Origin of the sequence: Kitasatospora sp. NPDC088351, from assembly GCF_040685575.1 — a bacterium.
In the GTDB taxonomy this organism is placed as follows: domain Bacteria; phylum Actinomycetota; class Actinomycetes; order Streptomycetales; family Streptomycetaceae; genus Kitasatospora.
Genome location: NZ_JBFBIL010000036.1, coordinates 1 through 84,250, shown reverse-complemented (window position 1 = coordinate 84,250; position 84,250 = coordinate 1). Strand labels below are relative to the sequence as shown.

77 protein-coding genes and 1 riboswitch are annotated in these 84,250 nt (G+C 72.9%); of the genes, 58 read left to right on the top strand and 19 right to left on the bottom strand.

Translation table 11 applies throughout. The annotated features are described in order from the left end of the window. Positions 1-148: 148 nt before the first annotated feature. Both AB0P06_RS23940 and AB0P06_RS23935 read right to left on the bottom strand, forming a co-directional pair. A complete protein-coding gene (locus AB0P06_RS23940) occupies positions 149-1,378 on the bottom strand; it encodes a DUF349 domain-containing protein (RefSeq protein ID WP_363610531.1) in 1,230 nt (409 codons plus the stop codon). A 262-nt stretch (positions 1,379-1,640) separates the two neighbouring features. Beyond that, complete coding sequence (locus tag AB0P06_RS23935; protein ID WP_363610526.1) at positions 1,641-2,477, bottom strand: peptidylprolyl isomerase; 837 nt, start codon at positions 2,475-2,477, stop codon at positions 1,641-1,643. A 257-nt stretch (positions 2,478-2,734) separates the two neighbouring features. Here AB0P06_RS23935 and AB0P06_RS23930 point away from each other — a divergent pair, with 257 nt between their 5' ends. The 4 genes from AB0P06_RS23930 (at position 2,735) to AB0P06_RS23915 (ending at position 7,102) form a co-directional block, all read left to right on the top strand. Next, complete coding sequence (locus AB0P06_RS23930; RefSeq protein WP_363610524.1) at positions 2,735-3,442, top strand: MBL fold metallo-hydrolase; 708 nt, start codon at positions 2,735-2,737, stop codon at positions 3,440-3,442. Positions 3,443-3,453: 11 nt separating this feature from the next. Continuing rightward, the gene (hisS, locus tag AB0P06_RS23925) at positions 3,454-4,716 is read left to right on the top strand and encodes a histidine--tRNA ligase (RefSeq protein ID WP_363610522.1); all 1,263 of its coding nucleotides are present in this window, start codon (positions 3,454-3,456) and stop codon (positions 4,714-4,716) included. Next, positions 4,713-6,503, top strand: coding sequence for an aspartate--tRNA ligase (gene aspS, locus AB0P06_RS23920; protein WP_363610520.1), 1,791 nt, complete (start codon positions 4,713-4,715; stop codon positions 6,501-6,503). Before hisS ends, aspS begins: the two co-directional genes overlap by 4 nt. Before the next feature lie 92 nt (positions 6,504-6,595). Continuing rightward, on the top strand, positions 6,596-7,102 hold the full coding sequence (locus AB0P06_RS23915; RefSeq protein WP_363610518.1) for an N-acetyltransferase: 507 nt from the start codon (positions 6,596-6,598) through the stop codon (positions 7,100-7,102). 13 nt (positions 7,103-7,115) lie between these two features. On the opposite strand, the gene AB0P06_RS23910 is transcribed toward AB0P06_RS23915, so the two are convergent. Then, complete coding sequence (locus AB0P06_RS23910) at positions 7,116-8,024, bottom strand: LysR family transcriptional regulator (RefSeq protein ID WP_363610516.1); 909 nt, start codon at positions 8,022-8,024, stop codon at positions 7,116-7,118. Positions 8,025-8,257: 233 nt separating this feature from the next. Here AB0P06_RS23910 and ppk2 point away from each other — a divergent pair, with 233 nt between their 5' ends. From ppk2 to rpsD, 3 genes are all read left to right on the top strand, one after another. Further along, a complete protein-coding gene (ppk2, locus tag AB0P06_RS23905) occupies positions 8,258-9,082 on the top strand; it encodes a polyphosphate kinase 2 (RefSeq protein WP_363610514.1) in 825 nt (274 codons plus the stop codon). A gap of 34 nt (positions 9,083-9,116) precedes the next feature. Further along, positions 9,117-10,466 carry a replication-associated recombination protein A gene (locus AB0P06_RS23900; RefSeq protein ID WP_363610512.1) on the top strand — a complete coding sequence of 450 codons (1,350 nt, stop codon included), beginning with the start codon at positions 9,117-9,119 and terminating at the stop codon, positions 10,464-10,466. Positions 10,467-10,783: 317 nt separating this feature from the next. Beyond that, positions 10,784-11,398 carry a 30S ribosomal protein S4 gene (rpsD, locus tag AB0P06_RS23895; RefSeq protein ID WP_063346792.1) on the top strand — a complete coding sequence of 205 codons (615 nt, stop codon included), beginning with the start codon at positions 10,784-10,786 and terminating at the stop codon, positions 11,396-11,398. An 88-nt stretch (positions 11,399-11,486) separates the two neighbouring features. On the opposite strand, the gene AB0P06_RS23890 is transcribed toward rpsD, so the two are convergent. Together AB0P06_RS23890 and AB0P06_RS23885 are read right to left on the bottom strand one after the other, a co-directional pair. Continuing rightward, complete coding sequence (locus AB0P06_RS23890; RefSeq protein WP_363610535.1) at positions 11,487-11,780, bottom strand: tetratricopeptide repeat protein; 294 nt, start codon at positions 11,778-11,780, stop codon at positions 11,487-11,489. Positions 11,781-11,920: 140 nt separating this feature from the next. After that, a complete protein-coding gene (locus tag AB0P06_RS23885; RefSeq protein ID WP_363610510.1) occupies positions 11,921-13,276 on the bottom strand; it encodes a hypothetical protein in 1,356 nt (451 codons plus the stop codon). Positions 13,277-13,604: 328 nt separating this feature from the next. On the opposite strand from AB0P06_RS23885, the gene AB0P06_RS23880 reads away from it, so the two are divergent. The 5 genes from AB0P06_RS23880 to mltG (AB0P06_RS23860) all read left to right on the top strand — a co-directional run bounded on the left by AB0P06_RS23880 (position 13,605) and on the right by mltG (AB0P06_RS23860) (position 19,048). Next, complete coding sequence (locus tag AB0P06_RS23880) at positions 13,605-14,081, top strand: DUF948 domain-containing protein (protein WP_363610508.1); 477 nt, start codon at positions 13,605-13,607, stop codon at positions 14,079-14,081. 4 nt (positions 14,082-14,085) lie between these two features. Continuing rightward, positions 14,086-14,526 carry a DUF6167 family protein gene (locus tag AB0P06_RS23875; RefSeq protein ID WP_363610506.1) on the top strand — a complete coding sequence of 147 codons (441 nt, stop codon included), beginning with the start codon at positions 14,086-14,088 and terminating at the stop codon, positions 14,524-14,526. Continuing rightward, complete coding sequence (gene alaS, locus AB0P06_RS23870) at positions 14,526-17,195, top strand: alanine--tRNA ligase (protein ID WP_363610504.1); 2,670 nt, start codon at positions 14,526-14,528, stop codon at positions 17,193-17,195. Before AB0P06_RS23875 ends, alaS begins: the two co-directional genes overlap by 1 nt. Beyond that, positions 17,195-17,680, top strand: a complete 486-nt coding sequence (gene ruvX, locus AB0P06_RS23865) for a Holliday junction resolvase RuvX (protein WP_363610502.1) — start codon at positions 17,195-17,197, stop codon at positions 17,678-17,680. The genes alaS and ruvX overlap by 1 nt, the downstream gene beginning before the upstream one ends. Before the next feature lie 87 nt (positions 17,681-17,767). Next, positions 17,768-19,048 (top strand): endolytic transglycosylase MltG, encoded by a 1,281-nt coding sequence (gene mltG, locus AB0P06_RS23860; RefSeq protein WP_363610500.1) that lies wholly within the window; start codon positions 17,768-17,770, stop codon positions 19,046-19,048. 147 nt (positions 19,049-19,195) lie between these two features. Here the strand turns inward: mltG (AB0P06_RS23860) and AB0P06_RS23855 are convergent, their stop codons facing one another. Next, positions 19,196-19,990, bottom strand: coding sequence for a hypothetical protein (locus tag AB0P06_RS23855; protein WP_363610498.1), 795 nt, complete (start codon positions 19,988-19,990; stop codon positions 19,196-19,198). On the opposite strand from AB0P06_RS23855, the gene mltG (AB0P06_RS23850) reads away from it, so the two are divergent. The 9 genes from mltG (AB0P06_RS23850) to AB0P06_RS23810 all read left to right on the top strand — a co-directional run bounded on the left by mltG (AB0P06_RS23850) (position 19,874) and on the right by AB0P06_RS23810 (position 29,661). Beyond that, positions 19,874-21,175: an endolytic transglycosylase MltG gene (gene mltG / locus AB0P06_RS23850; protein WP_363610496.1), complete on the top strand. Its 1,302-nt coding sequence runs from the start codon at positions 19,874-19,876 to the stop codon at positions 21,173-21,175. The two genes, AB0P06_RS23855 and mltG (AB0P06_RS23850), sit on opposite strands and share 117 nt — an antisense overlap. Positions 21,176-21,212: 37 nt before the next feature. Further along, positions 21,213-22,043 carry a shikimate dehydrogenase gene (locus AB0P06_RS23845; RefSeq protein ID WP_363610494.1) on the top strand — a complete coding sequence of 277 codons (831 nt, stop codon included), beginning with the start codon at positions 21,213-21,215 and terminating at the stop codon, positions 22,041-22,043. Positions 22,044-22,366: 323 nt separating this feature from the next. After that, positions 22,367-23,551 carry a chorismate synthase gene (gene aroC, locus AB0P06_RS23840; protein ID WP_363610492.1) on the top strand — a complete coding sequence of 395 codons (1,185 nt, stop codon included), beginning with the start codon at positions 22,367-22,369 and terminating at the stop codon, positions 23,549-23,551. After that, on the top strand, positions 23,548-24,087 hold the full coding sequence (locus AB0P06_RS23835) for a shikimate kinase (RefSeq protein WP_363610490.1): 540 nt from the start codon (positions 23,548-23,550) through the stop codon (positions 24,085-24,087). The genes aroC and AB0P06_RS23835 overlap by 4 nt, the downstream gene beginning before the upstream one ends. After that, positions 24,080-25,168 carry a 3-dehydroquinate synthase gene (gene aroB / locus AB0P06_RS23830; protein ID WP_363610488.1) on the top strand — a complete coding sequence of 363 codons (1,089 nt, stop codon included), beginning with the start codon at positions 24,080-24,082 and terminating at the stop codon, positions 25,166-25,168. Before AB0P06_RS23835 ends, aroB begins: the two co-directional genes overlap by 8 nt. Further along, complete coding sequence (gene aroQ, locus AB0P06_RS23825; RefSeq protein WP_363610486.1) at positions 25,165-25,605, top strand: type II 3-dehydroquinate dehydratase; 441 nt, start codon at positions 25,165-25,167, stop codon at positions 25,603-25,605. The genes aroB and aroQ overlap by 4 nt, the downstream gene beginning before the upstream one ends. 79 nt (positions 25,606-25,684) lie before the next feature. After that, positions 25,685-26,620 carry an AAA family ATPase gene (locus AB0P06_RS23820; protein ID WP_363610484.1) on the top strand — a complete coding sequence of 312 codons (936 nt, stop codon included), beginning with the start codon at positions 25,685-25,687 and terminating at the stop codon, positions 26,618-26,620. A 106-nt stretch (positions 26,621-26,726) separates the two neighbouring features. Next, entirely contained in the window at positions 26,727-27,536 is an 810-nt protein-coding gene (locus tag AB0P06_RS23815; RefSeq protein WP_363610482.1) for a DNA-formamidopyrimidine glycosylase family protein, read from the top strand. A gap of 97 nt (positions 27,537-27,633) precedes the next feature. Further along, entirely contained in the window at positions 27,634-29,661 is a 2,028-nt protein-coding gene (locus AB0P06_RS23810; RefSeq protein ID WP_363610480.1) for a regulator, read from the top strand. Positions 29,662-29,668: 7 nt separating this feature from the next. On the opposite strand, the gene AB0P06_RS23805 is transcribed toward AB0P06_RS23810, so the two are convergent. Beyond that, the gene (locus tag AB0P06_RS23805) at positions 29,669-30,649 is read right to left on the bottom strand and encodes a LysR substrate-binding domain-containing protein (protein ID WP_363610478.1); all 981 of its coding nucleotides are present in this window, start codon (positions 30,647-30,649) and stop codon (positions 29,669-29,671) included. Between the two features lie 214 nt (positions 30,650-30,863). On the opposite strand from AB0P06_RS23805, the gene AB0P06_RS23800 reads away from it, so the two are divergent. Both AB0P06_RS23800 and AB0P06_RS23795 read left to right on the top strand, forming a co-directional pair. Continuing rightward, positions 30,864-32,462, top strand: a complete 1,599-nt coding sequence (locus tag AB0P06_RS23800; protein WP_363610476.1) for an AMP-binding protein — start codon at positions 30,864-30,866, stop codon at positions 32,460-32,462. Between the two features lie 38 nt (positions 32,463-32,500). Beyond that, the gene (locus AB0P06_RS23795; protein WP_363610474.1) at positions 32,501-33,061 is read left to right on the top strand and encodes a YcxB family protein; all 561 of its coding nucleotides are present in this window, start codon (positions 32,501-32,503) and stop codon (positions 33,059-33,061) included. On the opposite strand, the gene AB0P06_RS23790 is transcribed toward AB0P06_RS23795, so the two are convergent. Further along, positions 33,058-34,755, bottom strand: a complete 1,698-nt coding sequence (locus AB0P06_RS23790; RefSeq protein WP_363610472.1) for a hypothetical protein — start codon at positions 34,753-34,755, stop codon at positions 33,058-33,060. The two genes, AB0P06_RS23795 and AB0P06_RS23790, sit on opposite strands and share 4 nt — an antisense overlap. A gap of 62 nt (positions 34,756-34,817) precedes the next feature. Continuing rightward, the gene (locus tag AB0P06_RS23785) at positions 34,818-35,201 is read right to left on the bottom strand and encodes a metalloregulator ArsR/SmtB family transcription factor (protein ID WP_363610470.1); all 384 of its coding nucleotides are present in this window, start codon (positions 35,199-35,201) and stop codon (positions 34,818-34,820) included. A gap of 81 nt (positions 35,202-35,282) precedes the next feature. Then, positions 35,283-35,476, top strand: a riboswitch (cobalamin riboswitch). A 31-nt stretch (positions 35,477-35,507) separates the two neighbouring features. Between AB0P06_RS23785 and AB0P06_RS23780 the strand changes: the two genes are divergently transcribed. From AB0P06_RS23780 to AB0P06_RS23755, 6 genes are all read left to right on the top strand, one after another. Further along, positions 35,508-36,683: a HoxN/HupN/NixA family nickel/cobalt transporter gene (locus AB0P06_RS23780; RefSeq protein ID WP_363610468.1), complete on the top strand. Its 1,176-nt coding sequence runs from the start codon at positions 35,508-35,510 to the stop codon at positions 36,681-36,683. An 83-nt stretch (positions 36,684-36,766) separates the two neighbouring features. Beyond that, complete coding sequence (locus tag AB0P06_RS23775) at positions 36,767-37,873, top strand: aminopeptidase P family protein (RefSeq protein WP_363610466.1); 1,107 nt, start codon at positions 36,767-36,769, stop codon at positions 37,871-37,873. Positions 37,874-37,956: 83 nt separating this feature from the next. Next, positions 37,957-38,520 (top strand): elongation factor P, encoded by a 564-nt coding sequence (gene efp, locus AB0P06_RS23770; protein ID WP_363610464.1) that lies wholly within the window; start codon positions 37,957-37,959, stop codon positions 38,518-38,520. A 4-nt stretch (positions 38,521-38,524) separates the two neighbouring features. Beyond that, a complete protein-coding gene (gene nusB / locus AB0P06_RS23765; protein ID WP_063346766.1) occupies positions 38,525-38,962 on the top strand; it encodes a transcription antitermination factor NusB in 438 nt (145 codons plus the stop codon). 144 nt (positions 38,963-39,106) lie between these two features. Further along, positions 39,107-39,934: a thioesterase family protein gene (locus AB0P06_RS23760; protein WP_363610462.1), complete on the top strand. Its 828-nt coding sequence runs from the start codon at positions 39,107-39,109 to the stop codon at positions 39,932-39,934. Positions 39,935-40,086: 152 nt separating this feature from the next. Next, positions 40,087-40,989 carry a hypothetical protein gene (locus AB0P06_RS23755; RefSeq protein ID WP_363610460.1) on the top strand — a complete coding sequence of 301 codons (903 nt, stop codon included), beginning with the start codon at positions 40,087-40,089 and terminating at the stop codon, positions 40,987-40,989. Positions 40,990-41,097: 108 nt separating this feature from the next. Here the strand turns inward: AB0P06_RS23755 and AB0P06_RS23750 are convergent, their stop codons facing one another. Next, positions 41,098-41,601, bottom strand: a complete 504-nt coding sequence (locus tag AB0P06_RS23750; protein WP_045692870.1) for a transcriptional regulator — start codon at positions 41,599-41,601, stop codon at positions 41,098-41,100. Between the two features lie 329 nt (positions 41,602-41,930). Between AB0P06_RS23750 and pyrR the strand changes: the two genes are divergently transcribed. From pyrR to AB0P06_RS23680, 14 genes are all read left to right on the top strand, one after another. Then, positions 41,931-42,554, top strand: a complete 624-nt coding sequence (gene pyrR, locus AB0P06_RS23745; protein ID WP_363610458.1) for a bifunctional pyr operon transcriptional regulator/uracil phosphoribosyltransferase PyrR — start codon at positions 41,931-41,933, stop codon at positions 42,552-42,554. Between the two features lie 4 nt (positions 42,555-42,558). Continuing rightward, positions 42,559-43,536 (top strand): aspartate carbamoyltransferase catalytic subunit, encoded by a 978-nt coding sequence (locus tag AB0P06_RS23740; protein WP_363610456.1) that lies wholly within the window; start codon positions 42,559-42,561, stop codon positions 43,534-43,536. A gap of 26 nt (positions 43,537-43,562) precedes the next feature. Continuing rightward, on the top strand, positions 43,563-44,867 hold the full coding sequence (locus AB0P06_RS23735; RefSeq protein WP_363610533.1) for a dihydroorotase: 1,305 nt from the start codon (positions 43,563-43,565) through the stop codon (positions 44,865-44,867). Next, a complete protein-coding gene (locus AB0P06_RS23730; RefSeq protein ID WP_363610454.1) occupies positions 44,864-45,430 on the top strand; it encodes a hypothetical protein in 567 nt (188 codons plus the stop codon). The genes AB0P06_RS23735 and AB0P06_RS23730 overlap by 4 nt, the downstream gene beginning before the upstream one ends. Next, positions 45,427-46,614 carry a glutamine-hydrolyzing carbamoyl-phosphate synthase small subunit gene (gene carA, locus AB0P06_RS23725; protein WP_363610452.1) on the top strand — a complete coding sequence of 396 codons (1,188 nt, stop codon included), beginning with the start codon at positions 45,427-45,429 and terminating at the stop codon, positions 46,612-46,614. The genes AB0P06_RS23730 and carA overlap by 4 nt, the downstream gene beginning before the upstream one ends. Continuing rightward, complete coding sequence (carB, locus tag AB0P06_RS23720) at positions 46,607-49,918, top strand: carbamoyl-phosphate synthase large subunit (protein WP_363610450.1); 3,312 nt, start codon at positions 46,607-46,609, stop codon at positions 49,916-49,918. Before carA ends, carB begins: the two co-directional genes overlap by 8 nt. A 124-nt stretch (positions 49,919-50,042) precedes the next feature. Next, positions 50,043-51,143: a quinone-dependent dihydroorotate dehydrogenase gene (locus AB0P06_RS23715; protein ID WP_363610448.1), complete on the top strand. Its 1,101-nt coding sequence runs from the start codon at positions 50,043-50,045 to the stop codon at positions 51,141-51,143. 40 nt (positions 51,144-51,183) lie between these two features. Next, positions 51,184-52,017 carry an orotidine-5'-phosphate decarboxylase gene (gene pyrF / locus AB0P06_RS23710; RefSeq protein WP_363610446.1) on the top strand — a complete coding sequence of 278 codons (834 nt, stop codon included), beginning with the start codon at positions 51,184-51,186 and terminating at the stop codon, positions 52,015-52,017. A gap of 404 nt (positions 52,018-52,421) precedes the next feature. Further along, entirely contained in the window at positions 52,422-52,748 is a 327-nt protein-coding gene (gene mihF, locus AB0P06_RS23705) for an integration host factor, actinobacterial type (RefSeq protein ID WP_030056187.1), read from the top strand. Between the two features lie 48 nt (positions 52,749-52,796). Further along, on the top strand, positions 52,797-53,354 hold the full coding sequence (gene gmk, locus AB0P06_RS23700) for a guanylate kinase (protein WP_363610444.1): 558 nt from the start codon (positions 52,797-52,799) through the stop codon (positions 53,352-53,354). Positions 53,355-53,390: 36 nt separating this feature from the next. Then, positions 53,391-53,663 carry a DNA-directed RNA polymerase subunit omega gene (gene rpoZ, locus AB0P06_RS23695; RefSeq protein WP_363610442.1) on the top strand — a complete coding sequence of 91 codons (273 nt, stop codon included), beginning with the start codon at positions 53,391-53,393 and terminating at the stop codon, positions 53,661-53,663. Between the two features lie 191 nt (positions 53,664-53,854). Next, on the top strand, positions 53,855-55,108 hold the full coding sequence (gene coaBC / locus AB0P06_RS23690) for a bifunctional phosphopantothenoylcysteine decarboxylase/phosphopantothenate--cysteine ligase CoaBC (RefSeq protein ID WP_363610440.1): 1,254 nt from the start codon (positions 53,855-53,857) through the stop codon (positions 55,106-55,108). A 150-nt stretch (positions 55,109-55,258) separates the two neighbouring features. Further along, complete coding sequence (gene metK, locus AB0P06_RS23685; RefSeq protein WP_363610438.1) at positions 55,259-56,482, top strand: methionine adenosyltransferase; 1,224 nt, start codon at positions 55,259-55,261, stop codon at positions 56,480-56,482. A gap of 111 nt (positions 56,483-56,593) precedes the next feature. Then, on the top strand, positions 56,594-58,687 hold the full coding sequence (locus AB0P06_RS23680; protein WP_363610436.1) for a primosomal protein N': 2,094 nt from the start codon (positions 56,594-56,596) through the stop codon (positions 58,685-58,687). A gap of 111 nt (positions 58,688-58,798) precedes the next feature. Here the strand turns inward: AB0P06_RS23680 and AB0P06_RS23675 are convergent, their stop codons facing one another. Further along, positions 58,799-59,407, bottom strand: a complete 609-nt coding sequence (locus AB0P06_RS23675) for a hypothetical protein (RefSeq protein WP_363610434.1) — start codon at positions 59,405-59,407, stop codon at positions 58,799-58,801. A gap of 266 nt (positions 59,408-59,673) precedes the next feature. On the opposite strand from AB0P06_RS23675, the gene def reads away from it, so the two are divergent. From def to AB0P06_RS23660, 3 genes are all read left to right on the top strand, one after another. After that, positions 59,674-60,219 (top strand): peptide deformylase, encoded by a 546-nt coding sequence (gene def, locus AB0P06_RS23670; protein ID WP_363610432.1) that lies wholly within the window; start codon positions 59,674-59,676, stop codon positions 60,217-60,219. Positions 60,220-60,264: 45 nt separating this feature from the next. Continuing rightward, positions 60,265-61,200, top strand: a complete 936-nt coding sequence (fmt, locus tag AB0P06_RS23665; protein ID WP_363610430.1) for a methionyl-tRNA formyltransferase — start codon at positions 60,265-60,267, stop codon at positions 61,198-61,200. Between the two features lie 91 nt (positions 61,201-61,291). Further along, positions 61,292-62,725, top strand: coding sequence for a transcription antitermination factor NusB (locus tag AB0P06_RS23660; RefSeq protein WP_363610428.1), 1,434 nt, complete (start codon positions 61,292-61,294; stop codon positions 62,723-62,725). A 52-nt stretch (positions 62,726-62,777) separates the two neighbouring features. On the opposite strand, the gene gndA is transcribed toward AB0P06_RS23660, so the two are convergent. After that, positions 62,778-64,223: an NADP-dependent phosphogluconate dehydrogenase gene (gene gndA / locus AB0P06_RS23655; protein ID WP_363610426.1), complete on the bottom strand. Its 1,446-nt coding sequence runs from the start codon at positions 64,221-64,223 to the stop codon at positions 62,778-62,780. A 185-nt stretch (positions 64,224-64,408) separates the two neighbouring features. After that, positions 64,409-64,672, bottom strand: coding sequence for a co-chaperone GroES (locus AB0P06_RS23650; RefSeq protein WP_363610424.1), 264 nt, complete (start codon positions 64,670-64,672; stop codon positions 64,409-64,411). Between the two features lie 256 nt (positions 64,673-64,928). Here AB0P06_RS23650 and AB0P06_RS23645 point away from each other — a divergent pair, with 256 nt between their 5' ends. The 3 genes from AB0P06_RS23645 (at position 64,929) to gcvH (ending at position 66,432) form a co-directional block, all read left to right on the top strand. Then, a complete protein-coding gene (locus tag AB0P06_RS23645) occupies positions 64,929-65,291 on the top strand; it encodes a DUF6204 family protein (protein ID WP_363610422.1) in 363 nt (120 codons plus the stop codon). 105 nt (positions 65,292-65,396) lie between these two features. Next, on the top strand, positions 65,397-65,897 hold the full coding sequence (locus tag AB0P06_RS23640) for a MarR family transcriptional regulator (RefSeq protein ID WP_363610420.1): 501 nt from the start codon (positions 65,397-65,399) through the stop codon (positions 65,895-65,897). Between the two features lie 136 nt (positions 65,898-66,033). Then, entirely contained in the window at positions 66,034-66,432 is a 399-nt protein-coding gene (gene gcvH / locus AB0P06_RS23635) for a glycine cleavage system protein GcvH (RefSeq protein WP_363610418.1), read from the top strand. A gap of 99 nt (positions 66,433-66,531) precedes the next feature. Here gcvH and AB0P06_RS23630 read toward each other — a convergent pair whose 3' ends face one another. Continuing rightward, a complete protein-coding gene (locus AB0P06_RS23630; RefSeq protein WP_363610416.1) occupies positions 66,532-67,128 on the bottom strand; it encodes a dihydrofolate reductase family protein in 597 nt (198 codons plus the stop codon). Positions 67,129-67,501: 373 nt separating this feature from the next. Next, a complete protein-coding gene (locus AB0P06_RS23625; RefSeq protein WP_363610414.1) occupies positions 67,502-68,146 on the bottom strand; it encodes a CatB-related O-acetyltransferase in 645 nt (214 codons plus the stop codon). Positions 68,147-68,552: 406 nt separating this feature from the next. On the opposite strand from AB0P06_RS23625, the gene AB0P06_RS23620 reads away from it, so the two are divergent. The 5 genes from AB0P06_RS23620 to AB0P06_RS23600 all read left to right on the top strand — a co-directional run bounded on the left by AB0P06_RS23620 (position 68,553) and on the right by AB0P06_RS23600 (position 73,963). Further along, the gene (locus AB0P06_RS23620; protein ID WP_363610412.1) at positions 68,553-69,521 is read left to right on the top strand and encodes a hypothetical protein; all 969 of its coding nucleotides are present in this window, start codon (positions 68,553-68,555) and stop codon (positions 69,519-69,521) included. Between the two features lie 263 nt (positions 69,522-69,784). After that, the gene (locus AB0P06_RS23615; RefSeq protein WP_363610410.1) at positions 69,785-71,020 is read left to right on the top strand and encodes a GNAT family N-acetyltransferase; all 1,236 of its coding nucleotides are present in this window, start codon (positions 69,785-69,787) and stop codon (positions 71,018-71,020) included. A 167-nt stretch (positions 71,021-71,187) separates the two neighbouring features. Then, complete coding sequence (locus tag AB0P06_RS23610; RefSeq protein WP_363610408.1) at positions 71,188-71,994, top strand: type II CAAX endopeptidase family protein; 807 nt, start codon at positions 71,188-71,190, stop codon at positions 71,992-71,994. Then, positions 71,991-73,355, top strand: a complete 1,365-nt coding sequence (locus tag AB0P06_RS23605; RefSeq protein WP_363610406.1) for a sensor domain-containing protein — start codon at positions 71,991-71,993, stop codon at positions 73,353-73,355. The genes AB0P06_RS23610 and AB0P06_RS23605 overlap by 4 nt, the downstream gene beginning before the upstream one ends. Further along, positions 73,319-73,963, top strand: a complete 645-nt coding sequence (locus AB0P06_RS23600) for a response regulator transcription factor (protein ID WP_363610404.1) — start codon at positions 73,319-73,321, stop codon at positions 73,961-73,963. Before AB0P06_RS23605 ends, AB0P06_RS23600 begins: the two co-directional genes overlap by 37 nt. A 339-nt stretch (positions 73,964-74,302) precedes the next feature. Here AB0P06_RS23600 and AB0P06_RS23595 read toward each other — a convergent pair whose 3' ends face one another. Next, entirely contained in the window at positions 74,303-74,764 is a 462-nt protein-coding gene (locus AB0P06_RS23595) for a VOC family protein (protein WP_363610402.1), read from the bottom strand. Continuing rightward, positions 74,761-74,940 carry a hypothetical protein gene (locus tag AB0P06_RS23590; RefSeq protein WP_363610400.1) on the bottom strand — a complete coding sequence of 60 codons (180 nt, stop codon included), beginning with the start codon at positions 74,938-74,940 and terminating at the stop codon, positions 74,761-74,763. Before AB0P06_RS23590 ends, AB0P06_RS23595 begins: the two co-directional genes overlap by 4 nt. A gap of 62 nt (positions 74,941-75,002) precedes the next feature. Here AB0P06_RS23590 and AB0P06_RS23585 point away from each other — a divergent pair, with 62 nt between their 5' ends. After that, positions 75,003-75,977 carry a YafY family protein gene (locus tag AB0P06_RS23585; protein WP_363610398.1) on the top strand — a complete coding sequence of 325 codons (975 nt, stop codon included), beginning with the start codon at positions 75,003-75,005 and terminating at the stop codon, positions 75,975-75,977. 532 nt (positions 75,978-76,509) lie between these two features. Here the strand turns inward: AB0P06_RS23585 and AB0P06_RS23580 are convergent. Beyond that, entirely contained in the window at positions 76,510-79,254 is a 2,745-nt protein-coding gene (locus AB0P06_RS23580) for a M4 family metallopeptidase (protein WP_363610396.1), read from the bottom strand. A gap of 376 nt (positions 79,255-79,630) precedes the next feature. Here AB0P06_RS23580 and AB0P06_RS23575 point away from each other — a divergent pair, with 376 nt between their 5' ends. The 3 genes from AB0P06_RS23575 (at position 79,631) to AB0P06_RS23565 (ending at position 82,954) form a co-directional block, all read left to right on the top strand. Continuing rightward, on the top strand, positions 79,631-80,665 hold the full coding sequence (locus AB0P06_RS23575; RefSeq protein WP_363610394.1) for a thioredoxin domain-containing protein: 1,035 nt from the start codon (positions 79,631-79,633) through the stop codon (positions 80,663-80,665). A gap of 234 nt (positions 80,666-80,899) precedes the next feature. Continuing rightward, complete coding sequence (locus tag AB0P06_RS23570) at positions 80,900-81,763, top strand: thioredoxin domain-containing protein (protein ID WP_363610392.1); 864 nt, start codon at positions 80,900-80,902, stop codon at positions 81,761-81,763. A 627-nt stretch (positions 81,764-82,390) separates the two neighbouring features. After that, a complete protein-coding gene (locus AB0P06_RS23565) occupies positions 82,391-82,954 on the top strand; it encodes a DoxX family membrane protein (RefSeq protein WP_363610390.1) in 564 nt (187 codons plus the stop codon). A gap of 76 nt (positions 82,955-83,030) precedes the next feature. Here the strand turns inward: AB0P06_RS23565 and AB0P06_RS23560 are convergent, their stop codons facing one another. Further along, positions 83,031-83,873, bottom strand: coding sequence for a hypothetical protein (locus AB0P06_RS23560; RefSeq protein ID WP_363610388.1), 843 nt, complete (start codon positions 83,871-83,873; stop codon positions 83,031-83,033). Positions 83,874-84,250: the final 377 nt, after the last annotated feature.

Below are 84,250 nucleotides of genomic sequence, written 5' to 3'. Positions count from 1 at the left end.
CGCTCCCTCAAACCCGAAAGATCATCGCGTCCAACAGCCACGGCCCTCGCAACTCCCACAGATCGCGGGTGTTGCGAGGACCGTTAGAACCCAAGACTCCCGGGGGCCTTTCCGTTCAACGGGCCGACTGGGTCAGCCGGATGCCGGATCAGCCGCTGAACTCGTCCTGGCTCTTGTGCGCCTGCTCCAGCAGCGTCCGCACGCCGGCCAGCTCGGACTCCAGCTTGGCGACCTTGCTCGCGTTGCCGGCCGCGCGGGCCTTGTCCAGATCGGCCTGGATCTTGTCGGCCTTCGCCTGGAAGAGGCCGACCATGCCGGCGGCGCGGGCCTTGGCCTCCGGGTTGGAGCGCTTCCACTCGGCGTCCTCGGCCTCGCGGATCGCCCGCTCGACCGCGTTCAGCCGGCCGTCCAGCTTCGGACGGGCGTCGCGCGGCACGTGCCCGATCGCCTCCCAGCGCTCGTTGACGTCGCGCAGCGCGGCCTTCGCGGCCTTCAGGTCGGTGATCGGCAGGATCGCCTCGGCCTCGGCCGCCAGCGCCTCCTTGAGCTTCTGGTTGCCGACCTGCTCGGCGTCCCGCTCGCTGAACACCGCGGAACGGGCCTGGAAGAAGACGTCCTGGGCGCCGCGGAACCGCGCCCACAGCTCGTCCTCGATGTCCCGCTGGGCGCGCCCGGCGGCCTTCCAGCGCGCCATCAGGTCGCGGTACTGGGCCGCCGTCTCGCCCCACTCGGTCGACGAGGAGAGCGCCTCGGCCTCCGTGACCAGACGCTCCTTGACGGCCCTGGCCTGGTCGCGCTCGGCGTCCAGGGTCGCGAAGTGCGCCTTGCGGTGCTTGGAGAAGACCGAGCGGGCGTGCGAGAAGCGGTGCCACAGCTCGTCGTCACTCTTGCGGTCCAGCCGGGGCAGGCCCTTCCAGGTGTCCACCAGCGCGCGGAGCCGGTCCCCGGCCTCCCGCCACTGGGTGGACTCGGCGAGCTGCTCGGCCTCCGAGACCAGGGCCTCCTTGGCGGCGCGGGTCTCGTCCTGCGCCTTGGCGCGGGCGGCCTTGCGCTCCTCACGACGGCTCTCGATCTCACCGGCGAGCGTGTCCAGCCGCTTGGCCAGGGACTCCAGGTCACCGACCGCGTGCGCCTCGACGACCTGCGACCGCAGGTGCTCCAGCGCGGCCTGGGCGTCCTTCGCGGCCAGGTCGGTGGTGCGCACCCGCTTCTCCAGCAGGCCGATCTCCACCTCGATGCCCTGGTACTTGCGCTCGAAGTAGGCGAGAGCCTCCTCGGGCGAGCCGGCCTGCCAGGAACCCACGACACGTTCGCCGTCGGCTGTCCTGACGTAGACCGTGCCCTGCTCGTCGACACGGCCCCACGGGTCGCTGCTCATAGCGCGTCCTCCACATGACGTCGCGCCCGCGCCGGGGCGGTACGCGTCCGTCGTCCACAGTTGATGTGCGGCGGACCGATGAGTCCGCCGTCCCGTCCGCCGTGCTCTGCTGCCGAGGGTGACGGCCGGCGGGTCTGGGCACCCTACACAACGCCAACATAGGCGACCAGGCCCGGTGCTGTCCGCATCCGGGCCGGGCGATTTCGGGCCCGGGCCGCGCCGACGCCCCTCGCGGGCGGTGGCGACGCGGCCCCGGCGTGGATCAACCCTTCGCGACGGTGACCGAGTTGAAGGTGACGTCGGCCATCGGGTGGCCGTCCGTACCGCCTTCCAGGGTGCCCGCGGCGGCGATCTTCTCGACCACGTCCAGACCGCCGGTGATCTTGCCGAAGGGGGTGTAGCTCGGCGGCAGCTGGGTGTCCTTGTAGACCAGGAAGAACTGGCTGCCGTTGGTGCCGGGGCCGGAGTTGGCCATCGCCACCGTGCCCGCCGGGTAGGTCGCGCCGGTCAGGTTCTCGTCGGCGAACTTGTAGCCGGGGCCGCCCGTGCCGCCGGGGACGGTCGCGCTGGCGGTCGGGTCGCCGCACTGCAGCACGAAGATGCCGCCCGTGGTCAGCCGGTGGCACTTGGTGTGGTCGAAGTACTGCTCGCCGGTCAGGAAGGCGAAGGAGTTCACCGTGTGCGGCGCCTTGGCCGCGTCCAGCGCGATCGTCACCTTGCCGCAGTTGCTGTCCAGCGTCGCGGTGTACGAGGCGGCCGTGTCGACCGTCATGGCCGGCTCGGCCTGCCACTGCTTGCCGTTCGGCGCGCCCGGCGCCGGGTCGGCGCAGCCCTCGACCGGCTTGCGGGTCGGCGTGGTGGGCTCGTCGGTCGCGGTGGGCGCGGCCTGCGCGGTCGGAGCGGAGTCCTTCTTGTCGTCCGAGTCGAAGGCGCCGGTGCCGACCAGCGCGCCACCGCCCGCCAGCACGACCACGGCCAGCGACGCGCCGAGGATCGTGTTGCGGCGCTTGCGCGCGGCGTGGGCCTCGGCCCGTCGCTGCGCCTGGCGCTCGTACTTCTCGCGGGCGAGCTGCCGCCGCCGCTGTTCGCTGGTGACCACCGGCCGTGTCTCCTACATATGCGCTGGGGGGTCCCCCGCCCGATGGCGGGCGGGGAGGGAGTGGGTACGAATGCTGAAGCGGATCATCGCATCCATCGGCGGCCAAGTGTAGGTACCACGGCTGTAAGAACGCGGTGAACCCGTCATGGTGAAGTGAACCTGTCACCCCCTGTCTGGTTCGCAACCGGACCCGGACCGCCGGTAGGCTGCGTTACATCGTGTAGCTGCCACTGTCGACCGAATCATGAAGGACTCGCGTGTTCATCGCCGGATTCCCCGCTGGAGCCTGGGGCACCAACTGCTACCTGGTCGCACCGGCGCCCGGCGAGGAGTGCGTCATCGTCGACCCCGGCCACCAGGCCGCCGCCGGCGTCGACGAGCTGATCCGCGAGCACGGGCTGAAGCCCGTCGCGGTCGTCCTCACCCACGGACACATCGACCACGTCGCCTCCGTGGTCCCGGTCTGCGGCGCCCGCGGCGTCCCGGCCTGGATCCACCCCGAGGACCGCTACATGATGGCCGACCCGGAGAAGGCGCTCGGCCGCTCGCTCGGCACCCAGCTGATGGGCGAGCTCACCGTCGGCGAACCCGACGACGTACGCGAGCTCACCGACGGCAGCGTGCTGGAGCTCGCCGGTCTGAAGCTCACCGTCGACCACGCGCCCGGCCATACCAAGGGGTCGGTGACGTTCCGGACGCCCGGCGCCGAGGACCTGCCTCCGGTGCTCTTCTCGGGCGACCTGCTCTTCGCCGGCTCCATCGGGCGCACGGACCTCCCGGGCGGAGACAGCGAGGCGATCATGCGGTCGCTGGCCCGGGTGTGCCTGCCCCTCGACGATGCCACCGTGGTCCTGTCCGGCCACGGCTCCCAGACCACCATCGGCCGCGAGCGCGCCACCAACCCCTACCTCAGGCAGGCGGCGGGAGCGCTCGGCGCTCCGGCCTTCCCGCGACGAGGAATGTGACGGAAGAGAAGTTGAGCACCTTCACCGCCCCCAAGGGCACCTACGACCTGCTGCCCCCCAGCTCCGCGACCTTCCTGGCGATCCGCGAGAGCCTCTCCGCGCCGCTGCGCCGGGCCGGCTACGGCTACATCGAGACCCCGGTCTTCGAGGACGTCAAGCTGTTCTCCCGCGGTGTCGGCGAGTCCACGGACATCGTCACCAAGGAGATGTTCTCGCTCACCAAGCGCGGCAAGGAAGACCTCGCGCTGCGCCCCGAGGGCACCGCCTCGGTGGTCCGCGCGGCGCTCCAGGCCAACCTGCACAAGCTGGGCAACCTCCCGGTCAAGCTCTGGTACTCCGGCTCCTTCTACCGCTACGAGCGCCCGCAGGCCGGCCGCTACCGCCAGTTCGCCCAGGTCGGCGCCGAGGCGATCGGCGCCGAGGACCCGGCGCTGGACGCCGAGCTGATCATCCTGGCCGACGACGCCTTCCGCTCGCTGGGCCTGAGCGACTACTCGCTGCTGATCAACAGCCTCGGGGACAAGCAGTGCCGGCCGGTCTACCGCGCCGCCCTGGTCGAGTTCCTGGACGGCCTGGACCTCGACGAGGAGACCCGCCGCCGCGCCGGGATCAACCCGCTGCGCGTCCTCGACGACAAGCGCGAGTCCGTCCAGGCCCAGCTGACCGACGCCCCCAAGCTGCGCGACTACCTCTGCGAGGAGTGCAAGGCGTACGACGAGAAGGTGCGCGAGCTGCTCACCGCGGCCGGCGTGGCCTTCGTCGACGACCCCAAGCTGGTCCGCGGGCTGGACTACTACACCCGCACCACCTTCGAGTTCGTGCACAACGGTCTCGGCTCGCAGTCCGCGATCGGCGGCGGCGGCCGCTACGACGGCCTCTCCGAGATGCTCGGCGGCCCGGCGCTGCCCTCGGTCGGCTGGGGCCTCGGCGTGGACCGCACCTACCTGGCGATGGAGGCGGAGGGCATCGCCCTCGACCTGCCCGCCACCACCTCGGTCTACGCCGTCGCGCTCAGCGACGAGGCCAAGAACGTCCTCTTCGCCAAGGTGGTCGAGCTGCGCCGGACCGGCGTCGCCACCGACCTCGCCTTCGGCGTCAAGGGCATCAAGAACGCCATGAAGTCCGCCGACCGTTCCGGCGCCCGCTTCGCGGTGCTGGCCGGTGACCGGGACCTCGCCGAAGGCGTCGTCCAGCTCAAGGACCTGACCACCGGCGAGCAGAACCCCGTCGCCCTCGACGCACTCGTCACCACCCTGAAGGAGAAGCAGCTGTGATCCGCACGCACGACGCGGGCACGCTCCGCCCGGAGCACGCAGGCACCACCGTCACCCTGGCCGGCTGGGTCGCCCGCCGCCGAGACCACGGCGGCGTGGCCTTCATCGACCTGCGCGACGCCTCCGGCACCGTGCAGATCGTGGTCCGCGACCTGGACTCGGTGCACGGCCTGCGCGCCGAGTACTGCGTCAAGGTCGTCGGTGACGTCCGGGTGCGCCCCGAGGGCAACGAGAACCCGGACATCCCGACCGGCGCGGTCGAGGTCGTGGTCAGCGAGATCGAGGTGCTCTCCGAGGCCGCCCCGCTGCCCTTCCCGGTCGCCGAGTACGAGCCCGGCACGGTCAACGAGGAGGTCCGGCTGCGCTACCGCTACCTGGACCTGCGCCGTGAGGGCCCGGCCAAGGGCCTGCGGCTGCGCTCCAAGGTCAACAACATCATCCGCCGGGTGATGGAGGAGAACGACTACCTCGACATCGAGACGCCGTACCTCACCCGCTCCACCCCCGAGGGCGCCCGCGACTTCCTCGTCCCGGTCCGCCTGCAGCCCGGCCACTGGTACGCGCTGCCGCAGTCGCCCCAGCTGTTCAAGCAGCTGCTGATGGTGGCCGGTATGGAGCGCTACTACCAGATCGCGCGCTGCTTCCGCGACGAGGACTTCCGCGCCGACCGCCAGCCGGAGTTCACCCAGCTCGACATCGAGGCCTCCTTCGTCGACCAGGAGGACATCCTGGCCCTCGGCGAGAAGATCGTCGGCTCGATCTGGCGCGAGGTGCACGGCTACGAGATCCCGAACCCGCTGCCCCGGATGACCTACGCGGACGCCATGTCCCGCTACGGCTCCGACAAGCCGGACGTCCGCTTCGGACAGGAACTCACCGACCTCACCGAGTACTTCAAGGGCACCGCGTTCCGCGTCTTCCAGGCCCCGTACGTCGGTGCCGTGGTCATGCCCGGCGGCGCCTCGCAGCCCCGCAAGGCGCTCGACGCCTGGCAGGACTGGGCCAAGGCGCGCGGCGCCAGGGGCCTCGCCTACGTGGTCATCGACGCCGAGACCGGTGAGCTGCGCGGCCCGGTCGCCAAGAACCTCTCCGAGGAGCACCTGGCCGGCCTGGCCGCCGCCGCGGGTGCCAAGAACGGCGACGCGATCTTCTTCGCGGCCGGCAAGCAGCGCCCCTCGCAGGAGCTGCTCGGCGCCGCCCGCCTGGAGATCGGCCGCCGCTGCCGGCTGATCGACGAGTCCGCGTGGGCCTTCCTCTGGGTCGTCGACTTCCCGATGTTCGAGCCGATCGAGGACGACAAGGGCGAGTTCCAGGGCTGGCACGCGGTGCACCACCCGTTCACCGCCCCGACCGCCGAGTCGCTCGCCACCTTCGACACCGACCCGGGTACGGCCCTCTCCAACGCCTACGACCTGGTCCTCAACGGTTCGGAGCTGGGCGGCGGTTCGATCCGTATCCACCAGCGCGACGTGCAGAAGCGGGCGTTCGACGCGATCGGCCTCTCCGAGGAGGAGGCCGCCTCGCAGTTCGGCTTCCTGCTCGACGCCTTCAACTACGGCCCGCCGCCGCACGGCGGTGTGGCCTTCGGCCTCGACCGGATCGTCACGCTGCTCGGCGGGTACGACACCATCCGCGACGTCATCGCCTTCCCGAAGACGTCCACCGGTGGTGACCCGCTGACCGGCGCCCCGACCCCGATCACCCCGGCCCAGCGCCGGGAGGCCGGTGTGGACGCCCAGCCGAAGGTCCGCGAGGACGCCAAGTCCGAGGCCCAGCCCAAGGCCTGACCCTTGATCGGCTAACCTTTCACGGCCCCGGACGGTTCACCTACCGTCCGGGGCCGGTCCACAATGGCGTGCGACACAGAGAGGGTTCCCCCATGAAGGTCAGTACCAGGATCGAGTGTCCCGACGACGCACCCGCCACCAGACGGGTCCACATGGCCGCGTTCCCCGGCCCCGACGAGGCGGACCTGGTGGACGCGCTGCGCCGCGATCCCGCCTGGCTGCCCGGGCTGTCGGTGGTCGCGGTGGACGAGTCCGGCCTGGTGGTCGGCCACGCCCTGCTCACCCGGCTGCCGGTCGGTGACGGCAAGGGCCTGGCGCTCGCGCCCGTCGCGGTCGCCCCCGAGTGGCAGCGCAAGGGCGTCGGCGAACTCGTCGTCCGGGCCGCGCTGTCCGCCGCCGAGGACGCGGGCGAGAAGCTCGTCATCGTTCTCGGAGACCCGGACTACTACGGCCGGTTCGGGTTCACCCCGGCCCAACGGCACGAGGTCACCGGCCCGTTCGAGGTGCCGGACATCTACTTCCAGGCGCTCGCCCTGCCCGCCTACGACGGCGCCCCGCGCGGGCTCTGCCGCTACCCCGAGCCCTTCGAAGCCGTCTAGTCCTGCTGGAGTACTAAGGCGTGTCGGCGCCGGAGCCGACGGTGGTCCGGCAACTGCGCACGAACGCGGCCATCGCGGGCGTCGGTTCCCGGTCCTTCGGCCAGTAGAGCCCGACCTGGCTCGGGCTCAACCCCCGCACCGGCCGGTACGCGACATCCTCCCGCGCCGCCAGCCTGCTCATCGTCTCCGGGGCGAAACCGACGCCCTGGCCGCACACCACCGCGGCCAGCCACTCGTCGGTGTTGCGTGCCACCGCGCCGATCCGCACCGGCCGCCCGCCCCGCTCCCGGACCGCCAGCCAGTAGTCGCGCCAGTGGCCGGCCTCGTGCGGGATCGCCACGAAGGGCTCGTCCAGCAGATCCTCGAAGTCGATCACCGCACGCCCGGCCAGCCGGTGCCCGGCCGGCAGCGCCAGACAGCGCGGCTCCTTGCCGAGCAGTGCGACGCTGTACTGCTCGGAGAGCGACGGCGGCCCGTGCCAGAGCGTGAGGTCGATCTCGCCGGTGGCCAGGCCGGACGTCGGATCGAGCCAGTTGTTCTGCCGCAGCTCCACCTGCCAGCCGGGCATCCGCCGGGTGAAGTCCGCCACCGTGCGGCGGGTCATCAGGTTGATGATCCCGCCCTCGAAGCCCACCCGCAGGGTCGAGCCCTGCTCGGCCGCCGCCGCCCTGGTGGCGCGCAGCGCGTCCTCCCAGCCCGCCAGCACGGTCCCGGCGTACTCGGCCAGCGCCCGCCCGGCCGACGTGGGCGCCATACCGCGGCGGGAGCGCTCGAACAGCTCCACCCCGAGCAGTACCTCCAGCTGGCGGATCTGCTTGGTGAGGGTCGGCTGCGAGACGAACAGCCGGGCCGCCGCGGCCGTCAGCTGCCCCTCCTCGCAGACCGCGGTGAAGCCGCGCAGCAGTCGGGTGTCCACATCCATGCCCCAAGGTTATGGAACGGGATATTGGACCGGTCCGGCAGGTCTGGGCCAAGGTGATCACCCGGCCCTCGGGCCGGTCCACGGGGGAGCCCGGCAGCGGCGGTTCAGGGGGCCGCCGCTGCCGCGCCGACCGGACAGGACCTGCGGGAGCGGCGCATTGCGCCTACGGTGAGTGCTCATCAGCACGCTCCCCGGTCTTCGGCCGGCAGATGTCCCGCGACGGAGGTACCCAGGTGGCCAAGGTCCAGCATGAGCGGTCCGCCCAGCCGGAGCGGCTGGCGAAGAAGCCGTACGAGCGGGAGCTGCTGCGGCTGCAGAACGAGCTGGTGAAGCTCCAGGAGTGGGTGCGCGCCGAGGGCGCCCGGCTGGTGGTCGTGTTCGAGGGGCGGGACGCGGCGGGCAAGGGCGGCGCGATCAAGCGGGTGACCGAGTACCTGAACCCGCGCATCGCCCGGGTCGCCGCCCTGCCCACCCCCACCGAACGCCAGCGCACCCAGTGGTACTTCCAGCGGTACGTCGAGCAGCTGCCGGCCGCCGGGGAGATCGTCCTGTTCGACCGCAGCTGGTACAACCGGGCCGGCGTCGAGAAGGTGATGGGCTTCTGCACAGACGAGGAGTACTGGCAGTTCCTGCACCAGTGCCCGACCTTCGAGCGGATGCTGATCGAGTCGGGCGTGCTGCTGCGCAAGTACTGGTTCTCGGTCAGCGACACCGAGCAGCAGCGGCGCTTCCGGGACCGTCTGGAGGACCCGATGCGGCGCTGGAAGCTCTCGCCGATGGACGTCGAGTCGATCACCCACTGGGAGGACTACTCGCGGGCCAAGGACGAGATGTTCGTCTACACCGACACCCCCGAGTCGCCCTGGAACGTGGTGGAGAGCGACGACAAGCGGCGGGCCCGGATCAACATGATCGCCCACCTGCTCTCCAGCGTCCCGTACCACGAGGTCACCCCGCCGAAGATCGACCTGCCGCCCCGCCCGGCCCCCCGTGGGTACCAGCGGCCCCCGCGCGACCTGCAGAAGTACGTGCCGGACCATGCGGCCAGGCTGGAGTAGCGGCCCTGTCGGTGGGCTCGCATAGGCTTCCGGTGTGGACGAACCGGACCTCTTCACCGCCGCCGCCGAGGAACGCCAGGCCAAGGAGCCGGGGCGGGCCCCGCTCGCCGTGCGGATGCGACCGCGCACCCTGGACGAGGTGGCCGGGCAGCGGCAGCTGCTGAAGCCCGGCTCACCGCTGCGCCGGCTGGTGTCGGGCTCGCGCGGCCCGGCGGCGACCAGCTCGGTGATCCTCTGGGGGCCGCCCGGCACCGGGAAGACCACGCTGGCGCATGTGATCAGCCAGGCCGTCGAGGGCCGTTTCGTCGAGCTGTCCGCGATCACCGCCGGGGTCAAGGAGGTCCGGGCGGTGATCGACGGCGCCCGCCGCGCGGTCGGTATGAGCGGCCGGGAGACGGTGCTCTTCCTGGACGAGATCCACCGGTTCTCCAAGGCCCAGCAGGACTCGCTGCTGCCCGCCGTGGAGAACCGCTGGGTCACGCTGATCGCCGCGACCACCGAGAACCCGTACTTCTCGGTGATCTCCCCGCTGCTGTCGCGCTCGCTGCTGCTCACGCTGGAGTCGCTGACCGACGACGACATCCGGGCGCTGCTGCGCCGGGCGGTGGCCGACGAGCGCGGTCTGGAGGGCTCGCTGGAGCTCTCCGAGGAGGCGGAGGACCACCTGGTGCGGCTGGCCGGCGGGGACGCCCGGCGGGCGCTCACCACGCTGGAGGCGGCGGCCGGCGCGGCGCTGGAGAAGGGGGAGGCGAGCATCACGCTGGCCACCACCGAGACCGCCGTCAACCACGCCGCGGTCCGGTACGACAAGGACGGCGACCAGCACTACGACGTGGCCAGCGCGCTGATCAAGTCGATCCGGGGCAGTGACGTGGACGCCACCCTGCACTACCTGGCCCGGATGATCGAGGCGGGGGAGGATCCGCGGTTCATCGCCCGGCGGCTGATGATCTCGGCCAGCGAGGACGTCGGCCTGGCCGATCCGACGGCGCTGACCACGGCCGTGGCGGCGGCCCAGGCGGTGGCGCTGATCGGCTTCCCGGAGGCGCGGATCATCCTCTCCCAGGCGGCGATCGCGCTGGCGCTGGCACCCAAGTCGAACGCCGCGTACCTGGCGATCGACGCGGCGCTGGCGGACGTCCGGCAGGGGCTGGCGGGCGCGGTGCCACCGCACCTGCGGGACGCGCACTACGGCGGCGCGGGCAAGCTCGGGCACGGTCAGGGCTACCAGTACCCGCACGACCTGCCGGAGGGCATCGCGGCGCAGCAGTACGCGCCGGACGCGGTGCACGGCAAGGCGTACTACCGGCCGACCCGGCACGGCGGGGAGGCCCGGTACGCGGACATCGTGGAGTGGACCAGGGGGCGGCTGAAGGGCGAGTGAGCGGCGGGTATACTCGTGCGGAGTGCCATGTCCCGGGACGGCGGCAGGGGAGACCTTGCTGACCGGCCGCACCAGCGGGGCACTGGCCGTAGACCCCCTCGCGGGGTCTTGAGGAGCGTTGCGCACCGTTTCGGTGTCGCGTGCAGCCCACCAACCCCGGTTCGGTGGGCCGCTCGTGCGCAAGCACATCCGTGCCCGGCTCCGGAGAGCGGCTGACCACACCACCCGCGGGTGGAGCGGTTTTTCTCCGGGTCGCGAGGAGCGACCTCCGTCAACACCTGGTGAAGCCGTATTCATAAGCAAGGAAGGTTTGGTTCATGGCGAACCAGAAGCGTCCCAAGGTCAAGATCGCGCGTGCGCTCGGCGTGCCGCTGACCCCGAAGTCCGTCAAGTACTTCGAGGCCCGCCCGTACCCGCCCGGCCAGCACGGCCGTGGTCGCAAGCAGAACTCGGACTACAAGGTCCGTCTGCTCGAGAAGCAGCGTCTGCGCGCCCAGTACGACCTGAGCGAGAAGCAGATGGCGCGCGCGTTCGACCGCGCGAAGAAGGCCGAGGGCAAGACCGGTGAGGCGCTCGTCGCCGAGCTGGAGACCCGTCTGGACTCCCTGGTGCTGCGTTCGGGCATTGCCCGCACCATCTACCAGGCCCGCCAGATGGTCGTCCACGGCCACATCGAGGTCAACGGCGGCAAGGTCAACAAGCCGTCGTACCAGATGAAGCCGGGCTTCGTCGTGACCGTTCGCGAGCGCAGCAAGGAGAAGGTCCCGTTCCAGGTCGCCCGTGAGGGTGGCTACGCGGGCGAGGGCCAGACCCCGAAGTACCTCGAGGTCAACCTGAAGGCCCTGGCCTTCCGCCTGGACCGTGCGCCGCAGCGCAAGGAGGTCCCGGTGATCTGTGACGAGCAGCTGGTGGTCGAGTACTACTCGCGCTGACCCGCGGGCGGTGCACCCCGGTGTACCCCAGCGAGCCCCCGTCGCCTCTCGAGGCGGCGGGGGCTCGCCCCTTTTCACGGCTCTGCCGTCACAGCTCCCCGCCGGCCATCGCGGCGGCCAGCCGCAGGTGCGGGCGGGCCTCCTCGGCGCGGCCCTGGCGCTCCAGGGTGCGGCCGAGCATCAGCCGGGCGTAGTCCTCGGCGGGGTCGGCGTCCAGGACGCGGCGCAGTTCGGCCTCGGCCCGGGACAGCTGGGCGGAGTGGTAGTAGCTGCGGGCCAGCAGCAGCCGGACGGAGAGGTTGGCCGGCTCCTGGGCCAGGACCGCCTCCAGGAGGCGGGCGGCGTCGGAGTACGCCTTGGAGTCGAAGGAGAACTTCGCCATGCGGTACTCGTCGGCGGCGCTGTAGGTGGCCACGGTCGCTCCTTTCGGTGCCGGTCGATGCCCTTCGGCGTCCTCCGCGCCTGGGGCTTCACCGGTTTCTCGCGGTGGTGCTGCCCCCTCCAGCAATGGACAATCTTCAACTATTCCATCGGTCGTTCGCCGGGCCGTCCGCCCGGCCGGTCCTCCGCGTCACCGTGGCCGCCGAGCGCCCGGCGGACCGCCGCGTCCAGGCCGAGCCGGGCGCCGCGGCCGAAGAAGCCGGCGGACTCCCGCCCGGTCAGCCCAGCCCCGGCCCGCCGTTCGCAGATGCGATGGGGGTCGCCGAAGCCGCGCGAGCCGAAGAACGGCCTGCCCACCGCCCGCCAGATCCGGTGCGCGGCGCCCTGCAGCACCCGGGCCTCGCGCAGGTCGCCCGGCCGGTCCGGACCGGTGGGCTCGGTCTCCAGCAGCGCCAGCACGTCGATCGCCAGCGCGATGCCGGGCAGGTCGTGGAGCCGGTGGCTGAGCCGGACGCTCTCCCTGGCCCGGACGCGGGCCAGCCGTATGTCGCCGTCCAGCCAGTGCGCGTACGCCAGCGCGTAGAGCCCCCACGCGTACGCCCACCGCTCGCCGTGCCGCTCGCACAGCTCGCGGACCCGGCCCAGCCAGAACGCGCCGCCGGGCCGGTCGCCCTGGAACAGCCGGGCCAGGCCCAGCTCGACCATGGCCATCAGGACGGTGCTGTCCAGCTCGCCGATCGCCCGGTAGCGCCGGAGCGCCTCCTCGAACAGCCCGGTGGCCAGGGCCGGTTCGTCGCCGATCAGGGCCGCGCAGCCCTGCCGGTGGAGCGCGTGGGCGAGCGCCCGGTCGTCACCGGTGGCCAGGGCCTGACGGCGGCACTCCTCCAGCACGGGCCGGGCGGAGGCCGGATCGCCCTGGAGGGTGGCCAGGTAGCCGGTCACCCAGAGCGCCTTGGCGCGGGCCTCGGTCGGCTCGGGGGCCAGCGCCAGCGCGCGGTCCAGCCAGCGCCGGCCCTCGCCGGGGTGGCCGCAGCCGGCCCAGTAGAACCAGAGGGCGCCCGCCAGTCGCAGCGCGCTCTGCTCCTCGCCGGGCTCGGCGAGGCAGAACTCCAGCGCCGTACGGAGGTCGGGGTGGGCGGCCCCGGTCCGCTCGGCGGTCTCCGCCTGGTGCGGCCCGGACCACTCGACCTCGCCCCAGGTGGCCACGCCCAGGTACCAGTCGCGGTGGCGGCGGAGCAGCCGGTGCTTCTCGCCGGTGGCGCGCAGCCGGTGCCCGCCGTACTCGCGCAGCGGGTCGGGCAGCCGGAAGCGGGCGCCGAGGGCGCTGCCGCCGCCGGCCCGGCTGCCGGGCGGCGCCCCCACCCGCAGGACGACCGACCTGCCGGCCAGTCCGGCGAGCAGGTCGGCCATCTCGTCCGGCTCGATGCCGTCGCCCGCGCAGACGTACTCGGCGGCCTCCGGATCGAAGTCGCCGGGGAAGACGGACAGCCGGGACAAGAGCAAACGTTCCTGCTGCGTGCAGAGCTCAAGGCGCGGGCCGTGCTCCGGCCGCCGCGCCGTCGTGCCCGGGGACTGGGTTGTCGAGTCGTCGGCCAAGAACTGCTCCCGTGTCCGGGCCCGGACCCTCGCGGTCCGGACGTGCGTCGGGCCGTGCGGGCGACGGTCCGCCCGACAGAACGAGGTGACCGGTCGGTAGGTTACGCGCGGGCTTCGCACACCCGACCGGATCCGCAGGGACGCCCCGGGGCGACAACCCGGTCCGGAAACCGGGCATGGGCGCGATAGGGTTCCCTTTGGAGAACAGCAAGGCGAGGGAGCGCGCAAGGTGTCCGTGGGAGAGCTGGCCGGGTTGCTCGTCGCCGTGTTCTGGGCGGTCCTGGTCACCCTGCTCGCCGTCGTCCTGGTGCGGCTCTCGCGCGTACTGAAGGAGGCCACCGTCCTGGTCTCCGCCGTGACCGAACAGGCCGTGCCGCTGCTGAGCGACGCCGGCGCCGCCGTGCGCAGCGCCAACGAGCAGCTGGAGCGGGTGGACGAGATCACCGCCAATGTGCAGGACGCCGCCGCCAACGCCAACGCGCTCTCCTCCACCGTCGCGGCCACCCTGGGCGGGCCGCTGGTCAAGGTCGCGGCCTTCAGTTACGGCGTCCGCAAGGCCGTCGCCAAGCAGAACGGCACCCTGACGCTGCCCGCCCAGCCGGGCGAGCGCGAGGAGCTGGCCCGGCTGATCCGGGCCGAGGTGCGCGCGGCGACCGCGCCCAAGGGCGGCCTGCTGGCCAGGGTCCGGCGCGCGGTGAGGGGCTGACGGCATGGTGCGACGCATCTTCTGGATGGCGGTCGGCGCCGGCGCCACCGTCTGGGCCATGAACAAGGCCAACGAGGCCGTGCACCGGCTCACCCCGGACAGCCTCTCCGGCACCGCCGCGCGCGGTGCGCTGCACCTGGGCGACGCGGCGAAGCGGTTCGCCCTGGACGTCAAGGCCGGCATGGCCGAGCGTGAGGAGCAGCTGCGCGAGGACCTCGGACTGGACGGCACCGCCGTCGTCGAGCCCCGGCGCCGCCGGGTCCTCAGGGGCGAGCCGCAGTACCGAGCTATCTCGGCGGCGCCCGGCAGCCCGGCCGCCGCCCTGCCTCCGCCCAGCAGTGCCCGCATCGTGTCCAACGGCGCCCACGCCACCCCAGCCATCGACAACACGTCCCGCCGCGCGCTGCCGCCGCGGGACGGCATCCCGAACCGGAAGGACCACTAATGGAGTCGGCAGAGATCCGCCGCCGCTGGCTGCGCTTCTTCGAGGAGCGCGGCCACACCGTCGTTCCGTCGGCGTCCCTGGTCGCCGACGACCCCACCCTGCTGCTGGTCAACGCCGGCATGGTGCCCTTCAAGCCGTACTTCCTGGGCGAGGTCAAGCCGCAGTTCTCGCGCGCCACCAGCGTGCAGAAGTGCGTGCGCACCCTGGACATCGAGGAGGTCGGCAAGACCACCCGGCACGGCTCGTTCTTCCAGATGTGCGGCAACTTCTCCTTCGGGGACTACTTCAAGGAAGGAGCCATCACGTTCGCCTGGGAGCTGCTCACCTCTCCCGTCGCGGAGGGTGGCTACGGCCTGGAGAAGGAGAAGCTCTGGATCACCGTCTACCAGGACGACGACGAGGCCGAGCAGATCTGGCGGGACGTCATCGGCGTGCCCTCCGAGCGGATCCAGCGCCTCGGCATGAAGGACAACTTCTGGTCGATGGGCGTCCCCGGCCCCTGCGGCCCGTGCTCGGAGATCAACTACGACCGCGGCCCCGCGTACGGCGAGGAGGGCGGCCCGGCCGTCAACGGCGAGCGCTACCTGGAGATCTGGAACCTGGTCTTCATGCAGTACGAGCGCGGCCACGGTGACGGCAAGGACGGCTTCGAGATCCTCGGCGACCTGCCGAGCAAGAACATCGACACCGGCCTCGGCCTGGAGCGCCTCGCCGCCATCCTGCAGGGCGTCGACAACCTCTTCGAGATCGACACCAGCCGGCTGATCCTCGACCGCGCCGCCGAGCTGACCGGCCACACCTACGGTGCCGACCACAAGTCCGACATCTCGCTGCGCGTGGTCACCGACCACATCCGCACCGCGGTCATGCTGGTCGGCGACGGCGTCACCCCCGGCAACGAGGGCCGCGGCTACGTGCTGCGCCGCATCCTGCGCCGCGCCATCCGCAACATGCGCCTGCTGGGCGCCAACGGCGTGGTGGCCAGGGAGCTCACGGACATCACCATCAAGGCGATGGCCCCGCAGTACCCGGAGCTGGAGGCCGAGCGCAAGCGGATCGAGACGGTGGTCGCCGCCGAGGAGACCGCCTTCCTGCAGACCCTGAAGGCCGGCACCAACCTGCTGGACGCCGCGGTCACCGAGACCCGGCAGGCCGGCGGCGCGGTGCTCTCCGGCGAGCAGGCGTTCAAGCTGCACGACACCTACGGCTTCCCGATCGACCTCACCCTGGAGATGGCCGAGGAGCAGGGCCTCCAGGTGGACGAGTCCGGCTTCCGCCGGCTGATGCAGGAGCAGCGGGACCGCGCCAAGGCGGACGCCAAGGCCAAGAAGATGGGCCACGCCGACGTCGCCGCGTACCGCGAGGTCGCCGACAGGTCCGGCGCCAGCGTCTTCACCGGCTACAGCCTCACCGAGGGCGAGGCCACCGTGGTCGGCCTGCTGGTGAACGGCTCCCCGGCGCCGGCCGCGAGCGAGGGCGACGAGGTCGAGATCATCCTCGACCGCACCCCGTTCTACGCCGAGGGCGGCGGCCAGCTCGCCGACCACGGCCGGATCCGGCTGGACTCCGGCGCGGTGGTGGAGATCCGCGACGTGCAGCAGCCCGTCCCGGGCGTGAGCGTGCACTCCGGCGGTGTGCTGTTCGGCGAGGTCGTGCTCGGCGCCTCGGCGTACGCCACCATCGACATCGAGCGCCGCCGGGCGATCGCCCGCGCCCACTCGGCCACCCACCTGACCCACCAGGCGCTGCGTGACGCGCTCGGCCCGACGGCCGCCCAGGCCGGCTCCGAGAACGCCCCCGGCCGCTTCCGCTTCGACTTCGGCTCACCCGCCGCCGTGCCCGGCAGCGTCCTGGTCGACGTCGAGCAGAAGATCAACGACGTGCTCACCCGTGAGCTGGACGTCACCGCCGAGGTCATGACGATGGACCAGGCCCGTAAGGCCGGCGCCATCGCGATGTTCGGCGAGAAGTACGGTGACGAGGTCCGGGTCGTCACCATCGGGGACTTCTCCAAGGAACTCTGCGGTGGCACGCACGTCGGCAACACCGCCCAGCTGGGCCTGGTGAAGCTGCTCGGCGAGTCCTCGATCGGCTCCGGCGTGCGCCGTGTCGAGGCGCTGGTCGGCGTGGACGCGTACAAGTTCCTGGCCCGTGAGCACACGGTCGTCGCCCAGCTGACCGAGCTGGTCAAGGGCCGCCCGGAGGAGCTGCCGGAGAAGATCTCGGGCATGCTCGCCAAGCTCAAGGACGCCGAGAAGGAGATCGAGCGCTTCCGCGCGGAGAAGGTCCTCGCCGCCGCGGCCGGCCTGGCCGACTCGGCCGAGGACGTGCAGGGGATCGCCGTGGTCGCCGCCAAGGTCGCCGACGGCACCGGCGCGGACGAGCTGCGCAAGCTGGTCCTGGACGTGCGCGGCCGGCTCGGCTCGCGCCCGGCCGTGGTCGCCGCGTTCACCGTGGCGAACGACCGCCCGCTGACCGTGATCGCCACCAACGAGGACGCCCGCGGCCGCGGCATCAAGGCCGGTGAGCTGGTCCGGGTCGCGGCCAAGACCCTCGGCGGCGGCGGTGGCGGCAAGGACGACGTCGCCCAGGGCGGCGGCTCCAACCCGGGCGCGGTGGCCGAGGCCATCGCCGCGGTGCGCGGCCTGGTCGCGGAGCGCGCCGCCTGATGGTCGGAGAAGAGCAGGAACGGCCCTTCCGGCGGGGGCGGCGGATCGCCGTCGACGTCGGTGACGCCCGGATCGGGGTCGCGTCCTGCGACCCCGACGGGGTGCTCGCCACACCCGTGGAGACCGTCCCCGCCGGGGTCAAGTCGCAGGCCCGGATCGCCGCCATCGTCGAGGAGTACGAGGCGGTGGAGGTGATCGTCGGCCTTCCGCGCTCGCTCAACGGCAGGGAGGGTCCGGCGGCGGAGAAGGTCCGCGCGTACGCGGTCCGGCTGGCCAACCGGCTCCACCCGGTGCCGGTCCGGCTGGTGGACGAGCGGATGTCGACCGTCACGGCGACCCACGGCCTGCGGGCCTCCGGCGTGAAGGCCAAGAAGGGGCGCTCGGTGGTCGACCAGGCCGCCGCGGTGGTGATCCTGCAGACCGCCCTTGAGTCCGAACGGGTGAGCGGTCGCCCGCCGGGTGAGAGCGTCGAGGCGGTCCACTGACCCCCCTGTTCTAACGTCCCGGAGAGGGGCCCGTGCGGACGCGTCCGCACGGGCCCTCATCCGTTCCGGGACAGCCGAGGGGGCGCCATGACCGATCAGGACTTCACGCCCGGGCTCACTCCCGGCCACCTCGGTGCGCCGGTCCTGGAACCGGAGGGCCGTCCGCCGGGCGCGCCCCGTCCGCAACCCGATGCGCCGGATCCACACCGTTGGCGTAACGGGCTGGCCTGCGGGCTGACCGCGCTCGCCCTGGTGGCCGTCTTCGGCGGGGCCGGGCTGGTCGGGTACACCTGGTGGAAGGGCCAGCAGAATCCGCCGGCCGCCGCCGACTACGCGGGCGCCGGTTCGGGCAGCGTCCAGGTCTCGGTGCCCGAGGGCGCGGGCCTGAGCCAGATCGCCTCCGCCCTGGTGCACAACGGCGTGGTGGCCAGCTCGCTCGCCTTCACCCGGGCGGCGAAGGGCAGCGCGGCCGCCGCCGGGCGGATCCAGCCCGGCACCTACACCCTGCGGCAGCGGATGTCGGCGGCCGAGGCGCTCGCCGTCCTGATCGACCCGGCCAACGCCAACGGCCTGACCATCCCCGAGGGCTGGCGCGGCAACCAGATCTACGCGGCGATCGACAAGAGGCTCGACCTGCCCGACGGCACCACCCAGCGCGCCGCCCAGGAGCAGGCCGCCGAGCTGGGCCTGCCGGACTTCACCAAGGGCAGCGTCGAGGGGTATCTGTTCCCCGCGACCTACAGCGTCACCGAGGGCACCACCGCGGTCGACCTGCTGAAACAGATGGTGGAGCGGGCCGGCAAGGAGTTCGCCAGGGACGATGCCGGCGTCGTCGCGCAGAACCTCGGGCAGAGCCTGTACGGGCTGGTGACGATCGCCAGCATGGTCCAGGGCGAGGCCGACAACACCGAGGACATGGCCAAGGTGGCCCGGGTCATCTACAACCGGCTGGCCAAGAACATGCCGCTGCAGCTGGACTCGACGATCAACTACGCGCTCGGCCGGTCGACGCTGAACACCACCGTCACCGACACCAGACTGGACTCCCCGTACAACACCTACCAGCACCCCGGGCTGCCGCCGACGCCGATCTCCAACCCGGGCCGCCAGGCGATCATGGCGGCCGTCGATCCGGCGCAGGGGGACTGGCTGTACTTCGTCACCGTGAAGCCGGGGGACACCCGTTTCACCGACAGCTTCGAGGTGCAGCAGCGCAATGTGGCGGAGTTCAACGCCCTCCAGACGGCGAAGCCGAGCGCTTCGGCGAGCACCTCGGGGAGTGCGCCGGCGGGGACGGGAACCGGTGATCCGAGCGGGGCGTCGCCGGGCGCGCCGGAGGGTGGGGCCGGGGGTGCGGCGGGGCACTGACGGGACGTCTGTCCTGCCGGGGGCCGGTCTGCGGTACGGTAACGTCTCCCTCCAGGCGATGCGCTAGCACGCCGGTTCGAGAACAGCCGGGACGCCGTCCCGGACGGCCGGTCCGATCCTCCGGCCGTCTCCGTCGGTGTAAGGGGATCAATGACCGATCTGGGTCGGGGCTACGGCCCCCAGGGCTCCGAGCCGTGGCACCCCGGGGAGCCGGGGTACGGTGGCCAGCAGCCGGTCCCCGGCCAGCAGGACGGCCAGTGGCAGCAGCATCCCCAGCAGGTTCCGCAGGGCCAGCAGTACGGTGCCGGCCAGCAGGGCCAGCCGCAGCAGGGCTACCCGCAGCAGGCGCAGCAGCAGGGCTACCCGCAGCAGGGTTACCCGGGTGGCGGGCAGCAGCCGCCGCAGCAGCCTGTGCAGCAGTTCCAGCAGGGGCAGCCGCAGTACGGGGGCGGCCAGCAGGGGTATCCGCAGCAGCAGGACCAGGGCGGACAGGGCTTCCCCGGCCAGCAGGGGTACCAGGGCCAGCAGCAGGGGTATCCGCAGCAGGGCTATCCGCAGCAGCAGGGGCAGCAGGGTCTGCCCGGCGAGCAGCAGAACTTCCAGGCGTTCCAGCAGCAGGGCGTGCCGCAGGGGCAGTATCCGCAGCAGGGGATGCCCCAGCCCGGCGAGCAGCAGCAGGGCGTACCGCAGCAGGCGATGCCCCAGCAGGGTGTGCAGCCGCCCGTTCAGCAGCAGGTGCCGCAGCAGGGCGGGCAGCCGGGGGCGCCGGAGTCCGACGAGCCGCCGCAGGGCGGGCGGCGGGCGTCCCGGCGACGGGCCGAGCCCGTGGCCGGACCGGGTCCGGACGGTATCGACTGGGAGGCGGAGGCCGCCGCGCTGGAGTCGGGCGCGGCTCCGGCCGAGGCCGTTCCCGAGGCCGCCGAGGACGAGTGGGACGGCCACGAAGGCGGTTACCACGAGGACGGCGACGAGGACCGGGACACCTTCCTCGGCGAGGAGGACAGCTCCCGCGAGGCCCAGAAGAAGCGCAAGGAGAAGGGCAAGAAGTCCGGCCGTCGCAACGGCGGGGCCTGCCTGGTGGTCGCCCTGGTGCTGCTCGGCGGTTTCGCCGGCGCCGGCTGGTGGGGCTACGGCTTCTACCAGGACCACTTCGGGCCGCCCCCGGACTTCGCCGGTGAGGGCACCGGCACCGTCCAGGTGGAGATCAAGAAGGGCGCCGTAGGGGCCCAGATGGGTCTCGCGCTGAAGCAGGCCGGCGTGGTCAAGAGCGTCAAGGCCTTCACCAACGCGTGCGAGAAGAACCCGAAGTGCATCTCCATCCAGCCCGGGACGTACTCCCTCCCCCGTGAGATGTCGGGCGAGGCCGCCGTCGCGAACCTGGTGGAGGAGAACGGTGGCGAGAAGCTGATCATCCGGGAGGGGCTGACGGCCGCCGCCACCTACGTCAAGATCGACGACAAGCTGAAGCTGCCCAAGGGCACCACGGCCGACGTCGCCAAGGCCCAGATCGGCAGCCTCGGCCTGCCCCCGTACGCCAACGGCAACATCGAGGGCTTCCTCTGGCCGGCCCGCTACTCGATCTCGGAGGGCATGAAGCCCGAGGACCTGCTCAAGCAGATGGTCAAGAACGCCGTCGACCGCTATGCGGGCCTGGACGCGGAGGCCTCCAAGATCGGTCTCAAGTCCGGCTACGAGGTGGTCATCGAGGCCAGCATCCTCCAGGCCGAGGGCAACAACCCGGAGGACTTCGGCAAGATGGCCAAGACCATCCAGAACCGTCTGGCCAACCAGACCGAGACCCAGCACCGCCTCGGTATGGACACCACGCTGCAGTACTCGCTCGGTCGCAAGGACCTCACCAGGAAGGACATGGACGACGCGTCCAACAAGTACAACACCTACCTCAACGCGGGGCTGCCGCCGACGCCGATCTCCAACCCCGGTGACGACGCCATCAAGGCGGTGCTGAACCCGGCGGACGGCAAGTGGCTGTTCTTCATCGCGATGTCCCCGATCAAGACCCTCTTCTCGGACACCTACAAGGAGCACCTGGCCAACGTGGAGCAGTACTGCACGGCGGCCGGCCAGGGCTTCGACAAGGATCGCGGCCACTGCACCACGAAGTAGTGCCCGCCCCGCCGTACCGCCGTTTCGGAGAACCAACGTGACCAGCAAGCACCGGGCCGCCGTACTGGGCTCGCCGATCGCCCACTCGCTCTCGCCGGACCTGCACCGGGCCGCCTTCGCGGCGCTCGGGCTGGACGGCTGGCGCTACGACCGGTTCGAGGTGGACGAGGCGGGGCTGCCCGCCTTCGTCGCCGGGCTGGACGAGGCCGCGTGGGCGGGCCTGTCGCTCACCATGCCGCTGAAGCGGGCGGTCATCCCGCTGCTCGACGAGGTGAGCGCGACGGCGCGTTCGGTGGAGGCGGTGAACACGGTGGTGTTCACCGCCGACGGGCGGCGGACCGGGGACAACACCGACGTCCCCGGGCTGGTGAACGCGCTGCGCGAGCGGGGGATCACCGAGGTGCCGGGCGCGGCGGTGCTGGGAGCCGGGGCGACGGCCTCCTCGGCGCTGGCGGCGCTCGCCCAGATCTGCACGGGCGAGGTGACGGTGTACGTGCGCAGCGCGGAGCGGGCGCGGGAGGTGGCCGAGCTGGGCGAGCGGCTGGGTGTCGCCGTGCGGACGGCCGACTGGGAGCGCGGCGCCGAGGCGCTGGCGCACCCGCTCACCGTCTCCACCACCCCGGTCGGGGCCACCGACGGGTTCGCCGAGCGGCTGCCGGCCGACCCCGGGGCGCTGTTCGACGTGCTCTACCACCCCTGGCCGACGGCGCTGGCCGCCGCCTGTGCGGAGCGCGGTGCGACGGTGCTGGGCGGTCTGGACCTGCTGGTCCATCAGGCGGTGCTGCAGAACGAGCAGTTCACCGGTCGTACGCCGGGCCCGCTGGCGGCCATCCGCGCGGCGGGCGAGGCGGCTCTCGCGGTCCGCTGAGGCGCTTCGGACGGTGGCGCGTTGTGCCGGTCCGGCGTTCGGTGCCCGGTTCACGCGTCGTGTCATCCCGGCATGACGTGCCGGGTCGCGGTGCCGCGCCCGCGGAGCAGGAGGTCGGGCCCGCCGACTTCCTGCTCCCTTTCCCGCCCTCCTTCCTGTTCCCCGCTGGTCACGCCGTGTCCGCGTCCGCCCGTCGGCCGGTCGCCGTCCGTCACGCGGACTCTGCGCCCGGCTCGGCCCGGGGCATGAAAGGATTCAGGGACAAGGCACGCCCGGGCGGGTCGCGGTAGGTCCGTGACCGGTCCGCTGATGAAGGAGCTCCGTTGGGTACGTTGCGCTGGCTGACGGCGGGGGAGTCGCACGGCCCCGCACTCGTCGCGACGCTGGAGGGCCTGCCGGCCGGTGTGCCGGTCACCACGGCCGTGGTCGCCGACGCGCTGGCGCGCCGCCGGCTCGGCTACGGTCGCGGCGCCCGGATGAAGTTCGAGCAGGACGAGGTGACGTTCCTCGGTGGGGTCCGGCACGGGGAGACCATGGGCAGCCCGGTGGCGGTCATGGTCGGCAACACCGAGTGGCCGAAGTGGGAGCAGGTCATGTCGGCCGACCCGGTCGACCCCGAGGTGCTGGCGGGCCTGGCCCGCAACGAGGCGCTGACCCGCCCGCGGCCCGGCCACGCCGACCTCGCCGGGATGCAGAAGTACTCGCTCGACGAGGCCCGCCCGATCCTGGAGCGCGCCAGCGCCCGTGAGACGGCCGCCCGGGTCGCGCTGGGCGCCGTCGCCCGCGCGTACCTCAAGGAGACCTGCGGCATCGAGATCGTCAGCCACGTCGTGGAGCTGGCCGCGGCCAAGGCCCCGGCCGGGGTGCTGCCGCTGCCCTCGGACGAGGCGCGGCTGGACGCCGACCCGGTGCGCTGCCTGGACGCCGACGCGTCGAAGGCGATGGTCGCGGAGATCGACCAGGCCCACAAGGACGGCGACACCCTCGGCGGTGTGGTCGAGGTGCTGGCGTACGGGGTGCCGGTGGGCCTGGGCTCGCACGTGCACTGGGACCGCCGTCTGGACGCGCGGCTGGCCGCCGCGCTGATGGGCATCCAGGCGATCAAGGGCGTCGAGGTCGGCGACGGCTTCGAGCTGGCTCGCGTCCCCGGCTCGCAGGCGCACGACGAGATCGTGCCGACCGCCGAGGGCGTCAAGCGCACCTCCGGCCGCTCCGGCGGCACCGAGGGCGGCCTGTCCACCGGCGAGCTGCTGCGGGTGCGTGCCGCGATGAAGCCGATCGCGACCGTTCCGCGCGCCCTGCAGACCCTGGACGTGCGGACCGGTGAGCCCGCCAAGGCCCACCACCAGCGTTCCGACGTCTGTGCCGTGCCGGCCGCGGGCATCGTCGCCGAGGCGATGGTCGCCCTGGTGCTGGCCGACGCGGTGAACGAGAAGTTCGGTGGCGACCACGTCTCCGAGACCCGCCGCAACGTGCAGAGCTACCTCGACAACCTGATCGTCCGATGACCGCTGAGCGTCCGGCGGATTCCCCGGTCGTCGTGCTGGTCGGCCCGCCCGGCAGTGGCAAGTCCACGGTCGGGCGGGCGCTCGCCGAGCGCCTCGGCGTCGGCTTCCGGGACACCGACACCGACATCGAGCGGCTGGCCGGCAAGCCCATCCCGGAGATCTTCATCGACGAGGGCGAGCCGCACTTCCGCGAGCTGGAGGCACGCGCCGTGCGCGCCGCCGCCGAGGCCCACGGAGGTGTGCTGGCGCTCGGCGGCGGCGCGGTGATGGCCGAGGCCACCCGCGCGCTGCTGCGCGACCTGCCGGTGGTCTTCCTGGAGGTCCCGCTGGCCGACGCGGTCAAGCGGGTCGGCCTGGACGCCCCCCGTCCGCTGCTGGCCGTCAACCCCCGGGCCCGCTGGCGCGAGCTGATGGACGCCCGCCGCCCCCTCTACCTGGAGGTGGCCACCGCCGTCGTCGACACCGCCGGCCGCACGCCCGAGCAGGTCGTGGCCGCCGTACTGGAAGCACTGGAGCTGAAGACCCCCCATGACTGACATCGTCAGGATTCACGTCGGCGGCAGCGCCGGCCACGACCCGTACGACGTGCTGATCGGGCACCAGCTGCTCGGCGAGCTGGCGCCGCTGATCGGCACCCGGGCCAAGCGGGTCGCGATCATCCACCCGGAGGCGCTGACCAGCACCGCCGACGCCGTTCGCGAGGACCTGCTCGGCGAGGGCTACGAGGCGATCGTCCTCCAGGTGCCCAACGCCGAGGACGCGAAGAGCGCCGAGGTGGCCGCCTACTGCTGGTCGGTGCTCGGCCAGACCGGCTTCACCCGCAGTGACGTCGTGGTCGGCCTCGGTGGCGGCGCCACCACCGACCTGGCCGGCTTCGTCGCCGCCACCTGGCTGCGCGGGGTCCGCTGGATTTCGATGCCCACCACGCTGCTCGGCATGGTCGACGCGGCCGTCGGCGGCAAGACCGGCATCAACATCGCCGAGGGCAAGAACATGGTCGGGGCCTTCCACCCGCCGGTCGGCGTGCTGGCGGACCTCGACACCCTGGAGACGGTGCCGAAGCACGACTACGTCTCCGGCCTCGCCGAGGTCGTCAAGTGCGGCTTCATCGCCGACCCGGCCATCCTCGACCTGATCGAGGCCGACCCGGAGGGCGCCAGGACACCGGCCGGGCCGCACACCGTCGAGCTGATCCGGCGCGCCATCCAGGTCAAGGCCGACGTGGTCTCCGGGGACCTCAAGGAGTCCGGCCTGCGGGAGATCCTCAACTACGGCCACACCCTCGGCCACGCCATCGAGCGCAACGAGCGGTACAAGTGGCGGCACGGCGCCGCGATCTCCATCGGCATGGTCTTCGCCGCCGAACTCGGCCGCCTGGCCGGACGGCTGGACGACGAGACGGCCGACCGGCACCGGACGGTGCTGGCCTCGGTCGGCCTGCCGCTGAGCTACCGCGCGGATGCCTGGCCGAAGCTGCTGGACGCCATGAAGATCGACAAGAAGTCGCGCGGCGACCTGCTGCGCTTCATCGTCCTGGACGGTCTGGGCAAGACCTCCGTCCTGGAGGGCCCCGACCCCTCCCTGCTGGTCGCCGCCTACGCGGAGGTCTCCTCGTGACCCGGGTGCTGGTGCTCAACGGCCCCAACCTCGGCCGGCTCGGCAGCCGCGAGCCGGACGTCTACGGTGCCACCTCCTACGCCGGGCTGGTCGAGCGCTGCACCGCGCTGGGCAAGGAGTTCGGCTTCGAGGTCGAGGTGCACGAGACCAACTCCGAGCAGCAGATGGTGGAGTGGCTGCACGAGGCGGCCGACGGCCGGGTCCCCGTGGTGATCAACCCGGGCGCCTTCACCCACTACTCGTACGCGATGCGCGACGCCGCCGCCCAGCGGACCGCCCCGCTGATCGAGGTGCACATCTCCAACCCGTACGCACGGGAGACCTTCCGGCACACCTCGGTGATCGCCGCGGTCGCCTCCGGCACCATCGCCGGATTCGGCCTCGGCTCGTACGAGCTGGCCCTGCGGGCCCTCGCCGGACAGCTCACCACGGGCTGACGCCTGGTCAGCGGCCCGGCGGCGGACTGTGCCCGTCGCCGGGCCGCCGTGTAATGTCCCCGCTGAAAGAAGTCGGGAGGTGACCGTGACGCAGTACTCCGGGGGTGGACAGGTCCCCCCGCGTCCCGTCGCTCCGCCGGCCCCGCCGTACCCCGGCACCGCCGCCGCCGGGCCCCTGCCGGCTCCCCAGAACCCGCCCCGGACCGGATCCCGGCCCGGGCCGCCGGACGGGCCGCGGCCCGCCGGGGCGCCCCCGCACGGCGGCCCGCCCACCGTTCCGCAGGGCGCGCCGGTGCCGCCCCCCGCCCCGCCCGCGCCCGCCGCCGCGGCTCCCGCCCCGGCCCCCGCGCGGGCGCCTGGCCCCGCGCCGGTGCCGGCCGGTGCGACCGGGCACTTCCTGCTGCCCTCCGGATCGCCCGTGCAGCTCCCGGCCCACCCGCCGCAGCGGCACGCGCCCGCCGGCCCGATCGCGGTGCTGCTGATCGGCCCGGCCGGCGCCGGCAAGACCACCGTCGCCCGGCACTGGGCCGAGCGGCGCCCCACGCCCACCGCGCACATCAGCCTCGACGACGTCCGCGAGTGGGTGCAGTCCGGCTTCGCCAACCCGCAGTCCGGCTGGAACAACGCCTCCGAGGCGCAGTACCGGCTGGCCCGGCGGACCTGCGGCTTCGCCTGCCGCAACTACCTGGCCAACGGCATCTCCTGCATCATCGACGACGCCGTCTTCCCCGACCGCCCGGCGATCGGGCTCGGCGGCTGGAAGCGGCACATCGGCCCCGGCATGATCCCGGTCGTGCTGCTGCCCAGCCTCGACTCGGTGCTCACCCGCAACGCCCGGCGCAGCGGCAACCGGCGGCTGGGCGACGAGGAGGTGGCCCGGATCCACGGACGGATGGCCGGCTGGTACAACTCCGGGCTGCCGATCATCGACAACTCCCACCTGGACGTCGCCGGCACCGCCGCCGAGCTGGACCGGGTGATCCTGGCCCGGCTGATGGGCATCCCGGTCCGCTGAGGCGCGGGCGGGAGCGGGGGGACGTGACCTGCGGCCCGGCCGGAGTGTCGGTGCCGGCTGCGATGATGGGCCCATCCTGCTGAACCACCCGGGGGAGCTGACGCCCGTGCCGGAAGGCCACATCATCCACCGTCTCGCCGCCGAGAACGCCAAGGCCTTCGGCGGCCGCCCGGTCCGGGTCTCCAGCCCGCAGGGCCGGTTCGCCGACGGCGCCGCACTGATCGACGGCCAACCGCTCGCCGAGGCGCAGGCCGTCGGCAAGCACCTCTTCCTCGGCTTCGAGGAGGGTGCCTGGGTGCACATCCACCTCGGCCTCTACGGCGGATTCACCTTCGGGGAGGGCCCCGCGCCCGAGCCGGTGGGCCTGGTCCGGCTGCGGATGGAGAACGACGACGCCTACGCCGACCTGCGCGGTCCCAACACCTGCGCGCTGATCACCGGGGCCGAGAAGGCCGCCGTCGCGGCCAGGCTCGGGCCCGACCCGCTGCGCGCCGACGCCGACCCGGAGCCGGCCTGGCGGCGGATATCCGCCAGCCGGACGACGGTCGCCGCGCTGCTGATGGACCAGAAGGTGCTGGCCGGCGTCGGCAACGTCTACCGCGCCGAGGTGCTGTTCCGGCTGGGCATCAGCCCGCACCGGGCCGGGCGCGACCTCTCCCGTGCCGAGTGGGACGCGATCTGGGCCGACCTCGTGGCCCTGATGCACGAGGGCGTCGGCGCGGGCCGGATCGACACCGTCCGCCCCGAGCACACGCCCGAGGCGATGGGCCGCCCCCCGCGCGTGGACGACCACGGCGGCGAGGTCTACGTGTACCGCCGTGCCGCCATGCCCTGCCTGGTCTGCGGTACGGAGGTCCGGACGGAGGAGCACGCCGCCCGGAACCTCTTCTGGTGCCCGGCCTGCCAGCAGGTGTAGTCGTCCCGGCCGCCGGGGGAGGGGTGCGGGCGAACCGACGGCCGGCCGGCCTGCCAGCCCGTAGGCTGGGGCCGGGCCGGTCGGAGGGAGCGGGCAGGTGGAGGGCTACGAGAAGGCCAACACCGTGTCGGGCACGGTGTACGGCAATGTGGTGCAGGGCCGGAACGTCGAGGTGCACGTGCACGGGGCGCGGCCGCCGCTCGGGGCGCCGCAGCAGGTCAGGAAGCCCCGCCGGACCTTCGTCAACCGGGCGAAGGAGCTCGCCGCGCTCACCGCGGCGCTCGGCCATCTCGACGGCTCCCGGCCGGTCGTGATCGCCTTCACCGGCCTCGGCGGCGTCGGGAAGACGGAGCTGGTCGCCCAGTTCGCGGCCGGCCACGCCGAGCACTTCCCGGACGGCCAGCTCTACGCCGACCTCGCCGCCCACCGCCACCTGGGCGGGGTGGACCTCGGCGAGATCCTGGCCGGTTTCCTGCGCGGCTTCGGGCTGGAGCCGCACCAGGTACCGGAGACGCTGCCCGAACGGGCCGCGCTGTTCCGGACGGTCACCGCCGACCGCCGGGTCCTGGTGTTCCTGGACAACGTCGACCACGCCGCCGAGGTCCGCACCCTGCTGCCGTCCACCGGGCTGGTGGTCGTCGCGGGCCGGCGGCGGCTGCCCGGGCTCGCGCTGGACGGCGCCGAGGTGCTGCGGCTCGACCCGCTCAGCACGACGGCCGGCACCGAGCTGGTCCGGGGCTGGCTCGGCCCGGGCCGGGGCACCGACCGGGAGCTGGAGGACCTGGTCGAGCTCTGCGGCGGCCTGCCGCTCGCGCTGAACGCGGTCGGCTCCCAGCTGCTCGACCGCAGTGGGCTCCGGGTGGACCGGGTGGTGGCGGAACTCGCGGACAAGGAGCGGAGATTGGCATCACTCGGCAGTGACGAGGGCGCGATCGGCGACGTCCTGGACGCGGTCTACCTCCGGCTGGCCGGCCACACCCGGGACCTCTACCACCTGATCGGGACCGTCCCGGGCCCGCACGTCTCCGTCGAACTGGCCGAGGCGGTCGGCCTCGAACGGGTGCCGGACGGTCTCGCCGACCTGCTCGCCGCCCACCTGCTGGACGAGGTGGTGGACGACGGCCCGGAGGAGCGCTTCCGCACCCACGACCTCGTCCGGCTGCACGCCCGCGACCGTGCCCGCCGGCAGCCCGGCCGGGCGGAACTGCTGCGCGGGATCGTGGCGTACTACCGCGGCCGGGCCGCGCTGGCGGACCGGGCCGTGCTCGGTGACCGGCTGCGGCTCCAGGAGCCCGGTGGCGCGGAGCTGCCCGGCTTCGCCTCACGCGCCGAGGCGATGGAGTGGCTCCAGGCCGAACGGGCCAATCTGCTCGGCGCGGTCCGCGCGGCCGCGGAACAGCGCTGGCACGGCGAGGTGTGGCGGCTCTGCGAGTCGCTCTGGCCGCTGTACCACGGCCGCGGGCTCTACGACGACTGGACCGAGTCCCACCTGCTGGGCGTCGAGGCGGCCCAGTGGGACAACCGCCCGGACGCCGGGATCCGGATGCGCAACCAGCTCGCCCGGGCCTACCACGGGCGCAAGGAGTACCCGCGCGCGGCCGAGCAGTTGGCCGCGGCGTCCGCACTGCTCCCGCTGGTGGACGAGCCGCGGCTGGCCGGCCTGGTCCGTGAGACCGACGGGCTGCTCTGCCTCGCCGACGGCCGTCCGGAGCGGGCGGTGGAGCTGTTCACCCTGGCCCGGGAGGCCAACGAGGGCGACCCGCACGGGGTGGTGGTGCAGAGCTACCACCTCGGGCAGGCACTGATCGCGGCGGGCCGCCCCGAACAGGCGCTGGCCGTTCTCGACGAGGCGACCGCGACGGCCGGGCGGACGGCGGACTCCCCGATGCTGATGCGGCTGTCGCTCGTCCGGGCCCGCGCCCACCGGGCCCTGGGCCGGCTGGACCGGGCCGTCGTCCACGCGGGCGAGAGCGCCGACCGGGCCTTCGCCCTGGGCCAGGCGGCCAAGGAGGGCGAGGCGCACACGCTGCTCGTCGAGCTGGCGGACGAACTCGGCGACACCGGGCTGGCCGACCGCAGCCGGGCCCGGCTGCGGCGGCTTCGGGGCGAAGCCCAGGCGTTCTGACCCAGGGCTACGGCCGGCCGGTCGGAGGGCCTGCGGGGGGTGGGGCGTCGCCCCGCTCGGCCCCGGCGCCGGTCCGGCCGGGGGAGTCGGAGCCGTGGGCGCCGTCGTGGGCGGTCCGCCGGAAGTGCCGCGCGGCGAACTCGCCGAACCGGCGGGCGGCCTCGGTGCGGTAGGAGTCGCCGTCGCGGACCAGCCGCAGCTCCCGCCGGCAGCCGGGGGCCGCCAGCCGCACCCAGGCGACGGAGCCCCGGGGGCCCGAGCCGCGCGCCATCGCGGGCAGCAGCGCGGCCCCCAGGCCGGCCGCGACCAGCTCCAGTACGGCGCCCGGCTCGTCGCCCTCGCAGGCGATTACCGGCCGCACACCCGCCTCGGCGAAGAGCCGGTCGGCGAGCACCCGCTGCCAGTGGCCCGGGCGCGGGGTGACGAACAGTTCGCCGTCCAGCTCGGTCACCGCGACCTGCTCCCGCCCCGCCAGCCGGTGGCCGACGGGCACCACCAGCAGCACCTCCTCGCGCAGCAGGACCACGGAGCTCAGGGCGGGTCCCGCCAGCGGCTGGGAGGCGAAACAGAGGTCCACCTCGCGGTCGCGGAGCTGACGGACCATCACATCGGCGGCGGACTGGCGCAGCCGGACCTCGACGTCCGGGTGAGCCGTCCGGAAGCGGGCGAGCACCCCGGCGAGGGTCAGCAGGGTCTCGGTGGCCACCGTCACGGTGCCGCCGGCGCCATCTGCGGCATCCGCCAACTCCCTTCGGCCGTCGTCGAGTTCGCGCAGGGCCCGGTCGACCCGCCGGAGGAAGGCCGCGCCGTGGCGGTTGAGGTGGATCCGGCGGCCCCTGCGGTCGAAGAGCGGAACACCCAGCTCGGTCTCCAGCCGGGCGATCATCCGGCTCACCGAGGGCTGGGCGACGCGCAGTTCCTCGGCCGCCCGGCTGACGTGCTCGTGGCGCGCGACGACCTGGAAGCAGCGCAGCGCCAGCAGGTCCATCCGCCGCCCCCCCCGGGTCGGGCCGTTCCTCATAACCCGCAGGACATCATCTTATGCCGCATCAGGTCTTGGATCCGGCGAGCCGGGCACCCATAGCCTCCAGGAGGGGCCGCCGCGACCGGCCGGTGCCCCGACTCCACCACGGACCGACCCGCACCACGGACCGACCCGCACCACGCCCGCGCCGGACGCCCTGCCGAAGGAGGCCCCCGCCGTGTCCGAGAACCCGGCACCGCCGTACGAGAGTTACGTCGAACGCATCCTCGACGCCCTCCGTCGCTCCCCCGAGCACACCGCGCTGATCACCGCCGAGGGTCGCGCGGTCCCGGCCGGGGAGCTCCACGAAGCCGTCCTGCTCAGTGCCGCCGCCCTGGCGGAGCACGGCGTGCGCCGCGGCAGCACCGTCTCGCTGCTCGTCGGCGACCGCCCCGAGGCGCTGGTCGCGCGGTATGCGGCCAATCTCCTCGGCGCCCGGGTCGTCTCGCTCGGCCTCGGCTCGGCCCCCGGGACACAGGCGGCCATCGTGGACAGCGTCGGTACCGCCGCGCTGCTCGTCGACCCGGACCTGCGGACGGCGGGCGAGGCGCTGCTCGCGCTGGTCCGGGTACCGGCCGTGCTCACGCTGGACTCCGCCCCCACCGACTGGCACCCGGCGGCGGTGGCGGGTTCGGCGCTCCGCCCGGGCCGGACCGGGACGGCCACCGGGACCACCGCCGGGCCGAAGGGCGCCGCGCAGGCCGAGGACGACTGGTGCATCCGCTTCACCGGCGGCACCACCGGCATCCCCAAGGGCATCCGGATGGCACACGGCCCGTACGGCCGGCTGCTGGTCTCGCACGCCGCCCGCCTCGCGCCCTCCCCGCCGCCCCGCTTCCTCGCCTGCACCGCCCTCGCCCATATGGCCGGAATCGTCGCCGACGCCACGCTGCTCGCCGGGGGCACCGTCGTGCTGCGGTCCGGCTTCGACCCGCTCGACGTCATCACCGCCCTCGAACGGGAGCGGATCACCGACCTCTGGCTCCTGCCGCCGCTGCTGTACGAACTCCTGGACCACCCGGCCCTGGCCACCGCGGACCTGTCCGCCCTGCGCCGGGTCTTCTACGGCGGCACCCCCGCCTCCGCCGAGCGGCTGCACCGGGCGGCGGAGCTCCTCGGCCCGGTCCTGTACGGCTGGTACGGCCAGACCGAGGCCGGCAACATCACCGAGGTCCTGCCGCACGAGCACGGGGTGACCGGGCCGGACGGCCGGATCACGGTCGGCCGGGCGCAGGAGGGCGTCGAGATCGAGATCCGCGACCCGCGGGGCGCGGTGCTGCCCACCGGCCGGAACGGGGAGATCCACGTCCGGACGCCCATGCTCATGAGCGGCTACTGGCGCAGGCCCGACCTCACCGCGCAGGTGCTGCGGGACGGCTGGATCAGCACCGGGGACGTGGGGCACCTCGACGGCGACGGCTTCCTCCACCTCGTCGACCGGCTGAAGGAGATGGTCATCGTGGTGGGAGGCCACGTCTACCCGGCGGAGGTGGAGCAGGTGCTGCTCGCCCACCCCGCCGTCGCCCAGTGCGCGGCGTTCGGGACACGGCGGGCGGACGGGAGCGAGGAGCTCCAGGTGGCCGTCGTCCCGGCGGCCGGCCACCGGCTGGACCGGGAGCTGGTCCGGGGGTTCGTCACCGAACGGCTGGGCTCGATGTACGCGCCCGCCGCCGTGCACGTCCTCGACCGGCTGCCGCTGACCGAGGCGGGCAAGCCCGACCGGAAGCTGCTGCGGGCCACGCTCGGCCCGGACCACGGACAACCGGACCAGGGATAAATGGTCGGCGGGTCGAAGGGAGGGCGCGCTAGCATCCGGTGCCGATCAAGGAGAAGGACGTGCACATGGGTGAGGACCAGCGGACCGGGACGCGGCTGGAGCTGTCGTACCGACCGACCGCGGAGGATTTCCGGGAGGCGCTGACCGCCCGGGCGAAGATCTCCGCCACGGGCCGGCGGACCCGTTGGCTGCTGACCGTGGCGGCGGTGTGCGCGGTGGTCGGCTCCGTCCTGTCCGTGACGTCGGGCGAGGGCGTCAGCTCCTCACTCGTCGTGATGCTCCTCGTCACCCTGCTTCTGCTCGCCCTGCCGTGGCTCCAGGCGCGGCAGTTCCACCGCCTGACGGAGGGCAAGGGGGAGTACCGGGCCGTCGTCGACGACTCCGGCGTCACCGTCAGCACCGAGCAGTCGTCGAGCACCCTCACCTGGCAGGCCGCGCCGCGCTTCGTCGAGACGCCCCGGCTCTTCGTCCTGCTGAGCGGTGACCGGAACGCCTCCTGCCTCACGCTGCTGCCCAAGCGGGGCATCGCCGAGGGCGCCGACGTCGACCGGCTCCGCGCCGTCCTGGACCGGCACCTGTCCAGGGCCGGGAAGCCCTAGCTGTTCTGACCCGGGCGGCGGGTGAACGCGACCCGGGTGCGGCGGTCGCCGGTGCGGACGGTGAGGCCGTGTTCCGGCAGGCCGGCCGGGTCGCCGCCGTCGGCGAGCCAGAGGGCGACGGCGGCGCCGAGCAGGAGGGGGTCGAGGTGCGGTGTGGCCGCACCCCAGGGGCGTTCGGCGTGGGCCTCCAGCAGCAGGCCGCCGCGGAGCCGCAGCAGATGGCGGGCCTTGCCGAGAGCGGCCACGGCCACGCCGAGGCCCGGCAGTTGGGCCGCGGTGTCGGCGAGCCAGCGCTCGGCGGGCAGTTCGGCGCGGACTTCGGTACGGGCCATCACCTCGGCGCTGTGACGCAGCGCGAGCGTCGGCTCCTCGGCGCTGACCGCGTAGCTGCCCCGGGCCTCGCGGTGGTCCGGGCCGACCGGGTAGCGCCGCAGGCGGACCTCGGTGCCCCGGCGCTCCCCTTCGACGTCGTACGCCGTCGGGCCGGGCAGGGCCGTGGGCAGCGGGACCGGTCGCGGGTACGGCGGCTGGCGAGGTTCGTCGTCCGGTTCGTCCACCTGCCGCAGATAGGAGTAGAGCAGCGGGCGCAGCAGCCGGGCGGACTGGCCCTGCCGGCCGAGCGAGCGGTCGGTGATCGGGCGCAGCGCGGCCCGGTCCGGCTTCGCCAGGGCCTGTTCCAGCTGGGTGAGCAGGTCGCCGTCGGGGTCGAGCGGCGGCGCGGCCTGGCCGAAGGCGTAGGTGGGGGAGCGGGGGTCGAGTTCGTCGGCGCCGGTGGCGACGAGCAGGGTGTGGCGTTCCAGGGCGGCGCCGTAGAAGGAGACCGAGCCGTGGTCGCCGATCAGGCAGTCGGCCGCGACGAGGGCGGCCTGCCAGCCCTGGTCGGGCGGGACGAGCCGCAGTCCGGACCGTTCGGCGGTGGCGAGCAGCGCCGCGGGGTCGTGCCGGGCCCAGATGTTGGGGTGCAGGACGACGGCGACGGTGTACTCGTCGGCGGGGAGCCGGCCGACCAGACGCAGCGGCAGGTCGGGGTGGCGTCCGAACAGGGAGTGCTCGCTCCAGGTCGAGTTGACGACGACGAGGCGGCGGCCGTCCACGGCGCCCAGCGCGGCGCGGTACCCGTCCCGGCCGTCCAGGCTGCGCAGCATCCGGTCGAAGCACGGGTCGCCGACCACGCGTGCGCGGGGCAGGGCCTCGGGGCAGGAGATCCGCAGCCGGTCGAGCTGCTCCTCGTGGGAGAGGCCGATCACTGCGGGGAACACCCGCCCCCAGTGGGTGAGTTCGCGGCGGGAGAGGCCGGCGGCGGAGACGGTGTCGCCGGTGGACCGGGTGACCAGGCGGTTGTAGCCGGCACCGTGCGGCAGCACGATCAGCGGGGCTTTCAGCCGGGCCATCGAGCGGTGCACCGCGCAGGCGACCGCGAGGTCGAACCGCCGCCGGGTGGCCTCGCGCCAGTCCAGCACGGTGATGCCGGTGAGGCCGGCGAGGAAGCCGTCGAGCCCGGTGGCGAACGCGGAGCCGGGGTTGACGGTGAGGTAGAGGTGGATGCCGTCCTGGCCGCGCAGCAGGGTGAGCACGTCCAGTACCCGGGTGGCGGAGGTGAGGGTGCGGGCGACCGCCAGCACGCGGGCCCTGACGGGCCGGGTGTCCCAGCGGTCGTCATCGGGCCAGGCGCGGGCCTGCGGGCGGAACGGCACACGAAGATCGTACTGAACCGCCCCTGGCCGGGGGCGGTTGTCCGGCTGTCCCCGAGGGACGGTCAGCCGGCGGCCGCGGAGGGCTCGTGGTGCTCGGCGGCGGCACACGAGTCCAGCAGGGGGCGCATGCCGTCGTCCACGAGCCGGTAGCGCACCACGCGGCCGTCCTTGTCGCCGCTGACCACGCCGGCCGTGCGCAGCAGGCGCAGGGCCTGGGAGACGGCCGGGTCACGCATGCCGGTGGCGACCGCGAGGTCGGTGACGGCGAGCGGGCCTGCCCGGTGCAGGGCGAGCAGCAGGGCGAGCCGCCCGGGGTCGGCGAGCAGCGAGAACCGCTCGGCCCAGGACCGGACGTGCGCGGTGTCGCCGATCGCGGCGATGGCCTCGCAGACCCGGTGTCCGTCGATGGTGCGGTGGCCCGCGCGGTCGGCCGGTACGAGATGCATGGCCCCATTCTTGCAGTCCGCGTCCTGTGATTCTGAACACCTGCGCAGGTGCGCAGCCTTGCAAGGGTGTCCCACGGGCCCTACGGTGTTCCCCGCCGTGGTGCTCGGGAATACCGGTGACGGATCCTCAGGGATCCCAGTCCGGAGCGGCCCTCGCCACTGTGATCGGGGGGAGTCGTCCGTACCCACGACGCCACTGGGCGCCTCGCGCGCCTGGGAAGGCGGGTACGGAAGCCCCGTAAGCCAGGAGACCGGCCACGGCATCTCACGAAGCCATTCCACGAGGTGCTGGAGCGTGATCCGAAGATGACCCTGCCCGAAACCGCCACCCCGGCGACACCGCCGGTGTTGCCCACTTTCCGTTGGAAACGCCAGGACACCATCCGCACGGCCGGGCTGATGGGGGTGATCCTGGCCATGCACGTGGCGGCGTTCGGGACGCTCATATTCCTGGTGGCACCGCACGAGTACACGGTCGGCACCCAGGTCTTCGGTGTGGGCCTGGGGATCACCGCCTACACCCTCGGCATGCGGCACGCCTTCGACGCCGACCACATCGCGGTGATCGACAACACCACCCGCAAGCTGATGGCGGACGGCAAGCGGCCGGTCTCCGTGGGCTTCTGGTTCGCGCTCGGGCACTCCTCGATGGTGGTGCTGATGGCCGCCCTGGTGGCGGGCGGGGCGCAGCTGGCCAACACGCTGATGGACGACGACTCCACCACCCACAAGTGGCTGGGCGTGGTCGGCACCACCGCCTCCGGTGCCTTCCTCTACCTGATCGGCGCGCTCAACCTGGCCGCCCTGCTCGGCATCCTGAAGGTGTTCCGGTCGATGCGGGCCGGCCGGTACGACGAGGCTGAGCTGGAGGAGCACCTCAACGCGCGCGGCTTCCTCGCCCGGGTGCTGAACCGGGCGACCCGCTCGATCACCCGGCCCGGCCAGATGTTCCCGGTGGGCATGGTGCTCGGCCTCGGCTTCGACACCGCGACCGAGGTGACCCTGATGGTGATGGCCGGCTCCGGCGCGGCGGCCGGTCTGCCCTGGTACGCGATCATCTGCCTGCCGCTGCTGTTCGCGGCGGGGATGAGCCTGTTCGACACGCTGGACGGGACGTTCATGAATTTCGCGTACCAGTGGGCGTTCGCCAATCCGGTGCGCAAGGTGTACTACAACCTGACCATCACTGGGCTGTCGATCGCGGTGGCGTTCATCATCGGCACCATCGAGCTGGTCGGGGTGCTGCACGAGAAGCTGGACCTCACCGACCCGGTCAGCGGGTGGATCGCCGACCTCTCGCTGGACAACGTCGGCTATGTGATCGTCGGCCTGTTCGTGGTGGTCTGGGTCGCGGCGATCGCCTACTGGCGGCTGGCCGGGGTGGAGCGGCGCTGGTCCCCGCAGACCCAGCACGCGGGGGCCCGGCCGACGCCGGCCGGGGAGGCCGCCGAGACCACGGAGGCCACGGAGGCCAAGGCCTGAGCCGGGCGCGGCCCGGCCCCGGCCCCGGCCCGGTCGGGCCCGCCCGACGGGCGGATCGGGGCGGCGCTCCGTAGGCTCGACGCATGGCTGATGCGTACGCGGGTCGGCGGGAGCGGCTGAGGGAGCACTGCGGTGCGACCGGGGCCGACGCGGCGCTGATCACCAGGCCGGCGAACGTGCGCTATCTGACCGGGTGCGCGCCCTGCGGGGCGACGCTGCTGCTCACCCGGGAGCGGGCGCTGCTGGCGCTGCCGGACGACCTGCCGCCGGACGACACCGGGGAGCACCTGCTCGGCGAGGACCTCACCCAGGTCCCGGTCGCGGCGGGGGAGGACACCGCGCTGGCCGCCGCCGCGGCCGCCGGGCGGCTCGGCGTGGACGACCTGGCGGTGGAGGAGCACGACCTGACGGTCACCCGGCACCGGTCGGTGGCGGGCCTCGCCGAGGGGGTCAGACTGGCGGGCCTCGGACCGGTGGTCGAGCGGCTGCGGGTGGTCAAGGACGAGCACGAGATCGCCGACCTGCGGATCGCCGCCGAGATCGCCGACCAGGCGCTCGGCGAACTGCTGGAGTCGATCCTGGTCGGCCGCACCGAACGGCACCTGGCGATGGAGCTGGAGCGCCGGATGATCGACCACGGTGCGGACCGGGCGGCCTTCCCGGTCTCGGTCGGCACCGGCAGCCACTCCGGTCAGCAGGCCCACCAGCCCACCGACCGCCGGGTGGAGGAGGGCGATTTCCTCACCGTCGTGCTCGGCGCCCAGTACCGGGGCTACGGCGTCTCCACCGCCCGGACCTTCGTGATCGGCGCCGCCCCCGCGCCCTGGCAGGTCGAGCTGCACCGGCTGGTGTTCCGGGCCCAGCGGGCCGGACGGGAGGCGCTCGGGCCTGGCGTCGAGCAGTGCGTACCCGACCAGGCGGCCCGGGCGATCCTCCAGGCGGCCGGGCACACCGAGCCCTCCCCGCACCCGGTCGGGCACGGCATCGGGCTGGAGATCCGGGAGGCGCCGCGCCTGGGCCCGTCGGACATGGGTAAACTGGACAGCCGCGTGCCGGTCACCGTCGGCCCGGGAGTCCACCTCCCGGGTAAGGGCGGTGTCCGGATCGAGGACACGCTCGTGGTGCGCCCCCTCGAAGAGGGCGGGCCCGAGCTGCTCACCATCACCACCAAGGAGCTCCTCGCCCTGTGACCCGCGGCCGCCCGGCGGCTGCTGCGGGCGGCAGGACGCAACCCTTGGTTCCTTGACAGCTATATCCAGGAGTTAGTGCGCCCGTGGCTTCCACGAACGATCTCAAGAACGGCATGGTCCTCAAGCTGGAGGGCGGCAAGCTCTGGTCCGTCGTCGAGTTCCAGCATGTCAAGCCCGGCAAGGGCCCGGCCTTCGTGCGCACCAAGCTCAAGGAGGTCCTGACCGGCAAGGTCGTCGACAAGACCTTCAACGCCGGCACCAAGGTCGAGACCGCCAACGTCGACAAGCGCGGCATGCAGTTCTCGTACAAGGACGGCGAGAACTTCGTGTTCATGGACACGGACACCTACGACCAGGTGACGATCGAGCCCGCCGTCGTCGGCGACGCCGCCAAGTACCTGCTGGAGGGCTTCGACGCCCTGGTGGCCATGTACGAGGGCTCCCCGCTGTACATCGAGCTCCCGGCCTCGGTCGAGCTCGTGATCTCCCACACCGAGCCGGGCGTCCAGGGCGACCGCTCGACCGGCGGCTCCAAGCCGGCCACCCTGGAGACCGGCGCCGAGATCGCGGTGCCGCTGTTCATCGTGACCGGCGAGAAGATCAAGGTCGACACCCGCGACGGCAGCTACCTCGGCCGGGTGAAGTAAGTCCGTGTCGGCCGCACGCAGCAAGGCCCGTACCCGGGCCTTCCAGATCCTCTTCGAGGCCGACCACCGCGGGGTGGACCCGCAGCGCGTCCTCGCCGACTGGGTGGCCCGCGCCCGGGAGCCCAAGCCTGACGAGGGCACCCCGCAGGTCGGCGAGTACACCATGGAGCTGATCGAGGGCTACGTTCAGCACGCCCGCCGGATCGACGACCTGATCTCGCAGTACGCGGTGGGCTGGACGCTCGACCGGATGCCGATCGTGGACCGCAACGTCCTGCGGCTCGGCGCGTACGAGCTGATCTGGGAGGACGGCGTCCCGGACGCGGTCGTCCTGGACGAGGCCGTGGAGATCGCCAAGGAGTTCTCCACGGACGACTCCCCGGCGTTCGTCAACGGTCTGCTCGCCCGCTTCCTGGAGCTCAAGCCGAGCATTCGCCGCTAGGGATCGTCCGACGAACCCTGGGCACACCCCGACGCACGGCCGCCGGACCGGAAACGGTCCGGCGGCCGTCGTGCGTTCCGGACGGGTGGCGTATGTTGGGGCTACTCATCGGTAACCCCCCGCAGTGAAGGGCAGGCCACCCCCATGACCACGGCGACCCGCAGCGAGTTCGACCAGGGCATCGCCCTGACCCGGCACCCGGACGAGCCCGGCCGCTACGACGGTGAGCTGGGCGCCGGCTGGCAGATCGGCGGCGGCGTCAACGGCGGACTGCTGCTCGCGATGGCCGGCCACGCCCTCGCGCTGGAGCACGGCGAGCACACCGACCCCGTCTCGATCAGCGGCTACTACCTCTCGGCCTCCCACCCCGGCCCGGCCACCGTCCGCACCGAGGTGCTCCGCACCGGCCGCGGCCTCTCCACCGGCACCGCCTCGCTCAGTCAGGACGGCGTCGAGCGGCTGCGGGTGGTCGCCAGCCACGGCGACCTCGCCACCGCCGACGGCGAGGTGCGCACCACCGCCCGGCCGCCGCAGCTGCCCCCGCCGGACCGGTGCATCGGCATGGAGCACGCCCCGAAGGAACTGGTCCGGCAGGCCGCCCTGCTGGACCGCTTCGACCTGCGGCTGGACCCGGCCACCGTCGGCTGGGCGCTCGGGCAGCCGTCCGGCACCGGCCGGATCCAGGGCTGGTTCAAGCTCGCCGACGGCCGCGAGCCCGACCCGCTGCTGCTCCTGCTGGTCGCCGACGCCCTGCCGCCGGTCACCTTCGACCTCGGCCTGCCCGGCTGGGCGCCCACCGTCGAGCTGACCGTCCACCTGCGGGCCAGGCCGGTGCCCGGCTGGCTGCGGGTCACCCACGCGACCCGCAACCTGGCCGGCGGCTACTTCGAGGAGGACGCCGAGGTCTGGGACGAGTCCGGCCGCCTGGTCGCGCAGTCCCGCCAGCTGGCCCGGGTGCCGCGCCCGGCGTGAGGCCCGGGGCGGACGCCCCAAACCGCGCCTCACGGTCGGTTACAGTCCTGTGACACGCCGTACGTGTGCGGCGCGCGGGGCGGGGGAGGACAACGGTCAGCGGCACGCCCGCCGCTGACCGTCACCCGTCCAGGACGCCCCAGGAGCCACCGATGAGCCGCAACGGCCGCACCCGCCGCATCACCGACTGCACCGCCGGCGGCGGCGGCCTCCGCCCCCGGCTGCGGTCGCCGCACGGGCGTCGCCGGGCCGACGCAGGCGAGCAGGCCTTTGTGATCGGTGTCCTGACCAGCGCCGCCGACTTCGAGCGGGCCCGCGCCTGGCGGCTGTCCGACGCCCCCGACTACGCGTGCTACCTGCGGGAGACCGCCGAGCTGCTGGCCGAGGCACGCCGCCGGTTCGAGACCGTCCGGGCCCGGATGTTCCACCCGCAGGACTTCGAGGAGTTCTGCCTGCTGCACGGGCTCGACCCGGTCGAGCCGGCCGCCCGGGACCGCTACCTGGTCAACCCGCCGCTGCAGACCCAGCTCCTGGCCTACCAGGGCGAGGAGCTGGCCGGGGACTTCGTCCCGCGGCTGGCCCGGGCCCGGGAGAACGGGCTGACGCTGCGCCACGCCGACCTGCTGCTCGACGGCGGGCTTTACGACGAGCGGGGCCGCGGGGTCCGTGAGGCCTACCAGCGCGGGGCCGAGGTCTTCCGCCGGATGCTGGTCGGCGCCGGCCCCGGCGTGTACGAGCTGCGCCTCGCCGTGGACGCGCCGGGCGGGCGGCTGACCGCCGCGGCCCGGGTGCTGCAGTGGGAGGACGGCGTGGTGCGGATCAACGACGAGGACCTCGACCTGCTCTGCGCGGTGCTCTGCACGGGCCTGGCCAGGGAGCTGCCGGGGCTGGCGGTGCTGCACGGCTCGCAGGGCTCGGCGGAGGCCTGCGGGGAGTACCGGCCCTCGGCGTGGGCCTGGGCCAGCGGCGGGCAGGACTGGGCGCCGGCGGCCGGCCCGGTGCGGCTGGACGGGGTGGCGGCGGAGCCGGGCTACCGGCTGGACACGGTCTGCTGAATCCCGGCGCGCGCCGTCCGGACGCACGACGGCGCGGCACCCGTGAATCCGGGTGCCGCGCCCTGGCGCATTCACCGTCTCCGCTGGTGGGAGCCGGTGCGGCGGGACTTAGCCCGCCTCCTCCTCACGCACCGCACGGCGCGCGTCGGGGTTCAGCACGCCCCACGAGATCAGCTGCTCGGTGAGGATCGACGGCGACTGGTCGTAGATCACGGCCAGGGTGCGCAGATCGTCCTGGCGGATCGACAGCACCTTGCCGTTGTAGTCGCCGCGCTGGCTCTGGATGGTCGCCGCGTACCGCTGCAGCGGACCGGCCTTCTCGGAGGGCACCTGGGTCAGTCGCTCCAGGTCCAGCACCAGGCGTGGCGGCGGTTCGGCCGCACCACCGGGCGTACCGCCGGGCAGGAGCTCCTGCACCGGGACGCCGTAGAACTCCGCCAGCTCGGCCAGCCGCTGCACGGTGACCGCACGGTCGCCGCGCTCGTACGAGCCGACGACGACTGCCTTCCAGCGCCCCTGGGACTTCTCCTCGACACCGTGCAGGGAGAGACCCTGCTGAGTGCGGATCGCTCGGAGCTTGCCTCCGAGTTGCTTCGCGTAGTCGCTGGACATTGATCTCCCCGGACGAGATTGCTTCGCGTTCAGTGGTGGGTCACGGGCGATTGCCGACGCCGTTACCGGTGGGTCCGACGTCCGTCTCGTAACTCACTGTGAGGTTACGTAGAGTGAGGTAGTTGCGTCAAGCCGAATGGGGCAGTCGTGCGAATGGTCCGCATCGGTGATGCGTCCGGCGCGTTAACCCGATGAAGCGGAATGATGGACGTCTGTTTGCCGGAGAGCGCGCTGGTAGGATGACCGAAGCCCACGCCGCATCGGCGGGGGCGATCCCAGACATCCTTTAAGGCCCGTCCCGTGAGGCGGGGAAGGAGGTCCGCTTCGGCATGACCGCAGACCACGAAACGACGCCGCGTCCGCCGCACCAGGTGCTGGACGGTACGGACATCACCCGGGTGATCACCCGGATAGCGCATGAGATCGTCGAGCGCGCCAAGGGCGCGGAGGACGTCGTCCTGCTCGGCATCCACACCAGGGGCGTCCATCTCGCCCGCCGCCTGCACGCCAGGCTGGCCCAGATCACCGGCCGCGAGATCCCGCTCGGCACCCTGGACATCACCATGTACCGGGACGACCTGCGGCTGAAGCCCGCCCGTGCCCTGGAGCACACCGAGATCCCGGCCGACGGCATCGACGGCAAGCTCGTCATCCTCGTCGACGACGTGCTCTTCTCCGGCCGCACCATCCGCGCCGCGCTCGACGCGCTCAACGACATCGGCCGCCCGCGCGCCGTCCAGCTCGCCGTCCTGGTCGACCGCGGCCACCGCGAGCTGCCCATCCGGGCCGACTACGTGGGCAAGAACCTCCCCACCTCGCTGCGCGAGGCCGTCCAGGTCCGCCTCGCCGACACCGACGGCGTGGACGCCGTCCTGGTCGGCGACCGCGACTACGCGTCCCGCTCCTCGCAGGCCCTGGCCTCCCAGCCGTCCGAACCGCACCTCCCGGAGTAACCGCGTGAAGCGCCACCTCGTCTCCGCCGCCGACCTCACCCGCGACGACGCGCTGCTCATCCTGGACACCGCCGAGGAGCTGGCCCAGCTCTCCGGACGAGCCGTCAAGAAGCTGCCCACGCTCCGCGGCCGCACCGTCGTCAACCTCTTCTTCGAGGACTCCACCCGCACCAAGACCTCCTTCGAGGTCGCCGAGAAGCGGCTCTCCGCCGACGTCATCAACTTCTCCGCCAAGGGCTCCTCCGTCTCCAAGGGCGAGAGCCTCAAGGACACCGCGCTCACCCTGCAGGCGATGGGCGCCGACGCGGTCGTCATCCGCCACCACGCCTCCGGCGCGCCCGCCCGGCTCGCCCAGTCCGACTGGCTGCACGGCAGCGTCATCAACGCCGGTGACGGCACCCACGAGCACCCCACCCAGGCGCTGCTCGACGCCTTCACCATCCGCCGCCATCTCAACCCGGGCCTCGGGCAGGACCTCGCGGGCCGGCGGGTGACCATCGTCGGCGACATCCTGCACAGCCGGGTCGCCCGCTCCAACGTCCACCTGCTCACCACCCTCGGCGCCCAGGTCACCTTCGTCGCCCCGCCGACGCTGCTGCCGATCGGCATCGAGAACTGGCCCTGCGAGGTCAGCTACGACCTGGAGCGGGTGCTCCCCAAGACGGACGCGCTGATGATGCTCCGGGTGCAGCGCGAGCGGATGAACGCCGCGTTCTTCCCGACCGAGCGCGAGTACAGCCGCCGCTACGGCCTGGACGGCATCCGGATGGCGCAGCTGCCCGAGCACGCCGTCGTGCTGCACCCCGGCCCGATGGTCCGCGGCATGGAGATCACCGCCGAGGTCGCCGACTCGCCGCGCTGCACCGTGGTCGAGCAGGTCGCCAACGGCGTCTCCGTCCGGATGGCCGTCCTCTACCTGCTCCTCGGCGGAGCCACCCTCTCCGACGCCCCCCGTAACGACTCCAGCGAGACCGCCCAGTGAACGAGCGAAGCGAGCGAACCGACAGCATGGTCACCTACCTGATCCGCAACGCCCAGATCCTCGGCGGCGCCCCGCAGGACCTCTACCTCGCCGACGGCGTCGTCCGCGAGATCGGCACCGCCCTCACCGTCGAGGCGGACATCGAGATCGACGCCACCGGCCTGATCGCGCTGCCCGGCCTGGTCGACCTGCACACCCACCTGCGCGAGCCCGGCCGGGAGGACGCCGAGACCGTCCTCACCGGCACCCAGGCCGCCGCCAAGGGCGGCTTCACCGCCGTGCACGCGATGGCCAACACCTTCCCGGTGGCCGACACCGCCGGCGTGGTCGAGCAGGTCTGGCGGCTCGGCCAGGAGTCCGGCTACTGCGACGTGCAGCCGGTCGGCGCCGTCACCGTCGGCCTGGAGGGCAAGAAGCTCGCCGAGCTGGGCGCGATGCACGACTCCGCCGCGAGCGTGCGGGTCTTCTCCGACGACGGCAAGTGCGTGGACGACGCGGTGATCATGCGCCGCGCCCTGGAGTACGTGAAGGCCTTCGACGGGGTCGTCGCCCAGCACGCCCAGGAGCCGCGGCTCACCGAGGGCGCCCAGATGAACGAGGGCCAGGTCTCCGGCGAGCTCGGGCTCGGCGGCTGGCCGGCCGTCGCCGAGGAGGCGATCATCGCCCGCGACGTGCTGCTCGCCGCGCACGTCGGCTCCCGCCTGCACGTCTGCCACGTCTCCACGGCGGGCTCGGTGGAGATCATCCGCTGGGCCAAGGCCAAGGGCTGGGACGTCACCGCCGAGGTCACCCCGCACCACCTGCTGCTCACCGACGAGCTGGTCCGCTCCTACGACCCGGTCTACAAGGTGAACCCGCCGCTGCGCACCGAGGCCGACGTGCAGGCGCTGCGCAAGGCGCTCGCGGACGGCACCATCGACGCCGTCGCCACCGACCACGCGCCGCACCCGGCCGAGGACAAGGACTGCGAGTGGGCCGTCGCCGCGATGGGCATGGTCGGCCTGGAGACCGCGCTGTCGGTCGTCCAGCAGACCATGGTCGACACCGGCCTGCTGAACTGGGAGGGCGTCGCCGACCGGATGTCGCACCGCCCGGCCCGGATCGGCCGTCTCACCGGACACGGGCGTCCGGTCTCGGTCGGTGAACCGGCCAACCTGGTGCTGTTCGATCCCGCGTACCGTGGTGCCGTGAACCCCGACAGCTTCGCCACCCGCAGCCGCAACACCCCCTACCGGGGCCTGGACCTGCCCGGACGGGTGCACGCCACCTTCCTGCGGGGCACCGCCACCGTGCTGGCCGGCGAGCTGGCCGTGCAGGGCGGGCTGGCGTGACCCCCTTCGCCCCGCTCGCCCAGGAGCAGGCCAAGGTCACCAACTGGCCCGGGTACATCGGCTGGGCCGTCGGCCTGCTGATCGTGATCGGCCTGGTCTACTGGCTGATGCGCCAGGGCTGGAACTGGCGCCGCACGCTCCAGTCCGGCCTCCCCGCACTGCCCGCCGTGCCGGCCGGCGCGGGCCGGACCATCCTGGAGACCAGCGGCCGGTACCACGGCACCACCACCGCCGGGAACTGGCTGGACCGGGTCGTCGCGCACGGCCTGGGCACCCGCAGCCGCGCCGACCTGACCCTCGGCGAGGACGGGCTGCTGGTCCGGCGGCCCGGTGACGTCGACCTCTGGATCCCGGCCGCCAACCTGACCGGGGCCCGGACGGACTCCGGGATCGCCGGCAAGGTCGTCCCGTCCGGACTGCTCGTCGTCACCTGGACGCTCGACGGCACCGCACTGGACTCCGGCTTCCGGGCCGACCACCCCGACGAGCACGCCGCCTGGGTCGAGGCGATCGCTCGCATCGCAACACGTACGAAGACGAAGACGGAAGAGGCCGCCACATGACCGCACCTGCCCCCACCACGCAGCGCCAACGGCGGGAACGAGTCCCCGCCGTGCTCGTCCTGGAGGACGGCCGGACCTTCCGCGGCCAGGCCTACGGCGCCCTCGGCGAGACCTTCGGAGAGGCGGTCTTCAACACCGGCATGTCCGGTTACCAGGAGACCCTGACCGACCCGTCGTACCACCGCCAGGTGGTCGTGATGACCGCCCCGCAGATCGGCAACACCGGCTGGAACGACGAGGACGACGAGTCCAGGCAGATCTGGGTCGCCGGCTACGTCGTGCGCGACCCCGCCCGCGTCCCGTCCAACTGGCGCTCGCGCCGCTCGCTGGACGAGGAACTGCACAACCAGGGCGTCGTCGGCATCAGCGGCATCGACACCCGGGCGCTCACCCGCCACCTGCGCGAGCGCGGCGCCATGCGCTGCGGAATCTTCTCCGGCACGGCGCTGGAGGACGACACCACCCTGCTGGCCAAGGTGCAGCAGGCGCCCGAGATGAAGGGCGCCGACCTGTGCGCCGAGGTCGCCACCACCGAGCCGTACGTGGTGCCCGCCATCGGTGAGAAGAAGTTCACCGTGGCCGCGCTGGACCTCGGCATCAAGGCGATGACCCCGCAGCGGATGGCCGAGCGCGGCATCGAGGTGCACGTGCTGCCGGCCAACTCGACCATCGAGGACATCTACGCCGTCAACCCGGACGGCGTGTTCTTCTCCAACGGCCCGGGCGACCCGGCCACCGCCGACCACCAGGTCGCCGTCGCGCAGGGGGTGCTGGAGCGCAGGACCCCGTTCTTCGGCATCTGCTTCGGCAACCAGATCCTCGGCCGCGCGCTGGGCTTCGGCACCTACAAGCTCAAGTACGGCCACCGCGGCATCAACCAGCCGGTGCAGGACCGCACCACCGGCAAGGTCGAGGTCACCGCGCACAACCACGGCTTCGCCGTGAACGCACCGCTGGACAAGGTGAGCGACACCCCGTACGGCCGGGTCGAGGTCTCCCACGTCTGCCTCAACGACGACGTGGTCGAGGGCCTCCAGGCGCTCGACGTGCCCGCCTTCAGCGTGCAGTACCACCCCGAAGCGGCGGCCGGCCCGCACGACGCGGCCTACCTCTTCGACCGGTTCGTCGAGCTCATGCGAGGCGACGACAACAGCGTGAAGCTCATGGAGGGCCAGCGTGCCTAAGCGCACTGACATCAAGTCCGTCCTGGTCATCGGGTCCGGCCCGATCGTGATCGGCCAGGCCGCCGAGTTCGACTACTCGGGCACGCAGGCCTGCCGGGTGCTCAAGGCCGAGGGCCTGCGGGTCATCCTGGTCAACTCCAACCCGGCCACGATCATGACCGACCCGGAGATCGCCGACGCCACCTACGTCGAGCCGATCACCCCGGAGTTCGTCGAGAAGATCATCGCCAAGGAGCGCCCCGACGCGCTGCTCCCCACCCTCGGCGGGCAGACCGCGCTCAACACCGCGATCTCCCTGCACTCCGCCGGCACGCTGGAGAAGTACGGCGTCGAGCTGATCGGCGCCGACGTCGTGGCGATCAACAAGGGTGAGGACCGCGAGCTCTTCAAGGGCGTCGTCGAGGCCGTCAACGCCAAGATCGGCCACGGCGAGTCCGCCCGCTCGGTCATCTGCCACACCATGGACGACGTGCTGGCCGGGGTCGACACCCTCGGCGGCTACCCGGTCGTCGTCCGGCCCTCCTTCACCATGGGCGGCGCCGGCTCCGGCTTCGCCCACAACGAGGAGGACCTGCGCCGCATCGCCGGCCAGGGCCTGACCCTCTCGCCGACCACCGAGGTGCTCCTGGAGGAGTCCATCCTCGGCTGGAAGGAGTACGAGCTCGAGCTGATGCGCGACAAGAACGACAACGTCGTGGTCGTCTGCTCGATCGAGAACTTCGACCCGATGGGCGTGCACACCGGTGACTCGATCACCGTCGCCCCGGCGATGACGCTGACCGACCGCGAGTACCAGATCCTGCGCGACATCGGCATCGCCGTCATCCGCGAGGTCGGCGTCGACACCGGCGGCTGCAACATCCAGTTCGCCGTCAACCCGGACGACGGCCGGGTCATCGTCATCGAGATGAACCCGCGCGTCTCCCGCTCCTCCGCGCTGGCGTCCAAGGCCACCGGCTTCCCGATCGCCAAGATCGCCGCGAAGCTCGCCGTCGGCTACACCCTGGACGAGATCCCCAACGACATCACCGAGCAGACCCCGGCCTCCTTCGAGCCGGCCCTCGACTACGTCGTGGTCAAGGTCCCGCGGTTCGCGTTCGAGAAGTTCCCGAGCGCCGACGCCACGCTGACCACCACCATGAAGTCCGTCGGCGAGGCCATGGCCATGGGCCGCAACTTCCCCGAGGCGCTCAACAAGGCGCTGCGCTCGCTGGAGAAGAAGGGCTCCCAGTTCACCTGGACCGGCCCGGTCGGGGACAAGGCCGCGCTGCTGGAGAAGTCCGTCGTGCCGACCGACGGCCGGATCAACACCGTCATGGAGGCCATCCGGGCCGGCGCCACCCAGGAGGAGGTGTTCGAGGCCACCAGGATCGACCCGTGGTTCGTCGACCAGCTCTTCCTGCTCGACGAGATCGCCGCCGAGCTGGCCGGGGCGGGCGAGCTCACCCCCGAGCTGCTGCGCCACGCCAAGCGGCACGGCTTCTCCGACCAGCAGATCGGCGAGATCCGCGGCCTCAAGCCGGACGTGGTCCGCGAGGTCCGGCACGCCCTCGGCATCCGCCCGGTGTTCAAGACCGTCGACACCTGCGCCGCCGAGTTCGCCGCCAGGACCCCGTACTTCTACTCGTCCTACGACGAGGAGAACGAGGTCGCCCCGCGCACCAAGCCCGCCGTGATCATCCTCGGCTCCGGCCCCAACCGCATCGGCCAGGGCATCGAGTTCGACTACTCCTGCGTCCACGCCTCGTTCGCGCTGGCCGACGCCGGGTACGAGACCGTGATGGTCAACTGCAACCCGGAGACCGTCTCCACCGACTACGACACCTCCGACCGGCTCTACTTCGAGCCGCTCACCCTGGAGGACGTGCTGGAGATCGTCCACGCCGAGCAGCAGGCCGGACCGCTGGCCGGCGTCATCGTCCAGCTCGGCGGCCAGACCCCGCTCGGCCTGGCCCAGGCGCTCAAGGAGAACGGCGTCCCGATCGTCGGCACCCAGCCCGAGGCGATCGACCTCGCCGAGGAGCGCGGCGCCTTCGGCCGGGTGCTGCGCGACGCCGGCCTGCCGGCCCCCAAGCACGGCACCGCCTTCTCCTTCGACGAGGCCAAGTCGATCGCCGACGAGATCGGCTACCCGGTCCTGGCCCGCCCGTCCTACGTGCTCGGCGGCCGCGGCATGGAGATCGTCTACGACGAGGCCTCGCTCGCCTCCTACCTGGAGCGGCACGCCGGCCTGATCTCCGAGCACCCCGTCCTGATCGACCGCTTCCTCGACGACGCGGTGGAGATCGACGTCGACGCGCTCTACGACGGCACCGAGCTCTACCTCGGCGGCGTCATGGAGCACATCGAGGAGGCCGGCATCCACTCCGGCGACTCCGCCTGCGCCCTGCCCCCGATCACCCTCGGCGGCTACGACATCAAGCGGCTGCGCGCCTCCTCCGAGGGGATCGCCCGCGGCGTCGGTGTGCGCGGTCTGATCAACATCCAGTTCGCCCTCTCCGGCGACATCCTCTACGTGCTGGAGGCCAACCCGCGCGCCTCCCGCACCGTGCCGTTCACCTCCAAGGCCACGGCCGTGCCGCTGGCCAAGGCCGCCGCCCGGATCTCGCTCGGCGCCACCATCGCCCAGCTGCGAGCCGAGGGCCTGCTCCCGGCCGAGGGCGACGGCGGCACCCTGCCGGCCGACTGCCCGATCTCCGTCAAGGAGGCCGTGATGCCGTGGAGCCGCTTCCGCGACGTCCACGGCCGCGGCGTGGACACCGTGCTCGGCCCGGAGATGCGCTCCACCGGCGAGGTCATGGGCATCGACAAGGTCTTCGGCACGGCGTACGCCAAGTCGCAGGCCGGCGCCTACGGCGCGCTCCCGACCAAGGGCAAGGTCTTCGTCTCCGTCGCCAACCGCGACAAGCGCAACCTGGTCTTCCCGGCCCGCGCGCTGGTCGGCCTCGGCTTCGAGCTGCTCGCCACCGCCGGCACCGCCGAGGTGCTGCAGCGCGGCGGCATCCCCGCCACCGTGGTGCGCAAGCACAGCGAGGGCGAGGGCCCGAACGGCGAGAAGACGATCGTCCAGCTGATCCACGAGGGTGCGGTCGACCTCATCATCAACACGCCGTACGGCACCGGTGGCCGCCTCGACGGCTACGAGATCCGCACCGCGGCCATCGCCCGCGCCGTGCCCTGCCTGACCACCGTCCAGGCCATGGGCGCCGCCGTCCAGGGCATCGACGCGCTGCTGCGCGACGAGGTCGGGGTGATGTCGCTCCAGGAGCACGCCGAGCTGATCAACGCCGGCCGCGCCAAGTAGCACCACCGCAGTGGGGGGCACCGAACCGCCTGGTGCCCCCCACTGCCATGCCCGCCCCTCGTCCGTCGCCGTCCGCCGCGCCCGCCGTCGCCCGTCGCGCCCGCGCCTCCTGTTGGGAGCTGCCATGTACAAGCTGCTGTTCGATCTCGTCTTCAAGAAGATGGACCCCGAGAAGGCCCACCACCTCGCCTTCTTCTGGATCCGGCTGGCCTCCTCCGTGCCCGGCCTGCGCACCCTGGTGCGCCTGGTGCTCGCCCCGCGCGACCGGGCCCTGCACACCACCGCCCTCGGCCTCGACCTGCCCGGCCCGTTCGGTCTGGCGGCCGGCTTCGACAAGAACGGCGTCGGCATCGACGGCCTGTCGATGCTCGGCTTCGACTACGTCGAGATCGGCACCATCACCGGCGAGCCCCAGCCCGGCAACCCGGCGCCCCGGCTCTTCCGCCTGGTCGAGGACCGCGCGCTGATCAACCGGATGGGCTTCAACAACCAGGGCTCGGCCCGGGTCGCCGCCCGCCTCGCGGCCCGCCCGCACACCAGCTCCACCCCCGTGGTCGGCATCAACATCGGCAAGACCAAGGTGGTCGAGGAGGCCGACGCGATCGCCGACTACGTCAAGAGCACCGAGCGCCTCGCCAAGTACGCCGACTACCTGGTGGTCAACGTCAGCTCGCCGAACACCCCCGGGCTGCGCAACCTCCAGGCCGTCTCCCACCTCGGCCCGCTGCTGTCCGCCGTCCGCGAGGCCGCGGACCGCACCACCCCGCACCATGTGCCGCTGCTGGTGAAGATCGCCCCCGACCTGGCCGACGAGGACGTCGACGCGGTCGCCGACCTCGCCCTGGAGCTCGGCCTGGACGGCATCATCGCCACCAACACCACCATCGGCCGCGAGGGCCTGCGCGAGAGCGCCGCCCGGATCGAGGAGATCGGCATGGGCGGCCTGTCCGGCGCCCCGCTCAAGGCCCGCGCCCTGGAGGTGCTGCAGCGCCTGCGCGCCCGGACCGAGGGCCGGCTGACGCTGGTCTCGGTCGGCGGCATCGAGACCGCCGAGGACGCCTGGCAGCGCATCATCCACGGGGCCGACCTGGTCCAGGGCTACAGCGCCTTCATCTACGAGGGTCCGTTCTGGTGCCGCCGCATCCACAAGGGCCTCTCCGCCCGCGTCCGGGCCGGCGGCTTCCGCGACCTGGCCGCCGCCGTCGGCAGCGCCAAGGCCTCCTGACCCCCTCTCACGAACTCACGAACGTTCCGGAAAGGACGTCATGACCCTCGCCCCGTTCGGCGCCCGCCTGCGCCACGCCCTCGACACCCGCGGCCAGCTCTGCGTCGGCATCGACCCGCACGCCTCCCTGCTCGCCGCCTGGGGGCTCGGCGACGACATCGCCGGCCTGGAGACCTTCAGCCGCACCGTGGTCGAGGCGCTGGCCGACCGGGTGGCCGTGCTCAAGCCGCAGGCCGCCTTCTTCGAGCGCTTCGGCAGCCGGGGCGTCGCGGTCCTGGAGAAGTCCGTGGAGGAGGCCCGCGCGGCCGGTGCGCTGGTCCTGATGGACGCCAAGCGCGGTGACATCGGCTCCACCATGGCCGCGTACGCCGAGGCCTTCCTGGCGCCCACCAGCCCGCTCTTCTCGGACGCCGTCACCGTCAGCCCCTACCTGGGCTTCGGCTCGCTGCGCCCGGCGCTCGACCTGGCGGCCGCGAACGGCGCCGGCGTCTTCGCGCTGGCGCTCACCTCCAACCCGGAGGGTGCCGAGGTGCAGCGCGCGACCGGCGCGGACGGCACCTCGGTGGCCGCCTCGGTGCTGCGGCAGCTGGCCGCCGAGAACGCCGGTGCCGAGCCGCTGGGCTCGTTCGGCGCGGTGGTCGGGGCGACCCTGGCGGACGCGGGCGTGGACCTGGCGATCAACGGCCCGCTGCTGGCCCCCGGGATCGGCGCCCAGGGCGCGACCATGGCGGATCTGCCGCGGGTGTTCGGCGCCTCGGTGCGCAACGTGGTGCCGAGCGTCAGCCGGGACGTGCTCCGGCACGGACCGTCGGTGCCGGCCCTGCGGGCGGCGGCGGAGCGCTTCGTCGGCGAGTACGCGGACGCGGTGAAGTAGGGCGCCGAAGTAGCGCGCGGCGGCGGCGGGTTCGGCTCCGCCCGGTCCGTCGGCGTCGCGTGGGACGGCCTCGCGGTGCGCCGGTAGCGCGCTGCGACGGCACGGACGGGTGGTGTGACGCCCGACGACTTGACGTGAGCGCCGTCACATCGGTGCCGCCAAAGGTCCGCAATCGCGGTCATTTTGCCCCGGAAAGTCCTGGTCGGCCTTGGCTGACCAGGACTTTTCGTGTTCTTTTCCTGACGCGGCGCCGCAATCCGGGTAGTGTCCGGCGATAGGTCATCGAAGAGCGGCGATTCCCGTTGCTCTCGCAGGTCAGAGCCGTACGGTTCCCCTGTGGCCGGTGTCCTGGGAACCACCAGTCATAGCTCAATCCCTTCCTTCCACACCCTGAGGTGAACGGCGTGGCTCTTCCGCCCCTTACCCCTGAACAGCGCACCGCCGCGCTCGCCAAGGCCGCCGAGGCTCGCCGGGAGCGCGCCGAGGTCAAGAACCGGCTCAAGCACTCCGGCGCCTCCCTGCACGAGGTGATCAAGGCCGGTAAGGCCGACAACGACGTGATCGGCAAGATGAAGGTCTCCGCACTGCTGGAGTCCCTTCCGGGCGTCGGAAAGGTCCGTGCCAAGCAGATCATGGAACGTCTCGGCATCAGTGAGAGCCGTCGCGTCCGCGGCCTCGGTACGAACCAGATCGCCTCCCTGGAACGGGAGTTCGGCGGGGGTGCCGCCTGACCGTGCCCCGTGGTCCCGGCATCGTCCGCGATCCGGGATAATCGGTGCATGAGTGAGCGTCCGCGGCTGACCGTGCTCTCCGGCCCCTCGGGGGTCGGCAAGAGCACGGTCGTCGCTCATATGAGGAAGCAGTACCCCGAGGTCTGGCTCTCGGTGTCGGCGACGACCCGCCACCCGAGGCCCGGCGAGCAGGACGGGGTCCAGTACCACTTCGTCGACAACGACGAGTTCGACAAGCTGATCGCCAACGGCGAGTTGCTGGAGTGGGCGGTGTTCGCGGGCAACCGCTACGGCACCCCGCGCTCGGCGGTGCTGGAGAAGCTGGACCGCGGCGAGCCGGTCCTGCTGGAGATCGACCTGCAGGGCGCCCGTCAGGTGCGCGAGTCGATGCCCGAGGCCCAGCTCGTGTTCCTGGCTCCGCCGAGCTGGGACGAGCTGGTCCGCCGGCTGACCGGCCGGGGCACCGAGTCGCAGGACGTGATCGAGAAGCGGCTGGAGGCCGCCAGGGTCGAGCTGGCCGCGGAGTCGGAGTTCGACACAACCCTTGTCAACACCTCCGTCGAGCAGGTAGCGGCCGAACTGCTAGCCTTGCTCGGTGTAGCCTGACCTGTCTGTCTTTTCCACCTTTCGGAAGGTTTTCGCGTGTCCTCTTCCATGACCGCGCCCGAGGGCATCATCAACCCGCCGATCGACGAGCTGCTTGAGGCCACCGACTCCAAGTACAGCCTCGTGATCTACGCCGCCAAGCGCGCGCGTCAGATCAACGCCTACTACTCGCAGCTCGGTGAGGGCCTGCTGGAGTACGTCGGCCCGCTGGTCGACACCCACGTGCACGAGAAGCCGCTGTCGATCGCGCTGCGCGAGATCAACGCGGGCATGCTCACCGCGGAGGCGGTCGAGGCGGAGACCCGCTGAGCGGTCGTTGCCTGTTCTCTTGCCCGAAGGGCCCGGCGGAATCGTTTCCGCCGGGCCCTTCGGCCTGTCCGGGGCCGGGTGTTGGGCGGACGGCGTGCGTGCGCGGCTGTGCGTTCCGCCACAGTGCGGGTGATCGTCACGGGGCCGTAGGGTGAGCACGTTCTGACCAGGCCGGAGGAGGAAACGGGAGCATGAGCGCGAGCACGGACGCGAGTACGGACCGGACGGGCACCCAGGCCCCGCGGGTGGTTCTCGGCGTCAGCGGCGGCATCGCCGCCTACAAGGCCTGTGAACTGCTGCGCCGTTTCGCCGAGTCCGGCCACCAGGTCACCGTGGTGCCCACCGCCGCCGCGCTGCACTTCGTCGGCGAGGCCACCTGGGCCGCGCTCTCCGGCCGGCCGGCCGCCACCGAGACCTGGGACAAGGTCCACGAGGTGCCGCACGTGCGGATCGGCCAGCAGGCCGACCTGGTCGTGGTCGCCCCGGCCACCGCTGACCTGATGGCCAGGGCGGCCCACGGGCTGGCCGACGACCTGCTCACCAACACCCTGCTCACCGCCCGCTGTCCGGTGGTGCTGGCGCCCGCCATGCACACCGAGATGTGGGAGCACCCGGCCACCCGGGAGAACGTCGCCACCCTGCGCCGCCGCGGTGTCATCGTGCTGGAGCCCGCGGTCGGGCGGCTCACCGGCAAGGACACCGGCAAGGGGCGGCTGCCCGAGCCGTCCGCGATCTTCGACGCCTGCCGGGCCGTGCTGCGCCGGGGCGCACCGTCGGGTGACCTGGCGGGCCGGCACGTGGTGGTGTCGGCCGGCGGGACGCGCGAGCCGCTGGACCCGGTGCGCTTCCTCGGCAACCGCTCCTCCGGCAAGCAGGGCTACGCGCTCGCCGCGACCGCCGCGGCGCGGGGCGCCCGCGTGACATTGATCTCGGCCAATGCCGAGCCGGCCGATCCGGCGGGGGTGGATGTGGTGCATGTCTCGACCGCGCTGGAGCTCCGGGACGCCGCGCTGAAGGCCGCGGCGGACGCGGACGCCGTGGTCATGGCCGCCGCGGTGGCCGACTTCCGGCCCGCCGAGTACGCCACCGGCAAGATCAAGAAGGTCGAGGGGGTCGAGCCGGCGCCGGTCGCGCTCGTCCGGAACCCGGACATCCTGGCGGAGCTGTCGGCCCACCGTGCCCGTTCGGGTCAACTGGTCGTGGGTTTCGCGGCGGAGACGGACGACGTGCTCGCCAACGGCCGCGCCAAGCTCGCACGCAAGGGCTGTGACCTGCTGGTGGTCAACGAGGTGGGGAACGGGAAGGCGTTCGGTACGGACGTCAACGAGGCCGTGGTGCTCGGCTCGGACGGGAGTGAGACGGTTGTTCCGGTGGGGCCCAAGGAGGCGCTCGCCGATGTCGTCTGGGACCTGATCGCGAAGCGGCTGGAACCGGTCGCCCGGTGATCTGAACCGACAATCGTCCGGTCTTGATTTCCGGAATGGAGTGACGGTTGCCGGTAGCCGACCGTTACACTCCAGGAATCAAGTCTTTCCGGATGTCCCCGGTCCGCCGGGGGCCTTCAGTCAGCAGCCGCTGCAACCCCAGGGAGCGCTGTGTCTCGCCGCCTGTTCACCTCGGAATCCGTGACCGAGGGACACCCCGACAAGATCGCTGACCAGATCAGCGACACCATCCTTGACGCTCTCCTTCGTGAGGACCCGAAGTCCCGGGTCGCCGTGGAGACGCTCATCACCACCGGCCAGGTGCACGTGGCCGGTGAGGTGACCACCAAGGCGTACGCGCCGATCGCCCAGCTCGTCCGGGACAAGATCCTGGAGATCGGTTACGACAGCTCCAAGAAGGGCTTCGACGGCGCCTCCTGTGGCGTGTCGGTGTCCATCGGTGCCCAGTCGCCCGACATCGCGCAGGGCGTCGACACCGCGTACGAGGCCCGGGTCGAGGGGTCCGCCCACGGCGACGAAGGCGACGACCTGGACAAGCAGGGCGCGGGTGACCAGGGCCTGATGTTCGGCTACGCGTCGGACGAGACGCCGGAGCTGATGCCGCTGCCGATCACGCTGGCGCACCGGCTGTCCAAGCGCCTGTCGGAGGTCCGCAAGAACGGGACGATCCCCTACCTGCGCCCGGACGGCAAGACCCAGGTCACCATCGAGTACGACGGCGACCGCGCCGTCCGCCTGGACACCGTGGTCGTCTCCTCGCAGCACGCGAGCGACATCGACCTGGAGTCGCTGCTCACCCCGGACATCCGCGAGTTCGTCGTGGAGCCGGAGCTGAAGGCGCTGGCCGAGCAGGGCATCAAGCTGGTGACCGAGGGCTACCGCCTGCTGGTCAACCCGACCGGCCGCTTCGAGATCGGCGGCCCGATGGGCGACGCCGGCCTCACCGGCCGCAAGATCATCATCGACACCTACGGCGGCTACGCCCGCCACGGTGGCGGTGCCTTCTCCGGCAAGGACCCGTCCAAGGTCGACCGCTCGGCCGCCTACGCCATGCGCTGGGTCGCCAAGAACATCGTCGCCGCCGGCCTCGCCCGCCGCGCCGAGGTCCAGGTCGCCTACGCCATCGGCAAGGCCGAGCCGGTCGGCCTCTTCGTCGAGACCTTCGGCACCGAGACCGTCCCGGTCCTCACCATCCAGAAGGCCGTCACCGACGTCTTCGACCTGCGTCCGGCCGCGATCATCCGCGACCTGGACCTGCTGCGCCCGATCTACGCGCAGACCGCGGCGTACGGCCACTTCGGCCGTGAGCTGCCGGACTTCACCTGGGAGCGGACCGACCGGGTCGACCAGCTGAAGAAGGCCGTCCAGGACTGACGCCCTTCCCCACGCGCACGACCGCAGGCGGCGGCCGCCCCGAGCCCTCGGGACGGCCGCCGCCTGCGGAGTTGTGCCCGATGTCGGTGTGACCTGGTAGTACTTGGAGCGATGAGCAGCGAAGAGGAGAGCGGCGGGGGCGGTGCGGGGGCTCCGGAGCAGCTCGCGTTCATCCGGGAGACGGTGCGCCGGGCCAAGCCCCGTACCTGGCGCGGGGCCAAGCGCGCCGAGCACCTGCCGGTGGCCCGGGTGGTGGTCGACAAGGGCGTGCTGACCATCGACAAGTTCTTCGACTACGAGGTGCCCGCCGCGATGGCGGAGGACGCCCGGCCCGGCGCGCGGGTGCGGGTGCGTTTCGGGGCGCGCGTGGTGAAGGGCCAGCGCGAAGGGGGGGAACTGCACGACGGGTTCATCGTCGCGCGCCTGCCCGAAAGCGACTTCCCCGGCCCGCTGGCGCCGCTCGCCCAGGTGCTCTCGCCCGAGCCGGTGCTCACCCCGCAGCTGCTGCGGCTCTGCCGGACCGTCGCCGACCGCTACGCGGGGACCCTGGCGGACGTCCTCCAGCTGGCGATCCCGCCCCGGCACGCCAAGGCCGAGGCCGAGCCCTCCCCGCCGCCCAGGCCCCGGCCGGCCGCGCCCGCCCCCGGTGGCTGGCAGCGCTACCCCGCCGGGCCCGACTTCCTCGCCGCGCTGGCCGGCGGCGGCGCGCCGCGCGCGGTCTGGACGGCGCTGCCCGGCCCCGGCTGGCCGTACGAGATCGCCCGCGCCGTCGCCGCCACCCTGGCGAGCGGGCGCGGCGCGCTGGTCGTCCTGCCGGACGGGCGCACCACCGCCCGGGTCGACCGGGCGCTCACCGAACTGCTCGGCGCCGGGCAGCACGCCACCCTGGTGGCCGATCTCGGGCCCCGGGAGCGCTACCGGCGCTGGCTGGAGGTGAGCCGCGGCTCGGTGCACGCCGTCATCGGCACCCGCGCCACCATGTTCGCGCCGGTGCGCGACCTCGGGCTGGTGGTCGTCTGGTCGGACGGCGACAGCAGCCACAGCGATCCGCGCGCCCCGCACCCGCACGTCCGGGAGGTCGCGCTGCTGCGCGCGGCCGAGGAGGGCGCGGGCGTGCTGCTGGGCGGGCACACGGTGACCGTGGAGGGCGCGCAGCTGGTCAGCACCGGGTGGGCCCGGCCGCTGGCGGCCGACCGGGAGACCGTCCGGCAGGTCGCGCCCCGGGTCCGGACCGTCACCGACCAGGACCAGCACCGGGACGCCGCCGCCCAGGCCGCCCGGCTGCCGTCGGTGGCCTGGGAGGTCGCGCGGGACGCGCTGGCGAGCGGCGGGCCGGTCCTGATCCAGGTGCCGAGGCGCGGGTACGTGCCCCGGCTGGCGTGCGGGCGCTGCCGCACGCCGGTCCGGTGCCGGCACTGCGAGGGCCCGCTGGAGGTTGCGTCGTCCGACGCGCCGCTGCGCTGCGGCTGGTGCGGGGAGGCGGAGAACGACTGGCACTGCGCCGAGTGCGGGTCGTTCCGGCTGCGGGCGCAGGTGGTCGGTGCGCGGCGGACGGCGGAGGAGCTGGGGAAGGCGTTCCCCCGGATCCCGGTCCGGACCTCCGGACGGGACGCGGTGCTGGCGACCGTCCCCGCGGAGCCGGCGCTGGTGATCTCCACCCCGGGCGCCGAGCCGGTGGTCGAAGGGGCGGACGGCTACGCGGCCGCGCTGCTGCTGGACGGCTGGGCGCTGCTCGGCCGCCCGGACCTGCGGGCCGGGGAGGAGACCCTGCGGCTCTGGCTGGCGGCCGCCGCGCTGGTCCGGCCCTCGACCGAGGGCGGCACGGTGGTGGTGGTCGCGGAGCCGACCGCGCGGCCGGTGCAGGCGCTGGTCCGCTGGGACCCGATGGGCCACGCCGGGCTGGAGCGGGACGAACGGGCGCAGCTGCACTTCCCGCCGGTGTCGCGGATGGCCTCGGTGGCGGGCAGTCCGGCGGCGGTGGCCGACCTGCTGGGCCTGGTCCGGCTGCCGGAGGGCGCCGATGTGCTGGGTCCGGTGCCGGTGCCGAAGCTGCGGGGGGAGGAGCAGGAGCGGGCGCTGCTGCGGGTGCCGCCCGGACAGGGGGCGGCGCTGGCGGCGGCGCTCAAGGCGGCGCAGATCGCGCGGATCGCGCTGCGGACGCCGGAGGCGGTGAAGGTGCGGATCGATCCGCTGGACATCGGCTGAGGCGAGGGCGGGCGGGCTGGTGGCCGGGCCCGGGCCGGGCTGAGGCGGGGCGGGCGGGGACGGCCGGGCCCGTTGGGTGAGCCCGACCGTGCCGCCCGATGTCCGCCCTGGTCAGCCGCGCAGCGGGATGCCGCCGCGGTCCACGCCGGCGCGGTCCAGTCCGCCCCGGTCCGCCGCGGACCGGTCCAGGGCCGCCCGGTCCAGCGTGCTGCGGTCCAGGCCGCCCTGGCGGGCCGCCGGGACGGTGGTGGCCAGCCCGCTCGGGGCGGGTGCGGCGGCCGGCAGTTCCTCGGAGCGGTCCGACCGGCCCTGCCCCGGCACCCCCGGGACGCCGGAGGCCGTCACCCCGCCCGCGGCGAGCAGCTCGCTGGTGGGCCGGCGCATCCCGTACCGCCGGTGCACCGCCTGCTTGGTGACCCCGAGGGCCGAGCCCACCGAATCCCAGGAGAAGCCCAGCGCCCGGTCGAACTCGACCGCCGCCGCCACCAGCGTCTCCACGCTCTCCCGCAGCTCCTGCGCCAGGCGCACCGTCGGTGCGGGCGCCCGCCCGTACACCACGAACCCGGCCGAGGTGCTCGGGCGGCGCGGGCGGTAGACGTTGCCCAGCTGGGCGGTGAGCGTCCGCAGCGCGTCGACCTGCCGCCGCACCCGCTCGATGTCCCGCACCAGCAGGTGCAGGCTGGCCCGGGCCCGGGCGTCGTGGTTGATCTGCTCAGCCATGGCTTACGCGCCACCTTCCGTACGGTTCGGCTCGGCCGGGTCGCGGTGTCCCGTTCTGCCCGGCCCCGGTCAATCTCACTTGACCAACGCCCGAATGGGGGCCGGGGTCACGCAGCCGGACGGACTCGGGATATGCCGGTGGGCCGAGCACGGCCGCCGGACGGCCCCGGACGATTGCATAGACTTGCCGGTGGCCGGCCCCCGGCCCACCCCGTGACCCGCCTGTGGCGAGCAGCCCGAACCCGACGGACAGGAGCCCGTACCCCGTGGCGATCCAGCCGATCCGCATCTTCGGAGACCCAGTCCTGCGGGCCACCGCGAAGCCGGTGACCACGTTCGACAAGGAACTGCGCAAGCTGGTCCAGGATCTCACCGACACCATGCTCGACGCCCCCGGCGCCGGCCTGGCGGCCCCTCAACTCGGCGTCTCCCTCAGGGTGTTCACCTACCACGTGGGCGGCGTCACCGGTCATCTGATCAACCCCGACCTGTCGCTGACCGAGGAGGAGCAGGACGGCCCCGAGGGCTGCCTCTCGCTGCCCGGCCTGCGCTACGACACCAAGCGCGCGTACGGCGTGGTCGCCAAGGGCTTCAACATGCACGGCGACCCGGTCACCATCGAGGGCACCCAGCTGCTCGCCCGCTGCATCCAGCACGAGACCGACCACCTCGACGGGATCATCTTCATCGACCGCCTCGACCGCGAGCAGCGCAAGGCCGCGATGAAGGCGATCCGTGAGACGGAGTGGGGCGACGGACCCGCCCCCGTCGTCAGGATCTCCCCGCACGGCACCTTCGGCGCCGCGCGCTGAACCCCCGCTTCCGCTGCTGAACTCCGCCCACCAGAAAGGCACTTGATGCGCCTCGTGTTCGCCGGCACCCCCGAGGTCGCCGTTCCCGCCCTGGACGCCCTGCTCGCCTCCGACCGGCATGAGGTCGTCGCGGTGGTCACCCGCCCCGACGCCCCCGCCGGGCGCGGCCGCAAGCTGGTCGCCAGCCCCGTCGCCCAGCGCGCCGAGGAGGCCGGGATCGAGGTCCTCAAGCCGGCGAAGCCCAGCGACCCGGACTTCGTCGCCCGGCTCACCGAACTCGCCCCCGACTGCTGCCCGGTGGTCGCCTACGGCGCGCTGCTGCGCCCGGGCACCCTGGAGATCCCCAAGCACGGCTGGGTCAACCTGCACTTCTCGCTGCTGCCCGCCTGGCGCGGCGCGGCCCCCGTCCAGCACGCCGTGCTGGCGGGCGACGAGGTCACCGGAGCGTCCACCTTCCTGATCGAGCAGGGCCTCGACTCCGGCCCGGTCTACGGTGTGATCACCGAGGAGGTCCGCCCCACCGACACCAGCGGCGAACTCCTCACCAGGCTCTCCCACTCCGGCGCCCGTCTGCTCACCGCCACCATGGACGGCATCGCGGACGGCTCCCTGCACGCCGTCCCGCAGCCCGCCGAGGGCATCACGCTCGCCCCGAAGATCACCGTCGAGGACGCCCGGATCGACTGGAACCACCCCGCGCTGCGGATCGACCGCCTGGTGCGCGGCTGCGCCCCCGCCCCTGGCGCCTGGACGCTCTTCCGCGGTGAGCGGCTGAAGGTCTCCGGCCCGGTGAAGCTGCTGACGGACGCCGCGGAGCTGGCACCCGGGGAGCTGGCCGTCGGCAAGAAGAGCATCCGGGTCGGCACCGGCAGCCACGAGGTCGAGCTGGGCGAGGTCCAGCCGCAGGGCAAGAAGCCGATGCGGGCGGCGGACTGGGCGCGGGGCACCCGGATCGAGTCCGGCGAGCGCTTCGAGGCCTGAGGGAGCGGAGAAGGCCGGGGGCCAGGGCCCGACGTTTGGCGTTACTGTTCGACTGTTCGTCCGATAATCACCGCAGCACCTTGAGGCACCTGTGACCACACCGAGCGCCAAGCGCGCCCCCCGCCCGCACCGCCGTCCGAAGAAGGACCCGGCCCGGATCGTCGCCTTCCGCGCCCTGCGCGCCGTCGACGAGCGCGACGCCTACGCCAACCTGATCCTTCCCTCCCTGCTCCGCGAGGCCGAGCAGAAGGGCATGGACCGCCGCGACGCCGCCCTCGCCACCGAACTCGTCTACGGCACCCTGCGGCTCCAGGGCACCTACGACGCGATCATCGCCGCCTGCGTCGACCGCCCGCTCAGCAAGGTGGACCCGCCGGTCCTGGACGTGCTCTCGCTCGGCGCCCACCAGCTGCTCACCACCCGCATCCCCAGCCACGCCGCCGTCTCGGCCACCGTCGAACTGGCCCGCGTGGTGCTCGGCGACGGCAAGGCCAAGTTCGTCAACGCCGTCCTGCGCCGGATCAGCGCCCGCGACCTGGCGGAGTGGATCGGACAGGTCGCCCCGCCGTACGACGACGACGCCGAGGACCACCTCGCCGTCGTGCACTCCCACCCCCGCTGGGTGGTCGCCGCGCTCTGGGACTCGCTCGGCCGCTGGCAGCCCGACGCCGCCGGCCGCACCGCCATGGAGGAGCTGCTGCGCGCCGACAACGAGCGGCCCGAGGTCACCCTGGTGGCCCGCCCCGGCCGGATCACCGTCGGCGAACTGGCCGAAGCGCTGCCCGAGGCCGAACCCGGCCGCTGGTCCCCGGTCGCGCTCCGGCTCGCCGAGGGCGGCGACCCGGGCTCGCTGGAGGCGGTGCGCGAGAACCGGGCCGGCGTCCAGGACGAGGGCAGCCAGCTGGTCGCGCTCGCCCTCGCGGCGGCCCCCCTGGACGGACCGGACCGGCTCTGGCTGGACGGCTGCGCCGGCCCCGGCGGCAAGGCCGCGCTGCTCGGCGCCCTGGCCGCCGGGCGCGGCGCCGCCCTGGTGGCCAGCGAGAAGCAGCCGCACCGGGCCCGGCTGGTCGCCCGCGCGCTGGAGGGCAACCCCGGCCCGTACACCGTGATCACCGCCGACGGCACCCGCCCGGCCTGGCGCTCCGGCGGCTTCGACCGGGTCCTGGTCGACGTCCCGTGCTCCGGCCTCGGCGCGCTGCGCCGCCGCCCCGAGGCCCGCTGGCGCCGCCGCCCGCAGGACATCGCCGCCTTCGGCCCGCTCCAGCGCGACCTGCTGCGCTCGGCCGTCGACGCCACCCGGGTCGGCGGCGTGGTCGGCTACGCGACCTGCTCGCCGCACCTGGCCGAGACCCGGGCCGTCGTCGACGACGTGCTCCGGGACGAGGGCGGCCGGGTCGAGTGGATCGACGCCCGCCCGCTGCTCCCCGGCGTCCCGGCGCTGGGCGACGGCCCGGACATCCAGCTCTGGCCGCACCTGCACGGCACCGACGCGATGTACCTGGCCCTGCTGCGGCGCACGGCCTGACCCGGACGGCGGCGTGAGCCCCCGGCGGCCGCCGGGGGCTCACGCCGTTCGGTCAGCGCTGTTCCTCCGGACGTCCGTCCTGCTCCCAGCGGGTGTGGAACGTACCGTCGCGGTCGGTCCGCCGGTAGGTGTGCGCGCCGAAGAAGTCCCGCTGTCCCTGGACGAGGGCGGCCGGGAGGCGTTCGGCCCGCAGACTGTCGTAGTAGGCGAGCGCGGTCGCGAAGCCGGGTGCCGGAACGCCCAGTTGGGCCGACGTCGAGACGACCCGGCGCCACGCGGACTGCGCGGAGCCGAGCGACTCCCGGAAGTGGGCGTCGGTCAGGAGCGTGGGGCGCTCCCTGTCCTCGTCGTAGGCGGCCTTGATCCGGTCCAGGAAGCGGGCCCTGATGATGCACCCGCCGCGCCAGATGGTGGCCATCGCGCCGGGGTCGATCCGCCAGCCGTACTCGGCGCTGCCGGCCTGGATCTGCTGGAAGCCCTGGGCGTAGGCCACCATCTTGGAGGCGTACAGGGCCTGTTCGACGTCGTCGGCGAAGCGGTCCGCCGCCGCGCTGTCGAGCCAGCTCTCGGACGGGCCGGGCAGGTCGTGCGCCGCCCGCCGGAGCGGCACGCCGCCGGACAGCGACCGGGCGAAGACCGCCTCGGCGATCCCGTTCACGGGGACGCCCAGGTCCAGCGCGCTCTGCACCGTCCACCGGCCGGTGCCCTTCTGCTCGGCCTGGTCCAGCACGATGTCCACGAAGGGCCGGCCGGTCGCCGCGTCGGTGTGGGCGAGGATCTCGGCGGTGATCCCGATCAGGTACGACTCCAGGCGGCCGCCGTTCCAGGCCCGGAAGACCTCGGCGATCTCGGCGGGCTGCAGGCCGCCGCCGTGGCGCAGCAGGTCGTAGGCCTCGGCGATCAGCTGCATGTCGGCGTACTCGATGCCGTTGTGGACCATCTTGACGAAGTGGCCGGCGCCGTCCGGTCCGACGTGGGTGCAGCAGGGGGTTCCGTCGACCTCGGCGGCGATGTCCTCCAGCAGCGGGCCCAGGACCTGGTAGGCCTCCGGGGTGCCGCCGGGCATGATGCTCGGTCCTTCCAGGGCGCCCTGCTCGCCGCCGGAGATCCCGGTGCCGACGAAGTGGAGCCCGCGCTGCCGCAGGGCCGCCTCCCGTCTGCGGGTGTCGAGGAAGTGGGCGTTGCCGCCGTCCACCAGCACGTCGCCTTCGTCGAGCAGGGGGAGGAGCTCGTCGATGACGGCGTCGGTGGGTTCGCCGGCCTTGACCATGATCACGATCCGGCGGGGGCGTTCGAGTGCCGCGACGAACCCGGCGGTGCTGTCGGCCGGGACGAACGTGCCCTCGTGTCCGTACTGCTCCACCAGTGCGGTGGTCCTTGCCCGGGTGCGGTTGTGGACGGCGACGCGGTAGCCGTGGCGGGCGAGGTTCCGCGCGAGGTTGCGCCCCATCACGGCCAGTCCGGTGACGCCGATCTGGGCCTGCGGCTGCTCGGTCATAGGGGGTCTCCAAGGGGGTGAGGGGCCCGTGGGGCGGCGGCGGTCGCGCCCGGGGCGTGCCAAGCGGCACTCTGCCGTCGGCTCCGGGATTCCGCATCCGGGGTGCTGCCGTCGGGGACGCTGCGGTTCGGGGTGCTGCCGTGCGGGCGGGGCCGGGAGCGGTGCCGCACGGCCGTCGCGCCCGCCTACTCGGCGGCCACCGAGAGGATCTCGTCCTCGGGAAGCTCCACGTAGACCACCCCGTCCACCTCGACCTCCGAGCCGGAGAACCGGGAGAAGATGATCTTTTCGCCGGTCTTCACGTCCACCGGGTGCGGCCGGCCGCCCGCCAGGGTCCTGCCCGGTCCCACCGCCACCACCTCGCCCTTGCGGGTGTCCGCGTCGGGCAGGGCGGGCGCGCTGATCGGCTTGACGATCAGGTGATCGTCCTTCGGCCGGAAGTCTGGCATCGGAGGGTCCTCTCGGATAGGAGACGGCGGCGCGGCCCAGCGCGCCCCACAGGTCGATGGTCCACGGTTCCGGCGTGCTTCGCCCCGGCTGCTTCGGCCTCATGGCGGTACGCCGCGCGCCCTTCGGGTGTCGGCCCGGACGGCGAGCGGGTGCGGACGCGTTCCCCGGAGGCCGGCCGGGCAGACCGTCGAGGGCGCCCCGGTGCCGCGTGAAAGGCGGTGGAAGCGGACCGCTCCCGCTGATCAGGCTCGGGGGATGACCACTACTCGCACCTTCCGGATCACCGTTCGCGGTGCCTTCGACGGGCTCGACGCCGAGCAGCGCGCCGAGCTGCTGGCCCGCGCGTCCGAGCACGACGTGCTGCACGCGGCCTGCACCACCGAGGGGCACCTCAGCTACGACATCGCGGCGCGGCCCGCGTTCACCTTCCGCTTCCAGGACTCCGGCGAGGCCGAGGAGGACATCCTGGAGGCGACCGAACGCGCCGAGGCCGCGGCGAAGGCCTGGCTGGATGAACGGGGCTACGCCTTCAAGAACCTCAGGTCACAGGCCGAGGACCTCTCCCTGGCCCCCCTCGGCAAGCGGCAGCGCCGCGCCGCCGCGCGGAAGGACGCCTGACCCCGGGCGCTCGCGGGGATTCGGCCGGACTCGTATGACCGGATACTGCACTACTCCTTGACTGCTCAACCAGCTGTTATGGTCGAGCGGTCAAGGAGGTGGCACATGAGTGATGCGCTGGACGCGGCCCTACGGCTCCTGCGGGCGCAGACCGCCCTGGTGAAGCGCTTCGACGCGAGCCTCGGGGGCCTGCACGGGGTGAGCCTGGCCGACTTCACGCTGCTGCTGCGCCTGGGCCGGTCGCCCGGCGGCCGGCTGCGCCGGGTGGACCTCGCCGAGGCGCTCGGCCTGACCGCCTCGGGCGTGACCCGGGGGCTGGCGCCGCTGGAGCGCATCGGGCTGGTCACGCGCGAGCCGGACGCCCGCGACGCCCGGGTGGCGTACGCGGCGCTCACCGACACCGGTCGTGAACGGCTCGCGGAGATGCGCGCCACGGCCGAGAAGGTCGCCGAGGAGATCTTCGCCGCGCCCCCGTGGGGTGAGGCGGACATGGCCGTGTTGTCCGAGCTGACGACCCGCCTCGGCGGCGTCGGCCTCCCCGGCCGGGGCGCGGGAGCCCGGTCGGCGTCTCGACCGGGTGCGCCGACTCGGCTTCCGGGGAACTGAGTTCGGCCCGGGTCGCGGGTCGCCGGTCGGGTGAGCCTCCCGGACGGGGCGGCGGATCTGTAGCAGGCTCTCCGTGGGTGCGCGGTCACGTGAGGTGACGGTGGCTCAAGAGTGCTTCCAGGAAAGCGAGGCGGGCATGACGGACATTCCGAAGGACCTCAAGTACAGCAGGGATCACGAGTGGGTGCGGTCCACCGGCAACGGGAAGGTCAGGATCGGCCTCACGGCCTTCGCGCAGCGCCAGCTCGGTGATGTCGTCTTCGTCGAACTGCCCGAATCCGGCGCCGCCCTCGATGCCGGGGAGCCGGTCGGCACCGTCGAGTCGGTCAAGGCGGTCTCCGAGGTCTACACGCCGGTGTCCGGCATGATCGCCGCCGTCAACGAGGACCTCAACGACTCGCCGGAACTGATCAACGAGGAGCCCTACGAGCAGGGCTGGATCGTCGACGTCACCCTGTCCGCCCCCAAGCAGCTTGACGACCTGCTCACGGCCGCGCAGTACGGCGACTACATCAAGGCGGAGTCGGACGGGTAACCGGCGGCGGCCCTCGCACCGGCAGGCCGCTCGGTCCGTCCCGAGCGGCCTGCCGACGGTGGTGGTCCGGACGGGTGCCGACCCGCCCGCCGCGGCCGGCTACCGCTTGGCGACGGGCCGGTAGGTGCAGACGTTCACGCCCGTGCTGCCGGTGACAGTGGAGACCAGCTCCAGCGTGCGCAGCCCGCCGTCGTCCGGGAAGATCGTCTTTCCGCCGCCGAGGAGCACCGGCATGATCACCAGCCGGAGCTCGTCGACCAGGCCCTCGCTCAGGAGGGTGCGCACCAGGGTGGGGCTCCCCATGACCAGCAGGTCGCCGCCCTCGGCCTTGCGCAGCTCGCGGACGCGGGCGACGGCCTCGTCACCGGGGATGCGGGTGGTGTTGTCCCAGGCCGGCCCGGAGTCGCCCAGGGTGCTGGAGACGACGTACTTCGGGATGGCGTTCATCCGGTCGGCGAACGGGTCGCCGGCCCGCTCGGGCCACGCCGCGGCCATCGTCTGCCAGGTGCGGCGCCCGAACAGCAGTGCCGCGGCGCTGGTCAGCGCGTCGGAGAAGGCGCCGCCCACCACCTCCGGGTCGAAGAACGGGTGCGACCAGCCGCCGTGGGCGAAGCCGCCGTCGGTGTCCTCCTCAGGGCCGCCAGGGGCCTGCACGACGCCGTCCAGGCTGATGAACTCACTGATCACGATGCGCACGGTGGTGCTCCTCTGTCTTGCCTGCTCTGCTTGCTTCGCCCTCGGGCCTACGACACTGAAGACTTCCGGCCACTACGGAATCATCGCTCCCGCGGCGGTGATGTGGATCACGCCCGGCGCGGCCCGGCGTGGTCAGGCGCGCGGTCCGGGCTCGCGGTCAGGGCTCGCCCCGGGGCGACGCGGCTCCAGCCGTCCACGCGTCGCGCCGGGCGGGGATCGGTCATCGGCCGGGGTCGAGGCCCACTCGACCAGCTGAGGACGGGCGGTGGTGTGCACATCGGGGAGTCAACACCATGGCTACGACAGCGGCCCTCAGCCCCACCGGAACGACCGGACGGGGGAGCGGACCTGACCGTCGGCGGCGGGCCTGCGGTCAGGGCCTGGGGGCGGCGGCTTCGAGCTGGTCGACGGTCCCGGACATGACGGTGCGGATGTGCCGGGTGAGGTGGTCGGCGGGCCAGTCCCACCAGGCGGCGGCCAGCAGGCGGGCGACGTCGCCGTCGGGGTAGCGCGAGCGGATGACCTTGGCGGGGTTGCCGCCGGCGATGGCGTAGTCGGGGACGTCGGTGGTGACGACCGATCCGGCGGCGATGATCGCGCCGTGGCCGATGCGGACCCCGGGCATGACCACGCTTCGGTAGCCGAGCCAGACGTCGTTGCCGACGACGGTGTCGCCGCGGGCGGGCAGGCCGGCGAGGAGGTCGAAGTGCTCGGACCAGGCGCCGCCCATGATGGGGAAGGGGAAGGTGGAGGGGCCGTCCATACGGTGGTTGGCGCCGTTCATGATGAACCGCACGCCCTCGCCCAGCGCGCAGAACTTCCCGATGACCAGCTTCTCCGGGCCGTAGTGGTAGAGCACGTTGCGGGTCTCGAACGCGGTCGGGTCGTCGGGGTCGTCGTAGTAGGAGTACTCGCCGACCTCGATCAGCGGCGAGGTCACCAGCGGTTTCAGCAGGACCACGCGCGGCTGGTCGGGGAAGGGGTGGAGCACCGTCGGGTCGGGCGGGAGAGGACTCATGGTGGCACCGCTTTCCGTCGATCCGGGGGTGGTCGGCACTGTCCATGATCCACGGTGGGCCCGTGCCCCGGCCCTGCGGGGTGGCGGGCTCCCGCCGTGCGGAGCGGGGCCCGATCTGAAGGGCGGCGGAGTGCGCCCTTAAGGCTGGCCCGTAGGACCCGCCCGGCAGTCTGCCGGGCTTCAAAAGCGGCTCATCGTCTTGCCGCGGCGCCGCGGGTCGGTGATGCTGGGCCGGTGTCAGGCCGGAGCAGTAGGGAAGCGGTGGCGGCAGGAGGGGTGTCGGCGGACCACCGCCCGCTTCGTCCCTGCCCCCGGGCCGCCGGGGGGTGACCTTCGGGCCGGACCCTGAGTACGCTCCCGCCCAGGACCACACCCAGCCGACCGCAGACATCCAGAAGGCGCCCACATGCACCCCGACCACCAGCGCGCGTCCCTGCTGGCCTGGGCACACACCGCCACCGCGGACCGTCCGGCGGGCGGGTTCGACGTGCGGGAGTGGGCCACCGGGCACGGTATCCCCGAGCATCAGGCGGCAGGCCTGCGCGCGGCCCTGACGGCCGAGGGCCTGCTGCGGCCCGTCTCGCTCGTCGCCGACATCGTCAGGTTCACACCTGTGGGCCGGGCCCAGGCGGCGGCCGTGCTGGAGCAGCGCGACAACCGCCCCCGGCGCAACAACGCGGTCCGCACCGACGTTCTCGACTGGCTCTACGGGCAACCCGGCCAGGGGTGCCGGCAGAGCGGTTGCGCCGACGCCGACCCGCCGTCGGGCTTCCTGGACACCGAACCGGCCTATTGCGGTGACCCGGTCACCGCACCTGAGGTGTGCGAGGCCATCGGGTACCTCGCGGCCCGCGGACTCGCCGTCGTCCACCAGGACACCGGCCCCTTCGGCCCGCGGACCAGGGACACCTTCCTCAGCCCCGCCGACAGCTACGTTGTCAGGCTGACCGCGCGGGGCATCGACTGCGCAGAGAGCGAGAAGACCGTGTCGGAGTTCGTGCAGCAGGAGCAGACGGCCCCTGGGACGACGACGTTCAACACCTACCTGACCGACGCGCAGGGGACCATCATCGGCTCCCAGCGGGACTTCACGCAGAACAACACCGCCGGCTTCGACCCGGCCGCGCTGATCCACTTCGCCGGCCTCGCCCAGCAGAGCCTGCCCGTCCTCGGGCTGTCGCCCGAGCAGCAGGCCGAGGCGGCCGAGCAGGCCGGGACCCTGTCCGCCGAGGCCGCACGCGCGCATCCGGACCGCGGTCTCCTGCGGCGCACGACCGACCGGCTGGTCGAGCTGGTCATGCCCGCGGCGGGCACCGCGCTCGGGCAGCTCGTGCTGGAGGCGGGGAACCAGGCCGTCGCCGCGATCGGCGGTTAGGGCCTGTCTGACCATTCCCGCCGCGCGCTGATGCGACGCGAATTATCAGACAAGCCCTACAGGCCTGCCGTCGAACGATCCTGACGTTTCGGCGGCTCGCGGTGGCTCGTGTACGGCCGGTCCGCTTGCCGAGGGGCGTGCACGTGGTCATCGCGCGGTTCCGCATCGGCTCCGGATGCTCGTCCAGCCCGTTGGCCGGCGCTCCGTCGGCACCGGTGGAAATCCCGTGGACGGGGCGGATCGAACGGTGCGATAGTCCGGTCGTGACAGTGATTCCTGCCTCACCCGCACCCATCGCACTGGCCGACGGCCTCGTCCTGCGGCAGGCGCAGCCCGCCGACCTCGACCAGATCGGCGCGCTCCTCGCCGAGCGCGGTGACGCGGACGACGCCCTCGACCACCGGCTGGTCGTCACGGACCCTGATGTCGGCTGGTCCGCCTGCGCCGTGGTCGTCGACGGTGACCGGGTCGTCTCCACCGCGACGCTCCTCGACGAGGAGGTGCGGATCGGCGGCGTCCGCCTGCCCGCCGGTCAGGTCGAGCTGGTCGCCACCGATCGCGGATACGAAGGGCGTGGACTCGTACGGGCGTTGATGCGGTGGGCCCACGACCGCTCCGCCGCCCGGGGGCACGTCATTCAGGCGATGATCGGGATTCCGTACTTCTACCGGCTGTTCGGCTACGAGTACGCCATCGACATACCGCCGGCGCTGACCGTGCGCACCCCGCCGCCCGGCGACGGCACGCCCGTACTCCGCGCGGCCCTGCCCTCCGACATCCCCGCGATGGCGGCTTTGCAGGACGCCGCCCAGAACGGGTTCGACGTGGCCATGCCGCACTCGGCGGCGTGCTGGCGATGGCTGGCGGCCCACGAGGCCAGCACGCTCTGGGTCCTCGAACACGCCGGTACCGTCCTCGCCACCGGGCGCACCACGCCCCCCGGTGAGGACATGCTCCTGGCCGAGGCCGCCGCAGTCGACGAGGCGGCGGCGCGTGGCCTGCTCCGCGGCGTCGCCGCGCTGGCGCCCGACAGCCGGCTCCGGGTCGTCCATCGGGCCGGCACCGTGACCGCCGCGGCCTGGCAGGATTTCCTCGACCACGAACCGCGCACGCGGGCGGAGCAGTACTACGTCCGCGTCCCGGACACCGCAGCGCTGCTCGACCGGTTGCGGCCGCTGCTCTGGGACCGCCTCACCACAGCCGGGATCGACCGCACCGGCCGCTCCATCGTCATCTCCACCTTCGGCGCCCACTACCGGATCCCGGTCCACGCCGACGGTCTCGGTGCGGTCGTCACCGGTGGCGCGATGCAGAGCCCCGGCACCGCGGGAGGCGCCGGAGTGGCGCCCGACCACCTGCCCGCCCTGCTGTTCGGCCCGCACGGGATCGAGGGGCTGACCCGGCTCCGGCCCGACGTCTACGCCCAGGACGAGGAGCTGTTCCGGGCACTCCTCCCGCCGCTCACCGCGGATGTGCTCAGCTACTACCTGCCGTACTGAGCACGGAGGCCGTGCGGGGCCCGTCTGCCGCCTCCGGTAAGTGCTCAGGGGTGCGCAGAAGTACACCCCCGGAGTGAGGTCCGGTGCAGTGCGGGCCACAGGGTCCGGGCGCGATCGTCGGAGGTGTCGTCAGAACGACACCTCCGACGAGAAGAACAGGTGCACGGATGTCCCATGCCCAGCAGCGCGTCGCCGCGACGCGTGCCCGCGAGTTCTGGCCGGTCCCGCTGTTCACCCTGCTGACCTGGGTGGTGGCCGGTCTGCTGCTGGCTCTGCAGCCGATGCTCCCGCTCGACCCCGGGCTGCTGATGCTCCCCCAGTTCGGCCCCGCCGTCGCCGCCGTGGTGGTGACGGTGCTGCTGAGGCGGGGGAGGAGGCCCGCGGCCGGTCCGGCTAGCATGAGGTGGCTGCGGCCCACCCGTGACGTGCTCGTTCGCTGCGTGACCGGTGCGGGTCTGGTTGTCGCGGTGCTGGGGCTGTCGCTCGGCGTCCTCGCGCTGGCCGGACGGCCGGTGCACCTCACGGACGCCGGTCAACTGGCTGGGCCGTGGTGGCTGCTGGTCGTCCTGCAGTGGGTCGGCGCGTGCGGCGAGGAACTGGGCTGGCGCGTCTTTCTGCAGCGGCGGCTGGAGGCCGGCCGTTCGCCGGTGGCGGCAGCGGTCGTGGTGGGTGTTCTCTGGGGGGCTTGGCACGTGCAGTACCTGCGGTTCGGAGCCGCGTTCATGACGGCGTTCATGGTCATGACCGTCGCGGTCTCGGTGATACTCGCCGTCCTGGTCTCGGGCGCCGGTACCGGGACCCTCCTGGTGGCCGGCACCCTCCACTGCCTGATCAATCTCGGCACCCTCGGCGTGCTGGACATCGAGGGCGGTGACGTCGCCGGCATGACCGCGCTCGCCGGCTGCTCGACCGCGGTCGCGGTCGCGCTGGCGGTGGCCGGCCACCGGGTCCGGCGCACGGAGGCCGTCCGATGAACACCGGATCCTCTGCCACCCGTACACCGGACGACACGCCGACCACCACCGACGGCAGCGATCGCCGAACGGCGGCCACCGCCCGTACGGCGTGGGCCGAGCGGCCGGTCGCGCTGGGGCGGGCCGCGGCCCTGTGGGCCCTGTCACTGTCGGCCGGGCTGGTCGCCTGCCTGGTCAACCTCGCGATCTGGCTGCTGGGCGCCGGAGTCGGGCTGCTCCTGCTCCCGCTCGCCGTCGGGACGCTGCGACGGCTCGCCGGCACCGCCCGCCGCCGCGCCGGGCGGTGGACGGGGGTGGCGATCCCCGAACCGTACCGCCCGACGCCGCCGCGGGAGCCCGGCCTCGGCGGCCGGGTCCGTACCTGCCTCGCCCTGCTGGGCGACCCGGCCACCTGGCGCGACCTGGTGTGGGCGAGTGCCGATCCGTGGATCGGCGGCGTCATCGCCGGGCTGCCGGGCGCGCTGGTGCTGTACGGCGTGTACGGCGCACTGGTCCAGCCCTTCGTCTGGGGGCCGATCGACCGTGCGGGCGGCGGCAACTGGTACACCGTCATCCAGGTGGACTCGTCCGGCGCCGCGCTGGCCGCGGTACCCGTCGGCCTCGCGCTGATCCTCGCCGGCCTCCTGGTCGGCCCGTGGACGCTGCGACTGCACGCCCGCTGGACGGCGGTCCTGCTCGCGCCGACCCGGACCGCCCGGCTGCGCCTGCGGGTCGACCATCTCTCCACCACCCGCGCCGACGCCTCCGACGCCCAGGCCGCCGAGCTCCGCCGGATCGAACGGGACCTGCACGACGGGGCCCAGGCCAGGCTGGTCGCGCTCGGCATGACCATCGACAGCGTCGAGAAGCTGGTGAACAACGATCCGCAGGCCGCCCTGTCCATGCTCGCCGGAGCCCGCGAGGCCTCCTCCCGCGCCCTGGAGGAGATGCGCGACCTGATCCGCGGCATCCATCCGCCGGTCCTGGCGGACCGCGGCATCGCCGACGCGGTCCGCGCCCTCGCCCTCGACAGCATGCTGGACGTCGAGGTGACGGCCGAGCTGCCGGGCCGGCCCGCCGCCCCCGTCGAGTCGGCGGTCTACTTCGCGGTCAGCGAGCTGCTCACCAACGCCGCCAAGCACAGCGGTGCCGAGCGGGTGGAGGTCAGGCTCGGCCACCGCGACGGTGTGCTCGCCGCCGAGGTCACCGACGACGGCCGCGGCGGCGCGGACCCCGCCCGGGGCACCGGTCTGCGCGGGGTCCAGCGCCGGATCGCCGTCTTCGACGGCACCCTGACCGTCCGCAGTCCCGACGGCGGCCCCACCGCGATCCTCCTGGAGATCCCGTGCGCGTTGTCCTCGCCGAAGACCTCTTCCTCCTGAGGGACGGACTGGTCCGCACCCTGGAGGAGCACGGCTTCGACATCGTGGCCGCCGTCGACAACGGCCCTTCCCTGCGCAGGGCGCTCGCCGACCACCGGCCGGACATCGCCGTGGTCGACGTCCGCCTGCCGCCCTCCTTCACCGACGAGGGCCTCCAGGCCGCCCTGGAGGCCCGGCGCCGTACCCACGGCCTGCCCGTCCTGGTGCTGTCCCAGTACGTCGAGCGGCTCTACGCCCGCGAGCTGCTGGCGGACGGCTCCGGTGCGGTCGGCTACCTGCTCAAGGACCGGGTCTCCAACGCCGCCCAGTTCGTCGACGCCGTCACCCGGGTCGCGAGCGGCGGCACCGTGATGGACCCGGTGGTCATCGCCAAACTGCTCAGCCGCGGCGAGGCCCGCGGCCGCACGACGGCGCTGACGCCCCGCGAGCAGCAGGTGCTGGAACTGATGGCACAGGGCCGCTCCAACCCGGCGATCGGCCAGCAGCTCCACATCACCCTGAGCGCCGTCACCAAGCACACGGCCAGTATCTTCGCCAAGCTCGACCTGCCCGCCTCCGACGACGACAACCGCCGGGTCCTGGCCGTCCTGGCCTACCTCGACCGCTGAGCCCGGGGCCGGGGCCGAGGCCGACCGGGCCTTCGAAGCCGTCCCTCAGCCCTCGCCGGTCGGCGGGTCGGTCTTCGGTCCGAATCCCGGCCGTGCGTGGGGCCGAAGTCCGCGTCGAACTCCTCCAGCAGGCGGATGATCTCGGGGGCCGACCCGGGTTCGGGGAAGTCCCGGTGGATCCGGCGGTGCAGACGGGACCGACTCACAGCGGCTCTCTCCCCGGTCCCCGCGCAGCCGTGCGTGGTGCGCACCCGAGTATCCGCAGGGACTCCGGGCACCCGCAAGGCGCCCGCCCCGACGTCAGCCCCTGCGGCTTTCCGCGACCACAGCCGAGCCGCGTCAGTCCAGGCAGAACTCGTTGCCCTCAGGGTCGGTCATCACGATGAAGCCGGCGCTCATCGGGGGAGCGGGCTCGTGGCGACGCACCCGTGTCGCGCCCAGTGCGACGAGCCGGTCGCACTCGGCCTCCAGCACCGCCATCCGCTCCTCGCCCCGCAGTCCGGGAGCCGCGCGGACGTCGAGGTGGACGCGGTTCTTGGCGACCTTGTCCTCCGGCACCTGCTGGAAGAACACCCGCGGGCCGTGCCCGTCCGGGTCCTCGATGGCCGACTTCGTGTTGCGCTGCTCCTCCGGTACGCCGATCCGCGCGAGGAAGTCGTCCCACGCGGCCAGCGGGTCGGCGTCCTCGGGCAGGTCGACTCCGGGCGGGCCGGGGTGGACGTAACCCAGTGCGTCGCGCCAGAAGGACGACAGCGCCCGCGGGTCGTGGGCGTCGAAGGTGACCTGGAGGTGGTGGCTCATCGGGTTGCTCCGTTCGTAGCGGGTCTCGTGTGCGGGGAGAGGCCGCGCAGCAGGCGGACCTCGGACAGACGGTGGATCGGCTCGCGGTGGACGGGCGGCACCGGACCGGCCGTGGGCACTTCGGGCAGGTTCCAGACGTCCGGCACCGGCGGCCAGAAGGACTCGTCCGCGTTCATGGAGCCACCCTGACACCTCTGGCGGACAGGATCGGTCCGCTACCCCTGGCAGAGTGGGTGGCATGGACGGGGCACGCGGTGACGAGCGGGGTACGACGGAGCGGGTGCTCACCCTGCTCGGGCTGCTGCGGCAGCGTCAGGCCTGGACCGGCCCCGAGCTCGCCGACCGGCTCCGGGTCACGTCGCGCACGGTACGGCGTGATGTCGAGCGGCTGCGCGCGCTCGGCTATCCGGTGCTTGCCGGCCGCGGTGTCGGCGGTGGTTACCGGCTCGGTCCGGGGCAGGACCTGCCGCCGCTGCTTCTCGACGACGAGGAGGCGATCGCCACCGCGGTGTCGCTGCTCGCCGGCGCGGGTGGCGCGGTCGCCGGCGACACCGCGCTCCGGGCGCTGACCAAGCTCGACCGGGTGCTGCCCACCCGGCTGCGGCACGAGGTGCGCGCGCTCTCCGGCTCGGTGGAGTTCTTCGGCGGAGGCCGCACGCCGGTCGACTCCGAGGTGCTCATGACGCTGGCCAGAGCCTGCCGCGACGAGGTCGAGGCCGGCTTCGACTACCCCTCCGGGAGCGGGGTGCGACGGCGGCGGGTCGAGCCGTACCGCCTGGTCGCCTCCGACCGGCGCTGGTACCTCCTCGCCTACGACCTCGACCGCGACGACTGGCGCAGCTTCCGCGTCGACCGGATGACCGAGGCGTCCGCACGGACCTGGCGCTTCCGCCCGCGCACGGCGCCCGACGCGGCGGCGTACGTGCAGGAGGGGGTGGCGAGCCGGGTCTACCCGCACCGGGCAAGCTTCCTCGTGCACGCGTCGGCCGACACGGTGCGCGCGCAGATCCCGGCGTCGGCGGCCGTCGTGCGACCGCGCGGGAGCGGGCTCTGCGAGGTGCTCAGTGGCGCCGGCAGCCTCGACTTCGTGCTCATGCACGTGCTTCTGCTGGGGCACGACTTCGAGGTGCTCGACCCTCCGGAGCTCGCGAGTCGCTGTCGGGTGCTGGCGGAGAGGCTGCTGTCGGCCGGTGCGAGGAGCTCACCGTGCTGATGTGCGCCAGTGTGCCCGCGCAGGCGGCGACGCCGTCGGCGCTCCGGCAACCTCGTCCCGGGCGACACCAACGGGCATCAGGACGTCTTCCGCCACGACCTGTGGACGGGCCGGACCGAACGGGTCAGCGTCGCGGCCGACGGCACCCAGGTCGAGGCCGGGTCGGGCAGCCCGGCCGTCGACGCGCTGGGCACGACGGTGCTTCTCCTCCGGCGGCGCGCTCGTCCCCGGCGGTGCCGACGGTCAGCAGGGCGTCTACGTGCGGCGGTACCCGCTGTTCTGAGCAGCCGCCGGATACGTCGATTCCGGCGGTTCCCGGCGAGGGCGAGGCCGGCACCGCCGCCCTCGCCTGTCGCCGGCCCCGCTCGTGCGGGCGTGGTGAGCCGGCTTCAGCGTTCGTGGACCGTGGCCCACCTGTAGTGGCCGGGCCGTGCTGTTCCCTCCGGGCCGAGGGCCGTGCCGGTCGCGCACGACCGGCACGGCCCGGCCGGCCACCGGAGGGGTGGCGGGCCGGGCCGGGGGGTGAGGGGGATCAGCAGGAGCCGGCCGGGCGGTTGCGGACCACCAGGTCGGTGCGGCCGGCGGTGGCGTCCAGCCAGATCACCCGGGTGCCCTGGTCGGCCGCGGCCTTCTCCTGGCCGCCGCGGTTGCAGGAGAGCCGCTCGGGGGTGCCGCCGGTGAGCGGGAGCTGCCAGAGCTTGGGCAGCGCGGCGTTGGTCCAGCCGCCGGCGGGCTTGCTGCCCGGCGCCGCGAAGGTGACGGCCCGGTCGGAGGCGGTGATGGTGGTCCACGACGGGGCGTACGGCGAGGTGCCGGACAGCACGTCGGTCACACCGGAGCCGTCCAGGGCGCCGGAGCGGATGGAGCTCCGCTTGGTCCGGTCGCCGGGTGTCTCCACCCAGAGCAGCCGTCCGCCCGCGAGCACGGTGGACGTGGCCTCGGTCCCGGTGCTGCCGCTCGGGTCGCCCACCAGGTACTGGGCGGTGACCTTGCCGGCGGCGATCGAGTAGACGGTCGGTGCGGAGACCCGCTTCTCGCCGACCGTCCAGGTCTCGGACCAGCCGAGGACGCCGTCCTTGAGGGTGACGCCCGACAGGTCGTGGCCGTCGGGCAGCGGGAGTTCCACCGCCGGGGCGCCGTTGTGGGAGAGGTGGAGCCTGCTTCGGCCGGTGGCGAAGTCGGTCACCTTGTAGGCCACGTCGTCGCCCGAGATCTGGACGTCGCTGGGCTGCTGGGTCGAGGAGCGGAACAGGCTGCGGACCGGGCCGCCGGACAGCGGGCGGGTCAGCACCTCCATCCCCCACGCGCCCTGGGCGTCGGGGCCGATGGCCAGCCACGCGGCGGACCTGCCGTCGGTGGCGGCCCAGCCGTGCAGGCGGCCGTCCTCCGGGCTGATCCGGGTGGGGGCGTCGGGGGCAGTGGTGGAGCCGGTGTACAGCGCGGTCGGGGTCTTGCCGGCCGGGTCGCTGTTGGTCATCACCCAGCGGCCGTTGGCGGCGGCGGGGGCGACCGGGGTGGAGGCGTCGCGCAGCAGCGTGCGGCTGTCCAGGCCGAGCCGGTTCTCCCAGCCGGCGCGGATGCCGTGGGCGTCGAACGCGGCTGCCACCGTGCGGAGTTGGTCCCGGGTGAGCTTGAGCGAGCGGCCGGCGGCGAGCACCGCGTTGCGGCCGTCGACGAAGTCGTCCAGCGGGGTGAGGTAGTCGGCGAGTGCGCGGTAGACCAGCCGGTCGGCGGTGAGCGGGTCGAGGGTGCGCCGGATGTCCCACAGCGCGCCGCCGATGATGGTGGAGTTGAGGTGCACCCCGCCGTTGTCGACACCGCCCCCCGCGCCGAGGTAGTCGTCCACGGTGGTGCGGCGGTCGTCCAGCCGGCGCTGCGCGCAGTCCTCCGGGGTGCCGGTGCGGCAGAGGCTCTCGCCGAGCAGGGCGGCCTTCGGGTCGCTCATCGACATCCCGCGGGCGGTCACCTCGACGGCGTTGCCGAAGTAGTCGGCCAGTGCCTCGTTCATGGCGCCGGGCTGGCCGACGTAGACCAGGTCGGCGGTGTGCTCGATGACGCCGTGGGTCATCTCGTGCCCGGCCACGTCGAGTGCGACGGAGAACGGGTGGTACGTGGTGCCGCCGTCGCCGTAGACCATCTTCTTCCCGTCCCAGAAGGCGTTCGGGAAGGGGGCGCCGCCGTTGGTCACGTTGACCACGGAGGTGATCGGGCCGCCCTTGCCGTCCAGGCCGTCCCGGCCGAGCCGGTCGCGGTAGAAGTCGTACACGGCGGCGGCGTTGAGGTGGGCGTCGGTGGCGCCACTGCTGCCGGTGGAGGCCGGGAAGTCCGGGCCCGGGGAACGGGCCGGGAGGCTGTCGGCGGGTATGCCGCCCCGGAAGTCGTTGTAGTCCCGGCCGGCCGCGTCGTGGGTGGCGATGCTGGCGGGGCGGGTGAGGTCGGTGAGCTGGTAACTCCCGTCCGGGAGACGGCCGATGTTCACCTTGACGGAGCGGCCGAAGGCGTCCGGGGCGGTGCCGGTGGCGGGTTCGGCCCCGGCCTCGGCGCGGGCGGTGGCGGCCGCGGTGGGGGCGGTGGTGCCGTCGCCGGCCGTGTACGGGGTGCGGGCGTCGTGGGCGAGGGCGATCGCGCCGGCGGTGGCGTCCAGGTAGACCTCGCGGACCAGCGGGCCGCCGGTGTCCGGGTCGGTGCCGCGCAGGGTGAAGTGCTGGGCCAGCCGGCCGGTGCCGCCGGGCAGGATCACCTGGCCGTGGTCCTCGGCGGTGGCCCCGGCCCGGGCGCGCCGGTCCGTGAGCGAGCCGAGCGCCAGGTTGCGCAGTGTCCCGGCCGGGACGGCGGGAGTGGTCGGCGCGGTGAGGCCGGTGAAGTACTTGCCGCCGACCGACTCGACCCGCTGCTCGGCGCCTTCGCCGGTGAGGTGGACCAGGTACTGCGCGCCGAGCACCGGTATACCGCCGTGGTACTGCTGGAACCTGACGGTACGTCGGCCGTCGGCGGTGCGCTCGGCGCCGATCTCGGCGAGCTGCCCGGGGTCGATCCGGTAGCGGTCCGGGTGGGCCGCGAGATGGGCCAGGGCGGCGGCCGCCGGGTCGCCGGGGGCCGGCTCGGCCAGGCCCGTGACCAACTGCGGGGCGGCGGTGTCCTGGCCGGACACCAGGCCGGGGACGGGGTCGGGGTCGGCGGCCGGTCCGGCCAGGGCGGGCGGCGCGGCCAGGACCAGGCCCAGGACGGCGGTTATGCCGACGCCGAGCACCTTGGGCGCGCGGGAACGATGGTGCACTGCGGTCCTCCCATGGAACACGGAACACGGAACACGGAACACGGAATGCGGAACATGGAACGCGGAGTACTGGATGCGGGATCGGCGGTGACGGCACGCGAGGGAGCCGATGGGCCGTCCGATGGCGTCGACGAGCACCTTGGTCCGGCCTGCGGAGACGGCAGGGACCTTGCCGAGGGCAGCGGTTGACGCAGCATGCGACGCTTGCCGACTCCTGCGGCCGGCGTCCCGCCGTGCAACGACCATAGGTCATCGACCGAGATATGTCGATGACCTGTCTATGGGTGCGCGGGGGAGGGGCCGGCCCCGACCGGTGGCCCGGGAACACCCTGTTCCCGGGCCACCGCCCTGTCGCGGCGTTGCTACGTTCGCATGATTGCTGATTGACGATCGGTACGGTGAGAAACCCATCGCTCGGCTCGTGTCTATAAACGGGGGAAGCCGACAATCACTCGACAGCCAGCCGGCGAGTGCCGACCCGATTGGAACGAATCCCATGGCCTCCTGGGGCGACGAGGATTTCCCGAATCCGACAGATGACTCTCCCGCGCCGTCCGGCCGGAGGCGATTCCTCCGGACCAGGTCCACGCACCGGACCCGCAAGCGCCTCCTGCCGGCCGTCACCGTGGTGGCCGTGGTCGTCGGCAGCGGATTCCTGTTCCGTTCGGGGTTCGGACCCGATCATGTCGAACCCCCGTCCGGGTCCAGCGGGGATTCGATCTCGGTGGGCTATCAGAAGGCACCCGCCACGCTGGTGGTCTACGAGGACTACGACTGCGCCGCCTGCCGGAAGTTCGCCGAGGGGTTCGGCCCGACGCTTCGCCAGCTGGTCGTCGAGAATCGCCTGATCATCCAGTACCACCCGGTGGCGACCGACGGCCGCAAGACCTCGGCCCGGGCCGCCAACGCGGCGGCGTGCGCCCAGGACGCGGGAAGGTTCACCGCCTTCCGCGAGGTGCTCGTCGCGGCCGGCAAGCAGAACCCGGACGCGAAGCAGGACCTGCTCTCGCTGGCCGACCGGGTGGGCGAGCTGCGGTCCGCGGCGTTCGACCGGTGCGTCGACGACGGCGCGCACGCGGGCTGGGTGACCCGCGGGACCGATACGTTCACGAAGCAGTTCCACGCGGACGCGCCGGTGGTCGTGCTCAACGGCGACCGGGTCGACATCGACGGTGACGGGGCCGTCACCAAGCTGTGGAAGACGGTCGAGGACCTCGCGCTGAAGGACCCGGGCTTCCACCCGCCGGTGAACACCCCGCCGCACCCGCCTGCCTCGACGGGCTCGGCCGCCACCGTCTCGCACTCGGCCTCGGCGTCCGCCTCGCCCAGCAGGGTGAGGGCGGCAGAGGCGTCCGAGCGCACGGCTGCGGCTTCCGGCACCAGGGAGCCGGCACACGCTTCCGGCGGCTGACGACCGGTCGGCTCGGCCGGGGCTCCGCAGCGGGGACTCCGGGCAGGCCGTCCACGTCGGCGGGTGCGCGCAGGACCGGCCCGGGGGCTGAGGGCGGCTGGGAAACGGCGGCCCGGGGCGAATTCGGCCGTGGGCGCAGAGGGGCGGAGAGATATTCCGTGTCGTCGACGGACAAAACCCGTACCGAATACTGCGGGGCCAACGCGCAAAAACCAACCAGCGAACGAGGGGAACATGAGCCGGGCGAATCGGAATGGAAAGCTGGTCGCACATGAGCGCAGGCGCGCGGAACGCGCGGCGCGAGAGATTCTCGCGAAACGTCGACGCCGTTTCATGGTGTTCGGCCTCGTGCCCGCCGTCGTGACCTCTGCGGTGATCACGGGGATCGCCGTGCAGACGTACCGCTCCCAGGACGACGGACCCGCACTGGCGCCCCTCGGAACCGTGGCCGACAGCAAGGCCATCGAGGTGGGAGCGGAGAAGGCTCCGGCAGTCCTGGAGGTCTACGAGGATTTCCGCTGCCCCGCCTGCCGGGCGGCCGAGGCGCGCCTCGGCGAGGTGCTGCAGAGGCACATCCAGTCCGGCCGGCTGCGCCTGGAGTACCACCCCCTCGCGGCCATCGACGCCGGCCTTGGCGGAAAGGGGTCCCTGCGAGCGGCGAACGCCGTCGCGTGCGCGCAGGACCTGGCCAAATTCGCCCATTACCATGCCGTCCTCTTCTCCAACCAGCCCGAGGAGAAGAACGACAGGTTCGCCGACCGGGCGGAACTCCTTCGGCTCGCCGAAAATGTCCCCGGACTGCGGACGCCGGCTTTTGAGCAATGCGTCAACAAGGGAACGCACGAGGCTTGGGTGCGCACTGTCACGGAGGAGTTCCGCCACCACAAATTCCAGGGGACGCCGGCCATGCTGCTCAACGGCAGGCAACTCGACCCGCACGCCGGTGGGGCCATGGCCTCGAAGGAGGCGTTCGAGGGCGCGGTGCTCGAAGCCATCGCCGAGGCCGACCGGGCCTCGCAGGCCCCCTCGCCGACGCCCTCCTCTTCGCCGGCGCAATCGCCCGAGCACGCGGCGTCGCCTTCGGCCCAGTCGTCCTGATCCGTACCGGGGGGAAGTGAGGTTTCCCCGGGGTGCGGAAGGCTGTCGGACCTGGACTGCCCCGCTGCTTCAGGAGGTCGCCGACCGGCCCTGCCCGTAGCCGGATCCGCCACGCGCACGTCCGTGATCGTGACCCTGCTGGGGCCGGCGGCGTGATCCGTCCTGGATGTGAAAGACGCTTTTCAAAGGTGGCATCGGAGGGGTGTGCTTCGCGAGCCCGAGTGGGCCGTGAACCGGAGTGAACTGGGGAGATCAGGCCCCGGCGGTTGAGGGGCCGCAGGTGGGGGTGGGGGTCCTTCGGAACTCATGAAACATAGTTTTCACGATTCCGGCCGCTGCGGCGCCCCTAGCGGTAGCCCGCACGGGAGGTGCGGGAACGGATGGCGGAGACCGCCCCCCCGGCCGCTGCGTAGAGTGGATACAGACGGTGCTGGATCACGGCTTCCCTTCTCGGAGGGTTACCGGTGAGACGTGCGGATGCCTCCGGTGAGGCGGTGTCGGTCCGGCTGTTCCTGGACCAGGTCGACGGCGGCGCGAGCCGCGCCCGGCCGACCCGATCTGCGCGCCGACGCCTCGGGAGGCGACCCTGCTCGCGGCGGTGGCGGCGCGCGGGAGGTGAACCTCGCCATGAAACTGACCGCCGAGCGGCTGCGGGCCTCTGCCCGCTGCTCCGCCCCGGCCTCCGTGCACGCGCCGCCGGTGTCCGCCGCCGATGTCGGCCTGCTGGTGCTCCGGCTGGCCGGTCTGCTGCTGGCCGGCCACGGCGCCCAGAAACTCTTCGGCCTGTTCGGTGGCGCCGGTCTGAGTGCGACCGGCAAGGGCTTCGAGGCCCTGGGCTACCGCCCCGGTACCCTCTTCGCCGCGCTGGGGGGCGCCTCGGAACTGTGCGGCGGCCTGGGCCTCGCCCTCGGGCTGCTCACCCCGCTGGCGGCCGCCACCGTGGTCGGGGTGATGATCAACGCGATGTCCGTCAGTTCGAGCGGCGGCCTGTGGGCCGACAAGGGCGGTTTGGAGTACCCGCTGTGCCTGTCGCTGATCGCGATCGCGGTCTCCGCCCTCGGCCCCGGACGCCTGGCGCTGGACCGCCCGTTCCGCTGGGGCCGGGGTGGGTGGTGGAGTATGGCCATCGCCCTGGGAATGGGTGGCATCGGCGCGGCCATCGTGCTGTCCCTGAAAGGGGTGACCCTCTGACCGAGGGGCAACAGGCTGAGGGGACGTCCGACTCCGGACGTCCCCTCAGCCTGTGGTGCGCGGTCGCGTCGGGCGGTTACTTCAGGAAGTGCAGGCAGAGCGTGAACTGGTCGCTGCCCTGTTCCTCCGTGTAGTAGCCGTCGGCGTCGCTGAACTGCCTGCAGGCGGTCTCGCCGTTGGAGCTGTCCTTCACCTTGCCCACGATCCTGGCGTCGGCGTCAGGGTCGGAGCAGGAGAGCACCACGACGTCCGGGTGGTTGTCCGTGACCCCGGTGACGATCGCGTTCTTGTTGTGCACGCAGTCGCCGACCGAGGCGAACGAAGGGTCGGACTGCACGTTGTAGACGATCGCGCCGATCACGAGCAACGGGACCAGCAGGCCCAGGACGGCGACGCGCTGGAAGAGCGGCTTGCCCGGGTTCATCGGCTGGCCGGGGGCGCCCGGCAGTGGTGCGGCGAGCTTGTTGATCTTCGCGCGCTGCGGCAGGTTGAGCAGCATGGTGGCCGGGTTGATCAGCAGGGAGGCGATGCCCCACCAGCCCTGCCAGAGGCTCTTCGCGGTCATGCTGCGGTGGGCGGCGATGCCGCAGCTGCGGCAGAACGGGCCCTGGAGCTTCAGGAATCGCATGATCACCAGGAAGCCCTGGTGGCCACGGATGGTCGCCTCCACCGCGGGGACCGAGCCGCAGAAACGGCAGGAGAGCGCCGCTTCGCCGTACCCGGGGTAGCCGGCCGGACCCGCCGCGGCATAGCCGTCGGGGTCGGCGGCGGGGTGGCCGTAGGCCTGCTGGCCCGGGACCGGCCCGGCCTGCGGCGCACCGCCGTTGGGGCCGGCATACGCGTACGGGCTGGGCGCGGTGGGTGCCGCGGTCCCGTCGGCGTACGGGTTGGCGCCGACCGGGCCGGCGCTTTGGGGCACCTGGGGAGGCACAGTGGACAAAGGGATCCCCCGGAGAAAATCGAGATCGGTTTCGTGAAGGCTGAAACCTATCGGTCCCGGGGTTTGAAGCGAAAGTCAGTTCGAGTCAGGTGGAAGGATGGTCGCCCAACCGTGATGGAAGGCCGATCCTGCCGAGGGGCGTCCGGCGGGTCGGTGACGGTGCGGGCCGGGGGCGTTGATCGCCTGCGTCGACGACCGCTCAGGCGCACCGTCCCGGCTGCGGCTCGGCGCGCCAGGGCTCGTCAGACAAGCCCTGGCCCCTTACTGATCGTTTCAAAATGAGTTCAGCTCAGGGGCTTGGCAGTTGATGTGTTCGGGCGGCAGAGTGCTCCACGTGTCGGATGATCTTGTGCCTG

What these genes read in the sequence shown, in the direction of transcription:
- AB0P06_RS23910 (WP_363610516.1), bottom strand. Translation starts at nt 8,024, where the DNA reads ATGGATGTGGACACCCGACTGCTGCGCGGCTTCACCGCGGTCTGCGAG.
- AB0P06_RS23735 (WP_363610533.1), top strand. Translation starts at nt 43,563, where the DNA reads ATGGTCACCTACCTGATCCGCAACGCCCAGATCCTCGGCGGCGCCCCG.
- AB0P06_RS23620 (WP_363610412.1), top strand. Translation starts at nt 68,553, where the DNA reads ATGCACCCCGACCACCAGCGCGCGTCCCTGCTGGCCTGGGCACACACC.
- AB0P06_RS23785 (WP_363610470.1), bottom strand. Translation starts at nt 35,201, where the DNA reads ATGCATCTCGTACCGGCCGACCGCGCGGGCCACCGCACCATCGACGGA.
- AB0P06_RS23640 (WP_363610420.1), top strand. Translation starts at nt 65,397, where the DNA reads ATGAGTGATGCGCTGGACGCGGCCCTACGGCTCCTGCGGGCGCAGACC.
- AB0P06_RS23755 (WP_363610460.1), top strand. Translation starts at nt 40,087, where the DNA reads ATGAGCCGCAACGGCCGCACCCGCCGCATCACCGACTGCACCGCCGGC.
- AB0P06_RS23835 (WP_363610490.1), top strand. Translation starts at nt 23,548, where the DNA reads ATGACCGCTGAGCGTCCGGCGGATTCCCCGGTCGTCGTGCTGGTCGGC.
- AB0P06_RS23890 (WP_363610535.1), bottom strand. Translation starts at nt 11,780, where the DNA reads ATGGCGAAGTTCTCCTTCGACTCCAAGGCGTACTCCGACGCCGCCCGC.
- mltG (WP_363610500.1), top strand. Translation starts at nt 17,768, where the DNA reads ATGACCGATCAGGACTTCACGCCCGGGCTCACTCCCGGCCACCTCGGT.
- AB0P06_RS23625 (WP_363610414.1), bottom strand. Translation starts at nt 68,146, where the DNA reads ATGAGTCCTCTCCCGCCCGACCCGACGGTGCTCCACCCCTTCCCCGAC.
- pyrR (WP_363610458.1), top strand. Translation starts at nt 41,931, where the DNA reads ATGACCGCAGACCACGAAACGACGCCGCGTCCGCCGCACCAGGTGCTG.
- alaS (WP_363610504.1), top strand. Translation starts at nt 14,526, where the DNA reads ATGGAGTCGGCAGAGATCCGCCGCCGCTGGCTGCGCTTCTTCGAGGAG.
- AB0P06_RS23775 (WP_363610466.1), top strand. Translation starts at nt 36,767, where the DNA reads ATGGCTGATGCGTACGCGGGTCGGCGGGAGCGGCTGAGGGAGCACTGC.
- AB0P06_RS23715 (WP_363610448.1), top strand. Translation starts at nt 50,043, where the DNA reads ATGTACAAGCTGCTGTTCGATCTCGTCTTCAAGAAGATGGACCCCGAG.
- AB0P06_RS23645 (WP_363610422.1), top strand. Translation starts at nt 64,929, where the DNA reads ATGACCACTACTCGCACCTTCCGGATCACCGTTCGCGGTGCCTTCGAC.
- fmt (WP_363610430.1), top strand. Translation starts at nt 60,265, where the DNA reads ATGCGCCTCGTGTTCGCCGGCACCCCCGAGGTCGCCGTTCCCGCCCTG.
- AB0P06_RS23605 (WP_363610406.1), top strand. Translation starts at nt 71,991, where the DNA reads ATGAACACCGGATCCTCTGCCACCCGTACACCGGACGACACGCCGACC.
- AB0P06_RS23760 (WP_363610462.1), top strand. Translation starts at nt 39,107, where the DNA reads ATGACCACGGCGACCCGCAGCGAGTTCGACCAGGGCATCGCCCTGACC.
- AB0P06_RS23565 (WP_363610390.1), top strand. Translation starts at nt 82,391, where the DNA reads ATGAAACTGACCGCCGAGCGGCTGCGGGCCTCTGCCCGCTGCTCCGCC.
- AB0P06_RS23595 (WP_363610402.1), bottom strand. Translation starts at nt 74,764, where the DNA reads ATGAGCCACCACCTCCAGGTCACCTTCGACGCCCACGACCCGCGGGCG.
- AB0P06_RS23650 (WP_363610424.1), bottom strand. Translation starts at nt 64,672, where the DNA reads ATGCCAGACTTCCGGCCGAAGGACGATCACCTGATCGTCAAGCCGATC.
- AB0P06_RS23590 (WP_363610400.1), bottom strand. Translation starts at nt 74,940, where the DNA reads ATGAACGCGGACGAGTCCTTCTGGCCGCCGGTGCCGGACGTCTGGAAC.
- AB0P06_RS23750 (WP_045692870.1), bottom strand. Translation starts at nt 41,601, where the DNA reads ATGTCCAGCGACTACGCGAAGCAACTCGGAGGCAAGCTCCGAGCGATC.
- rpsD (WP_063346792.1), top strand. Translation starts at nt 10,784, where the DNA reads ATGGCGAACCAGAAGCGTCCCAAGGTCAAGATCGCGCGTGCGCTCGGC.
- gndA (WP_363610426.1), bottom strand. Translation starts at nt 64,223, where the DNA reads ATGACCGAGCAGCCGCAGGCCCAGATCGGCGTCACCGGACTGGCCGTG.
- AB0P06_RS23780 (WP_363610468.1), top strand. Translation starts at nt 35,508, where the DNA reads ATGACCCTGCCCGAAACCGCCACCCCGGCGACACCGCCGGTGTTGCCC.
- ruvX (WP_363610502.1), top strand. Translation starts at nt 17,195, where the DNA reads ATGGTCGGAGAAGAGCAGGAACGGCCCTTCCGGCGGGGGCGGCGGATC.
- AB0P06_RS23585 (WP_363610398.1), top strand. Translation starts at nt 75,003, where the DNA reads ATGGACGGGGCACGCGGTGACGAGCGGGGTACGACGGAGCGGGTGCTC.
- AB0P06_RS23680 (WP_363610436.1), top strand. Translation starts at nt 56,594, where the DNA reads ATGAGCAGCGAAGAGGAGAGCGGCGGGGGCGGTGCGGGGGCTCCGGAG.
- AB0P06_RS23940 (WP_363610531.1), bottom strand. Translation starts at nt 1,378, where the DNA reads ATGAGCAGCGACCCGTGGGGCCGTGTCGACGAGCAGGGCACGGTCTAC.
- coaBC (WP_363610440.1), top strand. Translation starts at nt 53,855, where the DNA reads ATGAGCGCGAGCACGGACGCGAGTACGGACCGGACGGGCACCCAGGCC.
- AB0P06_RS23805 (WP_363610478.1), bottom strand. Translation starts at nt 30,649, where the DNA reads ATGGACCTGCTGGCGCTGCGCTGCTTCCAGGTCGTCGCGCGCCACGAG.
- AB0P06_RS23570 (WP_363610392.1), top strand. Translation starts at nt 80,900, where the DNA reads ATGAGCCGGGCGAATCGGAATGGAAAGCTGGTCGCACATGAGCGCAGG.
- AB0P06_RS23675 (WP_363610434.1), bottom strand. Translation starts at nt 59,407, where the DNA reads ATGGCTGAGCAGATCAACCACGACGCCCGGGCCCGGGCCAGCCTGCAC.
- aroB (WP_363610488.1), top strand. Translation starts at nt 24,080, where the DNA reads ATGACTGACATCGTCAGGATTCACGTCGGCGGCAGCGCCGGCCACGAC.
- pyrF (WP_363610446.1), top strand. Translation starts at nt 51,184, where the DNA reads ATGACCCTCGCCCCGTTCGGCGCCCGCCTGCGCCACGCCCTCGACACC.
- AB0P06_RS23875 (WP_363610506.1), top strand. Translation starts at nt 14,086, where the DNA reads ATGGTGCGACGCATCTTCTGGATGGCGGTCGGCGCCGGCGCCACCGTC.
- AB0P06_RS23610 (WP_363610408.1), top strand. Translation starts at nt 71,188, where the DNA reads ATGTCCCATGCCCAGCAGCGCGTCGCCGCGACGCGTGCCCGCGAGTTC.
- carA (WP_363610452.1), top strand. Translation starts at nt 45,427, where the DNA reads ATGACCGCACCTGCCCCCACCACGCAGCGCCAACGGCGGGAACGAGTC.
- AB0P06_RS23915 (WP_363610518.1), top strand. Translation starts at nt 6,596, where the DNA reads ATGAAGGTCAGTACCAGGATCGAGTGTCCCGACGACGCACCCGCCACC.
- gmk (WP_363610444.1), top strand. Translation starts at nt 52,797, where the DNA reads ATGAGTGAGCGTCCGCGGCTGACCGTGCTCTCCGGCCCCTCGGGGGTC.
- gcvH (WP_363610418.1), top strand. Translation starts at nt 66,034, where the DNA reads ATGACGGACATTCCGAAGGACCTCAAGTACAGCAGGGATCACGAGTGG.